General features: G+C 72.9%; 118 protein-coding genes, 4 tRNA genes and 2 pseudogenes (2 of these 124 only partly in view). 100 read left to right on the plus strand and 24 right to left on the minus strand.

Annotated elements, in window-relative coordinates:
• Positions 1-1103: the 5' end (the start) of a malto-oligosyltrehalose synthase gene (gene treY, locus ABD665_RS18135; protein WP_344742653.1), read on the minus strand. The gene continues 1162 nt to the left of window position 1, outside the view; the window shows 1103 of its 2265 coding nt (coding positions 1-1103); it begins with the start codon at positions 1101-1103; its stop codon lies beyond the left edge, outside the window.
• 60 nt (positions 1104-1163) lie between these two features.
• On the minus strand, positions 1164-2579 hold the full coding sequence (locus ABD665_RS18140; protein WP_204911053.1) for a gamma-glutamyltransferase: 1416 nt from the start codon (positions 2577-2579) through the stop codon (positions 1164-1166).
• 418 nt (positions 2580-2997) lie between these two features.
• Between ABD665_RS18140 and rpsJ the strand changes: the two genes are divergently transcribed.
• The 30 genes and pseudogenes from rpsJ (at position 2998) to ABD665_RS18290 (ending at position 22325) form a co-directional block, all read left to right on the plus strand.
• Positions 2998-3306 (plus strand): 30S ribosomal protein S10, encoded by a 309-nt coding sequence (gene rpsJ / locus ABD665_RS18145; protein WP_091075623.1) that lies wholly within the window; start codon positions 2998-3000, stop codon positions 3304-3306.
• A gap of 16 nt (positions 3307-3322) precedes the next feature.
• Positions 3323-3991 (plus strand): 50S ribosomal protein L3, encoded by a 669-nt coding sequence (gene rplC, locus ABD665_RS18150; protein WP_204911054.1) that lies wholly within the window; start codon positions 3323-3325, stop codon positions 3989-3991.
• A pseudogene (rplD, locus tag ABD665_RS18155) lies at positions 3988-4650 on the plus strand (50S ribosomal protein L4); the annotation flags it as partial. The gene rplC and the pseudogene rplD, both read left to right, overlap by 4 nt.
• Before the next feature lie 158 nt (positions 4651-4808).
• Entirely contained in the window at positions 4809-5117 is a 309-nt protein-coding gene (rplW, locus tag ABD665_RS18160) for a 50S ribosomal protein L23 (protein ID WP_204911056.1), read from the plus strand.
• 14 nt (positions 5118-5131) lie between these two features.
• Positions 5132-5968, plus strand: a complete 837-nt coding sequence (gene rplB / locus ABD665_RS18165) for a 50S ribosomal protein L2 (RefSeq protein WP_204911057.1) — start codon at positions 5132-5134, stop codon at positions 5966-5968.
• 17 nt (positions 5969-5985) lie between these two features.
• A complete protein-coding gene (gene rpsS / locus ABD665_RS18170) occupies positions 5986-6267 on the plus strand; it encodes a 30S ribosomal protein S19 (RefSeq protein ID WP_204911058.1) in 282 nt (93 codons plus the stop codon).
• Between the two features lie 40 nt (positions 6268-6307).
• Entirely contained in the window at positions 6308-6709 is a 402-nt protein-coding gene (gene rplV / locus ABD665_RS18175; RefSeq protein WP_204911059.1) for a 50S ribosomal protein L22, read from the plus strand.
• Between the two features lie 2 nt (positions 6710-6711).
• Entirely contained in the window at positions 6712-7557 is an 846-nt protein-coding gene (gene rpsC / locus ABD665_RS18180) for a 30S ribosomal protein S3 (protein WP_204911060.1), read from the plus strand.
• A 3-nt stretch (positions 7558-7560) separates the two neighbouring features.
• A complete protein-coding gene (gene rplP / locus ABD665_RS18185) occupies positions 7561-7980 on the plus strand; it encodes a 50S ribosomal protein L16 (RefSeq protein WP_204911061.1) in 420 nt (139 codons plus the stop codon).
• Positions 7980-8219 (plus strand): 50S ribosomal protein L29, encoded by a 240-nt coding sequence (gene rpmC / locus ABD665_RS18190; RefSeq protein WP_204911062.1) that lies wholly within the window; start codon positions 7980-7982, stop codon positions 8217-8219. The genes rplP and rpmC overlap by 1 nt, the downstream gene beginning before the upstream one ends.
• On the plus strand, positions 8216-8512 hold the full coding sequence (rpsQ, locus tag ABD665_RS18195; protein WP_204911063.1) for a 30S ribosomal protein S17: 297 nt from the start codon (positions 8216-8218) through the stop codon (positions 8510-8512). The genes rpmC and rpsQ overlap by 4 nt, the downstream gene beginning before the upstream one ends.
• Positions 8513-8642: 130 nt before the next feature.
• Positions 8643-9014 carry a 50S ribosomal protein L14 gene (gene rplN, locus ABD665_RS18200; RefSeq protein ID WP_204911064.1) on the plus strand — a complete coding sequence of 124 codons (372 nt, stop codon included), beginning with the start codon at positions 8643-8645 and terminating at the stop codon, positions 9012-9014.
• Between the two features lies 1 nt (position 9015).
• Positions 9016-9420, plus strand: a complete 405-nt coding sequence (rplX, locus tag ABD665_RS18205; protein WP_204911065.1) for a 50S ribosomal protein L24 — start codon at positions 9016-9018, stop codon at positions 9418-9420.
• On the plus strand, positions 9420-9995 hold the full coding sequence (gene rplE, locus ABD665_RS18210; RefSeq protein WP_344742664.1) for a 50S ribosomal protein L5: 576 nt from the start codon (positions 9420-9422) through the stop codon (positions 9993-9995). Before rplX ends, rplE begins: the two co-directional genes overlap by 1 nt.
• 10 nt (positions 9996-10005) lie before the next feature.
• The gene (locus ABD665_RS18215; protein ID WP_091184572.1) at positions 10006-10191 is read left to right on the plus strand and encodes a type Z 30S ribosomal protein S14; all 186 of its coding nucleotides are present in this window, start codon (positions 10006-10008) and stop codon (positions 10189-10191) included.
• Positions 10192-10297: 106 nt separating this feature from the next.
• Positions 10298-10705, plus strand: a complete 408-nt coding sequence (rpsH, locus tag ABD665_RS18220; RefSeq protein WP_204911066.1) for a 30S ribosomal protein S8 — start codon at positions 10298-10300, stop codon at positions 10703-10705.
• A 27-nt stretch (positions 10706-10732) separates the two neighbouring features.
• Complete coding sequence (rplF, locus tag ABD665_RS18225) at positions 10733-11275, plus strand: 50S ribosomal protein L6 (protein ID WP_204911067.1); 543 nt, start codon at positions 10733-10735, stop codon at positions 11273-11275.
• The gene (rplR, locus tag ABD665_RS18230; protein ID WP_204911068.1) at positions 11275-11658 is read left to right on the plus strand and encodes a 50S ribosomal protein L18; all 384 of its coding nucleotides are present in this window, start codon (positions 11275-11277) and stop codon (positions 11656-11658) included. The genes rplF and rplR overlap by 1 nt, the downstream gene beginning before the upstream one ends.
• Positions 11659-11697: 39 nt before the next feature.
• The gene (gene rpsE / locus ABD665_RS18235) at positions 11698-12303 is read left to right on the plus strand and encodes a 30S ribosomal protein S5 (RefSeq protein ID WP_204911069.1); all 606 of its coding nucleotides are present in this window, start codon (positions 11698-11700) and stop codon (positions 12301-12303) included.
• Positions 12300-12482, plus strand: a complete 183-nt coding sequence (gene rpmD / locus ABD665_RS18240; protein WP_204911070.1) for a 50S ribosomal protein L30 — start codon at positions 12300-12302, stop codon at positions 12480-12482. Before rpsE ends, rpmD begins: the two co-directional genes overlap by 4 nt.
• 1 nt (position 12483) lies before the next feature.
• On the plus strand, positions 12484-12927 hold the full coding sequence (gene rplO / locus ABD665_RS18245) for a 50S ribosomal protein L15 (protein WP_204911071.1): 444 nt from the start codon (positions 12484-12486) through the stop codon (positions 12925-12927).
• A 204-nt stretch (positions 12928-13131) separates the two neighbouring features.
• Positions 13132-14094, plus strand: coding sequence for an SMP-30/gluconolactonase/LRE family protein (locus ABD665_RS18250; RefSeq protein WP_204911072.1), 963 nt, complete (start codon positions 13132-13134; stop codon positions 14092-14094).
• Between the two features lie 128 nt (positions 14095-14222).
• A complete protein-coding gene (secY, locus tag ABD665_RS18255; RefSeq protein WP_204911073.1) occupies positions 14223-15530 on the plus strand; it encodes a preprotein translocase subunit SecY in 1308 nt (435 codons plus the stop codon).
• Positions 15530-16132 carry an adenylate kinase gene (locus ABD665_RS18260; RefSeq protein ID WP_204911074.1) on the plus strand — a complete coding sequence of 201 codons (603 nt, stop codon included), beginning with the start codon at positions 15530-15532 and terminating at the stop codon, positions 16130-16132. The genes secY and ABD665_RS18260 overlap by 1 nt, the downstream gene beginning before the upstream one ends.
• Before the next feature lie 7 nt (positions 16133-16139).
• Entirely contained in the window at positions 16140-17000 is an 861-nt protein-coding gene (map, locus tag ABD665_RS18265; protein WP_344742671.1) for a type I methionyl aminopeptidase, read from the plus strand.
• 46 nt (positions 17001-17046) lie between these two features.
• The gene (locus ABD665_RS18270; RefSeq protein ID WP_204911075.1) at positions 17047-18093 is read left to right on the plus strand and encodes an RNA polymerase subunit sigma-70; all 1047 of its coding nucleotides are present in this window, start codon (positions 17047-17049) and stop codon (positions 18091-18093) included.
• Between the two features lie 9 nt (positions 18094-18102).
• Complete coding sequence (locus ABD665_RS18275) at positions 18103-18477, plus strand: DUF1707 domain-containing protein (RefSeq protein WP_204911076.1); 375 nt, start codon at positions 18103-18105, stop codon at positions 18475-18477.
• 162 nt (positions 18478-18639) lie between these two features.
• Complete coding sequence (locus tag ABD665_RS18280) at positions 18640-19515, plus strand: GTP-binding protein LepA (RefSeq protein WP_204911077.1); 876 nt, start codon at positions 18640-18642, stop codon at positions 19513-19515.
• A gap of 160 nt (positions 19516-19675) precedes the next feature.
• Positions 19676-21316, plus strand: coding sequence for an L-glutamate gamma-semialdehyde dehydrogenase (gene pruA, locus ABD665_RS18285; RefSeq protein ID WP_204911078.1), 1641 nt, complete (start codon positions 19676-19678; stop codon positions 21314-21316).
• Position 21317: 1 nt separating this feature from the next.
• Positions 21318-22325 carry a proline dehydrogenase family protein gene (locus ABD665_RS18290; protein ID WP_344742672.1) on the plus strand — a complete coding sequence of 336 codons (1008 nt, stop codon included), beginning with the start codon at positions 21318-21320 and terminating at the stop codon, positions 22323-22325.
• A 173-nt stretch (positions 22326-22498) separates the two neighbouring features.
• Here the strand turns inward: ABD665_RS18290 and ABD665_RS18295 are convergent, their stop codons facing one another.
• Both ABD665_RS18295 and ABD665_RS18300 read right to left on the minus strand, forming a co-directional pair.
• Entirely contained in the window at positions 22499-23374 is an 876-nt protein-coding gene (locus ABD665_RS18295) for a universal stress protein (protein ID WP_204911079.1), read from the minus strand.
• Positions 23371-25221 (minus strand): amino acid permease, encoded by a 1851-nt coding sequence (locus ABD665_RS18300; RefSeq protein WP_204911080.1) that lies wholly within the window; start codon positions 25219-25221, stop codon positions 23371-23373. The genes ABD665_RS18295 and ABD665_RS18300 overlap by 4 nt, the downstream gene beginning before the upstream one ends.
• A 327-nt stretch (positions 25222-25548) precedes the next feature.
• On the opposite strand from ABD665_RS18300, the gene infA reads away from it, so the two are divergent.
• From infA to ABD665_RS18340, 8 genes are all read left to right on the plus strand, one after another.
• On the plus strand, positions 25549-25770 hold the full coding sequence (infA, locus tag ABD665_RS18305) for a translation initiation factor IF-1 (protein WP_091075514.1): 222 nt from the start codon (positions 25549-25551) through the stop codon (positions 25768-25770).
• 100 nt (positions 25771-25870) lie between these two features.
• Complete coding sequence (gene rpmJ / locus ABD665_RS18310; protein WP_204911081.1) at positions 25871-25984, plus strand: 50S ribosomal protein L36; 114 nt, start codon at positions 25871-25873, stop codon at positions 25982-25984.
• Between the two features lie 246 nt (positions 25985-26230).
• The gene (gene rpsM, locus ABD665_RS18315) at positions 26231-26605 is read left to right on the plus strand and encodes a 30S ribosomal protein S13 (RefSeq protein WP_204911082.1); all 375 of its coding nucleotides are present in this window, start codon (positions 26231-26233) and stop codon (positions 26603-26605) included.
• 44 nt (positions 26606-26649) lie between these two features.
• Positions 26650-27054 carry a 30S ribosomal protein S11 gene (gene rpsK / locus ABD665_RS18320; protein ID WP_204911083.1) on the plus strand — a complete coding sequence of 135 codons (405 nt, stop codon included), beginning with the start codon at positions 26650-26652 and terminating at the stop codon, positions 27052-27054.
• 32 nt (positions 27055-27086) lie between these two features.
• A complete protein-coding gene (gene rpsD / locus ABD665_RS18325) occupies positions 27087-27692 on the plus strand; it encodes a 30S ribosomal protein S4 (protein WP_204911084.1) in 606 nt (201 codons plus the stop codon).
• Between the two features lie 141 nt (positions 27693-27833).
• Complete coding sequence (locus tag ABD665_RS18330) at positions 27834-28850, plus strand: DNA-directed RNA polymerase subunit alpha (RefSeq protein ID WP_204911085.1); 1017 nt, start codon at positions 27834-27836, stop codon at positions 28848-28850.
• A gap of 92 nt (positions 28851-28942) precedes the next feature.
• Entirely contained in the window at positions 28943-29587 is a 645-nt protein-coding gene (rplQ, locus tag ABD665_RS18335; protein ID WP_204911086.1) for a 50S ribosomal protein L17, read from the plus strand.
• 147 nt (positions 29588-29734) lie between these two features.
• Positions 29735-30133, plus strand: a complete 399-nt coding sequence (locus ABD665_RS18340) for a rhodanese-like domain-containing protein (RefSeq protein ID WP_204911087.1) — start codon at positions 29735-29737, stop codon at positions 30131-30133.
• A gap of 12 nt (positions 30134-30145) precedes the next feature.
• Here ABD665_RS18340 and ABD665_RS18345 read toward each other — a convergent pair whose 3' ends face one another.
• Positions 30146-30826, minus strand: coding sequence for an HAD-IA family hydrolase (locus ABD665_RS18345; protein ID WP_204911088.1), 681 nt, complete (start codon positions 30824-30826; stop codon positions 30146-30148).
• A 232-nt stretch (positions 30827-31058) separates the two neighbouring features.
• On the opposite strand from ABD665_RS18345, the gene ABD665_RS18350 reads away from it, so the two are divergent.
• Together ABD665_RS18350 and ABD665_RS18355 are read left to right on the plus strand one after the other, a co-directional pair.
• Complete coding sequence (locus ABD665_RS18350) at positions 31059-32336, plus strand: glycosyltransferase 87 family protein (protein ID WP_344742679.1); 1278 nt, start codon at positions 31059-31061, stop codon at positions 32334-32336.
• Between the two features lie 34 nt (positions 32337-32370).
• Positions 32371-33957 carry an ATP-dependent DNA ligase gene (locus ABD665_RS18355; RefSeq protein ID WP_204911090.1) on the plus strand — a complete coding sequence of 529 codons (1587 nt, stop codon included), beginning with the start codon at positions 32371-32373 and terminating at the stop codon, positions 33955-33957.
• Positions 33958-34477: 520 nt separating this feature from the next.
• Here the strand turns inward: ABD665_RS18355 and ABD665_RS18360 are convergent.
• Positions 34478-35875, minus strand: a complete 1398-nt coding sequence (locus ABD665_RS18360) for an FAD-binding domain-containing protein (RefSeq protein ID WP_204911091.1) — start codon at positions 35873-35875, stop codon at positions 34478-34480.
• An 84-nt stretch (positions 35876-35959) separates the two neighbouring features.
• Here ABD665_RS18360 and ABD665_RS18365 point away from each other — a divergent pair, with 84 nt between their 5' ends.
• From ABD665_RS18365 to trxA, 3 genes are all read left to right on the plus strand, one after another.
• Positions 35960-36649, plus strand: coding sequence for an iron-dependent transcriptional repressor DtxR (locus tag ABD665_RS18365; protein WP_204911092.1), 690 nt, complete (start codon positions 35960-35962; stop codon positions 36647-36649).
• Between the two features lie 8 nt (positions 36650-36657).
• The gene (locus ABD665_RS18370; RefSeq protein ID WP_204911093.1) at positions 36658-37431 is read left to right on the plus strand and encodes a methyltransferase domain-containing protein; all 774 of its coding nucleotides are present in this window, start codon (positions 36658-36660) and stop codon (positions 37429-37431) included.
• A gap of 98 nt (positions 37432-37529) precedes the next feature.
• Complete coding sequence (trxA, locus tag ABD665_RS18375; RefSeq protein WP_204911094.1) at positions 37530-37934, plus strand: thioredoxin; 405 nt, start codon at positions 37530-37532, stop codon at positions 37932-37934.
• Between the two features lie 39 nt (positions 37935-37973).
• Here trxA and ABD665_RS18380 read toward each other — a convergent pair whose 3' ends face one another.
• On the minus strand, positions 37974-38930 hold the full coding sequence (locus ABD665_RS18380; RefSeq protein ID WP_204911095.1) for a nucleoside hydrolase: 957 nt from the start codon (positions 38928-38930) through the stop codon (positions 37974-37976).
• A 37-nt stretch (positions 38931-38967) separates the two neighbouring features.
• Between ABD665_RS18380 and ABD665_RS18385 the strand changes: the two genes are divergently transcribed.
• Together ABD665_RS18385 and ABD665_RS18390 are read left to right on the plus strand one after the other, a co-directional pair.
• Positions 38968-39040, plus strand: a tRNA-Arg gene (locus ABD665_RS18385).
• A 189-nt stretch (positions 39041-39229) separates the two neighbouring features.
• Positions 39230-39550 (plus strand): hypothetical protein, encoded by a 321-nt coding sequence (locus tag ABD665_RS18390; RefSeq protein WP_204911096.1) that lies wholly within the window; start codon positions 39230-39232, stop codon positions 39548-39550.
• A 134-nt stretch (positions 39551-39684) separates the two neighbouring features.
• Here ABD665_RS18390 and ABD665_RS18395 read toward each other — a convergent pair whose 3' ends face one another.
• Together ABD665_RS18395 and ABD665_RS18400 are read right to left on the minus strand one after the other, a co-directional pair.
• Complete coding sequence (locus ABD665_RS18395) at positions 39685-40401, minus strand: AAA family ATPase (protein ID WP_204911097.1); 717 nt, start codon at positions 40399-40401, stop codon at positions 39685-39687.
• A 14-nt stretch (positions 40402-40415) separates the two neighbouring features.
• A complete protein-coding gene (locus ABD665_RS18400) occupies positions 40416-40826 on the minus strand; it encodes a VOC family protein (protein ID WP_204911098.1) in 411 nt (136 codons plus the stop codon).
• 97 nt (positions 40827-40923) lie between these two features.
• Here ABD665_RS18400 and ABD665_RS18405 point away from each other — a divergent pair, with 97 nt between their 5' ends.
• The 3 genes from ABD665_RS18405 (at position 40924) to ABD665_RS18415 (ending at position 43781) form a co-directional block, all read left to right on the plus strand.
• Complete coding sequence (locus ABD665_RS18405) at positions 40924-41976, plus strand: alpha/beta hydrolase (protein ID WP_204911099.1); 1053 nt, start codon at positions 40924-40926, stop codon at positions 41974-41976.
• Positions 41977-42011: 35 nt separating this feature from the next.
• A complete protein-coding gene (locus tag ABD665_RS18410) occupies positions 42012-43394 on the plus strand; it encodes a UTP--glucose-1-phosphate uridylyltransferase (RefSeq protein ID WP_204911100.1) in 1383 nt (460 codons plus the stop codon).
• Between the two features lie 75 nt (positions 43395-43469).
• Positions 43470-43781 carry a hypothetical protein gene (locus ABD665_RS18415; protein ID WP_204911101.1) on the plus strand — a complete coding sequence of 104 codons (312 nt, stop codon included), beginning with the start codon at positions 43470-43472 and terminating at the stop codon, positions 43779-43781.
• 6 nt (positions 43782-43787) lie between these two features.
• Here the strand turns inward: ABD665_RS18415 and mscL are convergent, their stop codons facing one another.
• The 3 genes and pseudogenes from mscL to ABD665_RS18430 form a co-directional block, all read right to left on the minus strand.
• Positions 43788-44195 (minus strand): large conductance mechanosensitive channel protein MscL, encoded by a 408-nt coding sequence (gene mscL / locus ABD665_RS18420; RefSeq protein WP_204911102.1) that lies wholly within the window; start codon positions 44193-44195, stop codon positions 43788-43790.
• A gap of 59 nt (positions 44196-44254) precedes the next feature.
• Positions 44255-44908: an SAF domain-containing protein gene (locus ABD665_RS18425; RefSeq protein WP_204911103.1), complete on the minus strand. Its 654-nt coding sequence runs from the start codon at positions 44906-44908 to the stop codon at positions 44255-44257.
• A gap of 137 nt (positions 44909-45045) precedes the next feature.
• Positions 45046-45336 (minus strand): annotated as a pseudogene (locus ABD665_RS18430) (FmdB family zinc ribbon protein); the annotation flags it as partial.
• Between the two features lie 339 nt (positions 45337-45675).
• Between ABD665_RS18430 and ABD665_RS18435 the strand changes: the two are divergent.
• From ABD665_RS18435 to ABD665_RS18470, 8 genes are all read left to right on the plus strand, one after another.
• Positions 45676-48198 (plus strand): penicillin acylase family protein, encoded by a 2523-nt coding sequence (locus ABD665_RS18435; RefSeq protein ID WP_204911105.1) that lies wholly within the window; start codon positions 45676-45678, stop codon positions 48196-48198.
• Positions 48199-48530: 332 nt separating this feature from the next.
• Positions 48531-51809: an isoleucine--tRNA ligase gene (gene ileS, locus ABD665_RS18440; RefSeq protein WP_204911106.1), complete on the plus strand. Its 3279-nt coding sequence runs from the start codon at positions 48531-48533 to the stop codon at positions 51807-51809.
• 46 nt (positions 51810-51855) lie between these two features.
• Positions 51856-52098, plus strand: a complete 243-nt coding sequence (locus ABD665_RS18445) for a type II toxin-antitoxin system prevent-host-death family antitoxin (RefSeq protein WP_204911107.1) — start codon at positions 51856-51858, stop codon at positions 52096-52098.
• Positions 52095-52484 carry a PIN domain-containing protein gene (locus ABD665_RS18450; RefSeq protein WP_204911108.1) on the plus strand — a complete coding sequence of 130 codons (390 nt, stop codon included), beginning with the start codon at positions 52095-52097 and terminating at the stop codon, positions 52482-52484. The genes ABD665_RS18445 and ABD665_RS18450 overlap by 4 nt, the downstream gene beginning before the upstream one ends.
• Positions 52485-52528: 44 nt before the next feature.
• Positions 52529-52723, plus strand: coding sequence for a DUF2795 domain-containing protein (locus tag ABD665_RS18455; RefSeq protein ID WP_204911109.1), 195 nt, complete (start codon positions 52529-52531; stop codon positions 52721-52723).
• 91 nt (positions 52724-52814) lie between these two features.
• On the plus strand, positions 52815-54002 hold the full coding sequence (locus ABD665_RS18460; protein WP_204911110.1) for an alcohol dehydrogenase catalytic domain-containing protein: 1188 nt from the start codon (positions 52815-52817) through the stop codon (positions 54000-54002).
• Complete coding sequence (locus ABD665_RS18465) at positions 53999-54916, plus strand: Rieske 2Fe-2S domain-containing protein (RefSeq protein WP_204911111.1); 918 nt, start codon at positions 53999-54001, stop codon at positions 54914-54916. Before ABD665_RS18460 ends, ABD665_RS18465 begins: the two co-directional genes overlap by 4 nt.
• The gene (locus ABD665_RS18470) at positions 54913-55206 is read left to right on the plus strand and encodes an acylphosphatase (protein ID WP_204911112.1); all 294 of its coding nucleotides are present in this window, start codon (positions 54913-54915) and stop codon (positions 55204-55206) included. Before ABD665_RS18465 ends, ABD665_RS18470 begins: the two co-directional genes overlap by 4 nt.
• A 4-nt stretch (positions 55207-55210) precedes the next feature.
• Here ABD665_RS18470 and ABD665_RS18475 read toward each other — a convergent pair whose 3' ends face one another.
• Together ABD665_RS18475 and ABD665_RS18480 are read right to left on the minus strand one after the other, a co-directional pair.
• Positions 55211-55843, minus strand: a complete 633-nt coding sequence (locus tag ABD665_RS18475) for a 5-formyltetrahydrofolate cyclo-ligase (protein ID WP_204911113.1) — start codon at positions 55841-55843, stop codon at positions 55211-55213.
• Entirely contained in the window at positions 55840-56874 is a 1035-nt protein-coding gene (locus ABD665_RS18480) for a substrate-binding domain-containing protein (RefSeq protein WP_204911114.1), read from the minus strand. Before ABD665_RS18480 ends, ABD665_RS18475 begins: the two co-directional genes overlap by 4 nt.
• Before the next feature lie 169 nt (positions 56875-57043).
• On the opposite strand from ABD665_RS18480, the gene ABD665_RS18485 reads away from it, so the two are divergent.
• Positions 57044-58723 carry a glycoside hydrolase family 13 protein gene (locus ABD665_RS18485; protein WP_344742692.1) on the plus strand — a complete coding sequence of 560 codons (1680 nt, stop codon included), beginning with the start codon at positions 57044-57046 and terminating at the stop codon, positions 58721-58723.
• 127 nt (positions 58724-58850) lie between these two features.
• Here ABD665_RS18485 and ABD665_RS18490 read toward each other — a convergent pair whose 3' ends face one another.
• Positions 58851-59651, minus strand: a complete 801-nt coding sequence (locus tag ABD665_RS18490; protein WP_204911115.1) for a DNA-formamidopyrimidine glycosylase family protein — start codon at positions 59649-59651, stop codon at positions 58851-58853.
• Positions 59652-59819: 168 nt separating this feature from the next.
• On the opposite strand from ABD665_RS18490, the gene glp reads away from it, so the two are divergent.
• The 8 genes from glp to ABD665_RS18530 all read left to right on the plus strand — a co-directional run bounded on the left by glp (position 59820) and on the right by ABD665_RS18530 (position 66983).
• Positions 59820-61139 carry a molybdotransferase-like divisome protein Glp gene (glp, locus tag ABD665_RS18495; protein WP_204911116.1) on the plus strand — a complete coding sequence of 440 codons (1320 nt, stop codon included), beginning with the start codon at positions 59820-59822 and terminating at the stop codon, positions 61137-61139.
• Positions 61136-61663 (plus strand): cyclic pyranopterin monophosphate synthase MoaC, encoded by a 528-nt coding sequence (gene moaC / locus ABD665_RS18500; RefSeq protein WP_204911117.1) that lies wholly within the window; start codon positions 61136-61138, stop codon positions 61661-61663. The genes glp and moaC overlap by 4 nt, the downstream gene beginning before the upstream one ends.
• On the plus strand, positions 61660-62133 hold the full coding sequence (locus ABD665_RS18505) for a MogA/MoaB family molybdenum cofactor biosynthesis protein (protein WP_344742698.1): 474 nt from the start codon (positions 61660-61662) through the stop codon (positions 62131-62133). The genes moaC and ABD665_RS18505 overlap by 4 nt, the downstream gene beginning before the upstream one ends.
• Before the next feature lie 16 nt (positions 62134-62149).
• On the plus strand, positions 62150-62806 hold the full coding sequence (locus tag ABD665_RS18510; RefSeq protein WP_204911118.1) for a GNAT family N-acetyltransferase: 657 nt from the start codon (positions 62150-62152) through the stop codon (positions 62804-62806).
• Positions 62807-62916: 110 nt separating this feature from the next.
• On the plus strand, positions 62917-63708 hold the full coding sequence (sepX, locus tag ABD665_RS18515; protein WP_204911119.1) for a divisome protein SepX/GlpR: 792 nt from the start codon (positions 62917-62919) through the stop codon (positions 63706-63708).
• 99 nt (positions 63709-63807) lie between these two features.
• A tRNA-Ala gene (locus tag ABD665_RS18520) sits at positions 63808-63883 on the plus strand.
• A 76-nt stretch (positions 63884-63959) separates the two neighbouring features.
• Complete coding sequence (locus ABD665_RS18525; RefSeq protein WP_344742701.1) at positions 63960-65786, plus strand: glycoside hydrolase family 15 protein; 1827 nt, start codon at positions 63960-63962, stop codon at positions 65784-65786.
• A gap of 444 nt (positions 65787-66230) precedes the next feature.
• Positions 66231-66983, plus strand: coding sequence for a sugar transferase (locus ABD665_RS18530; protein ID WP_204911120.1), 753 nt, complete (start codon positions 66231-66233; stop codon positions 66981-66983).
• Positions 66984-67076: 93 nt separating this feature from the next.
• On the opposite strand, the gene ABD665_RS18535 is transcribed toward ABD665_RS18530, so the two are convergent.
• Positions 67077-68594 carry a dolichyl-phosphate-mannose--protein mannosyltransferase gene (locus ABD665_RS18535; protein ID WP_204913839.1) on the minus strand — a complete coding sequence of 506 codons (1518 nt, stop codon included), beginning with the start codon at positions 68592-68594 and terminating at the stop codon, positions 67077-67079.
• 154 nt (positions 68595-68748) lie between these two features.
• Between ABD665_RS18535 and rsmI the strand changes: the two genes are divergently transcribed.
• From rsmI to ABD665_RS18565, 6 genes are all read left to right on the plus strand, one after another.
• Positions 68749-69618: a 16S rRNA (cytidine(1402)-2'-O)-methyltransferase gene (rsmI, locus tag ABD665_RS18540; protein ID WP_204911121.1), complete on the plus strand. Its 870-nt coding sequence runs from the start codon at positions 68749-68751 to the stop codon at positions 69616-69618.
• A 480-nt stretch (positions 69619-70098) separates the two neighbouring features.
• Positions 70099-70986: a TatD family hydrolase gene (locus tag ABD665_RS18545; protein WP_204911122.1), complete on the plus strand. Its 888-nt coding sequence runs from the start codon at positions 70099-70101 to the stop codon at positions 70984-70986.
• A gap of 1 nt (position 70987) precedes the next feature.
• Positions 70988-71632: a nitroreductase family protein gene (locus ABD665_RS18550; protein WP_204911123.1), complete on the plus strand. Its 645-nt coding sequence runs from the start codon at positions 70988-70990 to the stop codon at positions 71630-71632.
• A gap of 197 nt (positions 71633-71829) precedes the next feature.
• Positions 71830-72918, plus strand: coding sequence for a ubiquitin-like domain-containing protein (locus tag ABD665_RS18555; RefSeq protein WP_204911124.1), 1089 nt, complete (start codon positions 71830-71832; stop codon positions 72916-72918).
• Between the two features lie 31 nt (positions 72919-72949).
• A complete protein-coding gene (gene rsmA, locus ABD665_RS18560; RefSeq protein WP_204913851.1) occupies positions 72950-73795 on the plus strand; it encodes a 16S rRNA (adenine(1518)-N(6)/adenine(1519)-N(6))-dimethyltransferase RsmA in 846 nt (281 codons plus the stop codon).
• Between the two features lie 10 nt (positions 73796-73805).
• Positions 73806-74735, plus strand: coding sequence for a 4-(cytidine 5'-diphospho)-2-C-methyl-D-erythritol kinase (locus ABD665_RS18565; protein WP_204911125.1), 930 nt, complete (start codon positions 73806-73808; stop codon positions 74733-74735).
• Between the two features lie 39 nt (positions 74736-74774).
• Here ABD665_RS18565 and ABD665_RS18570 read toward each other — a convergent pair whose 3' ends face one another.
• Positions 74775-75425 (minus strand): hypothetical protein, encoded by a 651-nt coding sequence (locus tag ABD665_RS18570; RefSeq protein WP_204911126.1) that lies wholly within the window; start codon positions 75423-75425, stop codon positions 74775-74777.
• 171 nt (positions 75426-75596) lie between these two features.
• On the opposite strand from ABD665_RS18570, the gene ABD665_RS18575 reads away from it, so the two are divergent.
• Positions 75597-76826 (plus strand): low temperature requirement protein A, encoded by a 1230-nt coding sequence (locus tag ABD665_RS18575; protein WP_204911127.1) that lies wholly within the window; start codon positions 75597-75599, stop codon positions 76824-76826.
• 14 nt (positions 76827-76840) lie between these two features.
• Here the strand turns inward: ABD665_RS18575 and ABD665_RS18580 are convergent, their stop codons facing one another.
• Together ABD665_RS18580 and ABD665_RS18585 are read right to left on the minus strand one after the other, a co-directional pair.
• A complete protein-coding gene (locus tag ABD665_RS18580) occupies positions 76841-77344 on the minus strand; it encodes a MarR family winged helix-turn-helix transcriptional regulator (protein WP_344742708.1) in 504 nt (167 codons plus the stop codon).
• A gap of 4 nt (positions 77345-77348) precedes the next feature.
• A complete protein-coding gene (locus ABD665_RS18585; protein WP_344742710.1) occupies positions 77349-78581 on the minus strand; it encodes an MFS transporter in 1233 nt (410 codons plus the stop codon).
• Positions 78582-78750: 169 nt separating this feature from the next.
• On the opposite strand from ABD665_RS18585, the gene ABD665_RS18590 reads away from it, so the two are divergent.
• From ABD665_RS18590 to pth, 5 genes are all read left to right on the plus strand, one after another.
• Positions 78751-78829 (plus strand) — tRNA-Gln (locus tag ABD665_RS18590).
• 102 nt (positions 78830-78931) lie between these two features.
• Positions 78932-80503 carry a bifunctional UDP-N-acetylglucosamine diphosphorylase/glucosamine-1-phosphate N-acetyltransferase GlmU gene (gene glmU, locus ABD665_RS18595; protein ID WP_344742712.1) on the plus strand — a complete coding sequence of 524 codons (1572 nt, stop codon included), beginning with the start codon at positions 78932-78934 and terminating at the stop codon, positions 80501-80503.
• Positions 80500-81477, plus strand: a complete 978-nt coding sequence (locus ABD665_RS18600) for a ribose-phosphate diphosphokinase (protein ID WP_204911128.1) — start codon at positions 80500-80502, stop codon at positions 81475-81477. The genes glmU and ABD665_RS18600 overlap by 4 nt, the downstream gene beginning before the upstream one ends.
• Before the next feature lie 339 nt (positions 81478-81816).
• Complete coding sequence (locus ABD665_RS18605) at positions 81817-82500, plus strand: 50S ribosomal protein L25/general stress protein Ctc (protein WP_204911129.1); 684 nt, start codon at positions 81817-81819, stop codon at positions 82498-82500.
• A 24-nt stretch (positions 82501-82524) separates the two neighbouring features.
• A complete protein-coding gene (gene pth, locus ABD665_RS18610) occupies positions 82525-83106 on the plus strand; it encodes an aminoacyl-tRNA hydrolase (protein WP_204911130.1) in 582 nt (193 codons plus the stop codon).
• 7 nt (positions 83107-83113) lie between these two features.
• Here the strand turns inward: pth and ABD665_RS18615 are convergent, their stop codons facing one another.
• Positions 83114-83707: a TetR family transcriptional regulator gene (locus ABD665_RS18615; RefSeq protein WP_204911131.1), complete on the minus strand. Its 594-nt coding sequence runs from the start codon at positions 83705-83707 to the stop codon at positions 83114-83116.
• Positions 83708-83747: 40 nt separating this feature from the next.
• On the opposite strand from ABD665_RS18615, the gene ABD665_RS18620 reads away from it, so the two are divergent.
• The 5 genes from ABD665_RS18620 (at position 83748) to ABD665_RS18640 (ending at position 89959) form a co-directional block, all read left to right on the plus strand.
• Positions 83748-84599, plus strand: a complete 852-nt coding sequence (locus ABD665_RS18620; RefSeq protein WP_204911132.1) for an alpha/beta fold hydrolase family protein — start codon at positions 83748-83750, stop codon at positions 84597-84599.
• 44 nt (positions 84600-84643) lie between these two features.
• Positions 84644-88288 carry a transcription-repair coupling factor gene (gene mfd / locus ABD665_RS18625; RefSeq protein ID WP_204911133.1) on the plus strand — a complete coding sequence of 1215 codons (3645 nt, stop codon included), beginning with the start codon at positions 84644-84646 and terminating at the stop codon, positions 88286-88288.
• 103 nt (positions 88289-88391) lie between these two features.
• Positions 88392-88949, plus strand: coding sequence for a hypothetical protein (locus ABD665_RS18630; protein ID WP_204911134.1), 558 nt, complete (start codon positions 88392-88394; stop codon positions 88947-88949).
• Between the two features lie 65 nt (positions 88950-89014).
• Entirely contained in the window at positions 89015-89602 is a 588-nt protein-coding gene (locus ABD665_RS18635) for a MazG nucleotide pyrophosphohydrolase domain-containing protein (RefSeq protein WP_204913863.1), read from the plus strand.
• A 9-nt stretch (positions 89603-89611) separates the two neighbouring features.
• Positions 89612-89959 (plus strand): hypothetical protein, encoded by a 348-nt coding sequence (locus ABD665_RS18640; RefSeq protein ID WP_204911135.1) that lies wholly within the window; start codon positions 89612-89614, stop codon positions 89957-89959.
• Between the two features lie 121 nt (positions 89960-90080).
• Here ABD665_RS18640 and ABD665_RS18645 read toward each other — a convergent pair whose 3' ends face one another.
• Together ABD665_RS18645 and ABD665_RS18650 are read right to left on the minus strand one after the other, a co-directional pair.
• Positions 90081-91106: an aldo/keto reductase gene (locus ABD665_RS18645; RefSeq protein WP_204911136.1), complete on the minus strand. Its 1026-nt coding sequence runs from the start codon at positions 91104-91106 to the stop codon at positions 90081-90083.
• Between the two features lie 30 nt (positions 91107-91136).
• Positions 91137-91940 (minus strand): SDR family NAD(P)-dependent oxidoreductase, encoded by an 804-nt coding sequence (locus ABD665_RS18650; protein WP_204911137.1) that lies wholly within the window; start codon positions 91938-91940, stop codon positions 91137-91139.
• Positions 91941-92065: 125 nt separating this feature from the next.
• On the opposite strand from ABD665_RS18650, the gene ABD665_RS18655 reads away from it, so the two are divergent.
• The 6 genes from ABD665_RS18655 (at position 92066) to ABD665_RS18680 (ending at position 97463) form a co-directional block, all read left to right on the plus strand.
• A complete protein-coding gene (locus ABD665_RS18655) occupies positions 92066-93169 on the plus strand; it encodes a baeRF2 domain-containing protein (protein WP_204911138.1) in 1104 nt (367 codons plus the stop codon).
• A gap of 66 nt (positions 93170-93235) precedes the next feature.
• Complete coding sequence (locus ABD665_RS18660; RefSeq protein WP_204911139.1) at positions 93236-93586, plus strand: DUF8129 domain-containing protein; 351 nt, start codon at positions 93236-93238, stop codon at positions 93584-93586.
• Between the two features lie 75 nt (positions 93587-93661).
• Positions 93662-93847 carry a hypothetical protein gene (locus ABD665_RS18665; protein WP_204911140.1) on the plus strand — a complete coding sequence of 62 codons (186 nt, stop codon included), beginning with the start codon at positions 93662-93664 and terminating at the stop codon, positions 93845-93847.
• A gap of 85 nt (positions 93848-93932) precedes the next feature.
• Entirely contained in the window at positions 93933-95213 is a 1281-nt protein-coding gene (locus ABD665_RS18670) for a hypothetical protein (protein ID WP_204911141.1), read from the plus strand.
• 118 nt (positions 95214-95331) lie between these two features.
• The gene (gene eno, locus ABD665_RS18675) at positions 95332-96612 is read left to right on the plus strand and encodes a phosphopyruvate hydratase (protein ID WP_204911142.1); all 1281 of its coding nucleotides are present in this window, start codon (positions 95332-95334) and stop codon (positions 96610-96612) included.
• Positions 96613-96749: 137 nt separating this feature from the next.
• Positions 96750-97463: an FtsB family cell division protein gene (locus ABD665_RS18680; RefSeq protein WP_204911143.1), complete on the plus strand. Its 714-nt coding sequence runs from the start codon at positions 96750-96752 to the stop codon at positions 97461-97463.
• A gap of 440 nt (positions 97464-97903) precedes the next feature.
• Here the strand turns inward: ABD665_RS18680 and ABD665_RS18685 are convergent, their stop codons facing one another.
• Positions 97904-98866, minus strand: coding sequence for a PfkB family carbohydrate kinase (locus ABD665_RS18685; RefSeq protein ID WP_204911144.1), 963 nt, complete (start codon positions 98864-98866; stop codon positions 97904-97906).
• Positions 98867-98965: 99 nt separating this feature from the next.
• Between ABD665_RS18685 and ABD665_RS18690 the strand changes: the two genes are divergently transcribed.
• The 10 genes from ABD665_RS18690 to ABD665_RS18735 all read left to right on the plus strand — a co-directional run bounded on the left by ABD665_RS18690 (position 98966) and on the right by ABD665_RS18735 (position 109174).
• Positions 98966-100357 carry an MFS transporter gene (locus tag ABD665_RS18690; protein ID WP_204911145.1) on the plus strand — a complete coding sequence of 464 codons (1392 nt, stop codon included), beginning with the start codon at positions 98966-98968 and terminating at the stop codon, positions 100355-100357.
• Between the two features lie 40 nt (positions 100358-100397).
• Positions 100398-100967: a DUF501 domain-containing protein gene (locus ABD665_RS18695; protein ID WP_204913865.1), complete on the plus strand. Its 570-nt coding sequence runs from the start codon at positions 100398-100400 to the stop codon at positions 100965-100967.
• Positions 100964-101917 (plus strand): Ppx/GppA phosphatase family protein, encoded by a 954-nt coding sequence (locus tag ABD665_RS18700; RefSeq protein WP_204911146.1) that lies wholly within the window; start codon positions 100964-100966, stop codon positions 101915-101917. The genes ABD665_RS18695 and ABD665_RS18700 overlap by 4 nt, the downstream gene beginning before the upstream one ends.
• Before the next feature lie 425 nt (positions 101918-102342).
• Entirely contained in the window at positions 102343-102858 is a 516-nt protein-coding gene (locus ABD665_RS18705) for an ACT domain-containing protein (protein ID WP_204911147.1), read from the plus strand.
• Positions 102855-103403 (plus strand): peptide deformylase, encoded by a 549-nt coding sequence (gene def, locus ABD665_RS18710; protein WP_204911148.1) that lies wholly within the window; start codon positions 102855-102857, stop codon positions 103401-103403. The genes ABD665_RS18705 and def overlap by 4 nt, the downstream gene beginning before the upstream one ends.
• A gap of 77 nt (positions 103404-103480) precedes the next feature.
• Positions 103481-105145 carry a metallophosphoesterase gene (locus ABD665_RS18715; protein ID WP_204911149.1) on the plus strand — a complete coding sequence of 555 codons (1665 nt, stop codon included), beginning with the start codon at positions 103481-103483 and terminating at the stop codon, positions 105143-105145.
• Positions 105146-105200: 55 nt separating this feature from the next.
• Positions 105201-105273 (plus strand) — tRNA-Leu (locus tag ABD665_RS18720).
• A gap of 190 nt (positions 105274-105463) precedes the next feature.
• On the plus strand, positions 105464-106288 hold the full coding sequence (locus ABD665_RS18725) for a Bax inhibitor-1/YccA family membrane protein (RefSeq protein WP_204911150.1): 825 nt from the start codon (positions 105464-105466) through the stop codon (positions 106286-106288).
• 229 nt (positions 106289-106517) lie between these two features.
• Positions 106518-107744 carry an FAD-dependent oxidoreductase gene (locus ABD665_RS18730; RefSeq protein WP_204911151.1) on the plus strand — a complete coding sequence of 409 codons (1227 nt, stop codon included), beginning with the start codon at positions 106518-106520 and terminating at the stop codon, positions 107742-107744.
• Positions 107745-107803: 59 nt separating this feature from the next.
• A complete protein-coding gene (locus ABD665_RS18735; protein ID WP_204911152.1) occupies positions 107804-109174 on the plus strand; it encodes a cystathionine beta-synthase in 1371 nt (456 codons plus the stop codon).
• A 384-nt stretch (positions 109175-109558) separates the two neighbouring features.
• Here the strand turns inward: ABD665_RS18735 and ABD665_RS18740 are convergent, their stop codons facing one another.
• Positions 109559-110236, minus strand: coding sequence for an NUDIX domain-containing protein (locus ABD665_RS18740; protein ID WP_204911153.1), 678 nt, complete (start codon positions 110234-110236; stop codon positions 109559-109561).
• A 152-nt stretch (positions 110237-110388) separates the two neighbouring features.
• On the opposite strand from ABD665_RS18740, the gene ABD665_RS18745 reads away from it, so the two are divergent.
• A complete protein-coding gene (locus ABD665_RS18745; protein WP_204911154.1) occupies positions 110389-110748 on the plus strand; it encodes a hypothetical protein in 360 nt (119 codons plus the stop codon).
• Positions 110745-110845, plus strand: the 5' end (the start) of a protein-coding gene (locus tag ABD665_RS18750; protein WP_344742725.1) for a hypothetical protein. Its footprint extends 364 nt past the window's final position; 101 of the gene's 465 nt are visible here — the first part of the coding sequence; its start codon is at positions 110745-110747; the stop codon falls past the right edge of the window. The genes ABD665_RS18745 and ABD665_RS18750 overlap by 4 nt, the downstream gene beginning before the upstream one ends.

A 110845-nucleotide genomic window follows, 5' to 3' on the forward strand; every position in this document is an offset into this window, starting at 1 on the left:
GGGAGGTAGGAGCGGTAGACGTCGAAGGCGATCGCGACCTCGGCGATCGCGGGCTCGGGATCGGCCACCTCGGGCACCAGCCGCGCCATCCGGCTGATCTCCGCGGGGAGCAGGAGCTCGTCGACCATGCGCTTGCCGGCCTCGATGTGGTCGGTGATCGTCCGCTCGTCGCCGGTGAGCCGGCGGTAGAGGTCGGTGAAGTACGGCGCGGCGCCGTGGTCGACGAACACGCCGTTCACCTCGCGCATGGCGTCGTAGCCGGTGGTGCCCTCGACCGGCCACGGCGGCAGCTGCTCGCCCGGCTCGAGGATCTTCTCGACGGTGATCCAGGCGGTCGGCGCCAGCGCGCGGAGGCGCTCGAGGTAGCCGGCCGGGTCGACCAGGCCGTCGGGGTGGTCGACCCGGAGGCCGGTCACGCCGGCGTCGGGGAGCGTGCCGACGAGCTCGTGCGTGGCGTCGAAGACGGCCCCGTCCTCCTGGCGCACGCCGGCGAGGGTCGTGACGGCGAAGAAGCGGCGGTAGTTCAGCTCGGTGTTGGCGCGCGTCCAGTGCGCGAGCTCGTAGTGCTGCCGGGCGTGCACCTCGTCGGCGTCGTCGCCCGGGCTCCAGGTGCCGGGGGCCAGCGGGAAGCGGTGGTCGTAGTAGCGGAGCTCGCCGTCCTCTACGGTCAGCACGGCGTCGTCGCCCAGGACCGGCAGCAGCAGCCGGCCCTCCGGGTTCGCCGTCCAGTCGATGTCGAACCAGGGCGCGTACGGCGACTCCTGGCCGAGACGCAGCACGTCCCAGAAGGCGGGGTTCTCGGCGGGCTCGGCGATGCCGAGGTGGTTCGGCACGATGTCGACCACGACCCCGAGCCCCTCCTCGCGGGCCGCAGCGAGCAGGGTCTGCAGCTGCTCGATGCCGCCGCGGTCGACGTCCACCTTCGTGGGGTCGACGGTGTCGTAGCCGTGGTCGGATCCGCCGGCGGCCTGGAGCAGGGGGGAGCAGTAGACGGCGCCGACCCCGAGGTCGCGCAGGTGGTCGGTCAGCGCGGCTGCGTCACCCAGGGTGAACGAGCCCGTGATCTGGAGGCGGTAGGTCGACGTGGGCACGGTACGAGGCACGCCCTGACCCTAGAGGGACACGAGCTCCCGCCGCTGCGACGGACGCGGGCCCCGAGACCGTCACCCGCGGAGGTCCTGCTCCAACCACACGTGCCCGCTCCGGCGCGGGTCCGAGCCGGCCCCCTGCGCGCTCATCGCCGAGACGCCGCCGAAGTAGGGGTCGAGCCCGGCGGCGACGGCCGTGGGGACGCCGGCGTCCTCCAGCCCGCGCAGCACGGCGCCGTCGAAGCCCGGCTCCAGGCGGACCAGGTCGGGCAGGGCGTTGAGCCGGGGCGCGTCGACCGCCTGCTGGGGAGGCGTCCCGCGGAGGACCCGCAGCAGGGTCTGGACGAGGGCGGGGCGGATGCGGCTGCCACCCGCGGCGCCGGCGGCGGCCACGAGGCGTCGCTCGGCGTCGAGCGCGACGAGCGGCGACATCATCGAGCCCATGCGGACCCCGGGGTCGAGGGCCGCGCGGACGAGCTCGCCCTCGCCGAGCATGGAGTTGAGGTGCACGCCGTAGCCGGGGACCCACACCCCCGAGCCGAGACCGAGGCTGGTGGTGATGACGCAGGCGTCGCCGCGCTCGTCGACGGCGACGAGGTTCGTCGTCTCGGCGCGCCGGTCGGGCGCCCGGAGCGCGGCGACCAGGCCGAGGGCCGAGGCGACGTCGTGGTGAGGGTCGGACGCCACCGCGCGCCCGGCGGCGCCGAGGGTGCCCAGCACGTCGTCCAGGTCGTCGCCCCGGGCGAGGACCTCGAGGTCGTCGAAGCGGACGCTCGCGGGCCGGCGTTCCACGACCTCGTACGCGTCGAGGTCGGTCTGGGAGAGGGCCGACCCCTCGGCCAGCGCGTCGAGGAGGGCGTCCGCGTAGTCGCCCCGGTAGAAGCCGCGGGGGTCGTGCGCGAGGAGCTCGTAGCTGTGGTGATGGTCGGGGTGGCGCAACGGGTCGCCGGTCTGCAGCAGGGCGCCGTCGGGGCGCCGGTAGACGCGCTCGCCCTCGCCGACGCACATGGCCGGGACGATGCGGGGGAGCAGCTCGGCGTGGGTGGCGGGGAAGGGCGTCCCGTAGGAGGCGGCCAGGCCGGGGGCCACGACATCGGCCCACGGCAGGCGGCCCCAACGGTCCCACAGGTGCAGCGCACCGGCCGGGACGCCGGGCACGGCGACGGTGGCCGGCCCGATCTCGTACGGCACCCGCTGGCCCACGAAGGTGATCTCGATGGCCGTGCCCGGACCCGCGCGGCGGTCACCGAGCCCGGGCACGGCGACGAAGAAGTCGACGCACGTCACGGACCCGGTCGCCGCCTCGTACACGGTGGCGAACCCGCCGCCGCCGAGGCCTGTGAAGATCGTCTCGGCCGCGCAGCTGACCAGCATCATGGCGACGCCGGCGTCCACCGCGCCGCCGCCGGCCTCAAGCACGGTGCGGCCCGCGGCGACGGTCGCCCCGTGCCCGGCGGCGACCCCGACCGGCACCTTCGGAGGTAGGCTCACGAGCAGGCCTGGAGGCAGCGGGTCGAGGCAGGCTGGGGCACCGGCACAGCCTAGGGGTCGTCGACACGCCGGACGTGACCGAGCGAACCCTGAGAATGTGGCGCGCGATTTGATCCGTCACCGTGCGTCTGACAAGATTGCCAGGTTGCTCCGACGGGATCGCCGGGGTGCGCACTGGACCACAGGCCCTCCCGAGGGCCGGACAGGCTCGGCGCCGCCGTACCAGGAGATCCCGTTCGCCCGGACGGACGGACCACGTTCGATCGTCCAGGGCACACCCCACGGCAGGGAAACTTGCGACGCGGTGTGCCGGAAGGCGGGCGACACGCCCGACCGCGTGGGTCGGACAAGAACCAGGATCGGGTGCAGGACCGGCCCGTGACGACAGAGCACGAAACCAGCACGAGAAGAGGGAACGGTGGCGGGACAGAAGATCCGCATCAGGCTCAAGGCCTACGACCACGAGGTCATCGACTCCTCGGCGCGCAAGATCGTCGACACGGTGACCCGGACGGGTGCGCGTGTGGCCGGACCGGTGCCGCTGCCGACGGAGAAGAACGTCTACGTCGTCATCCGCTCCCCGCACAAGTACAAGGACAGCCGGGAGCAGTTCGAGATGCGCACGCACAAGCGCCTCATCGACATCATCGACCCGACCCCGAAGACCGTCGACTCTCTGATGCGCCTCGACCTGCCGGCCGGGGTCGACATCGAGATCAAGCTCTGAGGACCTCGAAGAGATCATGAGCAGCACCAAGACCGAACGCAACCAGAAGGGTCTGCTGGGCACCAAGCTCGGCATGACCCAGCTGTGGGACGCCAACAACCGGGTCGTGCCGGTGACGGTGGTCCAGGCCGGACCCTGCGTCGTGACCCAGGTCCGTACGCCCAGCTCGGACGGCTACAACGCCGTGCAGCTGGGCTTCGGCCAGGTCAAGGCCAAGCAGGTGACGAAGCCGGACGCCGGACACTTCGAGCGCGCCGGGGTCACCCCCCGCAAGCACCTCGTCGAGATCCGCACCGCCGACGCCAGCGAGTACACGCTCGGCCAGGAGGTGACCGCGGAGCTCTTCGCGGCCGACGAGGTCATCGACGTGACCGGCGTCAGCAAGGGCAAGGGCACCGCGGGCGTCATGAAGCGCCACGGCTTCCACGGCCTGCGCGCCAGCCACGGTGTGCACCGCAAGCACCGCTCGCCCGGCTCGATCGGTGGCTGCGCCACCCCCGGCCGCGTGTTCAAGGGCCTCAAGATGGCCGGCCGCATGGGTGTCGAGCGCGTGACGGTGCAGAACCTGACCGTCCACGCCGTCGACGCCGAGCGTGGCCTCGTCCTGATCAAGGGCGCCATCCCCGGCAACAAGGGCGGCCTCGTCGTCCTGCGCAGCGCGAGCAAGAAGGGAGACGTCAAGTGACCACCATCGACGTCCGCACCCCTGAGGGCAGCACCGCCGGCACCGTCGAGCTCCCCGCCGAGCTCTTCGACGTGACCGCGAACATCCCGCTGATCCACCAGGTCGTCGTGGCCCAGCTGGCCGCGGCCCGCCAGGGCACGCACGCCACCAAGACCCGCGGCGACGTCCGCGGCGGTGGCAAGAAGCCCTACCGCCAGAAGGGCACCGGCCGCGCCCGTCAGGGTTCGACCCGTTCCCCGCAGTGGGCCGGCGGCGGTATCGCCCACGGCCCGCAGCCGCACGGCTACGCCCAGCGCACGCCCAAGAAGATGATCGCCGCCGCCATCCGCGGCGCGCTCTCCGACCGGGCCCGCGACGGTCGCGTCCACGTGGTCAGCGACCTCGTCTCCGGCGACGTCCCCTCCACGAAGCGCGCGCTCGCCGCCCTGGCCGCGGTCACCACGACCGACAAGGTCCTGGTCGTCCTGCGTCGCGACGACGAGCTCGCCTGGGTCAGCCTGCGCAACGCGGTGACGGTCCACGTCATCGCCGTCGACCAGCTGAACGCCTACGACATCCTCGTCGCCGACGAGGTCGTCTTCACGCAGAGCTCGCTCGACACCTTCGTCGCCGGCCCGGTCTCGGGTCGTTCCGCGAAGGCGACGGCGCGCGCCAGCGAGGCCGGCGCCGACGTCACGACCGAGCCCGGCACCGACGAGCTCGCGGCCGCCTCGGTCGAGGGGTCCGCCGAGCCCAGCAACGCCGACCTGGCCGCCTCCGCGGCGAGCGTCGCCGAGGTCCTGGAGCCGACCGACGACGTGACCGAGGGGGAGACCAAGTGAGCACCGTCAAGATCCGCAACCACCGCGACATCCTCCTGGCGCCGGTCGTCAGCGAGAAGTCGTACGCCCTGCTCGACGAGAACAAGTACACGTTCCTCGTCGCGCCGGACGCCAACAAGACCGAGATCAAGATCGCGGTCGAGTCGGTGTTCGACGTCAAGGTCACCAGCGTCAACACGCTGAACCGCCAGGGCAAGAAGCGTCGTACCCGCTCCGGCACCGGCAAGCGGCCCGACACCAAGCGCGCCATCGTCTCGGTGGCCGACGGCCAGCGCATCGACATCTTCTCGGCGCCGGCGAGCTGAAGGACTGATCTGACATGGGTATCCGTAAGTACAAGCCGACGACCCCGGGTCGCCGCGGGTCGTCCGTGGCCGACTTCGTCGAGCTCACCCGGTCCACGCCGGAGAAGTCGCTGCTCGTCCCGAGCCCGAAGACCGGCGGCCGCAACAACCTGGGCCGGATCACCACCCGGCACATCGGTGGCGGTCACAAGCAGGCCTACCGGCTCGTGGACTTCAAGCGCTACGACAAGGACGGCGTGCCGGCCAAGGTCGCGCACATCGAGTACGACCCCAACCGCACGGCGCGCATCGCGCTCCTGCACTTCGCGGACGGCGAGAAGCGCTACATCATCGCGCCGAACGGCCTGAAGCAGGGTGCCGAGGTCGAGGCCGGCGAGGCCGCGGACATCAAGGCGGGCAACAACCTGCCCCTGTCCCGCATCCCCGTGGGTACGACGATCCACGCCGTGGAGCTCCGTCCCGGCGGCGGTGCCAAGCTCGGCCGCTCGGCCGGTGCGAGCATCCAGCTGGTGGCCCGCGAGGGTCGTAGCGCCACGCTGCGCATGCCGTCCGGCGAGATGCGCCTGGTCGACGTCCGCTGCCGCGCCACGGTCGGCGCGGTCGGCAACGCCGAGCAGTCGAACATCAACTGGGGCAAGGCCGGCCGCAACCGCTGGAAGGGCAAGCGCCCGACCGTCCGCGGTGTGGCGATGAACCCGATCGACCACCCGCACGGTGGTGGTGAGGGCAAGACCTCCGGTGGTCGTCACCCGGTGTCCCCGTGGGGCAAGGCCGAGGGTCGCACCCGCAACCCGAACAAGGCGAGCAACGCCTCGATCATCCGCCGCCGCAAGTCCGGCAAGAAGCGCTGAGCAGGAGCTAGGAAGAGATGCCACGCAGCCTGAAGAAGGGCCCGTTCGTCGACGACCACCTGGCCAAGAAGGTCGAGGTGCAGAACGAGCGCGGGACCAAGAACGTCATCCGCACCTGGTCGCGCCGCTCGATGATCGTGCCGGACATGCTCGGCCACACCATCGCGGTGCACGACGGCCGCAAGCACGTCCCGGTCTTCGTGACCGAGGCCATGGTCGGTCACAAGCTGGGGGAGTTCGCTCCCACGCGCACGTTCCGCGGCCACGTCAAGGACGACCGGAAGGCGCGCCGCCGCTGATCGCGGCTGGTGCACCGGAAGAACGTAGAAGAGGAATCTCATGAGCAAGGACAAGGACTCCCGTCCGAGCCGGCGCAAGACGCTGCTCGGCGACCGTCCGGGGTCGTTCGCGATCGCCCGTCAGGTCCGCATCTCGGCGACGAAGAGCCGCCGTGTGGTCGACCTGGTGCGCGGGATGGACGTCACCGACGCGCTGGACACCCTGAAGTTCGCGCCGCAGGCGGCGAGCGACCCGGTGTACAAGGTCGTGGCGAGCGCGGCGGCCAACGCCGAGCAGACGCACAACCTGCGTCGTGACGACCTGTTCATCTCGGCGGCGTTCGTGGACGAGGGCGTCACCATGCGCCGCATCCGCCCGCGGGCCAAGGGGAGCGCGAGCCGCATCCTCAAGCGTTCGAGCCACATCACCGTCGTCGTCGAGCCCAAGACCAAGGAGGCCTGAGCATGGGGCAGAAGATCCAGCCGTACGGCTTCCGACTCGGCATCAGCACCGACCACCGGAGCCGTTGGTTCACGGAGAAGTCGTACAAGGAGTACATCGGCGAGGACATCAAGATCCGCGCCATGCTCACCAAGACCCTCGAGCGCGCGGGCATCTCGTCCGTCGAGATCGAGCGCACCCGTGACCGGGTCCGCGTGGACATCTACACCGCCCGCCCGGGCATCGTCATCGGCCGCAACGGCGCCGAGGCGGAGCGCGTGCGCGGCGAGCTGGAGAAGCTCACCGGCAAGCAGGTCCAGCTGAACATCCTCGAGGTCAAGAACCCCGAGATCGACGCTCAGCTCGTCGCCCAGGGCGTCGCGGAGCAGCTCGCCTCGCGCGTGCAGTTCCGTCGTGCGATGCGCAAGGCGCAGCAGTCGGCCATGCGCTCCGGTGCCGCCAAGGGCATCCGGATCCAGTGCTCCGGTCGTCTGGGTGGCGCGGAGATGAGCCGGTCGGAGTTCTACCGCGAGGGCCAGGTGCCGCTGCACACCCTCCGTGCGGACATCGACTACGGCTTCTTCGAGGCCAAGACGACCTTCGGCCGGATCGGCGTGAAGGTCTGGATCTACAAGGGCGACGTCTCGGGCACCCGCTCCGAGCGCGCTGCCCAGAAGGCGGCCCGCAACGCCGCCGGTGGTCGTAGCCGTCCGGGTCGTCCGGCCCGCGGTGACCGTCCGGCTCGTGGCGACCGCCCCGAGCGCGGCGGCGCCCGTCGTCGCGAGGACGCCCCCGCCGAGGCCGTGGCCGTCGGCGCCGGTGCGCCCGGAGGCAACGAAACCGCTGCTCCCAGCACGCAGGAGGCCTGAGCCATGCTGATCCCTCGCAAGGTCAAGTTCCGCAAGCAGCACCACCCGGGTCGCTCGGGTGCGGCCAAGGGCGGCACCTCGCTGGCGTTCGGTGAGTTCGGCATCCAGGCCGTCGAGGCCTCGTACCTGACGAACCGGCAGATCGAGTCCGCCCGTATCGCCATGACGCGTCACATCAAGCGTGGCGGCAAGGTGTGGATCAACGTCTACCCCGACCGCCCGCTGACGAAGAAGCCCGCCGAGACCCGCATGGGTTCCGGCAAGGGTTCGCCGGAGTGGTGGATCGCGAACATCAAGCCGGGACGCGTGCTCTTCGAGCTCGCGGGTGTCGACGAGACCGTCGCCCGCGAGGCGATGCGCCTGGCCATCCACAAGCTGCCGATGAAGGCACGCTTCATCAAGCGCGAAGCAGGGGACATCTGATGGCGAAGGGAACGACCGCCGCCGAGCTGCGCGGCCTCTCCCGCAGCGAGCTGGACCGCAGGGTCGGCGAGCTCAAGGAGGAGCTCTTCGGGCTCCGCTTCTCCAACGCCACCGGGCAGCTGGAGTCGCACGGCCGGCTGCGCGCCGTGCGCAAGGACATCGCCCGGATCTACACGGTGCTGACCGAGCGCGAGCTGGGCATCACCACCGATCCTGACGTCGAGGAAGTGAACGCATGAGCGAGACGACGAACGAGGCAACGGTGGAGACCGCGGCCGACGAGCGTGGCGCCCGCAAGGTCCGCGAGGGCTACGTGGTGGGCGACAAGATGGACAAGACCATCGTGGTCAACGTCGAGGACCGGGTGAAGCACCGCCTGTACGGCAAGGTGCTCCGCCACACCACGCGCTTCAAGGCGCACGACGAGACCAACTCGGCCGGCGTGGGCGACCGCGTCCGGATCATGGAGACCCGACCCCTCAGCGCGACCAAGCGCTGGCGGCTCGTGGAGATCCTCGAGAAGGCCAAGTAAGCAGCACCACCCACGGGAGCTCCGCCCCCGTGAACCCCCGCTGGAGGCACCGCCTCCAGACCCTGGGGGAGATCCGATCGAGTTCCGCCAGGCCCGCGAGGGAACCGGTGAGACAACCAGGAGACAGCAGATGATCCAGCAGGAGTCGCGGCTCAAGGTCGCCGACAACACGGGTGCCAAGGAGATCTTGTGCATCCGCGTGCTCGGCGGGTCCGGTCGTCGCTACGCCGGCATCGGCGACGTCATCGTCGCCACCGTCAAGGACGCCATCCCCGGCGGCAACGTCAAGAAGGGCGAGGTCGTCAAGGCGGTCATCGTGCGCACCGTCAAGGAGAACCGTCGTGGCGACGGGTCGTACATCAAGTTCGACGAGAACGCCGCGGTGATCCTCCGAGCCGACAGCGCCGAGCCGCGTGGTACCCGCATCTTCGGCCCGGTGGGCCGTGAGCTCCGCGAGAAGCGCTTCATGCGCATCATCTCGCTCGCCCCGGAGGTGATCTGACATGAGCCAGACCAAGCACAACCAGAGCGTCAAGCTCCACGTCCGCAAGGGCGACCGCGTCAAGGTGATCGCGGGCAAGGACAAGGGCACGGTCGGTGAGGTCCTCGCGACCCAGCCGGACCGCGGCACCGTGACCGTCGCCAACGTGAACATCGTGAAGCGCCACCTCAAGGACAGCTCGGCGCAGCCGCAGTCCCGCCAGACCACGAAGGGCGGCATCGTCTCCTCGGAGGCCCCGGTGCACGCGTCGAACGTGCAGCTGGTCGTCAAGAACGAGGCCGGCGACGAGGTCGTGACCCGCGTGGGCTACGAGCGCGTCGAGGTGACCAAGCGCCGTCCCGACGGCAGCGAGTACAAGTCGACGCGCAGCATGCGCATCGCCCGGGTGACCGGGGAGGAGATCTGATGACCGCCACCGAGACGGAGCGCACCACCAGCGTGCCCCGGCTGAAGCAGCGCTACCGCGACGAGATCGCGCCGGCGCTGAACACCGAGTTCGGCTTCGCGAACGTCATGCAGATCCCGCGCCTGGTCAAGGTCGTCGTGAACATGGGTGTCGGCGAGGCTGCTCGCGACTCCAAGCTCATCGACGGTGCCACCAAGGACCTGGCCGCCATCACGGGCCAGAAGCCGCAGGTGACCCGGGCCCGCAAGTCCATCGCGCAGTTCAAGCTCCGCGAGGGCATGCCGATCGGCGCGCACGTCACGCTGCGCGGCGACCGCATGTGGGAGTTCGCCGACCGGCTGGTCAGCCTCGCGTTGCCCCGGATCCGCGACTTCCGCGGTCTGTCGCCGAAGCAGTTCGACGGCAACGGCAACTACACGTTCGGTCTGAACGAGCAGGTCATGTTCCACGAGATCGACCCGGACCGGATCGACCGCACGCGGGGCATGGACATCACCTTCGTGACGACCGCTTCGACCGACGAGCAGGGCCGTGCCCTGCTCCGCGGCCTCGGCTTCCCCTTCCGGACCAACTGAAGAAGTAGAGATGGCGAAGACAGCACTCAAGGTCAAGCAGGCCCGCAAGCCCAAGTTCGCGGTCCGCGCGTACACGCGATGCCAGAAGTGCGGGCGGCCGCGCGCGGTCTACCGCAAGTTCGGTCTGTGCCGGATCTGCTTCCGCGACATGTCCCACAAGGGCGAGCTCCCCGGCATCACCAAGTCCTCCTGGTGAGCGCGGCCTGAGCACCGGACCCGGTCCGAGCGCTCAGGTCACCCCACCGAACTGACGTTGCAGGTCCCTCCACCGAGGGAAACCGCGCGAGAGAGAAGCAGCACCTATGACCATGACAGACCCGATCGCGGACATGCTGACCCGTGTCCGGAACGCCAGCCAGGCCTTCCACGACACGGCGACCATGCCGCACAGCACGATCAAGGTCCACATCGCCGAGATCCTCACGACCCAGGGCTACATCGCCGGGTACGAGGTCAACGAGCCCGCCGAGGGCCAGGTCGGCAAGACCTTGTCGATCACGCTCAAGTACGGAACGAACCGGGAGCGCGCCATCGCGGGCGTCCGGCGCGTCTCCAAGCCCGGCCTGCGCGTCTACGCGAAGTCGACCGGTCTGCCGAAGGTGCTGGGCGGTCTCGGGATCGCCATCATCTCCACCTCCCAGGGTCTTCTGACCGACCGGGAGGCGCACCGCAACCGCGTGGGCGGCGAAGTCGTCGCGTACGTGTGGTGACGAGACGCGAGAAGAGGAACTGAAGAGATGTCACGCATCGGCAGACTGCCCGTACCCGTCCCCTCCGGCGTCGAGGTGACCCTGGACGGCCAGAACGTCCAGGTCAAGGGCCCCAAGGGCACCCTGAGCCACGTCGTCGCACGCCCGATCACGGTCGCGCGCGCCGACAACGGCGAGATCGAGGTGAGCCGGCCCGACGACGAGCGCGTCAGCCGCTCGCTGCACGGTCTCACCCGCACGCTGGTCGCCAACATGGTCGCCGGCGTCACCGCGGGCTACGAGAAGAAGCTCGAGATCCGCGGCGTCGGTTACCGCGTCGTCGCCAAGGGCCCGAGCCAGCTCGAGTTCGCCCTCGGCTACAGCCACCCCGTGCACGTGACCGCCCCTGAGGGCATCACGTTCAACGTGGAGGCTCCCACCCGCTTCTCGGTCATCGGCATCGACAAGCAGCAGGTGGGCGAGGTGGCCGCGAACATCCGCAAGCTGCGCAAGCCGGAGCCCTACAAGGGCAAGGGTGTGCGCTACGTGGGCGAGCACGTCCGCATGAAGGCCGGAAAGGCTGGTAAGTGATGGCTGTCTCGCTGTCGCAGCACAAGGGCACCGCGGCCAAGACGCGTTCGCGTCTGCGTCGTCAGGTCCGGGGCCGCAAGAAGATCTTCGGCGCGCCCGAGCGTCCGCGCCTCGTCGTCACCCGGTCCGCCCGTCACATCACCGCCCAGGTGATCGACGACGTCGCCGGCCACACGCTGGCGTACGCCTCGACGATGGAGGGCGACCTCCGGGTCGTCGAGGGCGACAAGTCGGCCAAGGCGCGTCAGGTCGGCGAGCTCGTCGCCACGCGTGCCAAGGCCGCTGGTGTCGAGCAGGTCGTCTTCGACCGGGCCGGCAACAAGTACCACGGACGGATCGCGGCCCTGGCCGACGCCGCCCGCGAAGCCGGCCTCGGCTTCTGACCGGCACGGCTGCGTAGGAATTAGGAAGAGGTAAGTCAGATGAGTGGAACCCAGCGCCGCGGAGGCGGCACGGGCGGAGACCGTCGCGGCGGCGGCCGTGACGGTGGCCGCGGTGGGCCTGCCGAGAAGAGCAACTACATCGAGCGCGTCGTCGCCATCAACCGGGTGGCGAAGGTCGTGAAGGGTGGTCGTCGCTTCAGCTTCACCGCGCTGGTCGTGGTGGGCGACGGTGACGGCAACGTCGGCGTCGGCTACGGCAAGGCCAAGGAGGTGCCCGCGGCGATCGCCAAGGGTGTCGAGGAGGCCAAGAAGGCGTTCTTCAACGTCCCGCGCATCCAGGGCACGATCCCGCACCCCGTCCAGGGGGAGAAGGCGGCCGGCGTCGTCATGCTGCGTCCGGCCTCGCCCGGTACCGGTGTGATCGCGGGCGGCTCGGCCCGTGCGGTGCTCGAGTGCGCCGGCGTGCACGACGTGCTCGCCAAGTCGCTCGGGTCGGCCAACTCCATCAACGTGGTGCACGCCACGGTGGCGGCGCTGCAGAGCCTCGAGCAGCCGGAGCAGGTCGCGCGTCGTCGCGGGCTGTCCGTCGAGCAGGTCACCCCGGCCGCGATCCTGCGGGCCCGCGAGGCGGTGAGCGCGTCGTGACGCAGCTTCTCGTCAAGCAGATCCGCAGCGGTGTCGGCGGTCGTCAGAACCAGCGGGACACGCTGCGCACCCTCGGTCTGCGTCGGATCGGTGACACCTCGATCCGCGAGGACCGGCCCGAGGTCCGCGGCATGATCAACACGGTCGCCCACCTGGTGACCGTCGAGGAAGTGAGCTGAGATGGCTCTGAAGGTCCATCACCTGAGGCCGGCCCCCGGCGCCAAGACCGCCAAGACCCGCGTGGGTCGCGGCGAGGGCGGCAAGGGCGGCAAGACGGCCGGCCGCGGCACCAAGGGGACGGGCGCCCGCAAGGGCACCCCGAGCAACTTCGAGGGCGGGCAGATGCCGCTCCAGATGCGCATCCCCAAGCTGCGCGGCTTCAAGAACCCGTTCCGCGTCGAGTTCCAGGTCGTGAACCTGGACAAGCTCGGCAACCTCTTCCCCGAGGGCGGCACCGTGGGCGTCGACGACCTCGTCGCCGCCGGTGCGGTCCGCTCGGGGCAGCCGGTGAAGGTCCTCGGCAACGGCGAGATCACGGTCGCGGTGCAGGTCACCGCGAACGCGTTCTCGACCAGCGCCCGGGACAAGATCGCCGCGGCCGGCGGGAGCACGACCGAGCTCTGACCGGATGCCCGACCCGGCGGTGACCCCGCCGGGCGCCAGGGCGACCGGACGCACGGCCAGGAGGGCCGCCCGCACACGTGCGGGCGGCCCTCTGGCATGCCCACCGAAAGAAGCCCCCACGCGCGATTGGGCGGGCCGCAGCCCTTCCTTCCGGCCGGTCGGTGACGTTGACTGCTGGTGCCGTCCACCAGCGAGGAACTCACCATGACACCGTCGTCCGCCCGTCCCACCTCCGTCCTGCGACGGGCCGTCGTGGCCCTCGCCACCCTCGGCCTCGGCGCGGGGGTCGCCCTCGTCGGCGCCGACGCCGCCTCCGCGGCCCCGAAGCACGACCCCGGCCAGCACGGCCAGCACGGCCCGGCGAGCATCGCCCTGCCCGTCGGCTTCCAGCCCGAGGGCATCGCGATCGGGGGCAAGCGCGTCTACTCGGGCTCCCGCGTGACCGGGGACATCTACGTCGCCGACCTGCGGACCGGGAAGGGCCGGGTGCTCTCGAAGGGTCCCGGGACCCCGTCGCTCGGCCTGAAGGTCGACGGGCGCCGCCTGTGGGTCGCGGGTGGGACCGGCGGCGACGCCCGGGTGGTCGACACGCGTACGGGCGAGGTCCGGGCCTCGGTCACGCTGACGACGAAGACGAGCTTCGTCAACGACGTGGTCCTCGCGGGCCGCTACGCCTGGTTCACGGACTCCGCGCAGCCCCAGCTCTACCGGGTCGACCGCCGGCACCCGGAGCGCGCACCGAAGACCGTGGCGCTCTCCGGCGACTGGGAGCAGGTCGAGGGCAACAACGCCAACGGCATCACGCGCTCGCCCGACGGCAAGGCGCTGCTCGTCGTGAACTCCACCACCGGCAGGCTCTTCCGGGTCGAGCTGTCGGGCCGCGCCACGGCGGTCGACCTCGGGGGCGCCTCGCTCGTCAACGGCGACGGCCTGCTGCTGCGCGGACGGACCCTCTACGCGGTCCAGAACCGCCTGAACCAGGTCGCCGTGGTGTCGCTCGACAAGCGTGGCACCAGCGGCGTCGTGCGCCGCACCATCACCAGCCCGGCCTTCGACGTGCCCAGCACGGTGGCGCGCTCGGGGAAGTACCTGTACCTGCCGAACGCCCGCTTCGGTGCCGCCGACCCGGGGGCGATCGCGTACAGCATCAACCGCGTCCGGGCGTAGCGGAGGGGGAGGGTCCGCGTCCGAACGGGGCGCGGACCAGGAATCCTCCAATTCCGCGATAGAGTCGGGCGGTCCTCAGGCGGCGCGTACCCTCGCCAGGACGCTCGCGACTTGAAAGGGAGGGCGGGATGCTTTCCGCGTTCGCCAACGCCTTCCGGACGCCGGACCTGCGCAAGAAGATTCTCTTCACGCTCGGGATCCTGGCGATCTTCCGGCTCGGCTCCATCATCCCCACGCCCAACGTCAACGCCGCGCAGGTCAACATCTGCCTGCGCCAGGCGACGTCGGGCGACCAGCAGGGCCTCTACTCCCTGATCAACCTCTTCTCGGGCGGGGCGCTGCTCCAGCTCGCGATCTTCGCGCTCGGGATCATGCCGTACATCACGGCGAGCATCATCCTGCAGCTGCTCACCGTGGTCATCCCGCGGCTCGAGGCCCTCAAGAAGGAGGGCCAGTCGGGGCAGACGAAGATCACGCAGTACACGCGCTACCTGACCTTGGTCCTCGCGCTGCTGAACTCGACGGCCTTCGTGACGGTGGCGGTCAACGACCGCCTCTTCACCGGCTGCACGGGCATCGTCTACGACACGGGCTACTTCCCGGTGATCGCGATGATCCTCACGATGACCGCCGGCACGAGCGTCATCATGTGGCTCGGCGAGCTCATCACCGAGCGCGGCGTCGGCAACGGCATGTCGGTGCTGATCTTCACCCAGATCGCCGCAACGTTCCCGTCGGCGCTGTGGGGCCTCAAGGTCGCCCGCCCGGGCCAGCAGGGCTGGGTCGTCTTCCTGCTCGTCATCGCCCTCGGGCTGCTGGTCATGGTCGGCGTCATCTTCGTCGAGCAGGCGCAGCGCCGGATCCCGGTGCAGTACGCGAAGCGGATGGTCGGCCGGCGGATGTTCGGCGGCACCACGACGTACATCCCGATCAAGGTGAACCAGGCCGGCGTCATCCCGGTCATCTTCGCCTCGTCGCTGCTCTACCTGCCCGCCCTGTACGCCCAGTTCCGTCCCGAGGACCGCTTCTCGAGCTGGATCTCGGGGCACTTCGTCAAGGGCGACCACCCCGTCTACATGATCACGTTCTTCCTGCTGATCGTGTTCTTCGCCTACTTCTACGTCGCGATCACCTTCAACCCCGAAGAGGTCGCCGACAACATGAAGAAGTACGGCGGCTTCATCCCCGGCATCCGCGCGGGCAAGCCGACCGAGAACTACCTCGCGTTCGTGCTCTCGCGGCTCACCCTGCCGGGCGCCCTCTACCTCGGACTGATCGCACTGCTGCCGTCGGTCGCGTTCATCTTCCTGAACGCCAACCAGAACTTCCCCTTCGGTGGCACCTCGATCCTCATCATCGTCGGCGTCGGTCTCGACACCGTGAAGCAGATCGAGTCCCAGCTGCAGCAACGCAACTACGAAGGGTTCCTCCGCTGATGCACCTGTTGATCATGGGTCCGCCCGGGGCCGGCAAGGGCACGCAGGCCGTGCGCATCGCCGAGCACTACCAGATCCCGGCGATCTCGACGGGGGACATGTTCCGGGCGATGCGCGGGCTGGACACGCCGCTGGCCAGGCAGGTGCAGGAGATCATGGCCTCCGGGGCGTACGTGCCGAACGACGTCACCAACCAGGTCGTGGCCGACCGGCTGCTCGCCGACGACTGCGCGCGCGGGTTCCTGCTCGACGGCTACCCGCGGACGCTGCCCCAGGTCGACTACCTGGACGGGGTCCTCGACGAGGGTGCCCGGTCGATCGACGCCGTCATCTCGCTGGCGGTCGACCCCGACGAGCTCGTCGGGCGGCTGATCAAGCGCGGGGCCAGCTCGGGGCGCGAGGACGACACGCCCGAGGCCATCCGGACCCGTCAGCAGGTCTACATCGACGAGACCGCGCCGCTGCTCGACGTCTACCGCCAGCGCGGCGTGCTCGTCGAGGTGGACGGCCTGGGCGAGGTCGACGTGGTGACGAAGCGGCTGTTCACGGCGCTCGACGAGCGGGCCGGCAGCGGCAGCGCGCTGGTCGGCGGCACCTCCTAGCCCGCTCGTGGCCCCACGCCCGAGCGTCGAGGTCAAGACCCCGGACCAGGTCCGGGCGATGCGCCGGGCCGGCCTGGTGGTCGCCCGTGCGCTCGACGCGGTCGTGGCCGCGGTCCGGCCGGGCGTCACCACCCGTGAGCTCGACGCCGTCGCGGCCGCGGCGATCGCGGAGGCGGGCGCGCAGCCCTCCTTCCTCGGCTACGGCGCCGACGAGGACCGGCCCGGGTTCCCCGGGGTCGTGTGCCTGTCCGTCGACGACGAGGTGGTGCACGGCATCCCCGGCGCGCGGGTGCTCGCCGAGGGCGACCTGCTGTCCGTCGACTGCGGCGCGATCGTGGACGGCTGGCACGGTGACGCCGCCGTCAGCGTCGTGGTGGGCGACGGCCCGCCGTCGGCCGAGGTGGCCGGCCTGCTGGAGGCCACCCGGACGGCGATGTGGCACGGTCTGGCCGCGCTGCGCGAGGGCGGGCGCGTCGGTGATGTCGCCGCCGCCGTGGAGCGCGTCGTGGGCGACGGCCCGTACGGGATCGTCGAGGACTACGTCGGCCACGGGATCGGCACCGAGATGCACCAGGCGCCCGACGTCCCGCACAGCCGGCCGCGCGGGCCGCTCGCGGGGCTGCGCGGGCGTGGTCCGCGCCTGGTCGCGGGGACCGTGCTCGCCGTCGAGCCGATGCTGACGCTGGGCGACCCGGACACGCACGAGCTGGACGACGGCTGGACGGCCGTCACCGACGACGGGCGCTGGGCCTGCCACTGGGAGCACACGGTGGCGATCACGCCGACCGGGCTGTGGGTGCTGACCGCCCACGACGGGGGAGAGGCCGAGCTCACCGCGCTCGGCGCCCCGTACGGACCCCTGGACTGAGCGAAAGCCCTTCAGCCTGTCAGCGCGTCCCGGTAGTTTGCCTGCCATGACGCTGGCCACGGACGACGACGTCTTCAGCGCCCTGGTCGAACCGTTCCGGGGCGAGCTCACCGCGCACTGCTACCGGATGCTCGGGTCGGTCCACGACGCCGAGGACCTGGTCCAGGAGACCTACCTGCGGGCGTGGCGCTCGTACGGCAAGTTCGAGGGCCGGTCGTCGGTCCGCACCTGGATGTACAAGATCGCCACGAACGTCTGCCTCACCGCGCTGGACGGCCGTGCCCGCCGTCCGATGCCCACCGGGCTCGGTCAGCCGGCCTCCGACCCGCGCGGGACGCTCGAGTCGCGCCCGGAGGTCACCTGGCTGGAGCCGCTGCCCGACCGGGTCGTGTGGGGCGGTTCGTCGGACGAGCCCGAGGCGACCGCGCTGCACCGGGAGAGCGTCCGGCTCGCCTTCGTCGCCGCTCTGCAGCACCTGACCCCGCCGCAGCGCGCGGCGGTGGTCCTCTTCGACGTGCTCGCGCTGCAGGCGAGCGAGGTCGCCGAGCTGCTCGACACCTCCGTGGCCGCGGTCAACAGCAGCCTGCAGCGGGCGCGGGCGCACCTGGCCAAGCTCGACCGGGAGTCGCAGGAGCGGGCCCCCGAGCTCGACGACGCCCGCAAGCGTGCCCTCCTCGCCGAGTACGTCGACGCGTTCGAGCGCTACGACGTGCCGCGGATCGTCGCGCTGCTCAGCGCCGACGTCGTCTGGGAGATGCCCCCGTTCACCGGTTGGTACACCGGGGCGGAGGAGATCGGCGCCCTGATCGAGACCAACTGCCCGGCGGAGCGGCCCGGCGACCAGATGCTCGTCGAGGTGTCGGCGAACGGCGGCCCGGCGTTCGCGCTCTACATGCGCGACCCGGTGGACGGGGTGCACCGCGCCTTCCACCTGCAGGTGCCGACCCTCGGGGCGGACGGCGTCACCCACGTCCGCGTCTTCTTCGACCCCGGCCTGTTCGCCCGCTTCGGCCTGCCCGAGGAGCTGCCGGCCGAGCACCTGGCCCGGGCCCGCGCCCTGCAGCAGGACGGCGGCGTGGCGCCCGCCGAGTAACCTGGAGGCGTGTCCGAGCTGCCGATCTCCTCGCCCTACCGCAGCAGGCCGGACGCGCCCGTCACGGACTCCGAGCGCGAGCAGCTGAGCGCAAGGCTCAACACCGCGTACGCGGACGGGGCCCTGGACGCCGACGACTACCAGGGGCGCCTCGACTCCCTCTTCGCCGCGACGACGCTGGGCCAGCTGGTTCCCGTGGTCGACGGCCTGCCGCCGGCCGCCACGTACGACAGCCCCTCGATCGTCGCCTCCGGCGGCGGGCAGCCGGGGGAGCTCGCGCCGGCGCGTGACGCGAGCGGCGTCTCGCTCGGCGTCATTGTCGGCGTCACCGGTCTCGTCGTCGTCATCGCCATCCTCTTCCTGGTGCTCGTCGGCAACGCCTGACGCCGGCCGCGGCGACGGTGGGGACCACCAAACCGTCGACCGCGGCGTGACGAACTGCCACTGACCAGGGAGAACGTCGACCTTGGTCAGCCTTACCTAACTGTGGTGCGGAACACTGTTTGAAACGTCACCGCGCCCTCTCTCACGCCCTAGGATCCCGTTGTGCCCAGGCAGGACACTCACGCGAAGATCGCGGAGCATGTGCAGCGGCTCGGTGAGCTCCACCCGCCGATCGCGCTGAGCTCTGTCGACCGCACCATCAAGGACCCGGCCGCCGTCAAGGCCCGCTTCGGTCACACGATCGACTACCTCGCCCGCGTGGAGCTCGAGGTCGACCGCAACGTGCTGGAGCTGCTGGTGCTGCTCCCCGACGTCGACGACACGAACAAGACCTTCTACTCCGACGTGTGGCAGCCGCAGGAGATCCAGCACGGCCTGATTCTCGACCGGCTGCAGACCGACCTCGGCCGCGAGCCGGCGATGCCGCACATGGACGTCTCGTTCAAGATCAAGATCCTCGGCGCCCTGGCGAACCTCAAGCCGATCCAGGACATCGCCAAGCTGATGTACTTCCTGACCGGCGCGAGCACCGAGCGCCAGGCCGTGCTGGCCTACAACCACATCAGCGCGGGTCTGAAGGAGATGGGGGAGACCGCCATCGCCGAGACGATCATCAACCCGATCAAGCAGCAGGAGCCGGGCCACTTCGCCTTCTACAACATGTCGGCCTCCGCGATGGTCGCCGACAAGGTGCTGAAGCCCTGGCAGCTGTTCCTGACCCGGGTGCTCCGCGAGAAGAGCTACGGCCTCGTGGGCACGAACTCGCGCGACGACTTCAAGGCCGACATGGGCCGGGTCGCCCATGACCTGGGCATCGACGCCGACCTCGAGGGCTACGCCCGCGAGATCGGCCGGGTCGAGCAGCGCCTCCTGTGGGCCGACAAGCAGGGCATGACGTTCCCGCCGTACATCCTCAAGGCGCTGCGCGAGAGCGTGGACCTCTACCGCGAGCGCGGCCTCATCCCGCGCCCCGTCTGACCCTCCGCCGCTGAGCGTCCGGCGCGTTCGACACCTGTCGAACGCGCCCCGAGAGCCTGCGACCCCTGTCGGGTGACTTCTGCGCCCGTACGCGGTGGAATGGAGGAGGCCGGCCGCGAGCGCGCGACCGGCGTCTGACGCGGTTTTCTCGAGGAGTGACGTGGACGCGATCACGGTGGTGCCGGCCCCCATCAACGAGCCGGTGCACGACTACGCACCGCACAGCCCGGAGCGGGCCCGGCTCGCCGTGGCCCTGGCCGAGCTCTCGAGCGGGGTGACCGAGATCAGCCAGGTCATCGGCGGCGAGCACAAGCCGGCGTCCGGCGACGCGTACGAGGTCGTGCAGCCGCACCGGCACGCGTCCGTCGTCGGCCGCTACGCCAGCTCCACCCACAGCGACGTCGCCGCGGCGATCGAGGCCTCGCAGGCGGCGGCCCCGGCCTGGCGCGAGCTGAGCTTCGACGACCGGGCGGCCGTGTTCCTGCGCGCCGCGGACCTGCTCTCCGGCCCGTGGCGCGAGAAGCTCGCCGCCGCGACGATGCTCGGGCAGTCCAAGACCGCCTACCAGGCCGAGATCGACACACCCTGCGAGCTGATCGACTTCTGGCGGTTCAACGTCCAGTTTGCCCGCGACATCCTGGCCGAGCAGCCGGTGTCGGGCCCCGGCGTGTGGAATCGGCTCGACCACCGCGCCCTCGAGGGGTTCGTCTACGCGATCACCCCGTTCAACTTCACGGCCATCGCCGGCAACCTGCCGACCGCCCCCGCGCTGATGGGCAACGTCGTCGTCTGGAAGCCCTCGCCCACCCAGGCGCTCTCGGCCTACCTGACGATGCAGCTGCTCGAGGCCGCGGGGCTGCCCGCCGGCGTCATCAACCTCGTCCTGGGCGACGGCCCCGTCGTCTCCGAGGTCGCCCTGGCCGACCCGCGGCTCGCCGGCATCCACTTCACCGGCAGCACCGCGACCTTCCAGCGCCTGTGGCGCGAGGTCGGCAACAACATCGACCGCTACCACGGCTACCCGCGCATCGTGGGGGAGACCGGTGGCAAGGACTTCATCCTCGCCCACGCGTCCGCCGACCCCGACGTCCTCGCGACCGCGATGATCCGCGGCGCGTTCGACTACCAGGGCCAGAAGTGCTCTGCCGCCTCGCGCGCCTTCGTGCCGCGCTCGGTCTGGTCGCGGATGGGCGACGGCTTCCTCGACCAGGTGAACGCGCTCCGCTACGGCGACGTGACCGACCTGTCCTACTTCGGCGGCGCGGTCATCGACCGCCGCGCGTTCGACAAGAACGCGGCCGCCATCGAGCGGGCCCGCTCCGCGTCCGGCGTCACGGTCGCGGCCGGCGGCACCGTCGACGACTCCGAGGGCTTCTTCGTCGCGCCGACGGTCCTGCTCGGCGACGACCCCACGGACGAGATGTTCAGCACCGAGTACTTCGGACCGCTGCTCGCGGTGCACGTCTACGAGGACGGCCCCTCCGCCTTCTCCGACATCATCAAGGTCGTCGACACCGGCAGCCCGTACGCGCTGACCGGCGCCGTGATCGCGACCGACCGGACCGCGATCGCAGAGGCCGCGAAGGGCCTGCGCTTCTCGGCCGGCAACTTCTACGTCAACGACAAGCCGACCGGCGCGGTCGTGGGCCAGCAGCCGTTCGGCGGCGGGCGCACGTCGGGCACCAACGACAAGGCCGGCTCCGCGCAGAACCTGCTCCGCTGGACGTCGACCCGGTCGATGAAGGAGACGTTCGTCCCGCCGCGCAGCCCCCTCTACCCGCACCAGCAGCCGGAGTCCTGACGTGACGAGCTCTCCCGCGACGACGGTCACGCATCGTCGGACCCTGCGCCTGCCGGTCCTGACGAACCCGCTGCGGCCGCTGCTGCTCGCCGCCGCCGGGTCCGCCCGGCTCCAGCGCGTGGTCACCGGCCTGCCCGTCAGCCGTGCGGTCGTCCGCCGCTACGTGCCGGGCGCCGGGCAGGACGCCGTGGTCGACGCGACCCGCGAGATCCTCGCCTCCGGGCGGGCGATCAGCATCGACCACCTCGGGGAGGACACCAGCGACCCGGCCCAGGCCGAGGCCACGGTGCAGGCCTACCTCGACCTGCTCGAGGCGTTCGGCACGCTCGACGCCCCGGCCCGCGACGGCGTCCCCACGCTCGAGGTGTCGCTCAAGCTCTCGGCGCTCGGGCAGTTCCTGCCCGACGGCGGCCACGACATCGCCCTGACCAACGCCCGGCGCATCTGCCGGGCCGCGGAGGCCGTGGGCGCCTGGGTCAACGTCGACGCCGAGGACCACACGACGACGGACTCGACCCTGGCCATCGTGCGCGAGCTGCGTGCCGACCACCCAAGCGTCGCGACGGTCCTGCAGGCCTACCTCCGCCGGACGGAGGAGGACTGCCGCTCGCTGGCCACCGAGGGTTCGCGGATCCGGCTGTGCAAGGGCGCGTACGCCGAGCCCGCCGACGTCGCCTTCCAGAAGGGCGACGAGGTCGACGCCTCGTACCAGCGCTGCCTCGAGATCCTCTTCGAGGGCGAGGGCTACCCCATGGTCGCCTCGCACGACCCCGAGATGATCGAGACCGGCCTCGCGCTGGCGGAGCGTCTCGGCCGGAGCAGCGACCGCTACGAGTTCCAGATGCTCTACGGCATCCGTGACGACGAGCAGCGCCGTCTGGCCGCGGCCGGCCACACGGTCCGCGTCTACACCCCGTACGGCGACCAGTGGTACGGCTACTTCATGCGCCGCCTCGCCGAGCGCCCCGCGAACCTGCTCTTCTTCGCCCGCTCCCTGATCGGCCGCTGAGGTCTCCTCCCCCTTGCTCTCGGGCCCGTCCCTCGCGCCCCAGGTCTTTCACGTAAACGTGAAAGACCGGTACTGACCACGGCAGATCTGCCGTGGTCAGTACGGGAGTTTCACGTAAACGTGAAAGTCCTGGGACAGGAGGGGCGCACCGCTGATCCCGGGCAAGGGCCGGTTCAGGCCGGGGCCGGGGCCGGGACCGTACGCGGAACGAGGGTCACGGGGACGGGGGCGCGGCGGAGGATCTTCGAGGCGTGCGAGCCGAGGAAGAAGCGGCTCACGGGGGAGCTGCTGGCGCCCACGGCGAGGACGTCGCCGGCGGCCCAGCTGACGTCGGCGACCGCTTCGCCCCAGGTGCTGCCCTGGCCGACGACCACCTCGAGCTCGGCGCCGGCGGCCTCGGCGATCTCGGCCACCACGGCGCGGCGCCACTCGGCCACGACCAGGTCCTCGGCGGACGCCTCGATCGAACCGCCGCGCGCGTCCGGCGGTCGTACCGCGAAGCAGGCCACCCGCAGCGTCGCGCCGATCCGCTCGGCGACCGACCGCGCGCTCAGCAGCAGGTCGCTGTCCCGGTCGGCCCGCCCGTACGCGACCGTCACCCGCGCGATGCGGGCGCCGGGCGCGGTGCTGTAGCCGGCCGGGGCGAGGGTGACCGGCACCTCCGAGCTGTGCAGGAGCCGTTCGGCGACGCCGCCGAGCGAGACCTGGCCGAGCAGCCCGGAACCCGCCGACCCGAGCACGACCGAGCTCGCGGACTCCTCGGCCACGACCTCGAGCAGCCCCGACGACACCGAACGGGCCCGGTGCAGGCGACCACGGACGACGAGGTCGGGCCCGACCGCCTCGGCGACCCCGGCCAGGGCGCTGCGGCCCTCCTGCTCCTGCACGGCCAGGAACTCCGCGTCGGCGCGGTAGGGGTTCGGCGGCCAGGGCGTGGGGACGACGACGGCGACGGCCAGGTCGTCGCCGTTCGAGCGGGCGACCATCGCCCCCAGGTGCAGCGCCGCGGTGCCGCGCTCGCCGGGGGCCAGGCCGACGACGGTGGTCACCTCGCGCCGGCCGGCAGCCCGGCGTGCTCGACGACGACGTGGGTCACGGGCAGGTCGTAGGCCTCCCGGGCCCGGTCGACCACGTCGTAGCGCAGCCACGCCGACCGGTCCTCGGGCAGCGTGCAGATCACCAGGCGGTCCGGGTCGAACTCCTGCACGGCCGCGGCGAGCGCGCGCAGCGGCCGGTAGTCGCCCAGGGCGCCCTCGGCGTCCAGCCCCTCGTCCCGCAGGATCCGGAGGGTGAGGTCGAGCCGGGCCTGGGCGGCCTGGGTCGTCTTCTCCCACACGAACGCGGCGCCCTCGTGCAGCGCCTGGCCGGTGTCGATCGGGTTGGCGGGGACGCACACGAAGTAGCGCGCCTGCCGCTCCCGGTCGATCCGGCGGAGCTCGTCGAGCAGCTCCTCGCCGTTGACCGTCTCGTTGGCCAGCACGAGCACGCGGGTCGCCGGGGCCTCCGGCGTCGCGCCCCCGACGTCGGCGCGTGGTGCCCCCTCGCCGGGCGCCCGGCCCTGCAGGCGCCGGGAGACGAAGTAGAGGACGACGACCAGGGCCCAGGCGAGCAGGCTCAGGACGAGCTGGGGCCGGACGTCGGCGTTCACGCCCATCTGGACCAGCACCGCCACGATCGCGGCGACGACCACGAAGGACAGGGCCGGGAAGAGCCACATCTTCACCGTCAGGTGCTCTGAGCCGGTCCGCCGCCGCAGGATGATCTGGGAGATCGCGATCAGCAGGTAGACGAAGAGGATGACCGCGCCGGAGGAGTTCAGCAGGAAGAGGAACACGGTGTCGGGCGACACCGCCGCGGCGATCACGCAGAGGAAGCCGACGACCGTGGAGGCCAGGATCGCGTTGCGCGGGACCCCGCGCCCGGTGACCTCCATGAGCGCGGTCGGGGCCTCGCGACGCGCGGCGAGCACGAAGAGCATCCGCGAGGACGTGTAGAGCCCGGAGTTGAGGCAGGACAGCACGGCGGTCAGCACGACGGCGTTCATGATGTGGTCCGCGTACGGGATGCCCATCACCTTGAACGCGGCGACGTAGGGCGAGGCGGCGAGGTCGGCGCTGTTCCAGGGCAGGATCACGGCCAGCAGGAAGATCGAGCCGACGAAGAAGATCGCGATCCGCAGGATGACGGAGTTCGTCGCGCGGGCGATCGACTTCCCCGGGTCGGGCGACTCGGCCGCGGCGATCGTGGCGACCTCCGCCCCGACCATCGAGAAGATGACGACGACGATGGCCGAGAAGATCGCCCCGACCCCGAGCGGGAAGAAGCCGTCGTGGACGGTGAGGTTGCTGAAGTCGAGGCTCTTGCCCGGCCAGGCGCCGAAGACGAAGAGGCCGCCGAGGACCAGGAACACGATGATGGCCGCGACCTTGATGCCGGCGAACCAGAACTCGAACTCGCCGAACGAGCTGACGGAGAAGAGGTTCGTCGCGGTCATCAGCGTCATGAGGACCAGCGACATCAGCCACAGGGGGACCGAGGGCAGCCAGTACTGGATCACCTTTGCGCCGGCCACCGCCTCGAAGCCGATGACGATGACCCAGAAGTACCAGTAGAGCCAGCCGACGCTGAACCCCGCCCAGCCGCCGATGGCCTGCCGCGCGTAGTCGGCGAACGAGCCCGTCGACGGGTTCGCGGTGGCCATCTCGCCGAGCATCCGCATCACCAGGATGATCAGCACCCCGGTGATGGCGTAGCTGAGGAAGGCCGACGGGCCCGCCTCGGAGATCACGGTCCCGGAGCCCACGAACAGCCCGGCCCCGATCACGCCCCCCATCGCGATCATCGTGAGGTGGCGCTGCTTCAGGCCCTTCTTGAGCTCGACCGGTGGTGCTCCCACGATGTCCTCCGAGGATGGGTGCGGACGTGTCCTGGACCACATCCCATGCCATTCGAAGGAAATGCGCCAGAGGGAGGGCGTCCCGCACCCGTTCCGTGGACACCCCGGACCCCCGTCCGGAGGCTCCGTCGGCCCCGCCGACACGCCCGGAATGCACCGCCGGGGGCGCGCGTTGCACGCATCACAGCACTGGCACCAGCCAGGTCCGAGATCCCCTCCCGTACGGCACGTCCGCGGATTTGGGGTGACCGACGCGCTGACGTAACATTGTCTGTCGGTCACCCGCCGGTGACGCGATGCACCATGCAGTCAGGTTGATTGGGAGTTATGGCGAAGAAAGAAGGCGCACTCGAGCTGGAGGGCACCGTGGTCGAGGCACTGCCGAACGCGATGTTCCGCGTCGAGCTGGCCAACGGTCACAAGGTCCTCGCCACGATCAGTGGCAAGATGCGGCAGCACTACATCCGCATCCTTCCGGCCGACCGGGTCGTCGTCGAGCTCTCCGCGTACGACCTGACCCGTGGACGCATCGTCTACCGGCACAAGTGATCTCGAGGCCCGTCCCCGGACGGGCCGACAGCTGAGCACACCACTCTGCGCCGTGCAGGCACCTGCCCGGCACCCGAAGAAGCACGAAGAAGGAAGCTCGATGAAGGTCCAGCCGAGCGTCAAGCGCATCTGCGACAAGTGCAAGGTGATCCGTCGTCACGGCAACGTGATGGTCATCTGCGAGAACCCGCGGCACAAGCAGCGCCAGGGCTGAGTTCCCTCAGCTCGACCCGGGCGCAGCCCGGGCGCACGACCAGCAAGACCCAGAAAGTGTGATCGCAGCTCCTCGAGCCTCCGGGCTCGGGGAGACACCCCCGGTCGGAGGCCGGGGCCCAGGCGGTGAACCACCCCACGAGTGGTCTCACCACAAGGCAGCCGGGGACGCGTCACGCCAGACACCTCCGCGGCGCACGGCCCACGACACGGGCCTGCGCCGGGACACGAAAGGTCGTACAGCCTGATGGCTCGCCTGATCGGGGTTGACCTCCCGCGCGACAAGCGCCTCGAGGTCGCCCTCACATACATCTACGGCGTGGGGCACACCCGCGCTCTGGAGACCCTGGAGAACACGGGGATCAGCGGGGACACGCGTGTCCACCAGCTGAACGACGACCAGCTCGTCGCCCTGCGTGACTGGATCGAAGCGCACTACCAGACCGAGGGTGACCTCCGTCGCGAGGTGGCCGCCGACATCCGTCGCAAGGTCGAGATCGGCTCCTACCAGGGCCGTCGTCACCGTGCAGGCCTGCCCGTCCGCGGGCAGCGCACCCGGACGAACGCGCGCGGTCGCAAGGGTGCGCGCAAGCCTGTCGCCGGCAAGAAGAAGGCGCGCTGAGCCCCGCCGGGCGACGCGCGTAGACCCAGGAGAACAGAGCACAGATGGCTACTGCAGGCCGTAACACCCGCGCCACCAAGGTGCGGAAGAAGGAAAAGAAGAACGTGGTGTCGGGCCAGGCCCACATCAAGAGCACGTTCAACAACACCGTCATCTCCATCACTGACCCGACCGGCGCGGTCATCGCGTGGGCCTCGGCCGGCACCGTCGGCTTCAAGGGCTCGCGCAAGTCGACCCCGTACGCCGCGCAGATGGCTGCGGAGGCCGCCGGCCGCCGCGCCATGGAGCACGGCATGAAGCGCGTCGACGTCTTCGTCAAGGGTCCCGGCTCCGGCCGCGAGACCGCGATCCGCTCGCTCGGGGCCGTCGGCCTCGAGGTCGGTGCGATCGCCGACGTGACCCCCATCCCGCACAACGGCTGCCGCCCGCCCAAGCGGCGCCGGGTCTAGTCACCACACCCAGAAAGGAAAGCTGAACAGACATGGCTCGTTACACCGGTCCCATGACCAAGAAGTCGCGTCGGCTGGGTGTCGACCTGGTCGGCGGCGACAGCTCGTTCGAGAAGCGCCCCTACCCGCCCGGCGCCCACGGCAAGGGTCGCATCAAGGAGTCGGAGTACCTGCTCCAGATGCGCGAGAAGCAGAAGGCCCGCTTCTCCTACGGCGTGCTCGAGAAGCAGTTCCGTCGCTACTACGAAGAGGCGAACCGGATCCAGGGCAAGACGGGTGACAACCTGCTGCAGATCCTGGAGTCCCGCCTCGACAACGTGGTCTACCGCGCCGGGCTCGCCCGCACGCGTCGGCAGGCCCGCCAGTTCGTCGTCCACGGGCACTTCCTCGTGAACGGGCAGAAGGTCAACATCCCGTCGTACCGCGTCAGCGAGCACGACATCATCGACCTCGCGCCCAAGGCCAACGAGCAGACGCCGCACATCGTCAACCGTGAGACCCACGGCGAGCGCGAGGTGCCGGCCTGGCTGCAGGTGCTCCCCGAGCGCGGCCGCGTCTTCGTGCACCAGCTCCCCACCCGGGCGCAGATCACGATCGACGTCCAGGAGCAGCTGATCGTCGAGCTCTACTCCAAGTAGCGCTCTCCGCACGGTCCCCGAGCCCGGCGAGGTCACTCGTCGGGTCCGGGGCCCGTGCGCGCAAGGCCCCTCCGGCACCGGACGTGCCGGGGGATCTGCGGGTTCAAATATCGGTTCCCGCAGGGAAGGAAGAGATCCACCATGCTCATCGCCCAGCGCCCCACGCTGTCGGAGGACGTCGACTCCGACTACCGCTCGCGGTTCGTCATCGAGCCGCTCGAGCCCGGCTTCGGCTACACCCTCGGCAACTCCCTGCGCCGCACGCTGCTGTCCTCCATCCCGGGGGCGGCCGTGACGAGCATCAAGGTCGAGGGCAACCTCCACGAGTTCTCCACCATCGAGGGTGTGGTCGAGGACGTCACCGAGATCATCCTCAACCTCAAGGCGCTCGTCGTCTCCTCGGAGGAGGACGAGCCCGTCACCATGTACCTGCGCAAGTCCGGCGCCGGTGAGGTCACCGCCGCGGACATCGCGCCGCCCGCGGGTGTCGAGGTCCACAACCCCGAGCTCCACATCGCCACGCTGAACGACTCCGGCCGGCTGGACATGGAGCTCGTCGTCGAGCGTGGCCGCGGCTACGTCTCCGCCGTGCAGAACAAGGCGATCGACGCCGAGATCGGCCGCATCCCGGTCGACTCGATCTACTCGCCGGTCCTCAAGGTCACCTACAAGGTCGAGGCCACCCGCGTCGAGCAGCGCACCGACTTCGACCGGCTGATCCTGGACGTCGAGACCAAGCCGGCCATCCGCCCGCGCGACGCCGTCGCGTCGGCCGGTCGCACGCTGACCGAGCTGTTCGGCCTGGCCCGTGAGCTCAACGTCGAGGCCGAGGGCATCGAGATCGGCCCGTCGCCGATCGACGAGCAGCTCGCCGCCGACCTGGCCCTGCCGGTCGAGGACCTGAACCTGACGGTCCGGTCGTACAACTGCCTCAAGCGCGAGGGCATCCACACGGTGTCCGAGCTCGTGTCGCGCAGCGAGCAGGACCTGCTCGACATCCGCAACTTCGGCTCCAAGTCCATCGACGAGGTCAAGCTGAAGCTGCACGAGATGGGTCTGTCCCTCAAGGACAGCGCCCCCGGCTTCGACCCGTTGAGCGCGATCCGCTACGACGACGACGCCGAGGACGCGGACTTCACCGAGACCGAGCAGTACTGAGCCACCTGCCCGCGGTCCCGCGGGCACCCGATCGCCCACCCCGTCGTACGGCGGGGAGGGCGACCCGGACCTGACACTGGAGAACGGACACCATGCCCACACCGACCAAGGGCGCCCGCCTCGGCGGCAGCCCGTCGCACGAGCGGATCATCCTGGCCAACCTGGCCACGCAGCTGTTCGAGCACGGCAAGATCGTGACGACGGAGGCGAAGGCCAAGCGGCTGCGCCCGCTGGCGGAGAAGCTCATCACCAAGGCGAAGCGCGGTGACATCCACGCCCGCCGCTCGGTGCTGACCACGGTCCGCGACAAGGGCGTGGTGCACGTGCTCTTCACCGAGATCGCCCCGACGCTGGCCGACCGCGAGGGCGGCTACCTGCGCATCACGAAGGTGGGTCCCCGCAAGGGCGACAACGCCCCCATGGCGCAGATCGAGATCGTGACCGAGACGGTCGAGGCCGGCCGCGCCAACCGCGCCAAGGTCAGCCCGGCCCCGACTGCGCGCAAGACGGCGGCCCGCGGTGCGGGTCGGCAGGCGGCCCCGGCCGCCGGCGCGACGGCCGTTGCCGACGGTGGCGAGTCCCAGGTGAGCCCCGACGCCCCGAGCCAGGAGGCTCCGGCCGAGGAGCTGGTCGAGGACACGAACGAGCGCGACGAGGCGACCTCCGAGCAGGAGCAGCCGAGCGACGACGTCAACGCCGAAGAGGCCGCGACGGTCGAGGGCGAGCAGAAGGCCTGACGCAGCGCCAGCAGCACCGGGTCCTGCGAGCGTCGGCGAGCAGCACCCAGCGGTCGTGAGGGGGTCGTACCCCTCACGACCCCGGACGGCGTCCACCCTGCGGGGTGGGCGCCGTTCGTGCGTCTGCGGTCCGGGCATGATGCGGGCGTGCCGACCGCCGCGATCGACGACGTCCTCTCCCGCGCCCGGGAGGGCTGGACGCGCCTGAGCGCCACGGAGGCGTACGCGGCGGTGCAGGACGGGGCGCTGCTCGTCGACACCCGTACGCAGGCGCAGCGCGACCGTACGGGGAACCTGCCGGGGGCGGTGGTCATCGACCGGACCGTGCTCGAGTGGCGCCTCGACCCGACCAGCCCGAACCGCATTCCCGAGGCCGACGCCCGGCCGCGGGTCGTGGTCGTGTGCCGGCAGGGCTACAGCTCGTCGCTCGCGGCCCGGTCGCTGCGCGACCTCGGTCTCGACGCGACCGACGTCGTCGACGGCGTCGAGGGGTGGCTGGCCGCAGGGCTGCCGATGTCCCGCGAACCCGCCGACGTGCGCGAGTAGCGGGCCGGCGTCCTAGACGAGCTTGGCGAGCAGCGAGTCGTCCCAGCGGTCGACGAGGTCGGCCGGGCCGTCGAACACCTCGTCCGCCCCCGCGCCCGACAGCTCGCAGCCGGAGATGCCGCCGCAGGTGAGGCTGATGACCCGCACGCCGGCGCGCTGCGCGGCCTGGACGTCCCACACCGTGTCGCCGATGGCGACCGTGTGCGCCGGGTCGAGGTCGTGCTGCTCCATCGCCGTGGTCAGCAGGTCGGGGGCGGGCTTGCCCTCGCCCACGTCGCCCGACGTCGTGGCGCCGGCCAGGATCCCCTCGCCGACGCCGATGGCCGGGAGCATCCAGTCCAGGTCGCTCTTCTCGCCGCTCGTGGCCAGCACGACGCGGTAGCCGGCGTCGTGGCAGCGCCGCACGAGGTGGTCGGCGCCGGAGAAGGCGACGACCTGGTCCTGCAGCTTGGCGTAACGCTTCGAGTGCCGCTTCACGATCTTCGCCTTGGTCCTGTCGTCCGCCTCCGAGGCGAGCCTCTCGACCAGCCCGGCGCTGGCGATCCCCACCGCCCGGTGCGTGTCGGACATGGAGACGCCGGCGACGCCCGCGTCACGGAACGCCTGCCACCACGCCAGCGCGTGCAGGTAGTTCGTGTCGAGGAGGGTGCCGTCGACGTCCAGCAGCACCCCGGGCCTGGTGTTCGCGCTCACCGCACGATCGTCGCAGGGGCGTCGGCGGACCGACGGGGGGTCCACAACGAGGACCCAGGCGCCGCACAGCGCGCCCGTGGAGGGTGAGCCCGTGCCGACGACCTCCGCCTCCGCGCCGACCGTTCCGTCCGACCCTCGTGGCGCCGTCACCCCGTCGCCACGTCCGGGTCCGGGCTCGGGCGAGCCTGTGGCCCCCGTACGGCCGGCCGGGCGTCGCTGGGCGGTCCCGGCCGTGCTCGCGACCCTCCTGGTGGTCGGCCTGGCCGCGCGGGTCCCGATGCTGTCGCAGCAGTCGGGCGACTACCGCGCGTTCCTGCTGCCCTGGTACGAGCACCTGGCGCAGGCCGGCGGGTTCGCGGGGCTGGGGGACACCTTCTCGAACTACAACACCCCGTACCTCGTGCTGCTCGCGGTCCTCACCCACCTGCCCGTGGACCCCCTGGTCGGCGTCAAGGCGGTCTCGATCGCGTTCGACGTGCTGCTCGCCGGCTTCGCGTACGGGATCGTCCGCGAGGTCCGCCCGACCACGCGCTGGCTGCCGGTCGTCGCGTTCGGCGCCACCCTCTGCCTGCCCACGGTCGTGCTGAACAGCGCGTGGTGGGCCCAGTGCGACTCGATCTACGCCTCCCTCTGCCTGGGCAGCCTCTACCTCCTGCTGCGGCGGCAGACCGCCCTGGCCTGCGTCCTCTTCGGCCTCGCGTTCGCGTTCAAGCTGCAGGCGCTGTTCTTCCTGCCAGCCCTGGTCGTGCTGGTGCTGGTGAACCGCCAGCGCCTGCGCGGGCTCGTGCTGGTCCCGGTGACGTTCCTCGCGGCCCTGGTGCCCGCCTGGCTCGCCGGCCGCAGCATGGTCAGCCAGCTCCTGGTCTATCCCGAGCAGGTGGCGAACCCGTCCGGCGCGGGCGCCGGGGGAGGGACGGCCCGTACGGCCGGTGGGTTCGGCGGCGGTGGGCGCGGGGGCGGGTTCGGTGGCGGCACGCCGGGGGCCGGACCCGGCGGGGGAGGGGGCGGTGGCGGCGGCACCGCCTCGACGCACAGCTTCACCTCGAACGCGCCGACCTGGTACTCCTGGCTCCCGGCCGACGCCTCGACCACCTGGAAGTGGGTCGGGCTGGGGGTCGCCGTCGCGGTCGCCCTCGCCTTCGCGGTGTGGCTGCTCGCACGGCGCCGGCGGCTGGCCCCCGGAGAGATGCTGCTGGTCGCGGCCACGCTGTCGCTGGCGGTGCCCCTGCTGCTGCCGGAGATGCACGAGCGGTACTTCTACCTGGGCGAGGTGCTCGCGGTCGTCGCCGTCCTCGTCGACCGGCGGTTCCTCGTCGTGGCCGCACTGATGCAGGTCGCCACGCTGAGCACGTACTGGTCGTACCTGCGGGACGCGACGGTGCTCGACCTCGAGACCGCGTCCGTCCTCGCGCTCGCCGCCGCCGTGGCCGCGACCGCGGTCCTCGTCCTCCGGTTGCGTCGCGTCCCGCGCGCGGAGCCGGCGGCGGAGGTCGCCCTCGCCAGGGCCTGACCGGACTGTCGGTGCCGCACGGCACGATGGGCGCATGCTGCTCGAGCGACTCGCGGACACCTGGGCGGCGCTCGGGGCCACCCGCAGCCGCCTCGCCAAGCGCGACCTGATCGTCGGCGTCCTCGCCGACCTGGGCGGCGCGGGCGACCCGGAGGACGCGACCGACCTGGAGACGGTCGTGTCGTACCTGATCGGGTCGCTCCGCCAGCGCCGGACGGGGGTCGGCGGACGGTCGCTGCACGACCTGCCGACGCCGGCCACCACCGCGACGCTCACCGTCGCCGAGGTGCACGAGGCGTTCGAGGCGATCGCCGGGCTGTCCGGCGCGGGTTCGGTCGCTGCCCGGGCGGCCGCGGTGGAGGCGCTCTTCGCCCGTGCCACCGCACCGGAGCAGGACTTCCTGCGCGGGCTCGTCTTCGGCGAGCTGCGCCAGGGCGCCTCGGAGGCGGCCGTGCAGGAGGCGCTCGCGGCCGCGTACGGGGTCCCGGTGGTCGCGGTGCGGCGGGCCGCGATGCTGCGCTCGTCGACCGTGGCGGCGGCCGCCCTGCTGCACGCGGGCGGGCTCGAGGCGCTCGAGCAGGTCGGGCTGGCCGTCGGGACGCCGGTCCAGCCCATGCTCGCGGCCAGCGAGCCCGACCCGACCGCCGCGGTCGCGCGGACGGGGCTGCCGGCGATGGTCGACGCCAAGCTCGACGGGATCCGGGTCCAGGTGCACCGCGACGGCGACGAGGTGCACGTCTACACGCGCAGCCTCGACGAGATCACGAGCCGCCTGCCGGAGGTCGTGAACGCCGTCCGCGCGCTGCCGCACGAGCGCCTGGTGCTCGACGGCGAGGTGCTGGCCCTGCGCGACGACGGGCGGCCGGAGGTCTTCCAGGCCGTCGCGTCGCGGGCCATGAGCAGTCTCGACGTGCCCGCGGCCGAACGTCGTCTCCCGCTGCGGCCCTTCTTCTTCGACGTCCTGCACGCCGACGGACGCGACCTGCTCGACGTGCCGCTGCACGAGCGGGCCGCCGCCATGGCCGAGCTCCTGCCCGCCAAGCTCCTGGTGCCCCGGGTCGTCACCGACGACGTCGCGGAGGTCGAGGCCGTGTTCGCGCGGTGGGTGGCGGAGGGCTTCGAGGGCGTCGTCGTGAAGAAGTTGGACGCCCCGTACGCGGCCGGTCGCCGCAGCTCGGGGTGGGTCAAGCTCAAGCCTCGGCACACGTTCGACCTGGTCGTCACGGCGGTGGAGTGGGGTCACGGACGCCGGCAGGGCTGGCTGTCGAACCTGCACCTCGCCGCGCGGGACCCCGAGCGCGGGTTCGTGATGCTGGGCAAGACGTTCAAGGGCCTGACCGACGAGACCCTGCGCTGGCAGACCGAGCACTTCCTGGCGCTCGAGACGAGCCGTTCGCGCGGCGTCGTGCATGTGCAGCCCACCACGGTGGTGGAGATCGCGATCGACGGGCTGCAGGTCTCGACCCGCTACCCGGGCGGCGTCGCGCTGCGGTTCGCCAGGGTGCTGCGCTACCGCCCGGACAAGCCGGCGGAGGAGGCGGACACCCTCGAGACGGTGCGTGCCCTGAGCCCGGTGCTGCCGACCGACGACGCAGAAGGCGCGACCGGCTCGGAGTCGTGAGCCAGCGGCCCGACTGAAGTCGGACCGGGCGCCCGTGTCTGGACGACCGGAGGAGGAAGCCCCGCGGGGCCGAGCTCGGCCACGTCGAGCAGTGGCGGGCTTCCGACGGAGGGAGGAAGACACCGGGTCAGAGCCCGGGACGCGCCGCAGCGGAGCGGAGACAGAAGATAGGCATAACAAACCCGCGAGCTTGGCGACGGGGCTCCGGTGGAGCCCGGACGTCGGCCAGATGGACGGTCTGGCACTCGCGGGTTCGGGTGATGGCTGTGGATTAGCCGGCCGTTCGGCCGAGCGGATCACGCCGCGTCCTAGGTCGAACGGCTAGGCCGCCGCCACCTCACTTGTCCGAAGAGAACTCATGAATCGGACCACCTCCTTCCCGTGTACCCACAACGTTAGGTCGGCGTTTCAAGAGGGTCAACGCCTTTCTCGGAACTCGTCCGACGGACGCCGGATCCGCCCGGGATGTCGCTGCTCAGCGTGTCCTGGGGAGGGAGGAGTGGGGCCCCTCCCACGAACCTCAGCCGCGCACCTCGGCGTACCGGGCGAGGGCCTCGAGGCGTTCGGCCTTGTGGTCGACGACCGGCGCCGGGTAGCCGGCCGGGGGACCGCCGGGTGCGAGCCAGGGCTCGTGGACATGCTTGTCCGGGACGTCGGCCAGCTCGGGGACGTAGCGGCGGACGTACGCGCCGTCGGGGTCGAACTTCTGCGCCTGGAGGGTGGGGTTGAAGACGCGGTAGAACGGGGCCGGGTCGTTGCCGCAGCCGGCGACCCACTGCCAGTTGAGCTGGTTGCTGGCCGCGTCGCCGTCGCGCAGGTGCCGCATGAACCACGCCGCGCCGTCCTCCCACGGCAGGTGCAGGTCCTTGACCAGGAACGACCCGGTCACGAGGCGCACCCGGTTGTGCATCCAGCCCTCGGCCCGCAGCTGCCGCATCCCGGCATCGACGAGCGGGTAGCCCGTACGCCCCTCCTGCCAGGCCTCGAGCCGGGCGGCGGCGACCTCGGACGTCCGCGGGTCGTCGCGCCGGAAGTCGACGAACCGCTGCTGCACGGGTCGGGTGGTCGCGTCCGGGCGGTGCCAGAGCACGTCGGCGTAGAAGTCGCGCCACGCGACCTGCCGGGCGATCGCCGCGGGCCCCTCGCCGTCGAGGTCGGCGAGGTCGGCCAGCACGGTGCGCGGGTGCAGGTGGCCCCAGCGCAGCGCCACGGAGACGTGCGCGGTCGCGTCGGCGCCGGGCACGTCGTGGAGGCGCTTGTAGTCCGCGGGCCCCTCCCGGCTCCGCGTCACCCAGGCCCGCCACGAGCGCAGGGCCGCGGCCTCGCCGGCGAGCGGGACGAGGTCGGGGTCGGGCGGCTCCACGGCGACCCGGTCGGGCGCCGCGGTCCAGCGGACCGTCGCCGGGTCGACCGCGGTCGCCGGGCCGTGCACCCCGCGCTCGAGCCAGGCGCGGTGGAAGGGGGAGAACACCGAGAACGGCGTCCCCGAACCGGTGAGCAGAGTCCCGGGGGCGACCGCGTACGGCGAGCCGGTCGCGTGCAGCTCGCGCCCGTCGAGCGCCAGCGCCTCCGCCACCCGGGCGTCGCGGCGGCGGCCGTACGGCCCGAAGTCGGCGCTGACGTGCACCGTGGCGGCACCCACCGCGGCGGCCACACGGGGCACGACCTCCTCGGGGCCGCCCTCGACCACGCTCAGCCCGGGCCCGCCGGCCTCGCGCAGCACGCGGTCGAGGTCCGCGAGCGCGGCGGTCAGCCAGGCGGAGCGGCCCTGCCCGGCGGACCGGCGCAGGAGAGGGTCGGTGACGAAGAGCGGCAGGACGTGGCTGCCCTCGGAGACGGCGGCGCCGAGGGCGGGGTTGTCGGCGAGGCGGAGGTCGCGCCGCACCCACCAGATCACCGGGCGGTCCGGAGGGGTCATGTCGTCTAGTCTTGCGTCGGGTCGCACACGCGAGGGCGGTGGATGCATCGAAGGGCCCGCGCGACGATCCCAGGAGGGCTGAACGTGAGTGACCTCATCGACACCACGGAGATGTACCTCCGGACGATCTACGAGCTCGAGGAAGAGGGCATCGTCCCCCTGCGCGCCCGGATCGCGGAGCGGCTGCACCAGAGCGGCCCGACGGTGTCCCAGACGGTCGCCCGCATGGAGCGCGACAACCTCGTTCGGGTGCAGGGCGACCGCCACCTCGAGCTGAGCGACGAGGGCCGGTCCCGCGCCATCCGCGTGATGCGCAAGCACCGGCTCGCCGAGCGGCTGCTCATCGACGTCATCGGGCTGGACTGGGAGCTCGTCCACGACGAGGCCTGCCGCTGGGAGCACGTGATCTCGGAGGACGTCGAGCGCAAGCTGGTCGACCTCCTGAACAGCCCGACCGAGTCCCCGTACGGCAACCCGATTCCCGGGCTCGACGAGCTCGGCGTGGTCGAGCCGCCGTCGCTGTTCCGCGACGGCAACGTGCAGCTCGCCGACGCCGTCCGCGAGGCCCCCGTCCGGGTGGTCATCGAGCGGATGAGCGAGGAGATCCAGAAGGACATCGAGATGATGGGCACCCTCCGGGTGGCCGGCATCCGTCCCGGGGCCGAGGTCGACGCCGAGGTCGGCGGCCTGGGCGTCCGGCTCTCCGCGGACGGGCACCCCGGCTGCGAGATCGACCGCGAGGCGTCGACGCACCTGTTCGTGACCCGGATCTGACCCGGGCCGTGGCGGACCGCGAGGTCGACTGGCCGGGCTACCTCGCCGACTTCCACGCCCGCCGTACGGGCGTGGTCGAGGATGTGCTGTCCCGGGCCCTGCGCGCCGACCACTCGCCCTACCGCTGGCTCGCCCGCGCCGTGTCCGCCGACGCCACCGTGGTGCTCGACCTCGCGTCGGGCTCGGGACCGGTGGGCCGTGAGCTCGCCCGCCCGGGCCGTACGGTCGTCGGGCTCGACCTCTCGACGGAGGAGCTGCGGCTCGCCCGCCGGCGCGGGGCGGGTCCGCTCGTCCGGGCCGACGCCCGGGTGCTGCCGTTCCGCGACGGTTCGGTGGACGTCGTCACCAGCGCGCTCGGGCTCGTCGTCGTCCAGCCGCTGGCGACCGTGCTCGCCGAGGTCGTCCGGGTTCTGCGGCCGGGTGGCGTCCTGGCCGCCATCGCGCCCGCCGTACGCCCCCTGGCCCCGACCGACGTGCGCCAGCTCGGCGGGCTGAACGCCCGGCTCCGCGCCCGGCCCCGCTTCCCCGGTCCGATCGAGCGCGGGGGGTTCCGCCCAGCGCTGCAGGAGCAGGGCCTGACCGTCGTCGAGGACAAGCGCGAGCGCTACCGCTACCGGGTCACGACGTCCGACGACGCGGCGCTGCTGCTCTCCGCCCTCTACCTCCCGCACACCCCGCCCGCCCGGGTCGCCTCGGCGCTGGACTATCTGAGCGAGACCGCCGAGCGGCGCGGGCCGGTCGACATCGCGATCCCGGTGCGCCGGCTCGTCGCCATCAAGTAGGTCGGCCTTCGGTCGGAATAGCCCGGTCGGACTCGTGGTTTTCACCACCAAGCCCGCGACGGACGTCGCGTGAGCCCAAGACGTGGAGGAGCAAGAACATGGCGACCGTCGAGATCAACGCCGACAACTTCGAGCAGACGATCAGCGACAACGACATCGTGCTGGTCGACTTCTGGGCCGACTGGTGCGGCCCGTGCAAGCGCTTCGGCCCGATCTTCGAGAAGGAGTCCGCCGAGCACGGCGAGATCGTCTTCGCGAAGCTGGACACGGACGCGAACCAGGCCCTGTCGGGCTCGCTCGGCATCGAGGGCATCCCGACGCTGATGGCGTTCCGCGAGGGCGTCCTGGTCTTCAACCAGGCCGGCGCACTGCCCGGCCCGGCCCTCAAGCAGGTCGTCGACGCCGTCAAGGGCCTCGACATGGCCGAGGTGCACAAGCAGGTCGCGGAGCTCAAGGAGCAGCACGAGGGGCACGAGGGGCACGAGGGGCACGACCACTCCTAGGAGTGATCGACCCCCGGGGGCGTCGCGCCGGCGGCAGGATCAGCCGGCGTAGCCCTCGACCACCTCGATGAACGCGGCCGCCGCGGCGTCGACGTCGAGGTCCAGCGCGACGTCGATGACGGGCCAGGGATCGCGGTCCAGGGCCTCCTGGTCCTGCGCGTCCGGCCGCTGGTCGACGATCGTCTGGCCGCGACCGATGCCCGAAAGGTTGACCCGGACGGGCAGCGGCACGGTCGTGAACAGTTCCGGGTGCGTGAGGATCACGAGCGCACCGGCGTCCCCGAGGACGCCGACGTAGTCCTGCTCGAAGCCCGCCGCCCGCGTGCCGCGCCGGTGCAGCAGCTCGCCGGCCGCGCGGACGACGGGACGCGGGTCCTGCGTCCAGCGGTCCGCCACCGGCTGCGGGATCAGCAGGCGGTTGAACACGTCGAGCCCGTACATCGTGACCGGCAGCCCGGACTCGACCACGCAGGTGGCCGCCTCCGGGTCCTGCCAGACGTTGAACTCGGCCACCGCGGTGACGTTGCCCTGCGAGGCCGAGCCCCCCATGAACACCAGCCGCTCGAGCCGTGCGGCCACGTCGGGGTGCAGGGTCAGCAGCATGGCCACGTTCGTCATCGGGGCGAGGCTCACGAGCGTGACGGGCTCCTCCGACGCCAGGATCTGGTCGCGGAGCAGCTCGACCGCGCTCTCCGCGGTCGGCGTCCGGGTCGTGGGCGGTAGCTGCACGCCCGCCAGGCCGTCCTCACCGTGGAACAGGCCCTCGGGCCGCATCCGCTCGATCAGCGGCTTCGTCGCCCCCGCGGCGACCGGGACGCCGTGCGCCCCCGCGACGTCGAGCACCTTGAGGGTGTTGTCGACCACCTGCTCCAGCCCGGCGTTGCCGGCCACGCAGCTGACGCCGCGGAGGTCCAGGCCCGGCGACCCCACGGCGTAGAGCAGCGCGAGCGCGTCGTCGGTCCCGGTGTCGACGTCCAGCACGATCGGTCGAGGCATGCGGCCATCGTCCCAGGGCGGCTAGCCTGTGGCGCCGGCCCCCATAGCTCAGGGGATAGAGCAGAGGTTTCCTAAACCTCGTGTCGCAGGTTCGAATCCTGCTGGGGGCGCCGCGGCCCGGGCGTCGTACGACGACCGCGCAGCACGTCGAGCAGCTCCGGAAAAATAAATCCGGGCACCGAGCAATCCAGCGGGCGGGTGCGTCCGAACCCTTGTCGATCGAGCGTGACGGCGCTCGTTCGGGGGGATCGACCACGTGTCAGAACGTGCTGCGTGCAGCCCTTCCGGAAGGAGCTCCGATGCTCCAGCGAACCACCCGACCCACGTCCTCCGGCGTCACCGCCCGCGCCACCGCGCCGGCCCACGACCTCTGGTTCGCCCCGCCCCGCGCCCGTGTCCGGCAGGAGCCGCTGAGGCTCGTCCCGCCCCTCGTCGCGCGGCCCGAACGGGTCGAGGACCCGTACGGCGACGCCGAGCCGGCCGAGCTGCCCACCATGTCCGACGCCGAGCGTGCGGTGATGGACGACCTGTTCCGCCAGGCCTCCCGCCTCTCCGCCGTCGCCGCGTGGGTCGGCGTCGCGGTCGTGATGGCCGTCGTGGCCCTGCTCGTCCTGCGGTAACCCGTCCCTCTGGTCCCCCGGCACAGCTGCCTCCCGCCCGGCTGGGTGGGAGGCAGCTGTGTGCGGTGGGCGTGACGCGCCGGCTCCCGCGACGTCGGCTGGGGGCGGCCTTCTGGGGAGAGACGCCGGACCGCTCAGGGCTCGAGCACGTGCCGGAGGTAGCGGTGCGGGTCCTGGAGGTAGGAGCGCCAGTTCGCGACGAGCACGAGGTCGTCCCAGGTCGTCTCGCGCAGGCCCCACTCGCCGACCTCGAGGATCGTCGCCCCGGGCAGGGCGGCGAGCACGGGGGAGTGGGTGGCGCAGAGCACCTGGGCGCCCTCGGTCCGGCCGAGCTCGTGCAGCCGGCTGACGAGCACCAGGGTGGACGAGAAGGACAGCGCCGCCTCGGGCTCGTCGAGGCAGAAGAAGCCGGGGTGGCGGAAGTACCACTCCATGGCCTCGAGGAACGACTCCCCGTGGCTCATCTCGTGGTAGCCGGAGGCGCCCGCCTCGGTGGCCAGGTAGGTGAAGAAGCCGTGCATGGTCTCGGCGCGGAGGAAGAACCCGTTGCGCGTGCTGCTCACGCCGCGGACCAGCCGCAGCCGTTCGTGCAGGCCGGACTCCGACGCGTACGTCCGGTGCAGGGACTGGCGCTCGCCGCCCTCGAGACCGAGACCGTACGCGCCCGCGACGCCCTCGATCAGCGTGGACTTGCCGGAGCCGTTCTCCCCGACGAGGAACGTGACGCCCGCCGCCAGGTCGAGCCCGTCGCGCAGGACCTGCGCGACGGCCGGGACCGTGGCGGGCCAGGCGTCGGACGGGCCGTCGTCCCGGGCCTCGACGCGTCGGACGGGGCGGGTGTCGAACGGCACCCCGGCGGGCGCGGTCAGCGGGAGGTGATGTTGACGAGCCAGGGCACCCCGAACTTGTCGGTGCACTGCCCGAACTCGTCGCCCCACATCTGCTTCGCCAGCGGGAACAGGACGGTGCCGTCCGTCGACAGCCGTTCCCAGTAGCCCCGCAGCGCGTCCACGTCGTCGCCGCTCAGGCTGACGGTGATGTTGTCGCCCGGCGTCAGGTCCATCGAGGCGGGGACGTCGGAGCACATCAGCGTGAAGCCCATCGAGGTCTCGAGCTGGCCGTGCATCACGTCGGTCGCCTCGGTCCCCGGCGGCGGTTCGCCGAACTCCCCGAACGTGCTGACCGCGGTGTCCCCGCCGAACACCGAGGCGTAGAACTCGAGCGCCTCGCGGGCCCGACCACGGAAGTTGAGGTAGGGGTTGAGGCGCGAGGCCACGGCAGTCTCCTTCGGTCGCCGGCGGTGCCGACCACGGTAGACCCGCGTCCGCGCGTCGGGGAAGAGCACGGCTGCCCCGCCCCGTACCCTCGTCGCCATGCGGCAACCCGGGGCGCTCAGCCGCACCGTGCTCGCCCTCCTCTGGCTGGTCCTCGGCGCCGCGATGGTCGCCGTCTCGGTGTGGGTGGGCTGGACGCGCGGCCGCGTCGTCCTGAACGGGCACCCGGCCGCGGTCGTCCTGGTCCTCCTCACCGCGCTGCTCGGGTTCGTGGCGGTCGCCTGGGCCGTCGCGTCCCTCGCGATCGGCGACCGGCTGGACCGCGAGGTGGACCGCGAGGGCGACGACCCGGAACGCCCGGTTCGGCGTACGCGCGCCCAGCTCGAGCGACGGGCGCGGCTGCGCATCCTGCTGGCCGTGCCGGCGCTGGTGCTCGCGCTGCTGGCGGTCGTGCTGCTCGGCTACTCGCGGCCGTTCGCGGCGCAGCCGGACGCCCTGGCGGCCATGCGGACCGAGAACGGCGTACGGATCGTCGACCGGGTCACCTGGTACGAGCTCGTGCCCAGCCTCGAGGACGCGCGGGGGACCGCCGTCCGTCCGACGACCGGGCTGATCTTCCTGCCCGGGGCCCGGGTGGACCCGCGGGCGTACGCGCCCGAGCTGCGCCGCGTCGCCGAGGCCGGCTACCTCGTCGTCGTGCTCAAGGAGCCCTTCGGCTTCTCGATCTTCGACCGCGACCACGCCGCGAAGATCATCGAGAACCATCCCGAGGTCGGGCACTGGGCGGTCGCCGGCCACTCGCTCGGCGGCACCGTGGCGGCCTCCTTCGCCGAGGGCGACCGCCGGGTCGAGGGGCTGCTGCTGCTCGCCTCCTACCCCGCCGCCAGGATCGAGCGGACCGACCTGCGCGTCACCTCGGTGTCCGGCGACCGCGACGGTCTCGTGACGCCCGAGGACGTCGACCGGTCCCGGGCGAACCTGCCGGCCAGCACCACGTACGTGGTCGTGCCCGGCGCGTCGCACGCGAGCTTCGCCTCCTACGGTCGTCAGCCCGGCGACGGCACGCCGACGGCCGACCCCGCCGCCGTCCAGGAGCAGGTCGCGGGCGCCACGGTCGACCTGCTGAAGGCCATCACCCCCGAGCCGAAGTAAGCGGACCGGCCCGTCCTTCCTTAGGATCGGGTGCCATGAGCGCAGAGGGTCTGGAAGCCGCCCGCAGCAAGATGTCCGAGGCCGGGGTGCAGCCCCAGGCCATCGAGGTCTTCACGCACTACTACCACCAGCTGGAGGAGGGCGTCACCGGGCTGATCCCCGAGGACAGCATCGAGCCGCTGACCGACCCGCCGATGCTGAGCGACGTCGAGGTGAGCCCCGAGCAGGCCGCCGAGGCGCTCGGCAAGACGGCGATCATCAAGCTCAACGGCGGCCTCGGGACGTCGATGGGCATGGAGAAGGCGAAGTCGCTGCTGCCCGTGCGCGGCGACCAGACCTTCCTCGACCTGATCGTGGAGCAGGTCCGGGCGGCGCGGGTGACCTACGGCGCGCGCCTGCCGCTGCTGTTCATGGACAGCTTCCGGACCCGCGAGGACACCCTCGCGGCGCTCGAGAGGTACACCGACCTGCCCGTCGAGGGCCTCGAGCTCGACTTCGAGCAGAACCTCGAGCCCAAGCTCCTCACCGCCGACCTCACGCCGGTCGAGTGGCCCGCCGACCCGACGCTCGAGTGGTGCCCGCCCGGCCACGGCGACCTCTACACCACCCTGGAGGGCTCCGGGGTGCTCGACCGGCTGATCGAGCAGGGCTATGCGTACGCCTCGGTCTCGAACTCCGACAACCTCGGTGCGGCGCCGGACGCGACCATCGCGGGCTGGTTCGCGGCCAGCGGGGCCCCGTACGCCGCCGAGGTCTGCCGGCGCACCCCGGCCGACCGCAAGGGCGGCCACCTGGCGATCCGGAAGTCCGACGGGCGGCTCATCCTGCGCGACACCGCGCAGACCGCGCCCGACGAGATGCACTTCTTCACCGACGAGCACCGGCACCCGTTCTTCCACTGCAACAACCTGTGGTTCGACCTGGTGGCGGTGTCGAAGGTCCTCAAGGAGCGCAAGGCGGTGCTCGGCCTGCCGCTGATCAAGAACGTGAAGACCGTCGACCCGGCCGACGCGTCGTCGCCCGAGGTGGTCCAGATCGAGAGCGCCATGGGCGCGGCGATCGAGGTCTTCGCCGGTGCCACCGCGATCGGCGTGGGCCGTGAGCGCTTCCTGCCGGTCAAGACGACGAACGACCTGATGCTGCTGCGCTCCGACGTCTACGACGTCACCCCCGAGGGACGGCTCGACCGCGTCACCGACCCGGCGCCGCTGGTCGACCTCGACTCGCGCTACTACAAGACCATCGCGAAGTTCGACCGCCGCTTCCCCGAGGGCGTGCCGTCGCTCCGTCGGGCCGCCAGCCTCTCGGTGGAGGGGAACTGGACCTTCGAGCGCGACGTCACCGTCACCGGTGCCGCCCGGCTCGTCGACCGGGGCGAGCCCAGCACCATCACCAGCGGGACGGTGCTCGAGGGCTGAGGGCGCACTCGTCGCCCCGACGGTGCTCCCGGGCCGTCGGGCCCGGCAGCGTCACGCCCGCCCTAGGCTGACCGCGTGGCCGAGACGCTGACGTGGCACCAGGCCCTCGTGTTCGCCGTGACCGGCGAGCGGCGGCCCGGGCTCGGGCGCCAGGCGCAACCCGACCTGGACGTGGTGGTGGCGGCGCTCGGCGACGCGCAACGCGGGGCGCACCCGGTCCCGGCTGACCTCGTGGAGGGCATCGGCCCGGCCCAGCTGGCCGCCGTGCTCACCGCGCTCCGGGCCCGGCTGGCCGCCTCGCAGGCACGACCCGTGCTCGCCGAACGTCCCCCGGACGCCGCGGAACGCCGGCTCCTCACCGACGTCCCGCCGCACCACGGGTCCTGACGGGGCTCAGCGCTGGTCGGGGACCTGGCCGGGGGTCGGGCTGCCGGCGGCCTGCGACCGCATCAGGTCGCGGATCTCGGTCAGCAGGTCCTCGGAGGTGACGGCCGGGGCCGACTCGGCCTGGTCCTGCTCCTTCTTCAGCCGCGCGCTGACGCGGTTGTAGGGGATCACCACGAGCCAGTAGACGACCGCCGCGGTCAGCACGAAGGTCAGCAGCGCGGTGATGAACGCGCCCACGCTGATGCCGCCGACGGACGTGTCGCTGAAGTCGGGCACGCCACCGAACTTGCCGATGATGTCCGTGATCATGGCGGTGAAGGCCTTGACCACGGCCGCGAAGGCGGTGCCGATGATGACGGCGACGGCGAGCTCGACGAGGTTGCCCCGCATCAGGAAATCGCGAAAGCCCTTCATGTTTCCTCCGGGAGGGTTCGGGTAGCGGGCGCTGCCGCGCGGCACGCTAGCAGCCGGGCTCACGACCAGACGACGGTCAGCCCACCGCTCGCCGCCGCGCGCGCCAGCGCCTCCACGTCGGCGTCGGCGACGTCGAGGACGACGAGCGCACCGGTCGCGGTGCCCTGCTCGTCCGGGTCCCGCGCGGGCACGGTGACCACCCGGACCCGGCGGGCCACGGTGCTCGTCGCCCCGCCGTCGGCGGCGGAGGCGATGACGTCGACGAGGTCGCCGGGCTGCAGGAGGAGGGCGACGTCGGCGTCGGCGAGGCGGACGGGGGCCAGGGTCCGACCCGTGGCCGCAGCCGTCGTGTCGGTCGCCAGGGCGGTGGTCGTCAGCACCTGGTGCCGGGGGAGGGGAGCCGCCAGGCGACGCCCCACCAGGTCCGCCGGGTCGCCGACCGGCCCGTCGGGCAGGCCGTCGGTCGGGAGGTCCACGACCTCGAGGTCGTCGGCCGTCAGCAGGACGCCACCCGACAGGGGCGTCCGGGTCCGGACCACGGCGGTGGTGGGTGGCGCCGGGGGCGCCACCGCCGCCAGGCCGGTCAGGACCGTCGCGACCGCCGCCAGGACCGCCAGCTTGCGGCGGTGCCAGGAGGTCGCACGGGCGAGGTCCCGCAGCAGGCTGCGGCGGCGGTGGGGTGCACCGGGACGGGAGGCAGGGCGAGCGCGCACACCTCAGTCATAAGGACGCGGGGCCCGTTCGTGCCGGTCGTCCCCAGAGGTCAGCTGCTCGAGGAGGAGCCTGTGGACGAGCTCGACGAGCCGGAGGAGGACGCCGCGGCCGGCTTCGCGTCGGGCTTGGACCCGGTGGAGCCCGAGGAGGAGCCGCCGTCAGCCGACTTCTTCTCCGAGGAGCCGGACGACTCCTTGCCCTTCGACTCGCTGCCCGACTCGTTGGACGAGCCGCCGGAGGAGCCCTCCTTGGGCCGGGAGTCCGTGCGGTAGAAGCCGGAGCCCTTGAAGACGACGCCGACGGCGTTGAAGACCTTGCGCAGGGAGCCGTGGCAGGTGGGGCACTCCGTCAGGGCCGGGTCGGTGAACTTCTGCACCGCCTCGAGGTCGGTCCCGCACTCGGTGCAGCGGTACTGGTACGTGGGCATGGGGCTCTCTTCGTCGTCGTCGAGCTGGTCTTGCTAGCACTCAAGGATATCGACTGCTAACCCATTCCCGTGCCTTCGGCCTCCGCTCCGCTCCGGCGCGGATCGCGCTCGAACCCGATGTCTTCCTCCTCGTTCGCGAACGGAGAAGCGTGTTCGCTCTCTCGTCGTCCAGACACCGGCGCGCGATCCGGTGGTGGTGGGGTCGACCACCGCCGGCCGACGGGCCTCCGCCTGGACGGAGGGAGCACGACAACGCTTTCCTTCGTGCGAGCGAGGGAGGAAGGCGGAGGGTCAGAGCGTCGGACGCGCCGGAGCGGAGCGGAGGCAGAAGATAGGCGCGTGCACCGCCTCCGCCGTTGGCTCGTCTACGCCCTCGTGGTGGTCGTGCTGGTCGCCGGCGGCCTCGTCAGCTTCGGCACCGCCACCGTGCGCAGCCCGCTGCCGCAGCTCGAGGGCGAGGTCACGCTGCCCGGGCTGAACGGCCGGGTCACCGTGCTGCGGGAGGCGTACGGGGTGCCGCAGGTCTACGCCGACCAGCCCGAGGACCTCTTCGAGGCGCAGGGCTACCTGGCGGCCTCCGACCGCTTCTTCGAGATGGACGTCCGTCGGCACGCGGCCTCCGGCCGGCTGGCGGAGCTCTTCGGCGCCTCCCAGGTCGACGCCGACACCTTCGTGCGCACGGTCGGCTTCCGCCGGACCGCCGAGCAGGAGCTGGCGCTGCAGTCCCCGTCCACCCGGCGCTACCTCGACGCGTACGCCTCCGGCGTCAACGCCTACCTGCGCGGGCGGGACCCCGGCGAGATCTCGCTGGAGTACAGCCTGCTCGAGGCGCGCGGGGTCCGGGGCGCCCCGGAGGAGTGGACGGCCGTCGACTCCCTGGCCGTGCTCAAGGTCTTCGGCTGGCAGCTCGGGTCGAACGTCAACGAGGAGCTCGGGCGGGCCCTGACGGTGGCGGCGGTGGGCACCGACCGCGCCGACGACCTCACGCCCGCCTACCCCCTCCGCGGGCACGAGGCGATCGTCACGAGCGGCGCGGTCGCGGGCAAGGCGTTCGACCCGGACGCGTCGCCGTCGATGTCGGCGCCGGGCGGCCCGAGCGGCGCGGCCGTGCCCGCTGCGCAGGACGCCCTCGTCGCGGCCCGGCGGGCCCAGGCGACGCTCACGGGGCTCTTCGGCTCGGGCGACGGGCTGGGCTCGAACTCCTGGGTCGTGAGCGGCGCGCACACCGCGAGCGGCGCCCCGATGCTGTCGAACGACCCGCACCTCGACACCTCGATCCCGTCCCCGCTGGCCCAGGTCGGCCTGCACTGCACGACGGTCGGCCCGGCGTGCCCCTTCGACGTCAGCGGCTTCTCCATCACCGGCATCCCGGGCGTCGTCATCGGGCGCAACCCGTCCGCGGCGTGGGGCCTGACCACCAGCTACGCCGACGTGGCGGACCTCTACCTCGAGGACGTCGTCGACGATACCGTCCGGGTCGGCGAGACCTTCGGCCCGCTGGCCGTGCGGACCGAGGAGCTCCGCGTCGCCGGCGAGGACACCCCGCGCACGATCACCGTCCGCTCGTCGCGGCACGGTCCGCTGCTCTCGGACTCCAACCCGCCCAGCGCGGCCGCCGGGCAGGTCCCCGGCGCGCCGAAGCCGTACGCGGTCGCCCTCGCGTGGACCGGCTCGATCCCGGGCCGGACGATGGACGCCGTCCTCGGGCTCGACGTCTCGACGAGCTGGACGCAGTTCCGCTCGGCCGCCGCGCTCCTCGGCGTCCCGTCGCAGAACCTCGTCTACGCCGACGTCCACGGGACCATCGGCTACCAGCTCCCGGGGCAGGTCCCGCTCCGTCGTGCGGGCGACGGCCGCGCGCCGGTGCCCGGCTGGGACACGACGTACGACTGGGACGGGCTGATCCCCTTCGCGCAGCTGCCGTACGCGAAGGACCCGGCGAGCGGGGTGATCGTCGCCGCCAACAACCAGGTCGTCGAGCGCTACCCGTACGTCCTCGGCTCGGCCTACTCCTACGGCTGGCGTAGCCAGGCGATCCACGACCGCCTCGACGACGCGCGCGACCTCACGCCCGCGACGGGCGAGCAGGTCATGTACGACGACCGCTCCGTCTTCGCCGCCGACCTCGTGCCCGACCTGCTCCGGATCCGGGTGGACGACCCGTTCGTCCGCGAGGGCCAGCAGACGCTGGTGGGCTGGGACTACCGGATGACGGCGGACTCCGCCGCGGCCGCCTACTTCGCCGTCGTCACCCACGACCTGCGCAAGCTCGTGCTCGCCGACCAGCTCGCTCCCGAGCTGTGGCCGCAGGGGGACGACCAGTGGTTCGCCGCCCTCGACCAGCTGCTGCGCCAGCCCGACAACCCCTGGTGGGACGACGCCTCCACCCCGCAGGTCGAGCACCGCGACGACATCCTGCTCGCCGCGCTGACGCTCGCCCGCAAGGAGGCGACCTCGCTCATGTCCCGCGACCCGGCGGCTTGGCAGTGGGGCCGGATCCACCGGGTCCGGCTGCAGAACCCGACGCTCGGCAGCAGCGGCTTCGGCCCCGTCGAGGCGCTCTTCAACCGCGAGGACGACGCCGTCGGCGGCGCGGGCACCACGGTCAAGGCGCTCGGCGCGGACGACTCCGAGGGCTACGGGGTCTCCTTCGGGTCGGCCATGCGGATGGTGGTCGACCTCGGCGACGTCGACGGAGGCCGCTGGGTCAACCAGAGCGGCGCCTCCGGGCACCCCTTCGGGCCCTACTACGCCGACCAGGCCGAGCTCTGGGTCGCCGACCGCACCTGGCCGATGGTCCTGACCCGCAACGCCGTCGCCGCCCGGGCCGAGCACGCGCTGGTGCTCAAGCCCGACGGCTGAGTCGTGAGGGGGGACGACCCCCCACACCCCCCGATGACCTCCACTCGCTGGCGCTCGCGGAGCTCGGAACCCGCGTGCCGACGGGCGCGCCGCTCGCTAGACTGGGCGCCAGCAGGCGTCGACCCGGCCATCACCGGCGAGCCTCCGGAAGAACGGGCCGAGCAGGCGGGCCCCAGTAGAACCGGACGGGTGGGCCCGTGACAGCCCGTACGAGCGGGCGGCCGCGCAGGTGGGCCGTCAAGCGGGGTGGTACCGCGGCGCGTCTCTCCGGGTCCGGAGGGCGTGTCGTCCTCGTGTCCGAGCAGGCACGAGCACGACGAAGGAACCCCGGCATGACGTACCCGAAGCAGACCACCAGCCCCGCGACCGGCTCGGGCGCGCGGGTGCCGTCGAGCCCCGACTTCCCCAAGGTCGAGGAGGGCGTGCTGGCCTTCTGGAAGGCCGACGACACGTTCCGGGCCTCGGTCGCGCGCAACCCGACGGGCGCGAACGGGGCGAACGAGTTCGTCTTCTACGACGGCCCGCCCTTCGCCAACGGCCTGCCGCACTACGGCCACCTGCTGACCGGCTACGTCAAGGACGTCGTGCCGCGCTACCAGACGATGCGCGGACGCCACGTCGAGCGCCGCTTCGGCTGGGACACCCACGGCCTGCCGGCCGAGCTCGAGGCGATGCGCCAGCTCGGGCTGAAGACCAAGGCCGACATCGAGGAGCTCGGCGTCGAGAAGTTCAACGCCGCGTGCCGCGAGTCCGTGCTGCGCTACACCGACGAGTGGCAGGCCTACGTCACCCGCCAGGCCCGCTGGGTCGACTTCGAGAACGACTACAAGACCCTCGAGCCCGACTACATGGAGTCGGTGCTGTGGGCGTTCAAGACGCTCTACGACAAGGGCCTGGTCTACGAGGGCTGGCGCGTCCTGCCCTACTGCTGGAACGACGAGACGCCGCTCTCCACCCACGAGCTGCGCATGGACGACGACGTCTACCAGGTCCGCAACGACCCGGCCGTGACCGTCGGCTTCCGGCTCGAGACCGGCGAGCTCGCGCTCATCTGGACCACGACGCCGTGGACCCTGCCCAGCAACCTGGCGATCATGGTCAGCCCGGAGATCGACTACGTCGTCGTCGAGTCGGACTTCACCGGCACCACCGAGCGCTACGTGATCGGCGAGGCGCGGGTCGCCGCGTACGCGCGCGAGCTCTTCGGCGACGCCGCCAGGGAGAAGGACTTCGACTGGCGCTCCCGCGTGGTCGAGCGCCTCACCGGTGCGGACCTCGTCGGGCGCTCGTACGCGCCGCCGTTCTCCTACTACGCCGGCCAGCCGCGCGCGCACCGGATCGTCGTGGCCGACTTCGTCACCACCGACGAGGGCACCGGGCTGGTGCACAGCGCGGGCGCCTTCGGCGAGGAGGACAAGGAGGTCACCGACCGCGAGGGCATCGAGGCGGTCATGCCCGTCGGGCCGGACGGGAAGTTCACCTGGCCCGTCGAGGAGTACGCCGGGATGCTCGTCTTCGACGCGAACCCGCACATCATCGACGACCTCAAGGCCGTCACGCGCGACCCCGCGACCCCGGTCGGCAGCGTCACCGCGGGCACGGTGCTGCTGCGCCAGGAGTCGTACGCCCACTCCTACCCGCACTGCTGGCGCTGCCGGAACCCGCTGATCTACAAGGCGGTCTCGAGCTGGTTCGTCGAGGTCACCAAGATCAAGGACCGGATGGGCGAGCTCAACTCCCAGATCACCTGGGTGCCCGAGCACGTCAAGGACGGGCAGTTCGGCAAGTGGCTGGCCGGCGCCCGCGACTGGTCGATCAGCCGGAACCGCTACTGGGGCACGCCGATCCCGATCTGGGTCTCGGACGACCCCGCCTACCCCCGGACCGACGTCTACGGCTCGATCGCGCAGCTGGAGGCCGACTTCGGGGTCGAGGTGACCGACCTGCACCGGCCGTTCATCGACGAGCTCACCCGGCTCAACCCCGACGACCCGACGGGGAGGTCGCGCATGCGCCGGATCGGGGACGTCTTCGACGTCTGGTTCGACTCGGGCTCGATGCCCTACGCGCAGGTGCACTACCCGTTCGAGAACGCCGGCTGGTTCGAGCACCACTACCCGGGCGACTTCATCGTCGAGTACATCGGGCAGACGCGCGGCTGGTTCTACACGATGCACGTGCTGGCCACCGCGCTCTTCGACCGGCCCGCCTTCTCGAGCTGCATCAGCCACGGCATCGTGCTGGGCAGCGACGGCGCCAAGATGAGCAAGTCGCTGCGGAACTACCCCGACGTGAGCGAGGTCTTCGACCGCGACGGGGCCGACGCGATGCGCTGGTTCCTCATGTCGAGCCCGATCCTGCGCGGCGGCAACCTGGTCGTCACCGAGCAGGGCATCCGCGAGGGCGTCCGCCAGGCGATGATCCCGCTCTGGAACGCGTACTCCTTCTTCACCCTCTACGCCAACGCGGCGAACGGCGGCGCGGGCTACGAGGCCAAGGAGAGCCGCGACTCCGAGCACGTGCTCGACCGCTACGTCCTCGGCAAGCTGGACGCGCTCGTCGCCGACGTCACCGCACGGCTGGACGCGCTCGACGTCGCGGCCGCCTGCGACGCGGTCCGCGGCTTCGTCGAGGTGCTGAGCAACTGGTACATCCGCCGGTCGCGCGACCGCTTCTGGGACGGCGACTCCGAGGAGTCGCACGCCGCTTTCGACACGCTCTTCACGGTGCTCGAGACGCTCACGCGGGTCGCCGCACCGCTGCTGCCGCTCGTGACCGAGGAGGTCTGGCGCGGGCTGACGGGCGGACGTTCCGTGCACCTGGCCGACTGGCCGGCGCCGGCCGACGCGGTCGACGGGGCCGAGGCGCTCACGGCGGCGATGGACCGCGTACGGGAGGTCTGCTCGACCGGCTCGGCGCTGCGCAAGGCCGAGGGGCTGCGCGTACGCCTGCCGCTCACCCGGCTGACGGTGGTCGCGGAGGACGCGGCCGCGCTCGCGCCGTTCGCGGACCTGGTCCGCGACGAGCTGAACGTCCGGGCGCTCGACCTGACGTCGTCGACCGACGAGGGCGCCGCGTCGTTCGGGGTGCGCCAGGTGCTGCAGGTGAACGCCCGCGCCGCCGGGCCGCGGCTCGGCAAGGCGGTGCAGCAGGCGATCAGGGGCAGCAAGAGCGGCGACTGGTCGGTCGACGACGCGGGCGTCGTCACCGCCGGCGGCATCGCGCTGGAGGAGGGGGAGTACGCCCTGGTCACCCAGGTGGACGAGTCCCGCTCGGGCGGTCACCAGGCGGTCTCGATGCTGCCCGGCGGCGGGTTCGTCGTCCTCGACACCGAGGTCACGCCCGCGCTCGCCGCCGAGGGCCTCGCCCGCGACGTCGTCCGGGCCGTGCAGCAGGCGCGGCGCGAGGCCGGGCTGGACGTGAGCGACCGGATCGCCCTCGTCCTCGGCGGCGACGACGACGTCCGGGCCGCGCTCGAGCAGCACCGCGACCTCGTCGCCCGCGAGGTGCTCGCCGCCAGCCTGGAGGTCGGCGCCCCGCTCGGCGCGGAGGCCACCACGGCGACGGTCGGGGTCGACCAGAAGGTGCAGCTCACGGTCCGCCGGGCCTGAGCTTGCGTGGCTACACTTGTGGCTACGACGAGCGGCGGAGGACGCCATGGGCCAGGTCAGCGTTCGTGAGGCGCGGAACAACCTCTCGCAGCTCCTGCGCGACGTGCAGGACGGCGAGGAGGTCGTGATCGCGAGCCACGGCAGGCCGGTGGCGCGGCTGGTGCCCATCAGGGGCACCACCGGGCACGACCTGCTGGCGGCGCTCGACGCCGCGCCCCGCCGAGGCCGACGGCGCAGCGCTGCTCAGATCGACGTGGCGATCCAGGAGCAGCGGGACTCCTGGGAGTGATCTACCTCGACTCGTGCCTCGTCATCTACCTGGTCGAGCCGGAGTCCTCCGCGCACGCCGGGGTGCGGGCGGCCGTGGCCGGAGCCGGCCAGGCGTCGCTGGCCGTCTCCGGGCTGGTGGTGATGGAGTGTCTCGTCGGCCCGGCGCGCGACGCGGACGAGGGTCTCCGGGACGACTACGAGCGTGCCTTCGGGGCGATGGCGCTGCTGCCGCTGACCCGTCCGGTCTTCGAACGCGCTGCGCTCCTGCGCGCGGAGCACCGCCTGAAGACCTCCGACGCCATCCACCTGGCTGCGGCGCTCGAGGGCGGGTGCGACGAGCTGTGGACCGACGACGACCGGCTCAGCCGGGCCGCTGGGTCGTTCGCGCGCGTGGTCGGCCGCTGACCACCCGCTGATTGCGGGTGGGGTGGCCCGGGTAACCATCGAACATGGCTGACATCAATCCGATCCACCTGCAGAAGGCCCTGAAGGGCGCGAGCTATCCCGCCAGCAAGGACTCCCTGATCGCCACGGCCAAGGACAACGGTGCCGACGACGAGGTCATGACCTTCCTCAACGACCTGCCGGACCGCGAGTTCGGCGGCCCGAACGGCGTGACCAAGGAGATCAGCTCCGACAGCTGAGGCTGCCGCGTCGTCGCCCGCCACCGGTGGCGCGGCGACGCCCTCGGAGCTCCCCCACGAACGGCCCATCCCACGAACGGAAGGAGCGGCCATGCGCGCCGTCACCTGGCAGGGCAAGCGGAAGGTCTCGGTCGAGGAGGTGCCCGACCCGCGGATCGAGCAGCCGACCGACGCGATCGTCAAGATCACCAGCACGAACATCTGCGGGTCCGACCTGCACCTCTACGAGACGCTCGGTCCGTTCATGGACCGCGGCGACGTCCTCGGCCACGAGCCCATGGGCATCGTCCAGGAGGTCGGCAGCGAGGTCGGCGACCTCAAGGTCGGCGACCGGGTCGTGCTCCCGTTCCAGATCTCCTGCGGCCACTGCTGGATGTGCCGGCGGGGTCTCTACACGCAGTGCGAGACGACCCAGGTCCGCGACCAGGGCTCGGGTGCCGCGCTGTTCGGCTACTCCAAGCTCTACGGGCAGGTGCCCGGCGGCCAGGCGGAGTACCTCCGCGTGCCGCAGGCGCAGTTCACCCACATCAAGGTGCCCGAGGGCCCGGCGGACGACCGGTTCGTCTACCTGTCCGACGTGCTCCCGACCGCCTGGCAGGCCGTCACCTACGCGGAGTGCCCGGCCGACGGCACCCTGCTCGTCCTCGGGCTCGGCCCGATCGGCGACATGGCCTGCCGCATCGCCATGCACAACGACCCGGGCCGCAAGGTCATCGGCGTCGACCTCGTGCCGGAGCGCCTCGCCCGGGCGAAGGCCCGCGGCGTCGAGGTCATCGACCTGAACGAGCACGGCGACGACCTGCTCGAGGTCGTGCAGAGCATGACCGACGGCCGCGGCGCCGACGCCGTCATCGACGCGGTGGGGCTCGACGCGCACGGTTCGCCGAGCGCGGCCCTGGCCCAGAAGATGGCCGGCCTGCTGCCGGACGCCGTGGCGCAGCCGATCTTCAAGACGGCCGGCGTGGACAAGCTGGCGGCGCTGTACTCGGCCATCGAGCTCGTCCGCCGCGGCGGCACCATCTCCCTGAGTGGCGTCTACGGCGGCATGGCCGACCCGATGCCGATGATGACGCTGTTCGACAAGCAGATCCAGCTGCGGATGGGCCAGGCGAACGTCCTGAGGTGGGTGCCCGACATCCTCCCGCTGCTGACCGACGACGACCCGCTCGGCGTCGACACCTTCGCGACGCACCACCTGTCGCTCGAGGAGGCGCCGCACGCGTACGAGATCTTCCAGAACAAGGAAGACGGTTGCGTGAAGGTCGTGCTCAACCCGTGAGCCGCGCCGACCTCACCGCGGCGACGCCGCTGACCAAGCTGCTCGACCGGGTCGTCGGGCTCATCGAGCACGCCGAGTTCCTCGACCAGGTGAGCGCGCCGGTCGCGGCCGCGGAGAAGGCGCTGGGGCACGCGCTGCCCTGGTGGAAGAACCTGGCGAGCGGGACCTTCCTCGGCCACCCGCTGCACCCGCTGCTGGTGACCGTGCCCATCGGCTCGTGGACGGCCGCCGCCGCGTTCGACGTGGTCGGCGACCGCAAGGGCGCCAAGCGGCTGATCGCCATGGGCATCCTCGGCGCGCTGCCGACGATGGCCACGGGCGGCTCGGACTGGGCCTACACGAACGGCGCCGAGCAGCGCGTCGGGCTCGTGCACGCCACGAGCAACTCGCTCACCCTCGGGGCGTACGCGCTCAGCTGGTGGGAGCGGCACCGTGGCAACCACGGCCGGGGCGTCGCCTGGTCCGTCGTCGGCGCGACCACGATGGGCGTCGGCGGCTGGCTCGGCGGGCACCTGTCCTACGCGCTCGGCGTCGGCGTGGACACCACCGCGTTCCAGCACACCGCGGAGGAGTGGACGCCGGCGGCGGCCGCGTCCGAGGTGCGCGTCGGCGAGCTCACGGGCGGTGACGCCGCGGGCGTGCCGGTCGTGCTCACCCGCCGCGCGGACGGGCAGGTCGTGGCGCTGGCCGACCGCTGCGCGCACCGCGGCGGCCCGCTGCACGAGGGCGAGCTGGTCGACGGCTGCATCGTCTGCCCGTGGCACCAGAGCGAGTTCGACCTGGACGGCGGGGTCCTGCGCGGCCCGGCCACCCGGCCGCAGCTGGTCTACGAGACCACCGAGCGCGACGGCCAGGTCCTGGTGCGTCGCTCCGACGAGGAGCGCACGCTGCGAACCAACCCCGTCGGCGTGTGAGCGTCCCGGCCCCGGACCGGGCCGTCGTTCGTGACCGCGTGGTCGTGACGGGCCGGGTCCAGAACGTGACGTTCCGGGAGAGCACGCGGCGTCAGGCGGAGGCGCACGGGGTCGTCGGGTGGGTGCGGAACCTGCCCGACGGCTCGGTCGTCGCCGAGCTCGAGGGGCCGCGCACCGCGGTCGACGAGGTCGAGGCGTGGATGCGTCGCGGGCCGCTGCTGGCGTCGGTCGACGACGTGGCGGTCACCCCCTCCGCGCCCACCGGCGAGGGGACGTTCGAGGTCCGCTGAGGCGTCAGCCGGCGTACGGGGGCTCGCAGTCGACGAGCCCGTCCGGCGTGGCGATGCGGTCCACCCGGCGGTCCCACGGCTGCGCCGGGATGGCCTCGAGGACCTCGTCGCGGTTGAGCAGGACGACGACCGGCGAGGTCTGCCCGGCGTGCACCAGCGCGCGGTCGTACCAGCCGCCGCCCCGGCCGAGCCGGTCGCCGTGGGCGTTCGCGGCGAACCCCGGGCACACGACCAGCTCGGCCTCGGGCAGCTGTCGGGCCGGGAGCGGGGTGGTCGTCGGCTCGAGCAGCCCGAGCGGACCGACGCGCAGCGCGTCGGGACCCTCGTACGCGGCCCAGGCCGGTTCCGGGAGGCGTCCGCCCGAGCCGTCGGTGAGCAGCGGCAGCAGCACCCGCACCCGACGGGCCGCGAGCCAGCCGACCAGCCGCAGGGTGTCGGGCTCGTCCTCCGCCGAGAGGTAGGCCGCGACCGTGTCCGGCAGCCGGTCGGCCAGCGCGGCCACCAGCACCGCGAACCGGGCCTCGTCGCCGGCGGCGCGCTCCTCCGGGTTCCGGGAGGCCCGCCGCAGCCGGACCGCCGCCCGCAGCTGCCGCTTGGCCGCCGCGAGCGCCGCCAGGTCGGCGTCGGCGCTGGTCACGCGGCCGCCCGGGGCGCGACGGGGCCGGTGGTCCGGCGCAGGATCAGGCGGGTGGGCACGACGATCGTGCGGCGGGCCGGGACGCGTCCGGCGGCGAGCGTCAGCGCGAGGTCCGCGGCCTCGCCGGCGGTGAGTGCGGCCGGCTGCGCCACGGTGCTCAGCCCGAGGCGCCCCGCGAGCGCGTGGTCGTCGAACCCGAGCAGCGACAGGTCGTCCGGTGCCCGCAGGCCCGCCCGGACCACGGCCGCGAGGATGCCGATCGCGAGCTCGTCGGAGTCGGCGGCCACGGCGGTCGGGGGCTCGGACCGCGTCAGCACGGTGGCGAGCACCTCGTCGCCGGCGTCGAGGTCGTGGGCGTCGACCACGAGCTGGTCCCGCTCGGCCACGCCCGCCTCGGCCATCGCGCTACGGAAGCCCTCGACCCGCCGGTCGGCGCTGTAGCGGAACCCGGGGTTCCGCTGGACCGAGCGCACGAAGGCGATCCGGCGGTGCCCGAGCCCGAGCAGGCCGCGGACGCCGTCGCGGGCCCCCGCGACGTCGTCGATCGCGACGCTGGGGACGCCCCGGACGCGCTGGTTGAGGTAGACGAGCGGCACGCCGAGGGTCTGCAGGCGGGTGTGCTCGGCGCCGGTGAGGGCGAAGGAGGCGACGATCAGCGCGTCGACGTTGCGCCGGGCGGGGAGCCGGGTGAAGAACACGTCCCGCTCGGCCCGGTCGCGGATCCGGAAGATCGTCAGCTCGACGTCCGCCGGCGTGAGCCGGTCGTGGACGGCGTCGATGACCGTCCCGTTGAACCAGCCGTGCAGCGGCCCCCCGAGGAGCAGGCCGATGCGGCCGAGCCGCCCGCTGGCCAGCCCGGAGGCGACCCGGGAGATGGCGAAGGAGAGCTCTTCGGCGGCGGCCGTCACGCGGGCGGCCGTCTCGACCGACACCAGGGGGGAGCCGTGCAGCGCGCGGGACACCGTGGCCACGGAGACACCGGCGCGACGGGCGACGTCGGCCATGCTCGCGTGGCTGTCCGAGGTCGGCACGCTGCCCCCTTCTCCCCGCGTACGCGGACCCGGGCGACTGTGAGCAGGATAACGGCCGGCCCTCGCCCGGGGCCTTTGCGCGAACCGTCCGCCCGTCCGTAGGCTGAACGTGCAAGCGCTTGCATCGTACCGCCGCTCGCGTCCACCCACTCCCCGCCGAGGAACCGTCGTGCCCTCTTCCGAGCCCGTGCTGCTCGCCCCGGACCCCAAGACCGACGCCACCTGGTGGCGCCAGGCGGTCGTCTACCAGGTCTACCCGCGCAGCTTCGCCGACACGAACGGCGACGGCGTGGGGGACATCCCCGGCGTCACCTCGCGCATCGGCTACCTCGCCGAGCTGGGCGTCGACGCCATCTGGCTGAGCCCGTTCTACCCGTCCGCGCTGGCCGACGGCGGCTACGACGTCGACGACTACCGCGACGTCGCGCCCGAGCTGGGCACGCTCACCGACTTCGACGCGCTGGTCGGGGCGGCGCACGCCGTCGGCATCAAGATCGTCGTCGACATCGTGCCGAACCACACCTCGGACCGGCACGTGTGGTTCCGCGAGGCGCTGGCCTCCGCACCGGGCTCGGCCGCGCGCAACCGCTACGTCTTCCGCGACGGGCAGGGCCCGGACGGCTCGCTGCCGCCGTCGGACTGGACGAGCCACTTCGGCGGGCCGGCCTGGACCCGCCTGGTCGACGCGGACGGCACCCCCGGGCAGTGGTACCTCCACCTCTTCGCCCCCGAGCAGCCCGACCTCAACTGGGACAACCCGGAGGTGCACGAGGAGTTCAAGACCACGCTGCGCTTCTGGGCCGACCGGGGCGTCGACGGCTACCGGGTCGACGTGGCGCACGCGCTGGCCAAGGACCTGTCCGAGCCGCTGCGCAGCAAGCCGGAGACGCCGGGCGTGCTGCCGACCGACGGCAGCGACCCGCTCTTCGACCGCGACGCGGTGCACGAGATCTACGCCGAGTGGCGCGCGGTGTTCGAGGAGTACGACCCGCCGCGCACCGCCGTCGCCGAGGCCTTCTCCGCGCCGGAGCGGCGGGCGCTCTACGCCCGTCCGACAGGCCTGGGCCAGGCGTTCAACTTCGACCTGCTCAAGGCCGACTTCGACGCGACCGAGTTCCGTGAGGTCGTCGAGTTCTGCCTCGCGCAGGCCGCCACGGTGGGCTCGTCGTCGACGTGGGTGCTGTCCAACCACGACGTGGTGCGGCACGCTACCCGCTACGGCCTGCCCGCGGGCACCGACCTCGACGCGTGGCTCATGACCGACGGCCGGGGCACCGTGCTCGACGAGGCACAGGGCCTGCGACGGGCGCGCGCCGCCGTGATGTTCATGCTCGCGCTGCCGGGTTCGGCGTACCTCTACCAGGGCGAGGAGCTGGGCCTGCCGGAGGTCGCCGACCTGGCGGCCGAGGTGCTGCAGGACCCGATCTGGCTCCGCACGCTGCACACGAAGAAGGGTCGCGACGGTTCGCGGGTCCCGCTGCCCTGGACGGCCGAGGGGGAGTCGTACGGCTTCGGCTCGGGTTCCAGCTGGCTCCCGCAGCCGGCCGGCTGGTCGGACGCGGCGGTCGACCGCCAGGTCGGCGACGACGCCTCGACGCTCGAGCTCTACCGCTCCGCGCTGCGCACGCGCCGCGCGCTGCAGACCGAGGAGACCCTGGATTGGGTCGAGACCGGTCGGCCCGACGTCGTGCACTTCGTCCGCCCCGGCGGCTGGCACTGCGTGACGACCTTCGGCACCGAGCCGTACGCCCTCCCCGCCGGCGTCGTCCGCGTCGCGAGCGCCCCGGTCGTGGACGGGCAGCTGCCCGGCGAGGCCAGCGCCTGGCTGACGGACTGGCCGCAGGACTGAGGTTCCGGGAGCGGGGACGGTTCGGCACCGCACAGGTGCCGGATCGTCCCCGTTGCCGTCGCAGGGTTCAGACGGCGTGCAGGTCGAGGTCCCACGGGGCGGAATGAGCGAACGGGTGTCGCCTCCGTCAGAGCGCCGGCTGGCAGTGCGGGCACCAGAAGAGGTTGCGCGCGACCATCACCGCGTGGGCGATGGGGGTGTCGCAGCGGCGGCAGGGCTCGTCGGTGCGGCGGTAGACGTAGTAGGAGTCGGCCTTGGTCGCACGGCCGGAGCGCCGGCTGCGGTCCTCGGGGTCCGTCGTGACGATCCGGCCCGCGCGGACGCCCGCCTGCATCAGCTTGATGAGGTCGACCCACATGTCGTCGAACACCGCGGGCTCGAGCTCGCGGCCGGGGATGTAGGGGTTCACGCCGTGGCGGTAGAGGATCTCCGCCCGGTAGACGTTGCCGATCCCGGCCAGCACGTGCTGGTCCATCAGCAGCGCGCCGATCGCCACGCGGCTCTTGCCGATCCGCTCACGGGCCGGCGTCGGGTCGGTCTTCGGGCGCAGCGGGTCCGGGCCGAGCGCGGCGGTGACCTCGGCCTTCTCCTCCGCGGTGACGACCTCGCAGCGCGTGGCCCCGCGCAGGTCGAGGTACTGCCCGGCCCCCTCGAGCCGGAGGCGCAGGGCCCCGCGGGGCTCGGGCGCGGGCAGCGGCCCGTCGGCGAACTTGCCGTAGAGCCCGAGGTGCACGTGCAGATAGAGGTTGCCGGAGTAGCGGTGGAACAGGTGCTTGCCCCAGGCGTCCGTGGTCTCCAGCACACGCCCGTTCAGCAGCTCCGCGCCCTCCGCGAACCGGCCCTGGGGGCTCGTGGCGACCACCTCGTGCCCTGCGAACATCGCCTTGTGGCGACGGGCCAGTCGGTGGATCGTGTGCCCCTCCGGCACCGGCAGCTCCTTCGCTCGTCGGCCTGACGAGCGCCGAGCCTAGGCGCGCCCGGTCCGGGCGCACCCCCATGCTTCGTACGCCCTCGCCGCCGCGGACGCGCGGCGGCGTCCCGCAGACCCCGGCGAGGGTCCCGAGCACGGTTCGGTGCCCGCCGTAGGGTGCCGGTCATGCCCCTCTTCGGACGCAAGAAGAACGACGAGGCGCTGCGGCACGTGCCCGAGGTCGCGGTGCTCCCGGAGCCGCCCGTCCCCGGCCCGAACGGCCTGCGCACGCTCGAGCAGCACCGTGACTACCTCCTGGGCTGCGTCGAGGAGCTGATGCCCTTCGGCCAGCACGTCCTGGACGCGCTCGGCCTCAGCATCTGCGAGGACGTCGTCTCGGGGATCGACCTGCCGCGCTTCGACAACTCCGCCATGGACGGGTACGCGGTCCGCGCGGCCGACGTCCAGTACGCCACCGACGTGCGGCCCGTCCGGCTGCCGGTCGTGGGGGAGGTGCCCGCGGGCGGGGCGGCCCCGCACCGGCTCTCGCCCGGCACGGTCATGAAGATCATGACCGGCGCTCCCGTGCCCGGCGACGCGGACGCGATCGTCCCGTACGAGGCCACCGACCGCGGCTCGACCGACGTCACCGTGACCGTGCCCAGCTCCGTCGGCCAGCACATCCGCCGCCGCGGCGAGGACGTCGGCGTCGGCGACCTGATCCTGGCCGCCGGCTCGCGCATCGGCGTCCGCGACGTCGGGCTGCTCGCCGCCGTCGGGATCGACAAGGTGATGGTGCGGCCGCGCCCCCGCGTCGTGGTCATCTCGACCGGCTCCGAGCTCGTCGACCCGGGCCTCGCGCTCAGCCCGGAGCAGATCTACGACTCGAACTCCTACCTGCTCGCGGCCGCGGCCAAGGACGCCGGCGCACAGGTGTTCCGCGTCGGTCACGTCGGCGACGACCCGGCCGCGCTCAAGCAGCTCGTCTACGACCAGCTCGTCCGCGCCGACCTCATCCTCACCACCGGCGGCGTGAGCCAGGGCGACTACGACATCGTCAAGGCGGTGCTCCCCGAGCTCGGGGCCACCGACTTCGCGGGCGTCGCGATGCAGCCGGGCAAGCCCCAGGGGTTCGGGCTGATCGGGGAGGACCGGACGCCGATCATCATGCTGCCGGGCAACCCGGTCAGCGCGTTCGTGTCCTTCGAGGCCTTCGTCCGCCCGGTGATCCGCAAGCTGATGGGCCTCACCCCGTACGTCCGCCCGGGCGTGCGCTGCGCCGCCGCCCACGCGATGAGCTCGATCCCCGGCCGCACCCAGCTGGCCCGCGGCGTGATCGCCGCCGACGAGACCGGCGCGCGGACCGTGTCGCTCGTCGGCGGCCACGGGTCGCACCTGCTCGGTGACCTCTCCAAGGCCGACGCCCTGGTCGTGCTCCCGGCCGACACCGACTTCGTCGCCGCGGGCACGGAGCTCGAGGTCTGGCCGCTGGACCTGCCGCGATGACCGCTCCCACCGGCCCCGACGCCGCGGGCGCCGGGGGCCTGACGCACCTCAACGCCGCCGGCGAGGCCCGCATGGTCGACGTGTCGGACAAGCCCGTCACCGTCCGTACGGCCACCGCGGCCGGGCGGGTCCGGCTCAGCGCCGCCTGCGTCGCGGCGCTGAGGTCCGGGGACGTGCCCAAGGGTGACGCCCTCGCGGTCGCCCGCATCGCCGGGATCATGGCGGCGAAGAAGACCCCGGAGCTCGTGCCGCTCTGCCACCCCCTCATGATCAGCGGCGTGGACGTGGTGGCCGAGGTGACCGACGACGGCGTCGACCTGCGCGCCACGGTCAAGACGAACGAGCGCACCGGCGTCGAGATGGAGGCCCTCACCGCGGTCAGCGTCGCCGGCCTCGCGGTGGTCGACATGGTCAAGGCGATCGACCGCGACGCGACCATCACCGACATCCGGGTGGTGGCCAAGTCGGGCGGGCGCAGCGGCGACTACCGCCGGGCCGGCGAGGCCGGAGCGGTGGCTCCGTGAACACGGCGCTGGTCGTGACCGTCTCCACGCGCGCCTCCGCGGGCGTCTACGAGGACCGTTCCGGTCCGGTGCTCGTCGCCGGGCTGCGGGAGTGCGGCTTCGAGGTCGGCGAACCCGTCGTGGTCCCCGACGGCGACGAGGTCGGGGCGGCGCTGCGGGACGCGGTGGCCGCGGGCCACGCGGTCGTGCTGACCACCGGCGGCACCGGGCTGAACCCGCACGACCACACCCCCGAGCAGACCCGAGCCGTGCTCGAGCGCGAGATCCCGCAGCTGAGCGCGGCGGTGGCGGCGTACGGGGTCGCCCACGGGGTGCCGACGGCCACGCTGAGCCGCGGGCTCGCGGGCACGGCCGGACGGACGCTGATCGTCAACCTGCCCGGTTCCAGCGGCGGCGCGCGCGACGGCATGGCGGTGCTGGCCCCGGTGCTCCAGCACGCGGTCAGCCAGCTGCGCGGCGGCGACCACTAGTGCGGGTGGCCGGGTCATGAGCTCCGGGTACAGCTACGGCTCGCACCACTGGCCGGTCAGCCTGCGGCACGACAGGGTGGTGCTGTCGCCCATGCGCCGCCGCGACCAGGTCGCCTGGGAGCGCGTCCGGCGCCGCAACGCCGCGTGGCTCAAGCCCTGGGAGGCCACGCTCCCGCCCGGCTCCTCGTTGGGACCCACCTCGTACGCCGCCCTCGTCCGCTCGCTGGGGCGCCAGGCGCGCGACGACCGGATGCTGCCCTGGCTCGTGTTCTACGAGGAGCAGCCCGGACGGGCGCCCGAGCTCGCCGGCCAGCTGACCGTGAGCGGGATCGTCGGCGGCTCGGCGTCCTGGGGCCAGATCGGCTACTGGGTCGACCAGCGGCTCGCGGGGCGCGGGATCATCCCGACCGCCGTCGCGCTGGCGGTCGACTACTGCTTCTCGGTGATGCGGCTGCACCGCATCGAGATCGCCATCCGCCCCGAGAACGCCGCGAGCCTGCGCGTCGTGACCAAGCTCGGGTTCCGTCCCGAGGGCCTGCGGCCGCGCTACCTGCACATCGACGGCGACTGGCGCGACCACCTCGTGTTCGCGCTCAACGCCGAGGAGGTCGGCGAGGGCCTGCTGCGGCGCTACGAGGCCCTGCGCGGACCCCGGCCGCCCCAGGTCCTCTGAGCCCCGCGACCGGAACGTGACCTCGGGCCGGGCGTGGGTCACGCAATGATCACGCGACACACCGCCCCAGGTGGGCTCCGCCGTCGGGCGCACCAAATACCGTTCGCTGCGTGGGGACGACGGGTCTGATCTTCGCCGGGATCGCGATCGCCTGGCTCGCTTATCTGGTGCCGCACTTCGTGCGCCGCCGTGAGGGCGAGCCGGACGTGGAGCGGGAGGCGGTGGACCCCTTCTCCGACTCCGTACGCATCCTGCGGCACGGCACCGCGCCGCTGCTCGACCAGGACCTGGCCGAGCTGCGGGAGTTCGAGGTCTCGACCCCGGTCACCCGCCGCGCCGCGATCGCCGACCTGCGCCGCCTCGAGCGCGTCGCCGCCTCGCGCCGCCGTCGCGTGCTCTCCGGCCTGTTCGCCGTCCTCTGCGCCGTCATCAGCGTCGCCTCGATGAGCTGGGTGCCCTGGTGGACCGTGGCGATCCCCGGTGGCCTGGTGCTGCTCTTCGTCGTCGTGTCCCGCGTCAGCGTCCGGGCGATGCGGCGTGACCTCGACGCCCGCTACGTCTCCATCTCCCGCGGCAGCGACGAGAAGACCGTGATGATCAGCCGCAAGGACGCGGCGGTCGAGGGCAAGGAGAAGAAGGCCAAGGCCAAGAAGGCCGCCAAGGAGTCCAAGGACGCCGACGGCAAGCCCGGCCTGTGGGACCCGCTGCCCATCACGATGCCCACGTACGTCTCCAAGCCGCTCGCGCCGCGCACCGTCCGCACGATCGACCTCTCGGCCCCCGACGTCACGTCGTCCGGCCGCCAGACCGTCCCCGTCACGGCCGACGCGCCGGAGGAGACGACCGTCGAGGCCGGCGCCCCGCAGGAGCAGACCGGCGGCCCGCAGGCGGCCTCGGCCTGAGTCCGGCGCCTCGGGGCTGCTGCTGACCGTCGTCCGTACGGCGGGAGCGGCTCCGGGTGATGGTAAAGTTCGTCACCGATCGGTTCGCCGGTCGACTTCGGGGCCTTGGCGCAGTTGGTAGCGCGTCTCGTTCGCAATGAGAAGGTCAGGGGTTCGAATCCCCTAGGCTCCACCACCGATGACCGGCCCGCCCACCTGGGCGGGCCGTCTCGCTCTCCGGGTCCGGACGAGCGGCCTGGCAGGCTGTTCCCGTGACCGACGACGCCCTGCCCCCGCCGCCGACGATCGCCGAGCACGGCATGATCGGCGACCTCCGTACGGCCGCGCTGGTCGCCACCGACGGCAGCATCGACTGGTTCTGCGCCGGGCGCTTCGACTCGCCGAGCGTGTTCGCCCGGATCCTGGACGCCGAGCGCGGCGGTTCGTGGGACCTGGCCCCGGTCGACGGCGGCATCCGGACGCACCAGGCGTACCTCCCCGACTCGAACATCCTCAACACGCGCTTCCTGGCCGACCAGGGCATGGTCGAGGTCCACGACTTCATGCCGGTGGTGAAGGCCCACGACGACGAGCACCGGCAGCGGATCGTGCGCCGGGTCCAGTGCGTGCGCGGCGACCTCCGGCTGCGGATGCGCCTCGCGGTGCGTCCCGACTACGCGCGCGAGCGGCCGACGCTGCACCAGGTCGACGGGGGCGTGCTCATCGAGAGCGCGTCGATCCGGCTCGGGCTCAGCACCACGGCGGAGGTGCGGGTGGAGGGCGACGACGTCGTCGCCGACCTGCACCTGACGGGCGGCGACCGGGCGCTGTTCGAGCTGGAGGTCCTCGACCCCGACGAGGAGTTCGTGCCGTCGTCGGGCTCGGGCGCGGACGCGCTCTTCGACGCGACGAACGCGTTCTGGCAGGGCTGGATCGCGCAGTCCACCTACCGCGGGCGGTGGCGCGAGGCGGTGGAGCGGTCGGCGCTCACGCTGAAGATGCTCTGCCACGAGCCGAGCGGGGGCATCGTCGCCTCGGTCACGACCAGCCTGCCCGAGCAGATCGGCGGCTCCCGGAACTGGGACTACCGCTACGTGTGGGTGCGCGACGCCGGCTTCAGCCTGTACGCGCTGCTGCGGCTCGGGTTCCTCGACGAGGCGGGCGCCTTCATCCGTTGGCTGTCCGAGCGGCTGGGGGAGCAGGACGCCTCCAGCTCCGAGGAGCTCGGTCCGCTGCGGGTGCTCTACGACCTGGACGGCCGGATCCCCGACACCGAGATCGAGCTCGACCATCTCGACGGCTACGCCGGCTCCAAGCCCGTCCGCGTCGGGAACGCGGCCTCCGGCCAGCTCCAGCTCGACATCTACGGCGACCTGATCGACTCGGTCTACCTGTTCAACAAGTACGGCCCGGGGATCAGCTACGACGCCTGGCGCGACCTGACCCGCCTCGTCGACTGGCTGATGCGGCACTGGGACGCCCCCGACGCCGGCATGTGGGAGTCGCGCGACGAGCCGCGCAAGCACACGACCTCGCGGATCATGGAGTGGGTCGCCATCGAGCGCGCGATCCGGGTGGCGCGGCAGCGGGGCCTGCCCGGCGACATCACGGCGTGGTCGCGGGTCCGCGACGAGATCTACGCGAGCGTCATGGAACGGTCCTGGGACGCCGAGCGGCAGACGTTCACGCAGTACGAGGGTTCCGACGAGGTCGACGCCGGGCTCCTGCTGCTGCCGCAGGTCAAGTTCCTGGCCCCGCTCGACCCGCGCTTCCTCTCGACGCTCAAGGTCATCGAGGAACGCCTGGTCACCGACACCCTCGTGTTCCGGTACGACGTGGAGGCGGCACCCGACGGCGTCGAGGGCGCGGAGGGCACCTTCTCGCTCTGCTCGTTCTGGTACGTGGAGGCGCTCACCCGGGTCGGCCGGCTCGCCGACGCCCGCCTCGCGCTCGAGAAGATGATGACCTACGCCAACCACGTCGGCCTCTTCGCGGAGCAGATCGGCCTCAACGGCGAGCAGCTCGGCAACTTCCCCCAGGCCTTCACCCATCTGGCGCTGATCAGCGCCGCGCACAACCTCGACCGCCAGCTGCCCTGACGCCGCGGGCGGGCGACCGACGGGGCACGCGGCCCCGTCGGTGACCTCGGCGCCGTGCCCGCGGAGGATCGTGGGCGCCGTCCAGGGGACCGCTGCTTCTCGGCCCCGGCAGGGGCTCCTGCGCGCGCCAGGGGGTCGCCTCGACCCCGGAGCGGGCCGGCCGAACCTGAGAGCGCCTCAGCGGCCTGCCTCCGCTCCAGCCGCGGCAGAGGTCCCCGACAACCTTGTCGGCAACGTTGTCATCGCCTCAGGAGCCGTCCTGAGGCGACCCTGAGGCTCCTGCCGCCCCTCGGGCTGAGGGTTCCTTGAGCCTTCCTGAGAACGACTCACATCTTGAGGGAGACCTGGGCTGGCTCTGAGAGTGGTTGAAGCCTGAACGAAGTCGGCCGCTCGATGCTTCTCGTGCGGTCAACGAGGCCGCACACCGAACCAGGAGCACCCCCGATGACTCTCCTCGCCGAGCAGAACAGCAGCCTCGCCCTCCAGCACCGTGCGGCCCACACCGTCGAGGCCTGGAGCGCCGGGTCCGCCGTCGTGCAGCAGGGTCCGGCCGGGGTCTCCGCCGTGATCAAGCGGGGCATCGACATCGTCGGCTCCCTCGTCGGGCTCTTCCTGCTGGCCCCGCTGCTCCTGGCGGTCGCGCTGCTCGTCAAGGTCACCGACCCGGCCGGTCCGGTGCTCTACCGGCAGCAGCGCGTGGGCCGCGGCGGCCGCGCGGTCGGCGTCCTGAAGTTCCGCTCGATGCGCTGGCAGTACTCCACCGGTCCGACCCGCCCGTACGCCACGGCCGAGCAGGCCTTCCTGGCCATGGGTCGCCCGGACCTCGTCGCCGAGTTCGCCCTCGAGCAGAAGGTCGCGGACGACCCCCGCGTCAGCCGCCTCGGCCACTTCCTCCGCGCCACGAGCCTCGACGAGCTCCCGCAGCTGGTCAACGCGCTGCTGGGCCACCTGAGCCTCGTCGGCCCCCGCCCGATCGTCACCGCCGAGCTCGAGCGCTACGGCACCGACGCCGTCTCCTACCTCGCCGTCCGCCCCGGCATCACCGGCCTCTGGCAGGTCTCCGGCCGCAGCGACACCTCGTACGACACCCGGGTCGGCCTGGACCGCCACTACGTCCAGCAGTGGCGCCTGACGATGGACCTGGCCATCCTGGTCCGCACCGTCGGCACGGTGATGGCCCGCGACGGGGCTCGCTGAGCCCCCACGAACACAGAGCGGGTCCGGCACCTCGGGGGAGCCGGGCCCGCTCTGCTGCGTCCCGGGTCTTCCGCCGGAGGGCCTCGCCGGCGGCTAGATCCAGCTGCGGAACCACATCCGGGTCAGCCAGCGGGGGTAGGGGAGCAGCTCGTCGGTGAGGATCGGGTAGAGGTAGGCGAAGTTCGCGACCACGACCGCGACGAAGACGCCGACGAGGATCCCGCCGAGCATGCGCCGGTCCCCGGAACGGGCGTCGCCGAGCAGGCGGCCGGCGACGAGCGCCACGGCCATCACCGAGAACGGGATGATCATGATGGCGTAGAAGAAGAACAGCGGGCGCGAGTCGTACTGGAACCACGGCAGCCAGCCCGCCGCGACGCCGACGACGGGGATGCCGAAGCGCCAGTCGCGCCCGCCGACCCAGAGCAGGAGCGCGGCGACCAGGGCGAGGACGGCGACCCACCAGAGGATCGGGGTGCCGATCCCGCTGATCACCCGGATGCAGTTGTCCGGGCCGACGCAGCCGTCGGTGTCCGGCGCGATGTTGTTGACGGCGTCGATCCCGATCGGGCGGGCGACGAGCAGCCAGCCCCAGGGGTCGGCGCGGTAGGCGTGCTCGGCGTGGTTGATGAAGTCGCCGGTGTGGAAGTTCCAGATGTCGCGCTGGTAGTGCAGCCAGGACGCCAGCGTCTCCCCGAACGCCTTCGTCGTGCCCGCCTCCGGGTGCTGCGAGCCCCACTGCCGGTCGTAGCCGCCGGACGTGGCGAACCACCCGGCCCAGGTCGCGACGTAGACCCCGAGCGGCACGACCACGAGCGACACGAACGCCGGGATCCCGTCGCGCAGCACGGCCAGGTTCGCGCGCGGGCCGGCGCCGGCGAGGCGTCGGGCGCCCACGTCCCAGGCCAGGCTGAGCAGCGCGAAGGCGGCGACGACGTAGAGCGCGTTCCACTTGGTGCCGAGCGCCAGCCCCCAGCAGACCCCGGCCGCGAGCCGCCACGGTCGGACGACCAGCGCGGGCCCGAAGCGTCGACCGAGGTCGGGGACCCCGCGGCGTACGAGGTCGGCGGCGAGGCGGCCGCGGAACCAGTCCCGGTCCGCGGCCAGGCAGGCGACCGCGGCGACGGTGAAGAAGGCGACGAACACGTCCAGCAGCGCCGTCCGCGACATGACGAACGCCAGCCCGTCGACGGCCAGCAGCAGACCCGCCAGGCCGCCGATCAGCGTGGAGCGGGAAACCCGTCGGACGAGCCGGATCAGCACGAGCACCAGCAGGGTGCCGAAGACGAGCGGCGCGACGCGCCAGCCGAACGAGGTCATGCCGAAGAAGTGCTCGCCGAAGGCGATCAGCCACTTGCCGACGGGCGGGTGCACCACGAACTCGGCGGTGCGCTGCATCACGTCGACGTTGCCCGCCGTGATCTGGGCGTTCGCGTCCTCGGCCCAGTTGCGTTCGTAGCCGAACTTCAGGAGCGAGTACGCGTCCTTGGCGTAGTAGGTCTCGTCGAAGACCAGCTTGTTCGGGTAGGCGAGGTTGGGCAGGCGCAGCACGAAGGCGACGGCGGTGACGAGCAGCGTCACCACCCAGCCGCGGAGCCGGTCGGCCGGCATCGGGTCGCGCAGCCGGTCCACGGTGCTCGCCGGGGTCGGCACGGCGGCCGGGACGGGCGGCTGGTCCTCCGCGGGGGGCGCAAGCTCCAGCACCGGCCGCGTCACGTCGACACTGTAGTCAGCGCTCCCTGTGATCTCTGTGATCCTTGACGGCGTGCAGGAGACCGGAACCGCCGCCGAGCCGGGCGTCCTCGTCCTCGCCGGGACGCCGATCGGCGACGTGGCCGACGCCTCGCCCCGCCTCCGGGCCGAGCTGGCCGGCGCCGACGTCATCGCCGCGGAGGACACGCGGCGCTTCCGGGCGCTGCTGCAGCGGATGGGCGTCACCACCTCCGCCCGGGTCGTGTCCTACTTCGAGGGCAACGAGGCCACCCGTACGCCCGAGCTCGTCGAGGCCCTGACCGGCGGCGCCCGCGTCGTCGTCGCGACCGACGCCGGGATGCCCTCAGTGTCCGACCCCGGCTTCCGGTTGGTCGCCGCCGCCGTCGCGGCCGGGGTCCGCGTGACGGCCGTCCCCGGGCCGTCCGCCGTGCTCACCGCGCTGGCCGTCTCCGGCCTGCCCGTCGACCGCTTCTGCTTCGAGGGCTTCCTGTCCCGCAAGGCCGGTGAGCGCTCCCGCCAGCTCGCCGCGCTCGCCGAGGAGCCGCGCACGATGGTCTTCTTCGAGGCCCCGCACCGGACGGCGGAGACGCTCGCCGCGATGGTCGAGGCTTTCGGGCCCGGCCGCTCCGGCGCGGTCTGCCGCGAGCTGACCAAGACCTACGAGGAGGTCGTGCGCGGACCGCTGGCCGAGCTCGCCGCCTGGGCGGCCGCCGAGGTGCGCGGCGAGGTCACGCTGGTCGTGGCCGGCGCCGAGGCCCGGGTCGTCGACCTGGACGCCGCCGCGGCCGAGGTGGCGGACCTCGTCGCCGCCGGCGCCCGCCTCAAGCCCGCCGTCGCCGAGGTCGCCGAGCGCGAGGGCATCGCGCGCAACGCCCTGTACGCGGCCGCGCTGGAGCTGACCCGGCGCCCGGTCAAGACCTAGGCATGAACGCCCCCTGAGCCTGTCGAAGGGCCTCGAAGAGGTCGGGGTCCTCGCCTCCTCGGGAGCGCCGACCCGTTCCGGGCCCTTCGACGAGCTCAGGGGGCGTTGAAGGGCGACGCGCCCCCTGAGCCTGTCGAAGGGCCTCGAAGAGGTCGGGGTCCTCGTCTCCTCGGGAGCGCCGACCCGTTCCGGGCCCTTCGACGAGCTCAGGGGGCGTTGAAGGGCGACACGCCCCGTGAGCCTGTCGAAGGGCCTCGAAGAGGTCGGGGTCTTCGTCTCGTCGGGAGCGCCGACCCGTTCCGGGCCCTTCGACGAGCTCAGGGGGCGTTGAAGGGCGACGCGCCCCCTGAGCCTGTCGAAGGGCCTCGAAGAGGTCGGGTCCTCGTCTCGTCGGGAGTGCCGAGCCGTTCCGGGCCCTTCGACGAGCTCAGGGGGCGTCGTGCTTCGACAAGCTCAGGGGTCGTGGCAGAGGATCGGCACGTGGAACGCAAGACCGACCGGACCGAGCTCCCCGACGCGCCCGACCCCCTGCCGGGGCCGGTGGTCGACACCCACTGCCACCTCGACATCACCGAGGAGTTCTCGGGACTGGACGCCGAGGACGCGCTGGCTCGCGCGGCCGCGGTCGGGGTCACCCGGATCGTGCAGATCGGCTGCGACGTGGAGCAGTCGCGCTGGGCCGTGGACCTCGCCCGTACGCAGCCGTCCGTCGTAGCCGGCGTCGCCCTGCACCCGAACGACGCCGCGCGGCTCGGCCTCCTCTCCCGCAGCGCCCTGGACGAAGGGCTCGCGGTCGTCGAGTCGCTCGCCGGGGACCCGGAGGTGCGGGTGGTGGGGGAGACCGGGCTCGACTTCTTCCGGACGCCCGAGTCCGCCGGGCAGGCCGTGCAGCGCGAGTCCTTCGCCGCGCACATCGCGTTCGCGAAGGCGTACGACCGGACGCTGGTCATCCACGACCGCGACGCGCACGCCGCCGTCCTCGACGTGCTCGACGCCGAGGGGGTGCCGGACCGCGTGGTCATGCACTGCTTCAGCGGCGACGAAGCGTTCGCGCGGGCCTGCCTCGACCGCGGCGCGCACCTCTCCTTCGCGGGCACGGTGACCTTCAAGGCGAACGCGCACCTGCGCCGGGCGCTCGCGATCACCCCGCTCGACCGGGTCCTCGTCGAGACCGACGCCCCGTTCCTCACGCCGACGCCGTTCCGCGGGCGGCCGAACGCCTCCTACCTCGTGCCCGTCACCGCGCGCGCCATGGCGGAGGTCCGCGCGATCCCGCTCGACGAGCTGTGCCGCGCGCTCGACGCGAACGCCGACGTCGCCCTGGGCGGTTCGTGGCCGGTGTACGACGCGGCCCGGCCGGGCGCCTGAGGTGGAGCTCGCCGACGTCCTGGCCCGGCGGCGGATGGTCCGGCGCTACGACCCGGACCTCCCCGTCGACGCCGAGGCGCTCGAGGTTGTGCTCGCCGCAGCGCTCCGGGCCCCGTCCGCCGGGTTCACCCAGGGCGTCGCCCTCCTCGTGCTCGAGGCGCCGGAGGAGCGGGAGCGCTTCTGGGCGGCGACCGTGCCCGCCGCGCCCGGGTCCGGGCCCGAAGAGCCCGAGCCGGTGGCGCGGCCGAACCGCTGGCTCGACGGCATGCGCACGGCGCCGGTCCTGGTCCTCGTGCTGACCAGCCGGGAGGCCTACCTCGACCGCTACGCCGAGCCCGACAAGGGCTGGACCGACCGGGACGAGGACCGCTGGTCGGCGCCGTACTGGTTCGTCGACGCCGGCATGGCGGCGATGGCCATGCTGCTGCGCGCCGTGGACCTCGGTCTCGGGGCCTGCTTCTTCGGCGTGCCGGTCGACCGGGTCGAGGCGGTGCACGCGGCCTTCGGGGTCCCGCCGGACCAGCTGGGTGTCGGCGTCGTGAGCCTCGGGCACCCGGTCACGCAGGGGGACCGCGGCAGCCGGGGCTCGCCCGCGCGCCGTGTCCGTCGGCCCGCCGACGAGCTCGTCCACCGCGGGGCCTGGTAGCCCCGCGTCCGGTCTCCCCGGCGCTCCCTCTGCGAGGTGGTGCACGTCGCCGCGCCCGAGATCTGTCGAGATCGGCCCGAGATCGTAGAAACGTCAAGTTTGACGTCCTCTCAGGGTCTCGTTATGGTTCCGTGACCTTTGCGGCCGGAGCGGCCGCTTGACTCGACCGGCCCGTCCTCGGGCCCCTCAGGAGCAGCGTGCGCGCCATCGTTCCCGTGATCGCCGGTGCGGCGGTCCTCGCCGTCGGCGGCGGTTCCCTCGCCTACGCCGGGCTGCGGTCCGACGTCACCCTGGCCGTCGACGGCCAGGCCGGCCAGGTCGTCAGCACCAGCGCGCAGACGGTCGGCGACCTGCTCGGCGCGCAGCACATCACCGTCGGCCCGCACGACGTGGTCGCACCCTCCGCGGCCAGCGAGCTGCACGACGGCACCCTGGTGTCGGTCCGCTACGGGCGCCAGGTGACGGTGACCGTCGACGGTGCGCCGCAGACCCTGTGGACGACCGCGACCGACGTCGGCAGCGCGATCACCGCGCTCGGCCTCGACACCACCGGCGCCGACCTCTCCACCAGCCGCAGCGCGCCGATCGGCCGCGAGGGCCTTGCGGTCTCCGTGGCGACGCCCAAGCGCGTCACCGTCCAGGCCGCTGGCAAGAAGCGCACGCTCACCACGACCGGTGCCACCGTGGGCATGGCGCTCAAGGCCGCGGGCATCACCCCCGACGCCGACGACGAGGTCAGCCTGCCGGTCACGACCACGCTGACGAACGGCGCGAAGGTCCGCTTCACCCGCGTCGACGTCCGTTCGACCACCAAGCGCAGCGACGTGGACCACAAGACCGTCGAGAAGAAGTCGTCCTCGCTCGAGCGCGGCAAGACGAAGACCACGACCGCCGGGCGCGACGGCTCCCGCACCACCACCTACCGCGTGGTCTCCCACGACGGCAAGGAGGTGAGCCGCAAGGCCACGAAGTCGGTCGTCACCCGCAAGCCCGTGACCCGCGTCGTGGTCGTCGGCACCAAGGCCCCGAAGCCCAAGGAGGTCTCGACGTCGACCTCGGGTGTCGCGAACGTCGGCCTGTGGGACAAGATCGCCCGGTGCGAGTCGGGTGGGAACTGGTCGATCAACACCGGCAACGGGTACTACGGCGGGCTGCAGTTCAACCTGCAGACGTGGCGCGCGTACGGCGGCACCGGCCGTCCGGACCAGCAGAGCAAGGCGGCCCAGATCGCCGTCGCCGAGCGTGTCCGCAAGGCCTCCGGGCTGAGCGCCTGGTCCTGCGCCTGAGCACCTCCCGTCCCGGTCGGGGGCGGGTCCGCTGAGCCTCCTGGACCCCCGGTCCGTCCGGGAGATCGCGGCCCGCCTCGACCTGCGCCCGACCAAGCAGCGCGGGCAGAACTTCGTCGTCGACGCGAACACCGTGCGCCGCATCGTCGCCGTCTCCGGCGTCGGGCCCGACGACGTGGTGCTCGAGGTCGGCCCCGGGCTCGGGTCGCTGACGCTCGGCCTGCTCGAGGTCGCCGACCGGGTGGTCGCCGTCGAGATCGACGAGCTGCTGGCCGGCGAGCTGCCGCGCACGGTCGCCGAGCGGCTGCCCGACCGCGCCGACCGGCTGGACGTCGTCACCGCCGACGCGATGCGCGTGACCGAGCTGCCCGCGACGCCGACGGCGGTCGTCGCCAACCTCCCGTACAACGTGGCCGTGCCGGTCCTGCTGCACCTGCTGGCGACCTTCCCGGAGTGGCAGCGCGGGCTGGTGATGGTGCAGGCCGAGGTCGCCGACCGGATCAGCGCGGCGCCCGGCTCGAAGATCTACGGCATCCCGTCGGTGAAGACGGCCTGGTACGCCGAGGCGTCCCGCGCGGGCTCCGTGTCGCCGACGGTCTTCTGGCCGGTGCCCAACGTGGACTCCGGGCTGGTGGCCCTGCGCCGGCGCGAGCCCCCGGCGACGACGGCCTCGCGGGAGGACGTGTTCGCGCTCGTCGACGCCGCGTTCGGCCAGCGCCGCAAGATGCTGCGCTCGGCGCTGTCGGGCTTTGTCGGCTCGTCGGCGGCCGCCGTGGAGGCCCTGGAGGCGGCCGGCGTCGACCCGCAGGCGCGCGGCGAGGTGCTGGACGTGACCGCATTCGCCAGGATCGCCGAGCAGCTCGGGCGGACACGCTAACGTTCCGTGAATGGCTTCGCCCCTGCCGCCGTCCCCGGTCGGCGTGCACGTCCGGGCGCCCGCCAAGATCAACCTCGCGCTGAAGGTCGGCGCGCCCCGGCCTGACGGCTACCACCCGCTGGCGACCGTCTACCACGCCGTGTCGCTCTACGACGACGTGCACGCCGAGTGGGCCGAGCCGGACGAGTTCGAGCTCGCGGTGTCCGGCGAGGGCGTCGAGGACGTGCCCGTCGACGACACCAACCTGGCGCTCCGCGCAGCCCGCCTGCTCGCCCGCGTGCACGGCGGCCAGGACCGGCTGGGCGTCCGGCTGACGATCCGCAAGGCCATCCCCGTCGCCGCCGGCCTGGCCGGCGGTTCCGCGGACGGGGCCGCCGCGCTGCTGGCCTGCGCGACGCTGTGGGACATCGACCTCGCGCCGGAGGTGCTGCGCCACCTCGGGGCCGAGCTCGGCAGCGACGTGCCCTTCGCGCTCCTGGGCGGCACGGCCGTCGGTGGTGGCCGCGGGGAGGACGTCGCCCCGGCGCTGGCCCGGGGCAGCTACCACTGGGTGCTGGCCTTCGGCCACCAGGGCCTCTCGACCCCGGAGGTCTACCGCCGCTTCGACCAGCTCGTGCCGGACCCGACGCCGCCCGAGGTCCCGCCCGACCTGATGAACGCGCTCCGCGGCGGCGACCCGTACGAGCTGGGGGCCGCCCTGACCAACGACCTGCAGCCGGCCGCCCTCACCCTGCGGCCCGCCCTGCGTCGCGTCCTCGACACCGGCCTCGAGCTCGGCGCCGTCGGCGCGGTGGTGTCCGGCTCTGGCCCGACCTGCGCCTTCCTCGTCGAGGACGAGGAGGACGCCGTCGACCTCGTCGTCGCCCTGAGCGCGGAGGGCATCGCGCGCAAGGTCCTGCGCGCCACCGGTCCGGTCGTCGGGGCCCGCGTCGTCGGCTGAGCCGTCGGACGGGCTCTCCCCGGCCGTGCCGGCGTACGGCTAGCGGTGGTGGCCGCGCCGGGCGAGGTAGAGGTGGGTCGTGGTCCCGGTGCCGTCCGGCTGCCGGATCGCGATCGTGTGCCGCCCCGGCCCGGGCCTGACCAGGGCGACCCAGCCCGCCGCCACCAGGGTCGTCGAGGTGACCGACGGGTCACCGAACAGGTTGTTCGTCGGCAGGTCCACCCGGACGAGTCGCGAGACCCCCTTCACCACCGGCACGACCCGCCCGTCGAGCCTCACCTCGGGCGCGCCCTGCTGGTCGAGCAGCCGCAGCGCCTCGGCCCGCAGCCCCGCCTCGCTCGTGTCCGGGTTGCCCGCCAGGACCTGCTCGTACGCGCTCTGCTCCCACACGCGGGCCCCGACGAACACCCGGTCGTTGGCCCGCAGCCGGCAGGACAGGTCGGGGACGTCGGGACCCAACGGCGCGAAGGGCGCGACGACGTTCACGAAGCGCACGCACCGCGCCACGACGTACGGGTTGCTCTCGTCGGCGGGCAGCTCGAGCACCGTGCGCCACAGCTCGCCGACGAGCCGGCCCGCGACGCGGTCGTTCCGGGGCACCGCGCCCGCCGACGGGGCGAGGCCCACCAGCACCACCAGCGCGAGCACCAGGGCCAGCGCCGCCCGCCTGCCGTTCCGAGGACCGTCCACCGTGCGTCTCCCACCCGTGAGCCCGTGCCGCCCGGACGGACCCGGGCACGGCCACGCTGGCACCGTCCGCGTTCGGGTGTGAAGTGGGTCACCTCGTGCTTGTGCAGCCGTGCCCCCGTGTGCTGCGGGGTCGCGGTCGGGTCGGGTCGGGTAGTGGCTAGGTTCCCCGGCGTGACTGCTCCCGCCGCCGCGGCCCGGCTCGTCCGCCCCCTGCGCCCGCGCGACCCGACGGAGCTGGGGCGGGTGGCCTCCCCGCTGGAGCTGCTCACCGACCTGTGCTTCGTCGTCGCGGTCGGCCAGGCGGCCGAGGCCCTGCACCACGGGCTGACCCACGGCCACGTCGGGGCGGCCCTGCTGGGCTACCTGATGGCCTTCTTCTCCATCTGGTGGGCCTGGCTGAACTTCAGCTGGTTCTCCTCCGCGTACGACAACGACGACGTCGGCTTCCGGCTGCTGACGATCCTGCAGATCGTCGGCGTGCTGACGCTCGCGGGCGGGATCGCGACGCTCGCCGAGGGGGTCGAGGAGGGGTCGGGGCACTTCGGGCTGGTGATCGTCGGCTACGTGATCATGCGGGTCGGGCTGGTGCTGCAGTGGCTGCGCGCGGCCGGCAGCGACCCGGTGCACCGGCGGACCTGCCTGCGCTACGCCCTCGGCATCGTCGTCGTCCAGGTCGGCTGGGTCGGGTTCTTCTTCGCCACCCGCGTCGACGCCCAGGTCGTCCCGCTCTTCGCCGCGCTCGTCGTGTGCGAGCTCCTGGTCCCCGCGTGGGCCGAGCGTGCCGGCCGGACGACCTGGCACCCGCACCACATCGCCGAGCGCTACGGCCTGTTCTTCATGATCGTGCTGGGCGAGACGATCCTGGCGTCGACGCTGGCCGTGCAGGAGGGGTTCACGGGGCCGGGCGAGCACCGCCTGGAGCTCGCCTCGGTGACGCTCGGCGGGGTGCTCGTCGTCTTCGGGCTGTGGTGGCTCTACTTCTCGCGCGAGGCGGCCGGGGTGCTCGAGCGGGCGCAGCGCGACGGCACCGGCGTGGAGTACCTGTTCGGCTTCGGCCACTACGTGATCTTCGCCGCGGCGGCCGCCGTGGGCGCCGGGCTCGCGGCGCGCGCCGAGTACGTGGCCGAGCCGGGGGACGGCCACCTGGACCTCGTCACCTCCGCGGCCGTGACGGTCCCGGTCGCGGTCCTGCTGCTGGCCATGTGGGCGGTGCACCTGCGCCTGCACGACGGGTCGCGGCGGACGGCCCTGCCCTTCTTCGGCGCGGCCGTGGTCGTGCTGCTCGGGACCCCGCTGCCCTTCTCCGAGCTGCTCGCCGGCGCCGTGCTGGCCGTCCTGGTCGTGCTGGAGACCCGTCTCGCCGGGGAAGAGCCGCCGCTCGAGGCGCTGGTCGCCGACTGAGCCGGGCGGCTGGTTCAGGCGGGCTCGCCGTACGAGGCCAGCAGCCGGCGCAGTCCGTCGGCCAGGCCGGCGCGCTCGGGTTCCGCGAGGCCGGCCAGCAGCTCGCGCTCCGCGCCGAGCAGGTCGACCAGCGCGCCGTCGACCGTCGCCCGGCCCTGGTCGGTGAGCTCCACGCGGACCGACCGTCGGTCGTCGGGGTCGCTGTCGCGGCGGACCAGGCCGCGCGAGACGAGCCGGTCCACGCGGTTGGTCATGGTCCCGGAAGTGACGCCGGTCGCCCGGACCAGCGCCCCCGGCGAGGCGCGGTAGGGCTCCCCGGACCGGCGCAGCGCGGCCAGCACGTCGAACTCCCAGCCCTCGAGGCCGTGCCGGCTGAAGGCGGCCGCCCGGACGCGGTCGACGTGGCGGGCCAGCCGGTCGACCCGCGACAGCACCTCCATGGGGGAGGTGTCGAGGTCCGGACGTTCGCGGCGCCAGGCGAGGACGACGTCGTCGACCTCGTCACGGGCGTCGCTCACGCGGTCAGGCTAGGGGGTCGGTCTCTCGACGTCGAGAGATGTCGCTGTCCTCGCGCGGCATGGTCGCGGCGAGCGCGACGATCCCCGCGCACAGGACGGCCGGGACGGCCATGGCGTGGTGGATGCCGACGTGGCGCACGAGGAAGCCGATGACGGCCGGGCCGGCGAGGAAGGCGGCGTAGCCGAAGGTCACGACGACGGCGAGCACCCGGCCGCCGCCGAGGTGGCCGGCGACGGCGTACACCTGCGGGGCGATCATGCCGACGCCGAGCCCGACCAGCGCCCAGCCGGCGACCAGCAGGGGCAGCGAGCTGACCAGCGTCACGGCGAGGTAGCCGAGGGCGGCGCTGACCCCGCCGAAGCGGACGATCGCCCGGCGCCCGAAGCGGGTCACGAGCCGGTCGCCGAACAGCCGGATGACGACCATGAAGCCGCTCACCGCGACCAGGCCGACCGCGCCGGTGGTGGGGTCGACCCGGGCGACGTCGGTGATGTGGATCGAGGACCAGTCGACCGCGGTGCCCTCGGACAGGCCGAAGGCGAGGGCCATGACCCCGAGCACGTACGCCGCCCGCGGGATGCGGATCCGGCCGCCCTCGGCGTCGCGGTGCTCGACGGGCGCGGCGGTGGGGGCGACCCGGACCAGGACGACGAGCACGACGACCGCCACGGCGGCGAGCGTGAGGAGCAGGGGCGTCACGATCGCGCCGCCGGCGAGCCCGAAGGCGGCGGCGAGGCCGAGGACGGCCGCGGCGCCCAGCAGGTTGCCGATGGAGAAGAAGGCGTGGAAGGAGCTCATCACCGGACGCCGGCGGGCCTGCTCCACCTGGACGCCGATCGCGTTCATGGCGACGTCCATGGCGCCGTTCCCGAGGCCGAGCAGCGCGGCACCGACGACGGCCACGGGGTAGCTGTCGGCGAGGCCGAGGGTGACGACGGCGGCGACGAGGACCGGCAGCGCCACGAGGGCGATGCGCCGGGCGCCGACGACGTCGGAGAGCCGGCCGCCGACCTGCATCGACGTGATGCCCGCGATCCCGGCGAGGAAGAGCATCAGCGCGATCTGCCCGTCGCTGACCGCGAGCTTGTCGCGTAGCGACGGCAGGCTGCCGCCCCAGCCGCCGATCAGCAGGCCGTTCACGGTGAACATCAGCGTCACCGCCGTCCGGGCCAGCGGTGCGGCGAGCGGGTGGGACGCCGGGGCGGCCGGCGAGACGGGCGCGACGGAGGCGGTCACGGGTACTCCTTCTTAAACGTTACAGAAGCAGGGTAGACGAGGTGGCCGGGCCGGTGCAAGCGTCCGCCGGGACGCGCCGGGTGACGACGGGGGCACCCGCTGCGTACGCTGGTGCCGGCCGGTCCCCGGTCGGTCTCTCGGACGGCCAGGGCCTCGCCGCACGAAGCGATCCCCGGTTGGTCTGCCGGCAGGGCCCGCCTGACTTTGAATCAGGACCAGCGACGTAGGTTCGACTCCTACCCGGGGAGCAAGGCGCCGGCGGCCAGCGGGCGCAGGCTCAGGACAGACAGGACGTGCGTGTGCCCGTGAGCGGTGCTGTGCCCCCGACCTCCACCCTCGAGGGCGGACCCGTGTCGGCCGTCGTCATCCTTGCCGCCGGCGAGGGCAAGCGGATGCGGTCGTCACGCTCCAAGCTGCTGCACGAGATCGCCGGGCGCACGATGCTGAGCTACGCCGTCGACGCGGCGACCGAGCTGCAGCCGGAGCACGTCGTCGTGGTCGTCGGCCACCTGCGCGAGCAGGTCGAGGCCCACCTCGCCGAGATCGCCCCGCACGTCACCACGGTCGTCCAGACCGAGCAGCGCGGCACCGGCCACGCCGTCCAGGTCGCGCTGGCGGCCCTGCCCGACCTCGCCGGCGACGTGCTCGTCACGTACGGCGACGTCCCCATGCTGACCTCGGACACCCTGGTCGAGCTCGTGGCCGACCACCGCGGCGCCCGTACGGCCGTCTCGGTCCTCACCGCCCGCGTCGCCGACCCGACGGGCTACGGCCGGATCGTCCGTGGCGCCGGGGACGACGTGCTCGCGATCGTCGAGGAGCGCGACGCCAGCGAGGCGCAGCGGGCCATCCACGAGATCAACTCCGGCATCTACGTCTTCGACCCGCAGACGCTGCGCGAGGGTCTGGCCCAGCTCCGCCCCACCAACGACCAGGGCGAGCTCTACCTCACCGACGTGGTCGGCCTGGCGCGCGAGGCGGGCCGGACCGTCTCCGCCTTCGCGACGCGGGACGCCTGGCAGACCGAGGGCGTGAACGACCGGGTGCAGCTCGCGCGGATGAACGCCGAGGTCAACCGGCGCATCCTCGACGGCTGGATGCGGGCCGGCGTGACCGTCGTCGACCCCGCGTCGACCTGGGTGCACGCCTCGGTCGACCTGGCGGAGGACGTGACGCTGCTGCCGCAGACCTCGCTCGAGGGGGCCACCTCCGTGGCCGCCGGGGCGACGGTCGGGCCGAGCACGACGCTCGTCGACGTCGAGGTGGGGGAGGGCGCCACCGTCGTCCGCACCCACGGCTCGCTCGCCGTCGTCGGCGCCGGCGCGACCGTGGGCCCGTACGCCTACCTCCGTCCGGGGACCGTGCTCGGCGAGCGCGGCAAGATCGGCACCTTCGTCGAGACGAAGAACGCCCAGATCGGCGCGCGCGCCAAGGTCCCGCACCTCACGTACGCGGGCGACGTCGAGATCGGCGAGGACGCCAACATCGGCGCGGGCGTGATCTTCGCCAACTACGACGGCGTCACCAAGTCGCGCACGAGCGTCGGCCGGGCGAGCTTCGTCGGCAGCGACTCGACCCTCGTGGCCCCGGTCACCGTGGGCGACGGCGCGTACGTCGGCGCGGGTTCCACGCTCACCGGCGACGTCGGCGCGGGCGAGCTGGCCGTCAGCCGCGCCCGCCAGCGGAACGTCCCCGGCTGGGTCGCCCGCAAGCGCGCCGGCACCAAGACGGCGGCCGCGGCCGAGGCCGCCTCCGCGTCGTCGGGGGCTCCCGACGGCGGCACCCCGTCACCCGACCCGTCCGGCGACGACCCCGTCCGGCTGCCCGAGCAGACCGAGACCGTCGTCCCCGCCCCCCTGAGCGACCAGGCGGTCGTGCCGCCCGGCTCCGACCGACCCGACACCAACGAGAGGGAGTCGTGACCGGCTTCAAGCGGCCGAACGTCAAGCACCTGATGCTGTTCTCGGGGCGTGCGTACCCCGAGCTGGCCCAGGAGGTCGCCGAGATCCTGGACGTGGACATCGTCCCGACCCGAGCGATCAGCTACGCCAACTCCGAGATCTACGTCCGCTTCGAGGAGTCGGTGCGCGGCAGCGACGCCTACGTCCTGCAGAGCCACGCCGCTCCGGTGAACGAGTGGCTGATGGAGCAGCTGATCATGGTCGACGCGCTCAAGCGCGCGTCCGCCAAGCGCATCACCGTGGTCGCGCCCTTCTACCCGTACGCGCGCCAGGACAAGAAGCACCGCGGCCGTGAGCCGATCTCGGCCCGCCTGGTCGCCGACCTGTTCAAGACGGCCGGGGCCAACCGGATCATGTCGGTCGACCTGCACGCGGCGCAGATCCAGGGCTTCTTCGACGGGCCGGTCGACCACCTGTGGTCGCTGCCGGTGCTCGCCGACTACGTCGAGCAGCGCTACGACAAGTCCGAGATGACCGTCGTCTCGCCCGACGCCGGTCGCGTCCGCCTCGCCGACATGTGGAGCGACCGGCTCGGTGTGCCGCTGGCGATCATCCACAAGCGGCGCGACCACGACGTCGCCAACACCGTCGTCGTGCACGAGGTCGTCGGTGAGGTCGAGGGCCGGGTCTGCCTGCTCGTCGACGACATGATCGATACCGCCGGCACGATCTGCCAGGCCGCCGAGGCGCTCGTCGCCCGCGGGGCCAAGGCCGTCATCGCCGCGGCCACGCACGCCGTGCTCTCCGGCCCGGCCGTCGAGCGGCTGACGGCGTCGGCGTTCGAGGAGGTCATCGTGACCAACACCCTCCCGCTGACGCCCGACCGCCGGTTCGAGGCGCTGACCGTCCTCTCCATCGCCCCCCTGATCGCCCGCGCGATCCGCGAGGTGTTCGAGGACGGTTCCGTGACGAGCCTGTTCGACGGGCAGAGCTAGCCCGCCTGGCCGTCGATGTCGCTGGTCCAGAGCGCTCCCTGAGCCTGTCGAAGGGCCCGGAACGGGTCGGCGCTCGGGAACCAGACGACGGAACACAGACGCTGACCTCTGCGAGGCCCTTCGACAGGCTCAGGGAGCGTGGGCGGGACCGATTCGGGCGTACGGCTGTGGTCGGCTAGTCTTCTGAGGTTGCCTCGGCGAGGGTCGCAGACCGTGATCGACAGGGCACCGGCTCCGCGCGGGCCGGCCTGTCGCCCGCTGCGCACCTCCCGGTGCTGACATCCGAGTCCACACACGTCGTTCGAAGCAGTCGTTCGCAATATCGCAAGGAGTTCGTCCGTGCCCGAGGTCACGATCATCGCCGAGGCGCGCACCGAGTTCGGCAAGGGTGCTGCCCGCCGTATCCGTCGTGCCGACAAGATCCCCGCCGTCCTCTACGGGCACGGCACGGATCCGGTCCACATCACGCTGCCGGGTCACGAGACCCTGCTCGCGCTGCGCACCGCCAACGCGCTGCTCTCTATCCAGCTCGACGGGGGCTCGCAGCTCGCCCTGCCGAAGCAGGTCCAGCGCGACCCCATCAAGCGCACCATCGAGCACGTCGACCTGGTGCTCGTCCGTCGTGGCGAGAAGGTCACCGTCGACGTCGCCGTCGTCCTCCAGGGCGAGGCCGCTCCCGAGGCCCTCGTCGACCTGGTCGCGTCGACCGTGTCGATCGAGGCCGAGGCGACGCACATCCCGACCGAGGTCTTCGTCTCGATCGAGGGCCTGCCCGTCGGCACCCAGATCACCGCCGGCGAGCTGCAGCTCCCCGAGGGCTCGACCCTGTCGGGTCTCGACCCCGAGGCGCTCATCGTCAACCTGACGGCCGCTCCGACGGCCGCGCAGATCGACGCCGAGCTGGCCGAGGCCGAGGCCGAGGTCGGCATCGAGCCGACGCTCGCCGAGGACGCCGAGGGCAACGAGGCGCCCGAGCAGCCGGAGTCCTCCGACGAGGACCCCGAAGGCGCTGCGAACGCCTGAGCCTCCACCCGGAGGTAAGGCAGCATGCTCTGGCTGGTGGTCGGGCTCGGTAACCCGGGCCCGACCTACGCCGGTCACCGGCACAACGTCGGCTTCTTCGTCGTCGACGAGCTGGCCCGCCGGGGCGGCGCGCGCTTCTCCCCGGTGAAGGGGATCCGCGCCGAGACCGCCGACGTCCGCGTCGGTGCTCCCGGCGTCGACCAGCAGCGGCTGGTGCTCGCCAAGTCGCGTTCCTACATGAACGAGACCGGCGGGCCCGTCGCCGGGCTGATGAGCTACTACAAGCTCGAGCCCTCCGCCCTCGTCGTCGTGCACGACGAGCTCGACATCGACCCGGGCCAGCTCCGGGTCAAGCTCGGCGGCGGGGACAACGGCCACAACGGCCTCAAGTCGATCCGCCGCTCGCTCGGCACCGGCGACTACTACCGGGTCCGCATCGGCGTGGGCCGCCCGCCCGGGCGCCAGGACCCCGCCGACTTCCTGCTGAGCAACTTCCCGGCCTCCGCCCGCACGGACGTCGAGATCGAGGTGCAGCGCGCGGCCGACGCCGTCGAGTCGCTGGTCGAGCAAGGCCTCGAGCGCACCCAGAGCACCTTCAACTCCTGAGCCACGCTCAGCGCCGGACCGGGGGACCCCCGACGGCGTGGAGCAGCTCGGCCAGCGCCAGCTCGACCTGCTCCTCCGGCAGGCCCTGCTCGCGCCGCAGGATCTGCCAGGTCGTCGCGTCGCAGACCGTCACCACCTGGGCGGCCCTCCGACGACGGTCCTCGTCGGGCACCCCCTTGAGCAGGCTCCCGAACGCCGCCGTGCACCACGCGACGTGGTGCTCGCGGCCCTGCCGCGCGACCTCGGCGAGCCCCTCGACCCGGCCGGCGTCGGCGTACATCTTGGCGATCAGGTCCCCGTACGTCTCGTAGTGCTCGACCAGCGCGTGCAGGAGCACCGGCGCCGGGGCTCCGAGCCCGGCGGAGCGCGACGTGGCGATCCGCCCGAGCTCGCGTGCGGCCAGGGCGACCACGAGCCCGGCCTTGCTCCCGAACCGCCGCAGCACGGTCTGCACCGTCACGCCCGCGCTCCGGGCGACCTCGTCCAGCCGGACGAGGTCGTAGGGCGTGCGTGCGTACTCCACGAGGGTCGCGTCGAGGACGCGGTCCGCCGTCTCCTCGGCCCGCTGCGCGCGTACGGACATCGCGTACGGCCTATTCATGTGTGTTACGTTAACACCAATTGAGGCGAAGGGGCCGACGATGACGGGTGCGGGGACCACGACGACCGACGTGCGACGGGTGCCGACCCGGCTGGGCGAGCTGCAGGTCCACGTCAGCGGCGAGCCGTCGGAACAGCCGGCGGTCGTGCTGTGGCCGTCGATGTTCGTCGACCACCACACGTACGACCGGCTCCTGCCGCTCCTGCCCGGGCGGCGTCTCGTCAGCGTGGACGGCCCGGGGCTGGGCGGGAGCGACCCGCTGCGCCGGCCCAGCTCGATCGCCGAGGCCGCCGACGCCGCCGAAGAGCTGCTCACCGGACCGGCGGCCGCCGGTCTCGGGATCGACGGCCCGGTGGACTGGGTCGGGAACGCCTTCGGGGGCCACGTCGGCTACGAGCTCGCCGTGCGACCCGGGCTGCTGCGCAGCCTGGTGTCCGTCAGTGCTCCGCCCGAGTCCCTCCCGCCGGGGCTGGGTCGTCAGGTCGCCCTGCTGCTCCCGCTGCTGCGGGCCCTCGGACCCGTCGGGCCGGTCCGCTCGGCCATCCTGGGCAACCTGCTGAGCGACGCCTCCGCGAAAGACCCGGCGACCCGCCGGGTCGTGCTCGACAGCCTCGCCCGGCCGACCCGGCGCAGCCTGGCGCTCGCCGTCCGGTCCTTCATCGCCGGTCGGCGGGACGTGACGGGCCTGCTCCCGCGGCTGACCCTGCCGTGCCTGTTCGCGGCCGGTGGGGAGCGGGGGGACTGGAGCGCCCCGGACGCCCGTCGCGCCGCGTCGCTCGCGCCGGGGGCCACGGCCGTCGTGGTCGAGGGGGCCAGCACGCTCGTGCCTCTCGAGCAGCCGCACGCCCTGGCCGCCCAGCTCCGAAGCTTCTGGGGCGGGCTGACGACGTGACCGCCGCACCGCCGGGGTTGGCGGCTCTCGGTACAGTCTGACCAGTGAGTCTTGCGGGCCTGGTGAGCCTCTTCTGCACCGATCCTGTCGTCGCCGAGACGATCGGTGACGCACGCTCGCGCGCGCTCCCGGCCCTCGACCTGACGGCCCCTCCCGCGATGCGGCCGATGATCGCCGCGGCCCTGACCTCGGCGCTCGCCGAGGGCGGCGCCGACCGACCCGTGCTGCTGGTGACGTCGACCTACCGCGAGGCCGAGGACCTGACCGCGGCCTGCCAGTCGCTGCTCGGGACCGACGCCGTCGCCTACTACCCGGCGTGGGAGACGCTGCCGCACGAGCGCCTCAGCCCGCGCTCCGACACCGTCGGCCGTCGCCTCGCCGTCCTGCGCCGCCTCGCCGGGAACGACGAGCTCCCGCCGCCCCGCGTGGTGGTCGCGCCGGTGCGGAGCATCCTGCAGCCGCAGGTCAAGGGGCTGGCGGACCTCAAGCCCGTCCGGCTCGTCACCGGCGAGGACTTCGACACCAACGACCTGGCCACGGCCCTCGTCGGCGCGGCGTACAACCGGGTCGACCTCGTCGAGCGGCGCGGCGAGTTCGCGGTCCGCGGCGGGATCGTCGACGTGTTCCCGCCGACCGAGGAGCACCCGGTCCGCATCGACTTCTTCGGCGACACGGTCGAGGACATCCGCTACTTCACGGTGGCCGACCAGCGTTCGACAGACATCGTCGTCAAGGAGGTCGTGGCCTCGCCGTGCCGCGAGCTGCTGCTGACCGACGAGGTCCGCACCCGCGCGTTCGCGCTGTCGCAGGAGCACCCCGAGCTGATCGAGATGCTCGACAAGATCGCCCAGGGCCACGCGGTCGACGGCATGGAGGCGCTCTCGCCCGTGCTCGTCGACGGCATGGAGCTGCTGGTCGAGCTGCTGCCGAAGGGCGCGCAGGTGCTGGTCTGCGACCCCGAGCTGGTCCGCGGGCGGGCCATCGACCTCGTCCGGACGAGCGAGGAGTTCCTGCACGCGTCCTGGGCCGCCGCGGCCGGTGGCGGCAAGGCGCCGATCGACCTGGGCGAGTCCTCGTACCGGCCGCTGGCCGAGGTCCGCTCGACCGCGCTCGCCCGCGGGCTGTCCTGGTGGACCCTGTCGCCGTTCAGCGCGGGCCCCGAGGCCGGCGCCAAGGACGACGGCCCGCGGCACGGCGAGACCCGGGCCTCGGAGGGCTGGGGCGCGGGGAACGTCCGTACCGAGGACGGCGAGCTGGTCGACCTGAGCTCCGTCGCGCGCGAGGCGGGCGTGGTCAGCCGCACCATCGCCGGCCACCCCGTGGAGAGCTACCGCGGCGACACCGAGGCCGCGCTGCACGAGATCAGCGGCCGCGTCCGCGACGGCTGGCGCGTGCTGCTCATGGCCGAGGGCAAGGGCATCGCCGAACGCCTGGCCGAGGTGCTCGCGAACGAGGACCTCCCCGTACGCCGGCTCGAGTCGCTGACCGACCACCCGGCGCCGGGCATCGCCACCGTGGTGTGCGGCGAGCTGACGCAGGGCTTCGTCGCCGAGGGCCTCTCGCTCCTCGTGCTCACCGCCCGCGACCTCTCCGGCCAGCGCGCGCCCGACAAGGCGAGCCGCAAGATGCCGGCCCGCCGCAAGCAGACGATCGACCCGCTCGAGCTGAGCCCGGGCGACGCGGTCGTGCACGCCCAGCACGGCGTCGGGCGCTACGTCGAGATGGTGCAGCGCTCGGTCGGCAAGGACAGCACCCGCGAGTACCTCGTGATCGAGTACGCGCCGTCCAAGCGCGGCCAGCCGGGCGACCGCCTCTACGTCCCGATGGACGCCCTGGAGCAGGTCACCCGCTACGTCGGCGGCGAGAACCCGACCCTGGACAAGATGGGCGGCGGCGACTGGGCCGCCCGCAAGACCCGCGCCCGCAAGGCCGTCCGTGAGATCGCCGGCGAGCTGATCAAGCTGTACGCGGCCCGCCAGGCCACCCGCGGCCACGCCTTCAGCCCGGACACGACCTGGCAGCGCGAGCTCGAGGACGCCTTCGGCTTCGTCGAGACGCCCGACCAGCTGGCCGCGGTCGAGGAGACCAAGCGGGACATGGAGCAGGTCGTCCCGATGGACCGCCTGATCTGCGGCGACGTCGGCTACGGCAAGACCGAGATCGCGGTGCGCGCGGCGTTCAAGGCGGTGCAGGACGGCAAGCAGGTCGCCGTGCTCGTGCCGACGACGCTGCTCGTGCAGCAGCACCTGCAGACGTTCGCCGGGCGCTACTCCGGCTTCCCCGTGAACGTCGCCCCGCTCAGCCGCTTCCAGTCCGCGTCCGAGATCAAGGCGACGATGGAGGGCGTCCGCGAGGGCAAGGTCGACGTGGTCATCGGCACGCACCGTCTCCTCGGCGGCGAGATCCAGTTCAAGGACCTCGGGCTCGTGATCATCGACGAGGAGCAGCGCTTCGGCGTCGAGCACAAGGAGCAGCTCAAGCGCCTGCGCACCAGCGTCGACGTGCTCGCGATGTCCGCGACCCCGATCCCGCGCACGCTCGAGATGGCCATCACCGGCATCCGCGAGATGAGCACGATCGCGACCCCGCCGGAGGAGCGGCACCCGGTGCTGACCTTCGCCGGCCCGTACGACGAGGCGCAGGTGACCGCGGCCATCCGGCGCGAGCTGAGCCGCGAGGGCCAGGTCTTCTTCGTGCACAACCGCGTCTCCAGCATCGACAAGACGGCCAAGCGGATCACGGAGCTCGTCCCCGAGGCCCGCGTCGCGACCGCGCACGGCCAGATGGGGGAGCAGCGCCTTGAGCAGGTCATGGTCGACTTCTGGGAGCGTCGCGCCGACGTCCTCGTCTGCACGACGATCGTCGAGGCCGGCCTGGACATCAACACCGCGAACACCCTGATCGTCGACCGTTCCGACCAGCTCGGCCTGAGCCAGCTGCACCAGATCCGGGGCCGGGTCGGCCGTGGCCGCGAGCGCGGCTACGCCTACTTCCTCTACCCGCCCGAGAAGCCGCTGACCCAGACGGCGTACGACCGGCTGGCGACGATCGCCGCGCACACCGACCTCGGCGCCGGCATGGCGGTGGCCATGAAGGACCTCGAGATCCGCGGGGCGGGCAACATGCTCGGCGGCGAGCAGTCCGGCCACATCGCCGACGTGGGCTTCGACCTCTACATCCGCCTGGTCGGGGAGGCGGTCGCGGAGTACCGGGGCGACGCCGCCGAGCCCGAGCCGGAGATGCGGATCGAGCTCCCGATCGACGCGCACCTGCCGACCGACTACGTCGAGTCGGAGCGGCTGCGGCTGGAGATGTACAAGCGGCTCGCCGAGGTCCGGACCGAGGCCGACGTCAAGGCCATCGAGGCCGAGCTGCACGACCGCTACGGCGCGCCGACCCAGCCGACGCTCAACCTGCTCGAGGTCGCGCGGTTCCGGCTGCTCGCCCGCGAGGCGGGGATCACCGAGGTCGTGTCGCAGGGGAGCTACATCCGCTTCGGTCCGGCCGAGCTGCTGGACAGCAAGCAGCTGCGGCTCAAGCGCCTCTACCCGCGCAGCGTGATCAAGGAGACCGCGCGGCACATCCTCGTGCCGCGGCCGCTCGCCAGCACGATCGGCGGGCCCGCGGTCGAGGACCTCGCGCTGCTGCGCTGGTGCGCGCAGGTGGTCCGCGACATCTTCCTGGGCTGACCCGGGAGGGCGGCGCCGCCCCCGGCGGGGTCGTGGGGCGGGCCGGGGCCGACGGCTAGGATCGGCCACGCTCGGCTGCTCCGCCTACGTCTTGGAAGGTCCCATGCGTCCCTGGTCCCCGGCTGCACCGAAGCGCCGGCTCCGCCTCGTCGTCGCTGCCGCGGCGGTCGTCGCACTCGGCTCCGCCGCCGGCTGCGCGAACGCCAGCCCGTCGGTCGCCGCGTACGTCGACGGCACCCCGATCACCTCGAAGCAGCTCGACGCCGCCGTCGCGGGGGTCGGGGAGACGGTCCAGGAGGGCCAGCAGGTCTCGTCGCAGGCCGTCCTGGACGCCATGGTCCACGGCGTGATCGCCGACCACATCGCGGCCAAGAACAACATCGTCGTCACCGACGCGGAGCGGGACGCGGCGCTGCAGGGGTCCAACCTCGAGCCGCTGCTGCCGATCCCTGCGGCGGCGGAGGTCGCCCGCGACGTGGCCGACCAGCAGATCGTCGCGCAGAAGGTCGGCGCCCAGCCCTACCTCGACCAGGTGGCGCAGCAGCAGGTGACGGTCAACCCGCGCTACGGCGTCCTCGACGAGAAGCAGAAGCTGATCGTGCCCGAGTCGTCCGGCTCGCTCGCGAAGCCGGCGAGCCCCAGCGCCGCCCCCACGCCCTGACCGCCGCTGGTCCCGAGGACCACGTCGAGCCGCCCGTGAGCGAGGTCGACCGCCTCCTCGCGGTGATGCACCGGCTCCGCCGGGACTGCCCCTGGGACGCGGAGCAGACGCACCTCTCGCTCGTGCCCTACCTCGTCGAGGAGACGTGCGAGGTGGTCGAGGCGATCGAGACCGGCACGCCCGCCGACCTGCGCGAGGAGCTGGGCGACCTGCTGCTCCAGGTCGTGTTCCACAGCGAGCTGGCTGCGGAGGACGGGGCGTTCGACGTCCAGGACGTCGCCGCCGGCATCGCGGACAAGCTCGTCGCCCGCCACCCGCACGTCTTCGCGACCGAGGCGGCGCCGACCGACCCGCACGCCTCCTGGGAGCAGCGCAAGGCGGTCGAGAAGGGCCGCACGTCGGCGCTGGAGGGCATCCCCGAACGGCTCTCGGCCCTGGCCCGGGCCGCCAAGATCCTGTCCCGCGCCCGCTCGCGCCGGGTCCCTCTGGCGGTTCCCGACGAGGTCGAGCCGATCACCGACGAGGCGCTGGGGGAGGCCCTGGTCGCCCTCGTCGTCCGTGCGCAGGCGTCCGGGCTCGACGCGGAGCAGTCGGCCCGCCGCGCCGTACGCCGCCTCGAGCAGCGGGTGCGCGACGCGGAGCGCCGGGACTAGTGTCCGGGGATGGCTGAGCGGGAGACGCGACGTGACGTCGAGGCGGCCCTGGCTGCGCGGCGTGACCTGGGACCCGAGTACGACGACGCGGTCGCCGCAGGGCTCGCCGAACGCATGGACGAGCTGGTCGCGATCCGGCTGGCGCACGAGCGCGGCGACGTCTCGGAACGCCAGCTCGACCGTGAGGACGTGCGGACGAGCCAGCGGCAGCGCTTCGTGCTCGGGATCGTCTCCCTCGGCGCCGGCATCCCGGTCACGGCGATCTCGAGCGAGTCGGTCGTCATGGCCGCCGTCGCCTGGGCCGGCATCGTCGGCGTCAACGTCGCCGCCGCCTGGGGCGACCGCCGCCGCCGCTGACCGCTGCTCCCGACCGCGCCCCGCCCCGTACGACCAGGAGACGCTGACTCCCGACGGCCCGAAACACGGTTCCGGGGGTCGGGAGTCAGCGTCTCCTGGCGCTGGGGTTGCTGGCCGAGAGTCAGCCGGCGAGCGAACGGCTCCGCTGGCCGATGCCGAGCTCGCCGTACGGGTAGTCCGCCGCACCGAGGTCGCTGGCCGCGTCGAGGGCGGCGGTCTCCGCCTCGGTGAGGTGCAGGCCGGCGGCCTTGAGGTTCGTCTCGAGCTGCGCGGTCGTGCGGGCGCCGAGGATCGTCGACGTCACGCTCGGGCGGTCGGTGACCCAGGACAGGGCGACCTCGGCCATGGAGATGCCGCGGTCCTCCGCGACCTTCTGGACGGCGTCGATCGTGTTCCAGGTGCGCTCGGTGCCGCGCCGGTCGTACGCCTCCATGCCGCGCTCCGGGTTGTCGCCGAGGCGGGTCGCGCCGGTGGGGCGCTCGTCGCGCTTGTACTTGCCGGACAGCCAGCCGCCGCCGAGCGGGCTCCAGGGCAGCAGCCCCATGCCGACGTCGAGCGCGGCCGGGACGATCTCCCACTCGATCTCGCGGACGATCAGGCTGTACTGCGGCTGCAAGGTGACGGGCTCGTTCAGGCCGAGCGCGCGGGCCGTGTGCGCGGCCTTGGTGAGCTGCCAGCCGGTGAAGTTCGACAGGCCGTAGTAGGCGATCTTGCCCTGCTGGACGAAGCCGTCGAGCGTGCGCAGGGTCTCCTCGAGCGGCGTGAACGCGTCGAACGCGTGCACCTGGTAGAGGTCGACGTGGTCGAGGCCGAGACGGCCGAGCGAAGCGTCGAGCGCCCGGGTCAGCTGGCGGCGGGAGAGGCCGGAGGCGTTCGGCCCTTCGGTGACGGGGAAGCGGCCCTTGGTGGCCAGCACCACGCGGTCGGTGACGTCGGCGGGGCGGTTCGCGTACCAGCGGCCGATGATCTCCTCGGAGACCCCGCGGGTGTAGACGTTCGCCGTGTCGACGAAGTTGCCGCCGGCGGCGACGAAGGTGTCGAGCTGCTCGTGCGAGCCGGCCTCGTCGGTCTCGTTGCCGAAGGTCATGGTGCCGAGGCAGAGGCTGGAGACGGCGGTGCCGCTCGAGCCGAGGGTGCGATAGTCCATGACCGCAGTGTTACCCCGCCGTGACGCGGCTCAGCCCTCGCCCCGGGGCTCGGCCGCCTTCTTGTTCAGCAGCGCCTTCACCTTGTCGGGCAGGACGCCGGCCGCGAGCGCGGCGGCCTTGGTGCTGAGGGAGGAGGCCGCCACCTTGCTCTTCCCGGCCATCAGCGCCTCGAGCCCCTGGTGCGCGACCTTGGCCGGGTCGTCCTTGGGGGCCCGGCCCATGAGCGAGTCGTCGAGGTCGGCGCGCTCGAAGAAGGCGGTGTCGGTGGGACCGGGCATCAGCGAGGTGATCACGACGTCGGTCTCGGCCAGCTCCGACTGCAGGCCCTCGGCGAAGGACTGCACGAACGACTTCGACCCGTTGTAGACCGTCATGAACGGGCCCGGCATCGTGGAGGCGATGGACGAGGTGACGAGCACCCGGCCGGCGTCGGCCAGCACCATGTCGTCCAGGACGAGCTTGGCCAGGTGCACGGTGCCGAGGACGTTCAGCCGGATGACGTCCAGCTCGTCCTCCAGCCCGTTGTCGACGAACGCGCCGCCCCGGCCGATGCCCGCGTTCAGGCAGGCGACGGCCAGCGGGCGGCCGCCCGCGACGACGGCGGCGTAGAGGGTCTCGACGCCCGCGCCGGTCCGCAGGTCCGCGGCGACCTCGCGCACGTCGGCCCCGCGTGCCCGCAGGTCGGCGAGCTCCGCCACGGGCACCGGTGCCTCCGCGGTCACGAACAGGTCGTGCCCGCGGTCGGCGAGCTGGCGGGCGAGCTCGAGCCCGATGCCGCTGGAGGCCCCGGTGACGAGGGCGAGCGGGCGGGCGTCGGACGGGGAGCTGGTCATGGGTCCCGGTTACCCAGCGGTCCGGGCCGCAAGCGCCCGCGACCCCCGGGCCGGGGTTTCGCGACCTCGTCCTCGGGTAGGCGGCGGAGGCAGGACCGAACCGCCGAAGCTGGAGGAGCGCCGCCGTGAAGACCGACCAGATCGCCCCGCTGTACGCCGACCCCGGGCCCTTCGCGAGCGCGTACGTCGAGGTCAGCCGCGAGGCCGAGGACGGGGACCACCTGGCCGAGCTGCAGGCCCGGGCGGCGGCCGACCGGCTCGCCGAGCAGGGCGCCCCGGAGGCCGTCGTCGCGCAGGTGCTCGAGCGGCTCAGCGAGCCGCCGCACCTGCCGGCCCCGGTCAGCCGCTTCGTGGTGGCCACCGAGCGTGGCGTCCTGCTCGACGAGCTGACGCCGCGCCATCGCGCGCAGCCCGAGGCGACGTGGGGGAGCCTGCCCGACGTGTCCGGGTGGCTGACCGACGCCGACACCGCCGTCGACTTCGTGCTCGCGCTCGTGGACCACGAGGGCGGCGACGTCCGCCGCTACGCCGCGAACGCCGTGGCCCCCGAGGAGGAGGCGACGCGCGGCGGGCTGACCGAGTTCGAGCACAAGATCCGCGGGGGCGGCTGGGCCCACCTGCGCTACCAGCACCACGTGGAGAACGTCTGGCGCCGCAACGCGACCGACGTGGTGGCCGAGATCGATCGCCTCGTCCGCGACCACGACGTCGCCCTGGTCGTCCTCGCCGGTGACCCGCAGTCGCGCCAGCAGGTGCTGGCCACGCTGCCGGACATCGACGCCGAGGTGGTCGAGCTGGACGCCGGCGGGCGCAACGCCGACAGCGGCGACGACGCCCTCGAGCACGCCGTCGAGCAGGCGCTCCGCGACGAGGTGGTCCAGGAGAAGCTCGCGCAGGTCCACGAGCTCCGGGACCGCATGGGTCGTGACTACGCGGTCGCCACCGGGATCGGCGACGTCGTCGAGGCCTTCGTCCGCGGGCAGGTCGACCGGCTGCTGATCGACCCGGCGGCCGCCGCGGGCTTCACCGTCGAGCCGGGGCGGTACCCGGGGCTGGCGCTCGGCGCGGTCGCCGACCTCCCGGCGTCCCTGCCCGCCGACCGCGTGCTGGTCGCGGCCGCCGCCGTGACCGACGCCGACGTGGTCGTCAGCCGGGCGAGCACCCTCGGCGGCGCACCCGTGGCCGCGCTGCTGCGCTGGGACCAGCCCGCGCGGGGCGCCAGCGCCTGAACCGCGACCCGCCGCATCCGCCGGACCGCCGCAGCGAGCCCGCCCGCACCGAGCGAAGGAGCACCCATGACCGACCCCAGCCCCACCCACGCCGACCTGCCGCTGCCGGACTACGACCACCTGCCGCTCGCGTCGCTGGTGCAGCGCGTCCGCACCCTCGACGGCGCGGGCGTGCGGCAGGTGCTCGCGTACGAGCGGGCGCACGGCGACCGGCTCCCGGTCACGGAGGCGCTCGAGCAGCGTCTCGGCGAGCTCGACGGCGGCGCGGGACCGTCCGGCGGGTCGCCTCTCGGCGCCACCCCGGAGAAGGCCGGGCAGCCGGCCGCGCCGCGCGACGAGACGATGGCCACGGACGCCCCGCCGAACAACCCGCCGTCGCAGGGCGACCCCACGAACCCGGCCCAGCCGCGCACCTGAGGCGGCGCCGAGGGGAGCCGCTCGCCGGGCGGCGTCCGGGGTGCGACACTCGGGCCACCCGAGCCAGGAGGTCGCGTGGAGATCCCCGCCCTGCCGTTCGCGATCGGCGGGGTCGTCCTGACCTTCGCCGTCGCCGTCCTCGGCTGGTGGGTCGCCTCGCGGGTCGAGCGACGCCGTCGGACGGCCCGTCGGCTCGAGGCCGGTCGGCGCCCGCCGCCTCGGGACCTGGACGGTCCGCCGGAGCACCGCCCGCCTTCCTGACCGACTTCTCAGTTTCCGCACAGCCTGCTCCGAACCTTCGTACGCTCCTCCTGCCCGCGTGGGCGCAGGAGCTCGGGAGGTCGGCGTGGGACAGCAGCGGTACGCGACAGGTGCACGGCTGGCCGGGGTGGTGGTCCTGGCGCTGCTCGCCGGCGTCCTCGGGGTCGGACCCGCGTCGGCGGCGCCTTCCGACGTGCCCGCACCGGTGCAGCGGCTGGCGGCCGCCTCCGGTCACGACCTGACGGTCGGGCACGCGCGGGTGGCCGCGCACCGGACCGCGCTGCGGCTGCCCGACGACGACGACGACCAGGCCTGGCTCGAGGTCGACCCGCGCTGCGCCTCCGGCACCCACAAGGCCAAGGTGGCGGCCGCCGTCTTCACCTCGACGAAGGTCAGGCTCGACTACGTCCTGACCGGCACGGGGCTGCACAGGACCGGCACCGTCAGGACGAAGGCCGACCGGCCGGTGACGTTCACGCTCCCGTCGCTCCGCACGGGCGCCTACCGGCTCGCGGTCACGCTCCACGGCAGGACCGACGTCCTCGCGGACTCCGCCTTCGAGGTCCTGCCGTGCGTGCAGGTCAAGGCGAGCTGCCGGGCGCTGACCTTCACCAACCCGGTCGGCAACCCGGCGGCGTACGGCCGCTACTCCGGGCACGGCAGGAGCCAGGACTTCGAGCTCGACCTCGCACCCGGCCAGTCGCTCACCGTGCGTGCTGACCACTCGAAGATCGACTACGACCTCACGGCGGACGAGTACGGCGACCTCGGGCACGGGACGGCCAAGGTCAGGCAGTCGTGCAGCCACGGGCCGGCGCAGCCCGGGGACCACGCCCTGCAGACCGTGGGCTTCGCGGCGTGCGCCCAGCCGGGGGCGCTCGCCTCCGTGCAGCTGAGCTGGTCGGTGCAGCCCTCGCTCAAGAGGGCCCGCTACGAGGTGCTCGACGCGCGCCAGCAGGTCGTCGCCCAGGGGTCGCTCAAGGGCGGACGGGACAAGGAGCTGGCCCTGGCCGAGGGCACGTACACCTACCGCAGCTTCGCGAACCGGCTCACCGAGCCCTTCGAGGAGATCTCCTTCGTCGTGCTGGCGTGCGTCGAGGTGACGCCGCGCTGCCGGGCGCTCGACCTGCGCAACCCGAACGCCGTGGCGGTGCTCGTGGTCGCCGAGGGGTCGGACGACGAGGACGCCGAGGCGGTCGTGGTGGGCGCCGGGAAGACGGTGACGGTGCCGTGGACCAGCACGGGCGCGTCCGTGACGGCCTACCTCGAGGTGGAGGACCCCGCCCGGTGGTCCTTCCTCAGCCTCGCGTCCCCGGCGCCCTGGGACGAGGACGTCGCGGAGACCACCGTCCCGCAGAACTGCTGACCTGCCGGGCGAACCGCCGAGGCGGCGCGGCGGCCGTGCGCCGTCGCGCCGTTAGGGTGGGCCCGACACCCGGTCGAACCCGACGCTGACGCGCGGGCAGCAGCGAAAGGCGGTGCTCGTGGCGAGTATCGAGTTCATCGGAGCACGCGAGATCCTCGACTCCCGTGGCAACCCCACGGTCGAGGTCGAGGTCATCCTGGACGACGCCTCCGAGGGTCGTGCGGCAGTGCCGTCGGGCGCCTCCACCGGCGCGTTCGAGGCGGTCGAGCTGCGGGACGGCGGCTCGCGCTACGGCGGCAAGGGCGTCACGAAGGCCGTCCTCGGCGTCGTCGACCAGCTCGGCCCCGAGCTCATCGGCTTCGAGGCGAGCGAGCAGCGCCTGATCGACCAGGCGATGCTCGACCTCGACGGCACGGACAACAAGTCCAAGCTCGGCGCCAACGCGATCCTGGGCGTCTCGCTCGCCGTCGCACACGCCGCGGCCAACTCGGCCGACCTCCCGCTCTACCGCTACATCGGCGGCCCCAACGCCCACGTCCTGCCGGTCCCGATGATGAACATCGTCAACGGCGGCTCGCACGCCGACTCCGACGTGGACATCCAGGAGTTCATGATCGCGCCGATCGGTGCGGCCACGTTCAAGGAGGCGCTCGAGATGGGCGCCTCGGTCTACCACTCGCTCAAGTCCGTGCTGAACAAGCAGGGCCTGTCGACGGGGCTCGGCGACGAGGGCGGCTTCGCCCCCAACCTGCCGGCCAACGTCGCGGCGCTCGAGCTGATCTCCACGGCCGTCGAGGCGACCGGGCTGAAGCTCGGCACCGACATCGCGCTGGCCCTGGACGCGGCGAGCAGCGAGTTCTTCAAGGACGGGTCCTACCACTGGGAGGGCGGGACCAAGTCGGCGGACGAGATGATCGCCATCTACGCCCAGTGGGTGAACGACTTCCCGATCGTCTCCCTCGAGGACCCGCTGGCCGAGGACGACTGGGCCGGCTGGAGCGGGCTCGTGAGCCAGCTGGGCGACAAGGTGCAGGTGGTCGGCGACGACCTCTTCGTCACCAACGTCACCCGCCTGCGTCGCGGCATCACCGAGCGCGCCGCCAACGCGCTGCTGGTCAAGGTCAACCAGATCGGTTCGCTGACCGAGACCCTCGACGCCGTCGACCTCGCCCACCGCGCCGGCTTCGCCTGCATGATGAGCCACCGTTCCGGCGAGACCGAGGACACGACGATCGCCGACCTCGCCGTCGCCACGAACTGCGGCCAGATCAAGTCCGGCGCCCCGGCCCGTACGGACCGCGTCGCCAAGTACAACCAGCTGCTGCGCATCGAGGAGGACCTCGACGACGCCGCCCGGTACGCCGGGGCGTCCGCCTTCCCGCGCTTCACCGCCAAGTAGGGACGGGAGCTCCGCAGGTGCCGTCGGGACGTCGTCCGACCACCCGGCCCGGCGCCGGGCCGGGTCGCGGCAAGCCGCGCGCCCGGCCCCAGGCCCGGGATCGCGGTGGTGCCGACGACGGCGCGAACGAGCCGACGGTGGCCTTCGAGCCGAAGCGCCCGGACGCCCCCGCCCCGCAGCCCGGGGCGGGGTCGGCCGGGTCCGGTCCCGCTCCCCGGGTCAAGGCGCCGACGGCACGGACGAGCGGGGCGAAGCCCCCCGCGGCCAAGCCCACCGGGACGAAGCCGGTCGGGACGAAGCCGGCCGCCACGCGTCGGCGCACGGGCTCGAGCGCGGCGCGGGGCGGCAGCACCGCGGCCGCGAGCACCCGACGGTCCGGTGGCGTGCTGCACCGTGCGGTCCGCGCCAACCTCACCGCCCGCGCGCTGGCGCTCGTGGTCGTCGTGCTCGTGCTGACGATCTCGTACGCCACCTCGCTGCGGATCTACTTCTCCCAGGCCCACGAGATCGCCTCCACCAAGGCCGAGATCGCCGAGAGCCAGGCCTCGATCACCGACCTCCAGGGTCAGATCGCGCGCTGGAACGACCCGGCGTACGTCGCCGCCCAGGCTCGCGAGCGCCTCGGCTGGCTGGTGCCCGGCGAGACCGGCTACACCGTCGTCGGCGCCGACGGGAAGCCGCTCGGGGGTGGGCTCACGCTCGACTCCTCGACCACGGTCGGCCCCGAGCAGCCGCAGAGCATGTGGTGGGACCGCATGTGGGGTTCCGTCAAGGCCGCCGACAAGCCCGCGCCCGTGAAGGCCAACCCGGCCAACCGGGCCCCGGTCACCCCGGAGACCAAGCCCCGCTAGGTCCGACGACGCCGACCTCTTCGAGGCCTTCGACAAGCTCAGGGAGCGTTGTCGTGTGGCCCTACGAGCGAGCTCAGGGAGCGTCGACGTGGGCCCGCAGCTACGCCCCCTGAGCCTGTCGAAGGGCCCGGGACGGGTTGGCTCGTTCTTCGTACGCGAACACCGACGTCTTCGAGGCCCTTCGACAAGCTCAGGGGGCGTCGACGAGGGCCCGCAGCTACGCCCCCTGAGCCTGTCGAAGGGCCCGGAACGGGTCGGCTCGTCCTTCGTACGCGAACGCCGACGTCTTCGAGGCCCTTCGACAAGCTCAGGGGGCGTCGACGTGGGCCCGCAGCTACGCCCCCTGAGCCTGTCGAAGGGCCCGGGACGGGTTGGCTCGTCCTTCGTACGTGGACACCGACCTCTTCGAGGCCCTTCGACAGGCTCGGGGGGCGTGGGCCCTAGCGGCCCTTGAGGTAGCTGTCGACCTCGGCGGCTGTGGGGATGCTCGGGCTGGCGCCGTGCTTCGTGGTGGCGAGCGCTCCCGCGGCGGCGGCGCGGCGCAGGGCGACGGGCCAGGCCAGGCCGGCGGCGACGGCCGCGCCGAGGGCCCCCGCGAACGCGTCGCCGGCGGCGGTGGTGTCGATCGGGGTGACGCCGAAGGCGGGGATGTCGGTGGTTCCCGACGGGCCGACGACGACCGTGCCGCGGCCGCCGCGGGTGAGCACCACCTGGTGCACGCCGCGGTCGAGGAACCAGCGCGCCGCGCGTTCCGCGGAACGCACGTCGCTCACCCGGGTGCCGGTGATGACCTCGGCCTCGGTCTCGTTGGGGCACGCGAGCCAGACGCCGGCCCAGACCTCCTCGGGCAGCGCGGAGGCGGGCGCGGGGTCGAGCGCGAGCCGCAGCCCGAGGTCGGCGCACGTCCGGGCGGTGGCGAGCACGACCTCGAGGGGTGTCTCGAGCTGGAGCAGCACGACCGGGGAGGTCGGGGCCGCGGCCCTCAGCGCCTCCTCGACGCGCGCCGGCGCGAGGGCGCCGTTCGCCTCGGGGACGAAGACGATGTCGTTCTCGCCGGTGCGGGAGTCCACCCGGATGTGCGCCACGCCGGTCGCGCCCTCGACCTCCGAGACCCAGGAGACGTCGACGCCGTCGTGGCGCAGCGCGTCCAGCGCGAGGCCGGCGAAGGGGTCGCGCCCGACCGCCCCGACCATCGTCGTCGCGGCGCCGGCCCGGGCCGCCGCCACCGCCTGGTTGGCGCCCTTGCCGCCGAGGACCGTGGTGAACCGATCGCCGACGACGGTCTCTCCCGGTCGCGGGAGCGGGGAGGCGGTGACCGTCAGGTCGACGCTGATGCTGCCGACCACCACGACCGTCCCCGGTCCCGTCGTGCCCCGACCCGCCCCTGCTGCCGTCACGACCATGGGGCGACTGTAGCGATCAGTCCATGTACCGTCCCCACAGGTCATATGTTTCTCTCAGGTCGCAGCCGTGACAGGCGGCGACCGGTAGCTGGGCCGGCGGTGGTCGCCAGACCCTCGGTGCACGTCACGACCTCACGACCCGCTCGTGGGGGGAACGGAGCAGCGCTGAGCGTCCCCGGCTCGACCACGCCCCGACGTGACTCGCGTCGCGCGACCGAACCGCGACGCGCCCGCCCGCGGCCCCGGGACAGCGGTCTGTGGCTGTTCGGCTACGCCCACTCGCTCGTCGGCGACCAGATCTTCTACGTCGCGCTCACCTGGGCCGCCGTCTCGATGATGTCGCCGGCCCGCGTCGGGCTCGTGCTCGTGCTGGGCTCCGTGCCGCGCGCCGTGGTGCTGCTCGCCGGGGGCGTCCTCGTGGACCGGGCGGGCCCCAAGCGCGTGATCATCGTGTCCGACGTGCTGCGGACGCTCGTCATGGTCGGGGCCGCCGTGCTGCTCGGCGTCGGCCTGACGGGCACCGTCCTCATCGGGGTCCTGGCGGCGGTCTTCGGCTTCGTCGACGGCTTCTTCCTGCCGGCGGTTGGGGCGGCGCCCGCGTTCGTGACGGACCCGGAGGGCCAGACCCGGCTGCAGGCGCTCCGCACGATCGTCTACCGCGGGGCACCCATGGTCGGCGCGCCGCTGGCCAGCGGGCTGCTCGTCGCGTACGGCACGGCGGCCGCGTTCGCGGTCGCAGCCTTCCTGTTCGCCGCCTCGGTCGTGGCGCTGTCGCTGACCCGGATGACGCGCCCACCGGGCGAGTCGCCGCTGGGTTCGTCGGTCGAGCAGGGTCCCGCTCCGAGCGTGTTCGGCGAGATCCGCGACGGGCTGCGAGTCATCTACTCCGACCGGCGCCTGCTCGTCGTCGTGGTCGTCCTCGCCATCCTCGACTTCGGCTTCGCCGGGCCGATGACAGCCGGCGTTCCGCTGCTGGCCTCCGAGCAGGGCTGGGGGCCGGGCGGCATCGGCTGGGTGCTCGGCGGCTTCGGCGTGGGCGCGGTCGCGACCGCCGCCGTGCTCGCCTGGCGGCGCCCCACCGTCCGGGCCGGGGTGGTGGCCGCGGTCGGGCTGACGCTGATGAGCGTCGGGCTGCTGGCGCTCGGGCTCGTCCAGATGCTCGGGCGCAGCCCGATGGCGGAGATGGCGCTGGCCGGGGCGTGCGGCGCGTTCGCCGGCGTCGGCACCGGGCTGTTCGGCACCCTCGTGAACGCCTCCCTGATCGCCATGACGCCCGTCCGCCAGCTCGGCCGGGTGATGGCCGCGGTGTCGCTGTCCGGCTACCTCGGGGACCCCGTGAGCTTCTCGCTCACCGGCGTCGCGGCCCAGGGTCTCGGGGCGTCCAGCACCTTCCTCTTCGGCGGGGGCCTCATCATGGTGGCCGTGATCATCACCTGGGTCTCGCCCGCCATCCGTACGCTCGCCCTCCCGGGCACGCTGCGGCGGTCCTGACGTGGCGCCGCCGGACCCGGCGGACCTGGCCCCTCCCGGGCTGTCCGCCGAGGACACCGCCACCGTCGAGGCCCAGCTGCACCGTCCGCCGCGAGGTGCCGTCGAGGTCGCGCACCGCTGCCCCTGCGGGCGGCCCGACGTGGTCGCCACCCGCCCGCGCCTGCCGGGCGGCTCGCCGTTCCCGACGACCTTCTACCTGACCTGCCCCCGCGCCTCCTCCGGCTGCTCGACGCTCGAGTCCAACGGCGTGATGGCCGAGATGACGACCCGCCTGCACGAGGAACCGGCGCTCGCGGCGGCGTACGCGTCGGCGCACGAGGCCTACCTCGACGGCCGCCGGGCCATCGGGGAGCGGAGCGGGGACGGAGACGTCCCCGAGATCGCCGGGGTCAGCGCGGGCGGGATGCCCGACCGGGTCAAGTGCCTGCACGCGCTCGCCGCGCACGCCCTCGCGGCCGGCCCCGGGGTCAACCCGCTGGGGGATGAGACGCTGGCCCGCGTCGGCGCCTGGTGGGCACGGCCCTGCCTGCCCGACCTCGTGGACGGGTCCCCCGCCGCCGACGAGGACAGAGCAGGCACGGACGAGGACAGAGCGGAAGAGGATCGATGAGCGACACGGTGGCCGCGTTCGACTGCGGCACGAACTCCCTGCGCCTGCTGCTCGCCGGCCCCGGGACGGACGGGCCCGACGGCACCGCCCTCACCGACCTCGACCGCCGTACGGAGATCGTCCGGCTCGGCCAGGGCGTCGACGCGACGGGCGAGTTCGCCCCGGAGGCGCTGGAGCGGACGTTCGCGGTGACGCGACGGTTCGCGGAGCTGGTCCGTGCGGCCGGCGTCCAGCCCGAGCGCACCCGCTTCGTCGCCACCTCCGCCTCCCGCGACGCCCGCAACCGCGACGAGTTCTTCAGCGGCATCGAGGAGCTGGTCGGCGTGCGCCCCGACGTCATCAGCGGCGACGAGGAGGCCCGGCTGTCGTTCGCGGGCGCCCTCAGCCGGATCCGCCCGGCCGCCGAGCCCGTGCTCGTCATGGACATCGGTGGCGGCTCGACCGAGCTGATCGTCGGCGACGCCTCCGGAGCCGTCACCTCGGCCATCTCGCTCGACATCGGTTCGGTCCGCCTGACCGAACGCTTCCTCGGCGCCGGCCCGCCCACCGCCGCGGCCCTCGACGCCGCCCGCGAGCACGTCGACGGCCTGCTCGACACTTCCGGCGTCGACTTCGCCTCCGTCGGCACCTGGGTCGGCGTGGCCGGCACGGCGACGACCCTCGCCGGCGTCCACCTCCAGCTCGAGGCGTACGACCGCGAGCGCGTGCACGGCTCGACCATCCCGGTCGTCAAGCTCGACGAGCTGGCGTTCCTGCTGAGCCGGATGAACGTCGACCAGATCAAGGCCCTGCCCTCGATGCACCCCGGCCGCGCCGACGTCGTCACCGCCGGCGCCCTCATCGCCACCCGCGTCGCCGCTCGCCTCCGCGTCACCGACCTGGTCGTGAGCGAGTCCGACATCCTCGACGGCATCGCCCTCCAGCTCCTGAACGACAGCGGAGCCGCGTAACCCCTCGTGTCGGCCGCGGGGGAGCCGACCTCTTCGAGGCCCTTCGACAAGCTCAGGGGGCGTGCGCGGCGGAGCCGCGTAACCCCTCGGTCAGGCGACGAGCCTGGTCCACCCGCAGCTCGCCAGCGCATCCGCCGCGGCCGCGACGACGCCAGGGTGGTCGTACCCAGGAGACGCCGACCTCTGCGAGGCCCTTCGACAAGCTCAGGGGGCGTACGGACGCGCGGACGCAACGGTCAAGGGCGGTCCTCGTACGGCGGCGCCGAGCGTGGATGGGTCTGGCGGGAGCACGGGCGCGAGCAGCCGTGAGCCGGTCGCCCGGGGTGACGGCGCCCGTGCGGATGGTTGTGAGGCGCCGCCGTACGAGGACCGCCCGGCACCAGACGTGACCCGACAAGCCCGCACCACCTGCCAGACTGGCGCCCATGACCTCCCTGGCGATCACGGTGGTGGGACACGACCGCCCCGGCATCATCGCGGCCGCGGCGGAGGCGCTGGCGGGCTGCGGGATGAACCTCGAGGACTCGTCGATGACCCTCCTGCGTGGGCACTTCGCCATGACCCTCGTCTGCGCGGGTGACGCGCCGGCCGAGACCGTGCGCGACGCGCTGGCCCCGCTGGCGCTGGCCGGCCTGGACGTGGCCGTGCGCGAGGTCGTGCCCGACCCCGAGGTGCCGGCCGCGACGGCGACGCACCTGGTGACGGTCTACGGCGCGGACCGCCTGGGCATCGTCGCGCGCCTCGTGGGCGTGGTCGCCGAGGCCGGCGCGAACGTCACCGACCTCACGACCCGGCTCTCGGGCGACCTGTACGTCCTCCTCGCCGAGGTTGCGCTGCCCGCCGGCGCCGACGCGGACGCGCTGAGGGCCCGTCTGGACGCCGTCGCGGGCGACCTCGGCGTCGAGGTCACCCTGCGCCCCGTGGAGAACGACGAGCTGTGAGCTTCGATCTGTCCACCCTGCCGCCGGGCCGGGTGCGGGAGGTCGTGCGTGCCCCCGCCCACGTGCTCGCCACCGCCGGTCCGGAGGTCGACCCCACCGACCCCGAGGTCGTCCAGCTCTGCGCGGACCTCGTGGCCACGATGCGGGTCTCGCCGGGCTGCGTCGGGCTCGCCGCTCCGCAGGTCGGCGTCTCCGCCCAGGCCTTCTGCGTCGACGTCACCGGCCACCCCAAGACCCGTGCCGGCCACGGCCTCGTCGTGCTGGTCAACGCCCGCGTCGTCGAGTCCAGCCGCAACGAACGGGCCCGCGAGGGCTGCATGTCCGTCCCCGACCTCACCGGCGACGTGAAGCGGGCCACCCGGGTGACGGTGCGCGGCCACCTGCCCGGCACGGGCGAGGAGACCGAGGTCGTCACCGACGCCTTCGAGGCCCGGGCGCTGCAGCACGAGATCGACCACTGCGCGGGGCTGCTGTTCCTCGACCGCGTCGCCGGCGCGCACGCCCTGCACGCCCGCCAGGTCTACCTGGACGCACCCGCCCCCTGAACCGCCGGCAGCCGGCTGCGACGGACCCCGTCTCGGAACCAGCGGTGCGCCTCCGGGCCCTCGACCACACTTGAGGCGTGCGTACGCGGCGGCTCGGCAGCGTGCTCGCGCGGAACGCCGCGCGGGTGCGGTCGCGTCGCACCCTGCTGCTGAGCGTCCTCCGCGCCCTCGGCGTCACCCTCGTGACCGCCGTCCTCGCCCTGCCGCTGGCCGCGGCGTGGGGCGTCGGCCAGGCCGCCGTCGACGACTACCTCGGGCCCAACCGGGTCCGGCTTGTCGCCGACTACAGCGGCGAGATCGAGATCGACCTCGGGCCGCTCGGGCGGGCGTACGTGGCCAGCCCGTACGCGCCGGTCGGGGTCCAGGTCACCGTCGGCGGGGTGGGGGAGACCGGCTCGACGCTCGGGTCGCTGTTCTCGGAGCAGACGCTCGAGGTCTACACCGCCCTCTACACCGACCCCGAGGAGGCGGTCCGCGGCGTCGTCGAACGTCTCGAGCGCGACGCGCTGATCAAGACCGCCGGGGCCGAGACGGTGCTCCTCGTCGGGTTCGCGGTGTGGAGCCTGCGCTCCCGGCTGCTCGCGCCGTGGGTGGTCCGCAAGGTCACCCGTCGGCGCACGCTCGCGGTCTACGTCACGGTCACGGCCGTGCTCGTGGGCGGCGTGCTGGTGCCCTCGCGGCCGGACGGGCCGCGCATCCCCGTACGCCTCCAGCTGCCCGACCGGACCGCCACCCTCAGCGTGGACAGCCCGCTGCTCGCCGACCTGCTCGGCCGCGGGATCTCAGGCATCCGGCTGCTCAGCGCCCGCCAGCAGGACGCGGTGCGGACCTGGGAGGCGGCGGCCACCCGGAGCCTGTCGTCCCAGCTCGCGGTGCTCCCGCGGCCGCGACCGGGGGAGTCGATGGTCTACGGCTTCAGCGACCTGCACTGCAACCAGGCGACGACCGAGCTGATGACCCGGCTGGTGGCGGTCACCAACCCGTCGCTCGTCCTCGACTCCGGCGACGACACGGTCAACGGGACCGCCGCCGAGCGCGGCTGCATCCGGCGCGAGGCCGGCATCCCCGGCGGGCGGCCGTTCGCCGTGGCGACGGGCAACCACGACTCCGACGTCACCGAGGCGCAGCTGCGGGCGGCGGGCGCGACCGTCCTCGACGGCGCGACCGTGGGCGTCGGCGACTGGGACGTCCTCGGCGACGACGACCCGGAGCGGCAGGTGCCCTTCAGCGTCGAGCGCACGCTCGACCGGCCCGAGGACGAGGCCCAGCTCGGGCAGCGGATGGTGCAGACGGCCCGAACGCGTCCGGTCGACGCGATCCTCGTGCACCAGCCGACCGCGGCCGCCGCGGTGCTGGCCGCCCCCGACCCGCCGGCCGCGCTGGTCCTCTGGGGCCACATGCACGCCCAGGTCGGGCCCACCGTCGTGACCCACGCCGACGGCTCGTGGACCGTCGGGATGCAGCAGGGGACCGCGGGCGGGGTGAAGCAGCCGACGCTCGCGTCCTTCAGCACGCCGTTCAGCCCGCCGCTGGTCAGCGCCGACTCCTACTTCTACTTCCGCGACGACGCCACCGGCCTGGTGACGGGCGTCCAGCCGGTCCACCTCGAGCCGAGCGGAACCGTCGTCGTCGACCCGCGCACCGAGACCGGCGACCTCTCGGCCCTGCCCGAGGCGACCCGCCAGCGGCTCGCGGGCCCGAGCGCGTCGCCCACTCCGACGCCGCAGGAGAGCGTGCGCTGAGCCGTCGGCGGCGCCACCCGGATGCCCTAGGCTCGCCGCAGGTCCCGGCCACGTGGCCCCCGTAGCCCAGCGGCAGAGGCAGGCGGCTTAAACCCGCTCCAGCGCGGGTTCGAATCCCGCCGGGGGTACGGCCGACCGGGCCCGGCGCGGAGCCCGTGAACATAGCCCGAACATGCGTCTGACCAGGGGTTTCCCAGGGCCGCAGCGCCGCGGGAACACGTGACCGGGCACCGGTCGTTGTCTACACTGGAAGCACGGCGCGCGGGCTCACCTCCCCGGAGAGCTCCAGAGCGCCTCACCCAGGAGGACCCCACACCCATGTTGCGCAGCTCGAACCCGATCCTCTCCAAGAAGGACGCGTTCACCCCCGCAGCACCTCAGTACGGGCAGCAGTACGGTCAGCAGCCCTACTCGGGCGGCGGCTTCGGTGGACCGCAGGACCCCTACTCGAACGCTCCCCAGACGGTCCAGGGCCGGATGACCCTGGACGACGTCATCACCAAGACCGCCGTCACCATCGCGGTCCTGGTCGTCACCGCGGCTCTCGCCTGGAACTTCGTCCCGGACAGCCTCTACTTCCCGGCGATGATCCTGTCGGCCCTCGTCGGCTTCGGCGTCGTGCTGCTGGTCTCGTTCCGCCGGGTCGTCTCGCCCACCCTGGTCGTGCTGTACGCGGCCATCGAGGGCGTGTTCATCGGCATGATCAGCAAGGTCTTCGAGTCCTACTACACCGGGATCGTGGCCCAGGCCGTCGTCGCGACGTTCGTCGCGGCCGGCGTCACGCTGGCGGCGTACAAGTTCTTCAACATCCGCGTGACGGCGAAGTTCACCAAGATCGTCCTCATCTCGACCATCGCCTTCGCCGGCCTGATGCTGGTCAACTTCATCTTCGCGCTGGCGACCGGCGGCGGGGGTCTCCGCAGCGGGATCACCGGCCCGGTGAGCGGCTTCTCGATCCTGATCTCCGCGATCGCGATCGTCCTCGCCGTGCTCAACCTGGTGCTCGACTTCGACTACGTCGAGCGCGGCATCGAGATGGGCGCCCCGGCCAACGAGTCCTGGCGGGCGGCCTTCGGCCTGACCGTCACGATGGTCTGGCTCTACATCGAGCTCCTCCGGCTGATCTCGTACATCCGCCGCTGACCCTCGGTCGCACGAACGTACGCGGGCCGCGTCTCCTCCGGGAGGCGCGGCCCGCTGTCGTTGCCGCGTCTCGCTGCCTCCAGGGGGTGGCGCTCGACGCGGCACACCCTCCTGACGTCGGCACACCGTTCCGCCGTCGGCACACCCTGCAGGGTGTGCCGATGCGTGCAGGGTGTGCCGGTTGCCGGGTGAGGCCCGGGGGCTACCAGGACCTGGGCAGGATGGGGGCATGAGCAGCGACGCCCCGGTCATCGTCGTCGGCGCGGGGCTGGCGGGGCTCGGGTGCGCGCAGCGCCTGAGCCGGGCCGGGGTCGAGGTAATCGTGCTCGAGGCGTCGGACGGCGTCGGCGGGCGGGTCCGGACCGACGTGGTCGACGGCTACCGCTGCGACCGCGGCTTCCAGCTCCTGAACCCCGCCTACCCGGTCCTGCCGCACGTGGTCGACGTGGACGCGCTCGACCTGCACCCCTTCCAGGCCGGGGTCGTCGTTGCCCACGGGCGGAGCCGCTCGGTCCTCGCCGACCCTCGTCGCGAACCCTCCCTGATGCTGGCCTCGCTCCGTGCGCCGCTGGGGACGTTCGCGGAGAAGGTCCGGTTCGCGGCCTGGGCCGCCTCGACCCTGCTGCCCGTCCGCCGCCAGGTCGAGACGTCCGACCGGACCCGCGCCGAGGAGCTCGACGCCTTCGGGGTCACCGGACGCCTGCGTGCGGGCGTCCTCGACCCGTTCCTGACCGGCGTGCTCGCGGAGTCCGACGGCTCGAGCTCCGCACGGCTGGCCCGCCTGCTGGTCCGCTCCTTCGTGCTCGGCTCGCCGGCGGTGCCGTCGGTCGGGATGGGCCGGCTGCCCGAGCTGGTCGCCGCCTCGCTCCCGGCGGGCACGGTCCGGCTCGGCGTCCGTGTGCACGGGGTGACGGGCACGGGCGTCCGGACCGACGACGGCGAGCTGGCCGGGAGCGCCGTCGTCGTCGCCACCGACCCCACGACCGCCGGCACCCTGACCGGCCTCGACGTCCCGCGGATGAAGGCCCTCACGACCTTCTGGTACGCCGCGGACGAGCCCCCGAGCACGCGGAACCTGCTGCACCTCGACGCCGACCACCGCGGACCGCTCGTCAACACGGCCGTCATGACCAACGCCGCGCCCACGTACGCCCCGGCCGGTCGCGCGCTGGTCCAGGTGACGGTGCTCGGTGCCGACGGTTCCGTCGCCACGGAACGCGCGGCCCGCGCCCAGGCCGGGCTGGTCTACGGCGCCGACACCTCCGGCTGGGAGCTAGTCACGACCCACGTCGTGGCCGCCGCCCTCCCGGCGCAGCCGCCGCCGCTCGACGTGCGGGACGACGTGGCGTTCGGCGACGGCCTGTTCGTCGCCGGCGACCACCGCGACACGGCGTCGATCCAGGGCGCCCTGGTGTCCGGCCGCCGGGCCGCGGACGCCGTCCTCGCCGCCCGCTGAGGAGCCCTGCGCTCGCGTTGGTGCGCCCGGCGCTGCCGCCGCCTCCGTAGAGTCGGGGGGTGCAGTACGTCACCAACGTCATGGACCTCGTCGGCAACACCCCGCTGGTCCAGCTGTCCAAGGTCACCGACGGGGCCAAGGGCCTCGTGCTGGCCAAGGTCGAGTACCTGAACCCCGGCGGTTCCGTGAAGGACCGGATCGCCGTGCGGATGGTCGAGGCGGCGGAGCGCGACGGCCTCCTGAAGCCCGGCGGCACGATCGTCGAGCCGACCAGCGGCAACACCGGCGTCGGGCTCGCCATCGTCGCCCAGGCCAAGGGCTACCACTGCGTCTTCGTCTGCCCCGACAAGGTCGGCGAGGAGAAGCGCAACGTGCTGGCCGCGTACGGCGCCGAGGTCGTCGTCTGCCCGACGGCCGTCGACCCGGACGACCCGACGTCCTACTACTCGGTCTCCGCCCGGCTCGCCCGCGAGATCCCGGGCGCCTGGAAGCCGGACCAGTACAGCAACCCGCAGAACCCGCTGAGCCACTACGAGACCACCGGGCCCGAGATCTGGGCGCAGACCGAGGGGCGGATCACGCACTTCGTCGCGGGCATGGGGACCGGCGGCACGATCAGCGGCGTCGGGCGCTACCTCAAGGAGGTGTCCGGCGGCCGGGTTCAGGTCGTCGGGGCCGACCCGACGGGTTCCGTCTACTCCGGCGGCGACGGCCGGCCCTACCTCGTCGAGGGCGTGGGGGAGGACTTCTGGCCCGCCACGTACGACCCCACGATCGCCGACCGGGTGATCGAGGTGTCCGACGGCGACTCCTTCGCCATGACGCGGCGCCTGGCGCGCACGGAGGCGCTGCTCGTCGGCGGTTCGTGCGGCATGGCCGCGGTCGCGGCGACGCGGCTGGCGGCCGAGCTCGACGACCCGGACGCCGTCATCGTCGTGCTGCTGCCCGACGGCGGCCGCGGCTACCTGGGCAAGATCTTCGACGACCGCTGGCTCGCGCGCTACGGCTTCGCGCCGCGGCCCGAGGGCCCGGTGCGGGTGGTCGGCGACGTGCTGCGCGAGAAGGCCGGCGGCCTGCCCGACCTGGTCCACACCCACCCGGGCGAGACCGTCGCCCAGGCCGTGGAGATCCTGCGCGAGTACGGCGTCTCGCAGATGCCGGTCGTCCGGGCCGAGCCGCCGGTGATGGCCGCGGAGGTCGTCGGTTCCGTCAGCGAGCGCGGTCTGCTCGGCGCCCTGTTCGGCCAGCACGTCCGCCCGGCCGACCCGGTCGAGCGCGCCATGGAACCCCCGCTCCCCACCCTCGGCGCCACCGAGCCCGTCACCCGTGCCGTCGAGCTCCTCGTCGACGGCGACGCACTCCTCGTCCTCCAGGACGGGCGCCCCGCCGGCGTTCTGACGAGGCAGGACCTCCTCAGCGACATCGGCTGACGCGCGCACGCCTCGAGCCTGTCGAAGGGCCTCGAAGAGGTCGGCTCACCAGCTGACGGAGGAGCCAACCCCTGCGGGGCCCTTCGACAAGCTCAGGGGGCGTGGGCGGGAGCTTGACCTACACGCCCCCTGAGCCTGTCGAAGGGCCTCGAAGAGGTTGGCTTCCGTGATCAGACGGAGGAGCCAACCCCTGCGGGGCCCTTCGACGAGCTCAGGGGGCGTGAGCGGGAAGCTCGACCTGTACGCCCCCTGAGCCTGTCGAAGGGCCTCGAAGAGGTCGGTTCACCAGCTGATTGAGGAGCCAACCCCTGCGGGGCCCTTCGACAAGCTCAGGGGGCGTAAACAGGCACCTTCGACGAGCTCAGGGGGCGTAGGCCGTAGCCGTTACCTCAGCAGGCGGCGGAGGGCCTGGCGCCAGTTGGCGGTCCAGGTGAGGTCCTGCCAGCTGTCGCGCGCCACCCAGCGGGCGGCGGCGGTGGTGCCGCCCTGGTCGTGGACGACGGGGTCGGTGGGTGCGGCGCAGGTCGCGCGGTAGACGAGGCGCACGGCGTGGAAGTCCTCCACGCCGCCGTGGGGGCTCCGGCCGACCCAGTGCGAGCTCTGGACGAGCACCAGGGGCCCGACCTCGACGGCCTGGCCGGTCTCCTCGTGGACCTCGCGGACCACGGCGGCCACCGGCTCCTCGCCCTCGTCGATCCCGCCGCCCGGCATGCCCCAGCGGCCCGAGACGGCGGTGAGGTCGGAGTACTCCGTGGCCAGCACGCCCCGCTCGGACTCGACGACCGCGTACGCGGCGAAGCGCTGCCGCACGACGGGTGCTTCCCCGCCCGTCTTCAGACCGCGGTCGCGGCCCGGTCGGCGGGTCCGGGGGTGCCCGTCGCCCTTGCGCCGGTGCCGGACCCGCAGGACGAGGCGCAGGTCGCCGTCCTCGCCCAGGTCGGCCTCGACGGGGCGGAGCACGACCCAGCCCGCCTCGTACGCGAGCACGCGCGGGTCCGTGCCGTGCTCGAGCGGCTTGTCGAACACTTCGCGGCCCTTGGCCGCGACCCCGATCACCCTCATCTACGCGCCGGCCCGAGCCACGGCGAGATGATCTTCGGGGTCCACGCGCCCAATCTAGTGGCGCACCACTGACGCCCTCCTGGCCGCGTCGTAACCTGGGTGCCCGCGCCGACATCAGGCGCGGACCGAGCCGGACCGGGAGGAGCCCCAGCGTGATCGCACCGCTGGGCTACGCCGTGGCCGCGCTCGCGCTGGTCTCGATGTGCTGGGGTCTGCTGACCGCCGTGCTGGACAAGCCGCCGGGCAAGGCGCAGCTCCTCTACGCCGCGGGCCTCGAGCTCGTCGTGCTGGTGCAGTCCGTGATCGCGTTCGTGAGGCTCGCCGGCGGGTTCCGGCCGGTCGAGCTCGCCACCACGATCGGCTACCTGGTCGGCATCCTTGTGCTGCTCCCCGTGGCCTGGTTCTGGGCGAACGCCGAGCGCACCCGCTTCTCCGGCGTGGTCCTGGCCGTCGCCGCGGCGGCCGTGGCGGCGATGACGTTCCGGCTGGTCGTGCTGTGGGTGCCTGCGTGAGCACCCCGATTCCCCCTCGTGATCCCGACGGCGCTCCGCCGAGGACGAGCTCCGGGCCGGGCCGGGCGCTCGTCGCCGTCTACGGGCTCTTCGCGCT

It is taken from the genome of Microlunatus spumicola (assembly GCF_039536445.1).
Lineage (GTDB): Bacteria > Actinomycetota > Actinomycetes > Propionibacteriales > Propionibacteriaceae > Microlunatus > Microlunatus spumicola.

Excerpts from the sequence above, each read along its gene's own strand:
- ABD665_RS18645 (WP_204911136.1), bottom strand. The coding sequence starts at position 91,106 with ATGGACTATCGCACCCTCGGCTCGAGCGGCACCGCCGTCTCCAGCCTC.
- ABD665_RS18640 (WP_204911135.1), top strand. The coding sequence starts at position 89,612 with ATGGCTGAGCGGGAGACGCGACGTGACGTCGAGGCGGCCCTGGCTGCG.
- ABD665_RS18685 (WP_204911144.1), bottom strand. The coding sequence starts at position 98,866 with ATGGTCGTGACGGCAGCAGGGGCGGGTCGGGGCACGACGGGACCGGGG.
- ABD665_RS18330 (WP_204911085.1), top strand. The coding sequence starts at position 27,834 with ATGCTCATCGCCCAGCGCCCCACGCTGTCGGAGGACGTCGACTCCGAC.
- ABD665_RS18620 (WP_204911132.1), top strand. The coding sequence starts at position 83,748 with ATGACGGGTGCGGGGACCACGACGACCGACGTGCGACGGGTGCCGACC.
- ABD665_RS18650 (WP_204911137.1), bottom strand. The coding sequence starts at position 91,940 with ATGACCAGCTCCCCGTCCGACGCCCGCCCGCTCGCCCTCGTCACCGGG.
- ABD665_RS18355 (WP_204911090.1), top strand. The coding sequence starts at position 32,371 with ATGCTGCTCGAGCGACTCGCGGACACCTGGGCGGCGCTCGGGGCCACC.
- rplV (WP_204911059.1), top strand. The coding sequence starts at position 6,308 with ATGAGCAAGGACAAGGACTCCCGTCCGAGCCGGCGCAAGACGCTGCTC.
- rplN (WP_204911064.1), top strand. The coding sequence starts at position 8,643 with ATGATCCAGCAGGAGTCGCGGCTCAAGGTCGCCGACAACACGGGTGCC.
- rplR (WP_204911068.1), top strand. The coding sequence starts at position 11,275 with ATGGCTGTCTCGCTGTCGCAGCACAAGGGCACCGCGGCCAAGACGCGT.
- ABD665_RS18445 (WP_204911107.1), top strand. The coding sequence starts at position 51,856 with ATGGGCCAGGTCAGCGTTCGTGAGGCGCGGAACAACCTCTCGCAGCTC.
- rpsK (WP_204911083.1), top strand. The coding sequence starts at position 26,650 with ATGGCTACTGCAGGCCGTAACACCCGCGCCACCAAGGTGCGGAAGAAG.
- rplF (WP_204911067.1), top strand. The coding sequence starts at position 10,733 with ATGTCACGCATCGGCAGACTGCCCGTACCCGTCCCCTCCGGCGTCGAG.
- rpmJ (WP_204911081.1), top strand. The coding sequence starts at position 25,871 with ATGAAGGTCCAGCCGAGCGTCAAGCGCATCTGCGACAAGTGCAAGGTG.
- rplQ (WP_204911086.1), top strand. The coding sequence starts at position 28,943 with ATGCCCACACCGACCAAGGGCGCCCGCCTCGGCGGCAGCCCGTCGCAC.
- ABD665_RS18725 (WP_204911150.1), top strand. The coding sequence starts at position 105,464 with ATGTTGCGCAGCTCGAACCCGATCCTCTCCAAGAAGGACGCGTTCACC.
- rplX (WP_204911065.1), top strand. The coding sequence starts at position 9,016 with ATGAGCCAGACCAAGCACAACCAGAGCGTCAAGCTCCACGTCCGCAAG.
- ABD665_RS18215 (WP_091184572.1), top strand. The coding sequence starts at position 10,006 with ATGGCGAAGACAGCACTCAAGGTCAAGCAGGCCCGCAAGCCCAAGTTC.
- ABD665_RS18410 (WP_204911100.1), top strand. The coding sequence starts at position 42,012 with ATGAGCGCAGAGGGTCTGGAAGCCGCCCGCAGCAAGATGTCCGAGGCC.
- rpsS (WP_204911058.1), top strand. The coding sequence starts at position 5,986 with ATGCCACGCAGCCTGAAGAAGGGCCCGTTCGTCGACGACCACCTGGCC.
- rplB (WP_204911057.1), top strand. The coding sequence starts at position 5,132 with ATGGGTATCCGTAAGTACAAGCCGACGACCCCGGGTCGCCGCGGGTCG.
- ABD665_RS18380 (WP_204911095.1), bottom strand. The coding sequence starts at position 38,930 with ATGCCTCGACCGATCGTGCTGGACGTCGACACCGGGACCGACGACGCG.
- rpsD (WP_204911084.1), top strand. The coding sequence starts at position 27,087 with ATGGCTCGTTACACCGGTCCCATGACCAAGAAGTCGCGTCGGCTGGGT.
- moaC (WP_204911117.1), top strand. The coding sequence starts at position 61,136 with ATGACCGCTCCCACCGGCCCCGACGCCGCGGGCGCCGGGGGCCTGACG.
- ABD665_RS18630 (WP_204911134.1), top strand. The coding sequence starts at position 88,392 with ATGCGTCCCTGGTCCCCGGCTGCACCGAAGCGCCGGCTCCGCCTCGTC.
- rpsM (WP_204911082.1), top strand. The coding sequence starts at position 26,231 with ATGGCTCGCCTGATCGGGGTTGACCTCCCGCGCGACAAGCGCCTCGAG.
- ABD665_RS18535 (WP_204913839.1), bottom strand. The coding sequence starts at position 68,594 with ATGCCGGCCGACCGGCTCCGCGGCTGGGTGGTGACGCTGCTCGTCACC.
- ileS (WP_204911106.1), top strand. The coding sequence starts at position 48,531 with ATGACGTACCCGAAGCAGACCACCAGCCCCGCGACCGGCTCGGGCGCG.
- rpsH (WP_204911066.1), top strand. The coding sequence starts at position 10,298 with ATGACCATGACAGACCCGATCGCGGACATGCTGACCCGTGTCCGGAAC.
- ABD665_RS18405 (WP_204911099.1), top strand. The coding sequence starts at position 40,924 with ATGCGGCAACCCGGGGCGCTCAGCCGCACCGTGCTCGCCCTCCTCTGG.
- ABD665_RS18270 (WP_204911075.1), top strand. The coding sequence starts at position 17,047 with ATGACGCTGGCCACGGACGACGACGTCTTCAGCGCCCTGGTCGAACCG.
- rpsE (WP_204911069.1), top strand. The coding sequence starts at position 11,698 with ATGAGTGGAACCCAGCGCCGCGGAGGCGGCACGGGCGGAGACCGTCGC.
- secY (WP_204911073.1), top strand. The coding sequence starts at position 14,223 with ATGCTTTCCGCGTTCGCCAACGCCTTCCGGACGCCGGACCTGCGCAAG.
- ABD665_RS18740 (WP_204911153.1), bottom strand. The coding sequence starts at position 110,236 with ATGAGGGTGATCGGGGTCGCGGCCAAGGGCCGCGAAGTGTTCGACAAG.
- ABD665_RS18730 (WP_204911151.1), top strand. The coding sequence starts at position 106,518 with ATGAGCAGCGACGCCCCGGTCATCGTCGTCGGCGCGGGGCTGGCGGGG.
- rpsQ (WP_204911063.1), top strand. The coding sequence starts at position 8,216 with ATGAGCGAGACGACGAACGAGGCAACGGTGGAGACCGCGGCCGACGAG.
- rplO (WP_204911071.1), top strand. The coding sequence starts at position 12,484 with ATGGCTCTGAAGGTCCATCACCTGAGGCCGGCCCCCGGCGCCAAGACC.
- rplP (WP_204911061.1), top strand. The coding sequence starts at position 7,561 with ATGCTGATCCCTCGCAAGGTCAAGTTCCGCAAGCAGCACCACCCGGGT.
- ABD665_RS18565 (WP_204911125.1), top strand. The coding sequence starts at position 73,806 with ATGGCTTCGCCCCTGCCGCCGTCCCCGGTCGGCGTGCACGTCCGGGCG.
- rpmC (WP_204911062.1), top strand. The coding sequence starts at position 7,980 with ATGGCGAAGGGAACGACCGCCGCCGAGCTGCGCGGCCTCTCCCGCAGC.
- ABD665_RS18635 (WP_204913863.1), top strand. The coding sequence starts at position 89,015 with ATGCACCGGCTCCGCCGGGACTGCCCCTGGGACGCGGAGCAGACGCAC.
- ABD665_RS18460 (WP_204911110.1), top strand. The coding sequence starts at position 52,815 with ATGCGCGCCGTCACCTGGCAGGGCAAGCGGAAGGTCTCGGTCGAGGAG.
- pth (WP_204911130.1), top strand. The coding sequence starts at position 82,525 with ATGCTCTGGCTGGTGGTCGGGCTCGGTAACCCGGGCCCGACCTACGCC.
- ABD665_RS18615 (WP_204911131.1), bottom strand. The coding sequence starts at position 83,707 with ATGAATAGGCCGTACGCGATGTCCGTACGCGCGCAGCGGGCCGAGGAG.
- trxA (WP_204911094.1), top strand. The coding sequence starts at position 37,530 with ATGGCGACCGTCGAGATCAACGCCGACAACTTCGAGCAGACGATCAGC.
- ABD665_RS18390 (WP_204911096.1), top strand. The coding sequence starts at position 39,230 with ATGCTCCAGCGAACCACCCGACCCACGTCCTCCGGCGTCACCGCCCGC.
- ABD665_RS18705 (WP_204911147.1), top strand. The coding sequence starts at position 102,343 with ATGACCTCCCTGGCGATCACGGTGGTGGGACACGACCGCCCCGGCATC.
- rplC (WP_204911054.1), top strand. The coding sequence starts at position 3,323 with ATGAGCAGCACCAAGACCGAACGCAACCAGAAGGGTCTGCTGGGCACC.
- rplE (WP_344742664.1), top strand. The coding sequence starts at position 9,420 with ATGACCGCCACCGAGACGGAGCGCACCACCAGCGTGCCCCGGCTGAAG.
- mscL (WP_204911102.1), bottom strand. The coding sequence starts at position 44,195 with ATGAAGGGCTTTCGCGATTTCCTGATGCGGGGCAACCTCGTCGAGCTC.
- infA (WP_091075514.1), top strand. The coding sequence starts at position 25,549 with ATGGCGAAGAAAGAAGGCGCACTCGAGCTGGAGGGCACCGTGGTCGAG.
- ABD665_RS18510 (WP_204911118.1), top strand. The coding sequence starts at position 62,150 with ATGAGCTCCGGGTACAGCTACGGCTCGCACCACTGGCCGGTCAGCCTG.
- ABD665_RS18260 (WP_204911074.1), top strand. The coding sequence starts at position 15,530 with ATGCACCTGTTGATCATGGGTCCGCCCGGGGCCGGCAAGGGCACGCAG.
- ABD665_RS18250 (WP_204911072.1), top strand. The coding sequence starts at position 13,132 with ATGACACCGTCGTCCGCCCGTCCCACCTCCGTCCTGCGACGGGCCGTC.
- rpsC (WP_204911060.1), top strand. The coding sequence starts at position 6,712 with ATGGGGCAGAAGATCCAGCCGTACGGCTTCCGACTCGGCATCAGCACC.
- ABD665_RS18530 (WP_204911120.1), top strand. The coding sequence starts at position 66,231 with ATGACTCTCCTCGCCGAGCAGAACAGCAGCCTCGCCCTCCAGCACCGT.
- glp (WP_204911116.1), top strand. The coding sequence starts at position 59,820 with ATGCCCCTCTTCGGACGCAAGAAGAACGACGAGGCGCTGCGGCACGTG.
- ABD665_RS18360 (WP_204911091.1), bottom strand. The coding sequence starts at position 35,875 with ATGACCCCTCCGGACCGCCCGGTGATCTGGTGGGTGCGGCGCGACCTC.
- ABD665_RS18455 (WP_204911109.1), top strand. The coding sequence starts at position 52,529 with ATGGCTGACATCAATCCGATCCACCTGCAGAAGGCCCTGAAGGGCGCG.
- ABD665_RS18660 (WP_204911139.1), top strand. The coding sequence starts at position 93,236 with ATGACCGACCCCAGCCCCACCCACGCCGACCTGCCGCTGCCGGACTAC.
- ABD665_RS18700 (WP_204911146.1), top strand. The coding sequence starts at position 100,964 with ATGAGCGACACGGTGGCCGCGTTCGACTGCGGCACGAACTCCCTGCGC.